Annotated in this window: 110 protein-coding genes, 4 tRNA genes and 2 pseudogenes (2 of these 116 cut by a window edge); 37 read left to right on the top strand and 79 right to left on the bottom strand. The window is 59.6% G+C overall.

Going from position 1 to position 114,263, the window contains the following annotated elements; translation table 11 throughout:
• From C7534_RS05545 to C7534_RS05490, 12 genes are all read right to left on the bottom strand, one after another.
• A protein-coding gene (locus C7534_RS05545) for a PilZ domain-containing protein (protein ID WP_046031690.1) crosses the window boundary here: on the bottom strand, positions 1–212 show its 5' portion. The gene continues 145 nt to the left of window position 1, outside the view; 212 of the gene's 357 nt are visible here — the first part of the coding sequence; it begins with the start codon at positions 210–212; its stop codon lies beyond the left edge, outside the window.
• A 42-nt stretch (positions 213–254) separates the two neighbouring features.
• Positions 255–1,241 carry a DNA polymerase III subunit delta' gene (locus C7534_RS05540; RefSeq protein ID WP_077431531.1) on the bottom strand — a complete coding sequence of 329 codons (987 nt, stop codon included), beginning with the start codon at positions 1,239–1,241 and terminating at the stop codon, positions 255–257.
• Positions 1,234–1,866 (bottom strand): dTMP kinase, encoded by a 633-nt coding sequence (gene tmk / locus C7534_RS05535; protein WP_109785212.1) that lies wholly within the window; start codon positions 1,864–1,866, stop codon positions 1,234–1,236. Before tmk ends, C7534_RS05540 begins: the two co-directional genes overlap by 8 nt.
• Before the next feature lie 19 nt (positions 1,867–1,885).
• Positions 1,886–3,121: an endolytic transglycosylase MltG gene (gene mltG, locus C7534_RS05530; protein ID WP_109785211.1), complete on the bottom strand. Its 1,236-nt coding sequence runs from the start codon at positions 3,119–3,121 to the stop codon at positions 1,886–1,888.
• Between the two features lie 3 nt (positions 3,122–3,124).
• Positions 3,125–3,940, bottom strand: coding sequence for an aminodeoxychorismate lyase (gene pabC, locus C7534_RS05525; RefSeq protein WP_077431527.1), 816 nt, complete (start codon positions 3,938–3,940; stop codon positions 3,125–3,127).
• On the bottom strand, positions 3,940–5,184 hold the full coding sequence (gene fabF, locus C7534_RS05520; RefSeq protein ID WP_046031685.1) for a beta-ketoacyl-ACP synthase II: 1,245 nt from the start codon (positions 5,182–5,184) through the stop codon (positions 3,940–3,942). The genes pabC and fabF overlap by 1 nt, the downstream gene beginning before the upstream one ends.
• A 109-nt stretch (positions 5,185–5,293) precedes the next feature.
• Complete coding sequence (gene acpP / locus C7534_RS05515; RefSeq protein WP_003442511.1) at positions 5,294–5,530, bottom strand: acyl carrier protein; 237 nt, start codon at positions 5,528–5,530, stop codon at positions 5,294–5,296.
• A 191-nt stretch (positions 5,531–5,721) separates the two neighbouring features.
• The gene (fabG, locus tag C7534_RS05510; RefSeq protein WP_109785210.1) at positions 5,722–6,465 is read right to left on the bottom strand and encodes a 3-oxoacyl-ACP reductase FabG; all 744 of its coding nucleotides are present in this window, start codon (positions 6,463–6,465) and stop codon (positions 5,722–5,724) included.
• 16 nt (positions 6,466–6,481) lie between these two features.
• Positions 6,482–7,420: an ACP S-malonyltransferase gene (gene fabD / locus C7534_RS05505; protein WP_077431525.1), complete on the bottom strand. Its 939-nt coding sequence runs from the start codon at positions 7,418–7,420 to the stop codon at positions 6,482–6,484.
• Between the two features lie 126 nt (positions 7,421–7,546).
• Complete coding sequence (gene plsX / locus C7534_RS05500) at positions 7,547–8,557, bottom strand: phosphate acyltransferase PlsX (RefSeq protein WP_077431523.1); 1,011 nt, start codon at positions 8,555–8,557, stop codon at positions 7,547–7,549.
• Positions 8,558–8,560: 3 nt separating this feature from the next.
• Complete coding sequence (rpmF, locus tag C7534_RS05495) at positions 8,561–8,743, bottom strand: 50S ribosomal protein L32 (protein ID WP_003179396.1); 183 nt, start codon at positions 8,741–8,743, stop codon at positions 8,561–8,563.
• A gap of 13 nt (positions 8,744–8,756) precedes the next feature.
• A complete protein-coding gene (locus tag C7534_RS05490) occupies positions 8,757–9,284 on the bottom strand; it encodes a YceD family protein (RefSeq protein WP_004371317.1) in 528 nt (175 codons plus the stop codon).
• 106 nt (positions 9,285–9,390) lie between these two features.
• Here C7534_RS05490 and C7534_RS05485 point away from each other — a divergent pair, with 106 nt between their 5' ends.
• Positions 9,391–9,969 (top strand): Maf family protein, encoded by a 579-nt coding sequence (locus C7534_RS05485; RefSeq protein WP_109785209.1) that lies wholly within the window; start codon positions 9,391–9,393, stop codon positions 9,967–9,969.
• 204 nt (positions 9,970–10,173) lie between these two features.
• On the opposite strand, the gene sppA is transcribed toward C7534_RS05485, so the two are convergent.
• From sppA to rluC, 3 genes are read right to left on the bottom strand one after another with little or no spacing between them, the layout of a single operon-like run.
• Positions 10,174–11,163: a signal peptide peptidase SppA gene (gene sppA, locus C7534_RS05480; RefSeq protein WP_046031680.1), complete on the bottom strand. Its 990-nt coding sequence runs from the start codon at positions 11,161–11,163 to the stop codon at positions 10,174–10,176.
• Positions 11,164–11,187: 24 nt separating this feature from the next.
• Complete coding sequence (locus tag C7534_RS05475) at positions 11,188–11,850, bottom strand: HAD-IA family hydrolase (protein WP_109785208.1); 663 nt, start codon at positions 11,848–11,850, stop codon at positions 11,188–11,190.
• Positions 11,837–12,799: a 23S rRNA pseudouridine(955/2504/2580) synthase RluC gene (gene rluC, locus C7534_RS05470; protein ID WP_046031678.1), complete on the bottom strand. Its 963-nt coding sequence runs from the start codon at positions 12,797–12,799 to the stop codon at positions 11,837–11,839. Before rluC ends, C7534_RS05475 begins: the two co-directional genes overlap by 14 nt.
• A 700-nt stretch (positions 12,800–13,499) precedes the next feature.
• Here rluC and rne point away from each other — a divergent pair.
• On the top strand, positions 13,500–16,718 hold the full coding sequence (rne, locus tag C7534_RS05465) for a ribonuclease E (RefSeq protein WP_109785207.1): 3,219 nt from the start codon (positions 13,500–13,502) through the stop codon (positions 16,716–16,718).
• A gap of 80 nt (positions 16,719–16,798) precedes the next feature.
• Here the strand turns inward: rne and C7534_RS05460 are convergent, their stop codons facing one another.
• The 12 genes from C7534_RS05460 to C7534_RS05405 all read right to left on the bottom strand — a co-directional run bounded on the left by C7534_RS05460 (position 16,799) and on the right by C7534_RS05405 (position 28,266).
• A complete protein-coding gene (locus tag C7534_RS05460; RefSeq protein ID WP_109785206.1) occupies positions 16,799–17,395 on the bottom strand; it encodes a nucleotidyltransferase family protein in 597 nt (198 codons plus the stop codon).
• Positions 17,392–18,375, bottom strand: a complete 984-nt coding sequence (locus C7534_RS05455) for an XdhC family protein (protein WP_109785205.1) — start codon at positions 18,373–18,375, stop codon at positions 17,392–17,394. Before C7534_RS05455 ends, C7534_RS05460 begins: the two co-directional genes overlap by 4 nt.
• A complete protein-coding gene (locus tag C7534_RS05450; RefSeq protein WP_109785204.1) occupies positions 18,375–20,702 on the bottom strand; it encodes a xanthine dehydrogenase family protein molybdopterin-binding subunit in 2,328 nt (775 codons plus the stop codon). Before C7534_RS05450 ends, C7534_RS05455 begins: the two co-directional genes overlap by 1 nt.
• Positions 20,699–21,172: a (2Fe-2S)-binding protein gene (locus C7534_RS05445; protein WP_046031673.1), complete on the bottom strand. Its 474-nt coding sequence runs from the start codon at positions 21,170–21,172 to the stop codon at positions 20,699–20,701. The genes C7534_RS05450 and C7534_RS05445 overlap by 4 nt, the downstream gene beginning before the upstream one ends.
• A gap of 238 nt (positions 21,173–21,410) precedes the next feature.
• Entirely contained in the window at positions 21,411–22,430 is a 1,020-nt protein-coding gene (gene murB, locus C7534_RS05440; protein ID WP_109785203.1) for a UDP-N-acetylmuramate dehydrogenase, read from the bottom strand.
• Positions 22,427–22,891 (bottom strand): low molecular weight protein-tyrosine-phosphatase, encoded by a 465-nt coding sequence (locus C7534_RS05435; RefSeq protein ID WP_046031671.1) that lies wholly within the window; start codon positions 22,889–22,891, stop codon positions 22,427–22,429. The genes murB and C7534_RS05435 overlap by 4 nt, the downstream gene beginning before the upstream one ends.
• Positions 22,891–23,655 (bottom strand): 3-deoxy-manno-octulosonate cytidylyltransferase, encoded by a 765-nt coding sequence (gene kdsB / locus C7534_RS05430; protein ID WP_077431507.1) that lies wholly within the window; start codon positions 23,653–23,655, stop codon positions 22,891–22,893. Before kdsB ends, C7534_RS05435 begins: the two co-directional genes overlap by 1 nt.
• Positions 23,652–23,837, bottom strand: coding sequence for a Trm112 family protein (locus C7534_RS05425; protein ID WP_007945752.1), 186 nt, complete (start codon positions 23,835–23,837; stop codon positions 23,652–23,654). The genes kdsB and C7534_RS05425 overlap by 4 nt, the downstream gene beginning before the upstream one ends.
• A gap of 25 nt (positions 23,838–23,862) precedes the next feature.
• The gene (lpxK, locus tag C7534_RS05420) at positions 23,863–24,873 is read right to left on the bottom strand and encodes a tetraacyldisaccharide 4'-kinase (RefSeq protein ID WP_109785202.1); all 1,011 of its coding nucleotides are present in this window, start codon (positions 24,871–24,873) and stop codon (positions 23,863–23,865) included.
• Positions 24,873–25,301: an ExbD/TolR family protein gene (locus C7534_RS05415; RefSeq protein WP_077431504.1), complete on the bottom strand. Its 429-nt coding sequence runs from the start codon at positions 25,299–25,301 to the stop codon at positions 24,873–24,875. The genes lpxK and C7534_RS05415 overlap by 1 nt, the downstream gene beginning before the upstream one ends.
• The gene (locus tag C7534_RS05410) at positions 25,298–25,933 is read right to left on the bottom strand and encodes a MotA/TolQ/ExbB proton channel family protein (RefSeq protein WP_046031667.1); all 636 of its coding nucleotides are present in this window, start codon (positions 25,931–25,933) and stop codon (positions 25,298–25,300) included. The genes C7534_RS05415 and C7534_RS05410 overlap by 4 nt, the downstream gene beginning before the upstream one ends.
• Before the next feature lie 98 nt (positions 25,934–26,031).
• Positions 26,032–28,266 (bottom strand): DNA internalization-related competence protein ComEC/Rec2, encoded by a 2,235-nt coding sequence (locus C7534_RS05405; RefSeq protein WP_109785201.1) that lies wholly within the window; start codon positions 28,264–28,266, stop codon positions 26,032–26,034.
• Between the two features lie 135 nt (positions 28,267–28,401).
• Here C7534_RS05405 and C7534_RS05400 point away from each other — a divergent pair, with 135 nt between their 5' ends.
• Entirely contained in the window at positions 28,402–28,917 is a 516-nt protein-coding gene (locus C7534_RS05400; RefSeq protein WP_046031666.1) for a DUF2062 domain-containing protein, read from the top strand.
• A 72-nt stretch (positions 28,918–28,989) separates the two neighbouring features.
• Here the strand turns inward: C7534_RS05400 and C7534_RS05395 are convergent, their stop codons facing one another.
• From C7534_RS05395 to C7534_RS05380, 4 genes are all read right to left on the bottom strand, one after another.
• Positions 28,990–29,769, bottom strand: coding sequence for an ABC transporter permease (locus tag C7534_RS05395; protein ID WP_046031665.1), 780 nt, complete (start codon positions 29,767–29,769; stop codon positions 28,990–28,992).
• Positions 29,766–30,698: an ABC transporter ATP-binding protein gene (locus C7534_RS05390; RefSeq protein WP_046031664.1), complete on the bottom strand. Its 933-nt coding sequence runs from the start codon at positions 30,696–30,698 to the stop codon at positions 29,766–29,768. The genes C7534_RS05395 and C7534_RS05390 overlap by 4 nt, the downstream gene beginning before the upstream one ends.
• Positions 30,699–30,829: 131 nt before the next feature.
• Complete coding sequence (locus tag C7534_RS05385) at positions 30,830–31,453, bottom strand: glutathione S-transferase family protein (protein ID WP_109785200.1); 624 nt, start codon at positions 31,451–31,453, stop codon at positions 30,830–30,832.
• A gap of 43 nt (positions 31,454–31,496) precedes the next feature.
• On the bottom strand, positions 31,497–32,156 hold the full coding sequence (locus C7534_RS05380) for a transglutaminase-like domain-containing protein (protein WP_109785199.1): 660 nt from the start codon (positions 32,154–32,156) through the stop codon (positions 31,497–31,499).
• 248 nt (positions 32,157–32,404) lie between these two features.
• Here C7534_RS05380 and C7534_RS05375 point away from each other — a divergent pair, with 248 nt between their 5' ends.
• Positions 32,405–34,852: an acyl-CoA dehydrogenase gene (locus C7534_RS05375; protein ID WP_109785198.1), complete on the top strand. Its 2,448-nt coding sequence runs from the start codon at positions 32,405–32,407 to the stop codon at positions 34,850–34,852.
• Positions 34,853–34,935: 83 nt separating this feature from the next.
• Positions 34,936–35,343, top strand: coding sequence for a PA2817 family protein (locus C7534_RS05370; RefSeq protein WP_046031660.1), 408 nt, complete (start codon positions 34,936–34,938; stop codon positions 35,341–35,343).
• A gap of 57 nt (positions 35,344–35,400) precedes the next feature.
• Here the strand turns inward: C7534_RS05370 and C7534_RS05365 are convergent, their stop codons facing one another.
• Positions 35,401–36,399, bottom strand: a complete 999-nt coding sequence (locus tag C7534_RS05365; protein WP_109785197.1) for a LysR family transcriptional regulator — start codon at positions 36,397–36,399, stop codon at positions 35,401–35,403.
• A 90-nt stretch (positions 36,400–36,489) separates the two neighbouring features.
• On the opposite strand from C7534_RS05365, the gene C7534_RS05360 reads away from it, so the two are divergent.
• The 4 genes from C7534_RS05360 to C7534_RS05345 all read left to right on the top strand — a co-directional run bounded on the left by C7534_RS05360 (position 36,490) and on the right by C7534_RS05345 (position 40,554).
• Positions 36,490–37,116, top strand: coding sequence for a hypothetical protein (locus C7534_RS05360; RefSeq protein WP_109785196.1), 627 nt, complete (start codon positions 36,490–36,492; stop codon positions 37,114–37,116).
• A 92-nt stretch (positions 37,117–37,208) separates the two neighbouring features.
• The gene (locus tag C7534_RS05355; RefSeq protein ID WP_046031657.1) at positions 37,209–37,979 is read left to right on the top strand and encodes a 2OG-Fe(II) oxygenase; all 771 of its coding nucleotides are present in this window, start codon (positions 37,209–37,211) and stop codon (positions 37,977–37,979) included.
• A 1-nt stretch (position 37,980) separates the two neighbouring features.
• Positions 37,981–38,619, top strand: a complete 639-nt coding sequence (locus tag C7534_RS05350; RefSeq protein WP_109785195.1) for a LysE family translocator — start codon at positions 37,981–37,983, stop codon at positions 38,617–38,619.
• Between the two features lie 195 nt (positions 38,620–38,814).
• Entirely contained in the window at positions 38,815–40,554 is a 1,740-nt protein-coding gene (locus C7534_RS05345) for a dipeptidase (RefSeq protein WP_109785194.1), read from the top strand.
• Positions 40,555–40,829: 275 nt separating this feature from the next.
• Here the strand turns inward: C7534_RS05345 and C7534_RS05340 are convergent.
• The 4 genes from C7534_RS05340 to C7534_RS05325 form a co-directional block, all read right to left on the bottom strand.
• Positions 40,830–40,905 (bottom strand) — tRNA-Gly (locus tag C7534_RS05340).
• A 3-nt stretch (positions 40,906–40,908) separates the two neighbouring features.
• A tRNA-Glu gene (locus C7534_RS05335) sits at positions 40,909–40,984 on the bottom strand.
• Between the two features lie 105 nt (positions 40,985–41,089).
• Positions 41,090–41,165: transfer RNA gene (locus C7534_RS05330), tRNA-Gly, on the bottom strand.
• Between the two features lie 2 nt (positions 41,166–41,167).
• Positions 41,168–41,243 (bottom strand) — tRNA-Glu (locus C7534_RS05325).
• 378 nt (positions 41,244–41,621) lie between these two features.
• Between C7534_RS05325 and C7534_RS05320 the strand changes: the two genes are divergently transcribed.
• Entirely contained in the window at positions 41,622–42,392 is a 771-nt protein-coding gene (locus C7534_RS05320) for a hypothetical protein (RefSeq protein WP_109785193.1), read from the top strand.
• A 75-nt stretch (positions 42,393–42,467) separates the two neighbouring features.
• On the opposite strand, the gene C7534_RS33220 is transcribed toward C7534_RS05320, so the two are convergent.
• The 4 genes and pseudogenes from C7534_RS33220 to C7534_RS05305 form a co-directional block, all read right to left on the bottom strand.
• Positions 42,468–43,331: a methyl-accepting chemotaxis protein gene (locus tag C7534_RS33220; RefSeq protein WP_371916732.1), complete on the bottom strand. Its 864-nt coding sequence runs from the start codon at positions 43,329–43,331 to the stop codon at positions 42,468–42,470.
• A pseudogene (locus C7534_RS33215) lies at positions 43,329–43,553 on the bottom strand (HAMP domain-containing protein); the annotation flags it as partial. The gene C7534_RS33220 and the pseudogene C7534_RS33215, both read right to left, overlap by 3 nt.
• Positions 43,554–44,540: 987 nt before the next feature.
• Complete coding sequence (locus C7534_RS05310) at positions 44,541–45,932, bottom strand: aminotransferase-like domain-containing protein (protein WP_109785192.1); 1,392 nt, start codon at positions 45,930–45,932, stop codon at positions 44,541–44,543.
• Between the two features lie 183 nt (positions 45,933–46,115).
• Positions 46,116–46,877 (bottom strand): SDR family oxidoreductase, encoded by a 762-nt coding sequence (locus tag C7534_RS05305; RefSeq protein WP_109785191.1) that lies wholly within the window; start codon positions 46,875–46,877, stop codon positions 46,116–46,118.
• Between the two features lie 236 nt (positions 46,878–47,113).
• Here C7534_RS05305 and C7534_RS05300 point away from each other — a divergent pair, with 236 nt between their 5' ends.
• A complete protein-coding gene (locus tag C7534_RS05300) occupies positions 47,114–48,118 on the top strand; it encodes an NADP-dependent oxidoreductase (protein WP_109785190.1) in 1,005 nt (334 codons plus the stop codon).
• A gap of 132 nt (positions 48,119–48,250) precedes the next feature.
• Here the strand turns inward: C7534_RS05300 and pyrF are convergent, their stop codons facing one another.
• Positions 48,251–48,949 (bottom strand): orotidine-5'-phosphate decarboxylase, encoded by a 699-nt coding sequence (gene pyrF, locus C7534_RS05290; RefSeq protein ID WP_027924005.1) that lies wholly within the window; start codon positions 48,947–48,949, stop codon positions 48,251–48,253.
• Positions 48,950–49,242: 293 nt separating this feature from the next.
• Here pyrF and C7534_RS05285 point away from each other — a divergent pair, with 293 nt between their 5' ends.
• The 3 genes from C7534_RS05285 to xopAW all read left to right on the top strand — a co-directional run bounded on the left by C7534_RS05285 (position 49,243) and on the right by xopAW (position 52,129).
• Entirely contained in the window at positions 49,243–50,001 is a 759-nt protein-coding gene (locus C7534_RS05285) for a response regulator (protein ID WP_046031648.1), read from the top strand.
• The gene (locus C7534_RS05280) at positions 50,001–51,053 is read left to right on the top strand and encodes a sensor histidine kinase (protein WP_109785189.1); all 1,053 of its coding nucleotides are present in this window, start codon (positions 50,001–50,003) and stop codon (positions 51,051–51,053) included. Before C7534_RS05285 ends, C7534_RS05280 begins: the two co-directional genes overlap by 1 nt.
• Positions 51,054–51,274: 221 nt before the next feature.
• Entirely contained in the window at positions 51,275–52,129 is an 855-nt protein-coding gene (gene xopAW / locus C7534_RS05275) for a XopAW family type III secretion system calcium-binding effector (RefSeq protein ID WP_109785188.1), read from the top strand.
• A 60-nt stretch (positions 52,130–52,189) separates the two neighbouring features.
• On the opposite strand, the gene C7534_RS05270 is transcribed toward xopAW, so the two are convergent.
• From C7534_RS05270 to C7534_RS05225, 10 genes are all read right to left on the bottom strand, one after another.
• Positions 52,190–53,245, bottom strand: coding sequence for an AI-2E family transporter (locus C7534_RS05270; protein ID WP_046031645.1), 1,056 nt, complete (start codon positions 53,243–53,245; stop codon positions 52,190–52,192).
• A 69-nt stretch (positions 53,246–53,314) separates the two neighbouring features.
• A complete protein-coding gene (locus tag C7534_RS05265; protein WP_109785269.1) occupies positions 53,315–54,121 on the bottom strand; it encodes a DUF4892 domain-containing protein in 807 nt (268 codons plus the stop codon).
• Between the two features lie 8 nt (positions 54,122–54,129).
• Complete coding sequence (locus tag C7534_RS05260; RefSeq protein ID WP_109785187.1) at positions 54,130–54,789, bottom strand: glutathione S-transferase family protein; 660 nt, start codon at positions 54,787–54,789, stop codon at positions 54,130–54,132.
• A 50-nt stretch (positions 54,790–54,839) separates the two neighbouring features.
• Entirely contained in the window at positions 54,840–55,694 is an 855-nt protein-coding gene (locus C7534_RS05255; protein ID WP_109785186.1) for an alpha/beta hydrolase, read from the bottom strand.
• Positions 55,691–56,497 carry an alpha/beta fold hydrolase gene (locus tag C7534_RS05250; protein ID WP_109785185.1) on the bottom strand — a complete coding sequence of 269 codons (807 nt, stop codon included), beginning with the start codon at positions 56,495–56,497 and terminating at the stop codon, positions 55,691–55,693. The genes C7534_RS05255 and C7534_RS05250 overlap by 4 nt, the downstream gene beginning before the upstream one ends.
• Positions 56,498–56,794: 297 nt before the next feature.
• Entirely contained in the window at positions 56,795–57,238 is a 444-nt protein-coding gene (locus C7534_RS05245) for a hotdog fold thioesterase (RefSeq protein ID WP_109785184.1), read from the bottom strand.
• 32 nt (positions 57,239–57,270) lie between these two features.
• Complete coding sequence (locus C7534_RS05240) at positions 57,271–58,938, bottom strand: AMP-binding protein (RefSeq protein ID WP_109785183.1); 1,668 nt, start codon at positions 58,936–58,938, stop codon at positions 57,271–57,273.
• A gap of 95 nt (positions 58,939–59,033) precedes the next feature.
• Complete coding sequence (gene sixA, locus C7534_RS05235) at positions 59,034–59,486, bottom strand: phosphohistidine phosphatase SixA (RefSeq protein WP_109785182.1); 453 nt, start codon at positions 59,484–59,486, stop codon at positions 59,034–59,036.
• Complete coding sequence (locus C7534_RS05230) at positions 59,483–59,830, bottom strand: DUF4389 domain-containing protein (protein WP_046031636.1); 348 nt, start codon at positions 59,828–59,830, stop codon at positions 59,483–59,485. Before C7534_RS05230 ends, sixA begins: the two co-directional genes overlap by 4 nt.
• A 32-nt stretch (positions 59,831–59,862) precedes the next feature.
• Positions 59,863–60,888: an NAD(P)H-dependent glycerol-3-phosphate dehydrogenase gene (locus tag C7534_RS05225; RefSeq protein WP_046031635.1), complete on the bottom strand. Its 1,026-nt coding sequence runs from the start codon at positions 60,886–60,888 to the stop codon at positions 59,863–59,865.
• A 196-nt stretch (positions 60,889–61,084) separates the two neighbouring features.
• Between C7534_RS05225 and C7534_RS05220 the strand changes: the two genes are divergently transcribed.
• From C7534_RS05220 to C7534_RS05195, 6 genes are all read left to right on the top strand, one after another.
• Complete coding sequence (locus tag C7534_RS05220) at positions 61,085–63,208, top strand: TonB-dependent receptor plug domain-containing protein (protein WP_077431478.1); 2,124 nt, start codon at positions 61,085–61,087, stop codon at positions 63,206–63,208.
• Positions 63,209–64,141, top strand: coding sequence for an ABC transporter substrate-binding protein (locus C7534_RS05215; protein WP_109785181.1), 933 nt, complete (start codon positions 63,209–63,211; stop codon positions 64,139–64,141).
• Positions 64,138–66,039, top strand: a complete 1,902-nt coding sequence (locus tag C7534_RS05210; RefSeq protein ID WP_077431474.1) for an ATP-binding protein — start codon at positions 64,138–64,140, stop codon at positions 66,037–66,039. The genes C7534_RS05215 and C7534_RS05210 overlap by 4 nt, the downstream gene beginning before the upstream one ends.
• 247 nt (positions 66,040–66,286) lie before the next feature.
• Positions 66,287–66,802 (top strand): 3-hydroxyacyl-[acyl-carrier-protein] dehydratase FabA, encoded by a 516-nt coding sequence (gene fabA / locus C7534_RS05205; RefSeq protein ID WP_003227150.1) that lies wholly within the window; start codon positions 66,287–66,289, stop codon positions 66,800–66,802.
• A gap of 11 nt (positions 66,803–66,813) precedes the next feature.
• Entirely contained in the window at positions 66,814–68,034 is a 1,221-nt protein-coding gene (gene fabB, locus C7534_RS05200; protein ID WP_046031631.1) for a beta-ketoacyl-ACP synthase I, read from the top strand.
• A gap of 405 nt (positions 68,035–68,439) precedes the next feature.
• On the top strand, positions 68,440–68,628 hold the full coding sequence (locus tag C7534_RS05195; RefSeq protein ID WP_046031630.1) for a hypothetical protein: 189 nt from the start codon (positions 68,440–68,442) through the stop codon (positions 68,626–68,628).
• A gap of 83 nt (positions 68,629–68,711) precedes the next feature.
• Here the strand turns inward: C7534_RS05195 and C7534_RS05190 are convergent, their stop codons facing one another.
• The 8 genes and pseudogenes from C7534_RS05190 to C7534_RS05155 all read right to left on the bottom strand — a co-directional run bounded on the left by C7534_RS05190 (position 68,712) and on the right by C7534_RS05155 (position 78,294).
• Complete coding sequence (locus tag C7534_RS05190; RefSeq protein ID WP_109785180.1) at positions 68,712–69,254, bottom strand: DUF2058 domain-containing protein; 543 nt, start codon at positions 69,252–69,254, stop codon at positions 68,712–68,714.
• A 28-nt stretch (positions 69,255–69,282) separates the two neighbouring features.
• The gene (mazG, locus tag C7534_RS05185) at positions 69,283–70,116 is read right to left on the bottom strand and encodes a nucleoside triphosphate pyrophosphohydrolase (protein WP_109785179.1); all 834 of its coding nucleotides are present in this window, start codon (positions 70,114–70,116) and stop codon (positions 69,283–69,285) included.
• 114 nt (positions 70,117–70,230) lie between these two features.
• Positions 70,231–72,474 (bottom strand): GTP diphosphokinase, encoded by a 2,244-nt coding sequence (gene relA / locus C7534_RS05180; RefSeq protein ID WP_109785178.1) that lies wholly within the window; start codon positions 72,472–72,474, stop codon positions 70,231–70,233.
• Positions 72,475–72,597: 123 nt separating this feature from the next.
• A complete protein-coding gene (rlmD, locus tag C7534_RS05175; protein ID WP_077431473.1) occupies positions 72,598–73,950 on the bottom strand; it encodes a 23S rRNA (uracil(1939)-C(5))-methyltransferase RlmD in 1,353 nt (450 codons plus the stop codon).
• Positions 73,950–74,852 carry a cysteine synthase CysM gene (gene cysM, locus C7534_RS05170; protein WP_046031625.1) on the bottom strand — a complete coding sequence of 301 codons (903 nt, stop codon included), beginning with the start codon at positions 74,850–74,852 and terminating at the stop codon, positions 73,950–73,952. The genes rlmD and cysM overlap by 1 nt, the downstream gene beginning before the upstream one ends.
• Positions 74,853–74,960: 108 nt before the next feature.
• Positions 74,961–75,971 (bottom strand): annotated as a pseudogene (locus tag C7534_RS05165) (PDDEXK nuclease domain-containing protein).
• 183 nt (positions 75,972–76,154) lie between these two features.
• Positions 76,155–77,579, bottom strand: a complete 1,425-nt coding sequence (locus C7534_RS05160) for a sensor histidine kinase (RefSeq protein WP_046031624.1) — start codon at positions 77,577–77,579, stop codon at positions 76,155–76,157.
• A complete protein-coding gene (locus C7534_RS05155) occupies positions 77,566–78,294 on the bottom strand; it encodes a response regulator transcription factor (RefSeq protein WP_046031623.1) in 729 nt (242 codons plus the stop codon). The genes C7534_RS05160 and C7534_RS05155 overlap by 14 nt, the downstream gene beginning before the upstream one ends.
• A gap of 214 nt (positions 78,295–78,508) precedes the next feature.
• Between C7534_RS05155 and C7534_RS05150 the strand changes: the two genes are divergently transcribed.
• Both C7534_RS05150 and C7534_RS05145 read left to right on the top strand, forming a co-directional pair.
• On the top strand, positions 78,509–81,262 hold the full coding sequence (locus C7534_RS05150) for a response regulator (RefSeq protein WP_109785177.1): 2,754 nt from the start codon (positions 78,509–78,511) through the stop codon (positions 81,260–81,262).
• Positions 81,263–81,466: 204 nt separating this feature from the next.
• Complete coding sequence (locus C7534_RS05145) at positions 81,467–82,456, top strand: 2-hydroxyacid dehydrogenase (RefSeq protein WP_109785176.1); 990 nt, start codon at positions 81,467–81,469, stop codon at positions 82,454–82,456.
• A 5-nt stretch (positions 82,457–82,461) separates the two neighbouring features.
• Here the strand turns inward: C7534_RS05145 and C7534_RS05140 are convergent, their stop codons facing one another.
• On the bottom strand, positions 82,462–82,875 hold the full coding sequence (locus C7534_RS05140; RefSeq protein WP_046031620.1) for a hypothetical protein: 414 nt from the start codon (positions 82,873–82,875) through the stop codon (positions 82,462–82,464).
• 134 nt (positions 82,876–83,009) lie between these two features.
• Here C7534_RS05140 and C7534_RS05135 point away from each other — a divergent pair, with 134 nt between their 5' ends.
• Complete coding sequence (locus C7534_RS05135; RefSeq protein ID WP_046031619.1) at positions 83,010–83,444, top strand: hypothetical protein; 435 nt, start codon at positions 83,010–83,012, stop codon at positions 83,442–83,444.
• A complete protein-coding gene (locus C7534_RS05130) occupies positions 83,444–83,848 on the top strand; it encodes an META domain-containing protein (RefSeq protein ID WP_046031618.1) in 405 nt (134 codons plus the stop codon). Before C7534_RS05135 ends, C7534_RS05130 begins: the two co-directional genes overlap by 1 nt.
• A 229-nt stretch (positions 83,849–84,077) precedes the next feature.
• Here the strand turns inward: C7534_RS05130 and C7534_RS05125 are convergent, their stop codons facing one another.
• Positions 84,078–84,545, bottom strand: coding sequence for a TlpA disulfide reductase family protein (locus C7534_RS05125; RefSeq protein ID WP_077431469.1), 468 nt, complete (start codon positions 84,543–84,545; stop codon positions 84,078–84,080).
• Positions 84,546–84,659: 114 nt separating this feature from the next.
• Between C7534_RS05125 and arsC the strand changes: the two genes are divergently transcribed.
• Genes arsC through C7534_RS05110 form a run of 3 tightly spaced genes read left to right on the top strand, consistent with a single transcriptional unit; the run spans position 84,660 to position 86,033 of the window.
• Positions 84,660–85,013, top strand: coding sequence for an arsenate reductase (glutaredoxin) (gene arsC, locus C7534_RS05120; protein ID WP_046031616.1), 354 nt, complete (start codon positions 84,660–84,662; stop codon positions 85,011–85,013).
• Positions 85,010–85,606, top strand: a complete 597-nt coding sequence (wrbA, locus tag C7534_RS05115; protein WP_046031615.1) for an NAD(P)H:quinone oxidoreductase — start codon at positions 85,010–85,012, stop codon at positions 85,604–85,606. The genes arsC and wrbA overlap by 4 nt, the downstream gene beginning before the upstream one ends.
• A gap of 1 nt (position 85,607) precedes the next feature.
• Entirely contained in the window at positions 85,608–86,033 is a 426-nt protein-coding gene (locus tag C7534_RS05110; RefSeq protein WP_109785175.1) for a DUF2069 domain-containing protein, read from the top strand.
• A 132-nt stretch (positions 86,034–86,165) separates the two neighbouring features.
• On the opposite strand, the gene C7534_RS05105 is transcribed toward C7534_RS05110, so the two are convergent.
• Complete coding sequence (locus C7534_RS05105) at positions 86,166–86,840, bottom strand: DNA-3-methyladenine glycosylase I (protein ID WP_109785174.1); 675 nt, start codon at positions 86,838–86,840, stop codon at positions 86,166–86,168.
• Between the two features lie 67 nt (positions 86,841–86,907).
• On the bottom strand, positions 86,908–87,732 hold the full coding sequence (gene ttcA / locus C7534_RS05100) for a tRNA 2-thiocytidine(32) synthetase TtcA (protein ID WP_109785173.1): 825 nt from the start codon (positions 87,730–87,732) through the stop codon (positions 86,908–86,910).
• A gap of 287 nt (positions 87,733–88,019) precedes the next feature.
• Here ttcA and C7534_RS05095 point away from each other — a divergent pair, with 287 nt between their 5' ends.
• Entirely contained in the window at positions 88,020–88,622 is a 603-nt protein-coding gene (locus C7534_RS05095) for a Yip1 family protein (RefSeq protein ID WP_046031572.1), read from the top strand.
• A gap of 158 nt (positions 88,623–88,780) precedes the next feature.
• A complete protein-coding gene (locus C7534_RS05090) occupies positions 88,781–89,275 on the top strand; it encodes a SprT family zinc-dependent metalloprotease (RefSeq protein WP_046031571.1) in 495 nt (164 codons plus the stop codon).
• A gap of 109 nt (positions 89,276–89,384) precedes the next feature.
• On the opposite strand, the gene C7534_RS05085 is transcribed toward C7534_RS05090, so the two are convergent.
• The 3 genes from C7534_RS05085 to C7534_RS05075 all read right to left on the bottom strand — a co-directional run bounded on the left by C7534_RS05085 (position 89,385) and on the right by C7534_RS05075 (position 92,254).
• Positions 89,385–90,566: a CaiB/BaiF CoA transferase family protein gene (locus C7534_RS05085; protein ID WP_109785172.1), complete on the bottom strand. Its 1,182-nt coding sequence runs from the start codon at positions 90,564–90,566 to the stop codon at positions 89,385–89,387.
• A 144-nt stretch (positions 90,567–90,710) separates the two neighbouring features.
• Positions 90,711–92,045 carry a dicarboxylate/amino acid:cation symporter gene (locus tag C7534_RS05080; RefSeq protein ID WP_109785171.1) on the bottom strand — a complete coding sequence of 445 codons (1,335 nt, stop codon included), beginning with the start codon at positions 92,043–92,045 and terminating at the stop codon, positions 90,711–90,713.
• 11 nt (positions 92,046–92,056) lie between these two features.
• Positions 92,057–92,254 carry a hypothetical protein gene (locus C7534_RS05075; protein ID WP_046031568.1) on the bottom strand — a complete coding sequence of 66 codons (198 nt, stop codon included), beginning with the start codon at positions 92,252–92,254 and terminating at the stop codon, positions 92,057–92,059.
• Between the two features lie 130 nt (positions 92,255–92,384).
• On the opposite strand from C7534_RS05075, the gene C7534_RS05070 reads away from it, so the two are divergent.
• Complete coding sequence (locus tag C7534_RS05070; protein ID WP_109785170.1) at positions 92,385–93,383, top strand: AraC family transcriptional regulator; 999 nt, start codon at positions 92,385–92,387, stop codon at positions 93,381–93,383.
• A 128-nt stretch (positions 93,384–93,511) separates the two neighbouring features.
• On the opposite strand, the gene C7534_RS05065 is transcribed toward C7534_RS05070, so the two are convergent.
• The 4 genes from C7534_RS05065 to C7534_RS05045 form a co-directional block, all read right to left on the bottom strand.
• Complete coding sequence (locus C7534_RS05065) at positions 93,512–93,874, bottom strand: DUF6124 family protein (RefSeq protein WP_109785169.1); 363 nt, start codon at positions 93,872–93,874, stop codon at positions 93,512–93,514.
• A 484-nt stretch (positions 93,875–94,358) separates the two neighbouring features.
• Positions 94,359–95,705, bottom strand: coding sequence for an ATP-binding protein (locus C7534_RS05060; RefSeq protein WP_046031565.1), 1,347 nt, complete (start codon positions 95,703–95,705; stop codon positions 94,359–94,361).
• Positions 95,702–96,379 carry a response regulator transcription factor gene (locus C7534_RS05055; RefSeq protein ID WP_109785168.1) on the bottom strand — a complete coding sequence of 226 codons (678 nt, stop codon included), beginning with the start codon at positions 96,377–96,379 and terminating at the stop codon, positions 95,702–95,704. Before C7534_RS05055 ends, C7534_RS05060 begins: the two co-directional genes overlap by 4 nt.
• 195 nt (positions 96,380–96,574) lie before the next feature.
• Entirely contained in the window at positions 96,575–97,177 is a 603-nt protein-coding gene (locus C7534_RS05045) for a hypothetical protein (RefSeq protein ID WP_109785167.1), read from the bottom strand.
• A gap of 146 nt (positions 97,178–97,323) precedes the next feature.
• Between C7534_RS05045 and C7534_RS05040 the strand changes: the two genes are divergently transcribed.
• Both C7534_RS05040 and C7534_RS05035 read left to right on the top strand, forming a co-directional pair.
• Entirely contained in the window at positions 97,324–98,115 is a 792-nt protein-coding gene (locus C7534_RS05040; RefSeq protein WP_109785166.1) for a dienelactone hydrolase family protein, read from the top strand.
• A gap of 158 nt (positions 98,116–98,273) precedes the next feature.
• Positions 98,274–98,999, top strand: coding sequence for a 4'-phosphopantetheinyl transferase family protein (locus C7534_RS05035; protein ID WP_109785165.1), 726 nt, complete (start codon positions 98,274–98,276; stop codon positions 98,997–98,999).
• Between the two features lie 129 nt (positions 99,000–99,128).
• On the opposite strand, the gene C7534_RS05030 is transcribed toward C7534_RS05035, so the two are convergent.
• On the bottom strand, positions 99,129–100,739 hold the full coding sequence (locus tag C7534_RS05030) for an ATP-binding protein (RefSeq protein WP_046031560.1): 1,611 nt from the start codon (positions 100,737–100,739) through the stop codon (positions 99,129–99,131).
• Positions 100,736–101,458 (bottom strand): response regulator, encoded by a 723-nt coding sequence (locus C7534_RS05025; protein ID WP_046031559.1) that lies wholly within the window; start codon positions 101,456–101,458, stop codon positions 100,736–100,738. Before C7534_RS05025 ends, C7534_RS05030 begins: the two co-directional genes overlap by 4 nt.
• 735 nt (positions 101,459–102,193) lie before the next feature.
• On the opposite strand from C7534_RS05025, the gene C7534_RS05020 reads away from it, so the two are divergent.
• Positions 102,194–105,088 carry a ribonucleoside-diphosphate reductase subunit alpha gene (locus C7534_RS05020; RefSeq protein ID WP_077431460.1) on the top strand — a complete coding sequence of 965 codons (2,895 nt, stop codon included), beginning with the start codon at positions 102,194–102,196 and terminating at the stop codon, positions 105,086–105,088.
• A 288-nt stretch (positions 105,089–105,376) separates the two neighbouring features.
• Here the strand turns inward: C7534_RS05020 and flgE are convergent, their stop codons facing one another.
• The 6 genes from flgE to C7534_RS04990 form a co-directional block, all read right to left on the bottom strand.
• Complete coding sequence (flgE, locus tag C7534_RS05015) at positions 105,377–106,693, bottom strand: flagellar hook protein FlgE (RefSeq protein WP_046031557.1); 1,317 nt, start codon at positions 106,691–106,693, stop codon at positions 105,377–105,379.
• Between the two features lie 31 nt (positions 106,694–106,724).
• Positions 106,725–107,450, bottom strand: coding sequence for a flagellar hook assembly protein FlgD (gene flgD / locus C7534_RS05010; protein ID WP_109785164.1), 726 nt, complete (start codon positions 107,448–107,450; stop codon positions 106,725–106,727).
• Positions 107,451–107,465: 15 nt separating this feature from the next.
• On the bottom strand, positions 107,466–107,909 hold the full coding sequence (flgC, locus tag C7534_RS05005; RefSeq protein WP_046031555.1) for a flagellar basal body rod protein FlgC: 444 nt from the start codon (positions 107,907–107,909) through the stop codon (positions 107,466–107,468).
• A 3-nt stretch (positions 107,910–107,912) separates the two neighbouring features.
• On the bottom strand, positions 107,913–108,320 hold the full coding sequence (flgB, locus tag C7534_RS05000) for a flagellar basal body rod protein FlgB (RefSeq protein WP_046031554.1): 408 nt from the start codon (positions 108,318–108,320) through the stop codon (positions 107,913–107,915).
• Positions 108,321–108,690: 370 nt separating this feature from the next.
• A complete protein-coding gene (cheR, locus tag C7534_RS04995) occupies positions 108,691–109,518 on the bottom strand; it encodes a protein-glutamate O-methyltransferase CheR (RefSeq protein ID WP_010457158.1) in 828 nt (275 codons plus the stop codon).
• Positions 109,519–109,564: 46 nt separating this feature from the next.
• On the bottom strand, positions 109,565–110,497 hold the full coding sequence (locus tag C7534_RS04990; RefSeq protein WP_077431459.1) for a chemotaxis protein CheV: 933 nt from the start codon (positions 110,495–110,497) through the stop codon (positions 109,565–109,567).
• 82 nt (positions 110,498–110,579) lie between these two features.
• Here C7534_RS04990 and flgA point away from each other — a divergent pair, with 82 nt between their 5' ends.
• The 4 genes from flgA to C7534_RS04970 all read left to right on the top strand — a co-directional run bounded on the left by flgA (position 110,580) and on the right by C7534_RS04970 (position 113,190).
• Positions 110,580–111,341, top strand: a complete 762-nt coding sequence (gene flgA, locus C7534_RS04985; RefSeq protein ID WP_109785163.1) for a flagellar basal body P-ring formation chaperone FlgA — start codon at positions 110,580–110,582, stop codon at positions 111,339–111,341.
• A gap of 167 nt (positions 111,342–111,508) precedes the next feature.
• Positions 111,509–111,835 carry a flagellar biosynthesis anti-sigma factor FlgM gene (flgM, locus tag C7534_RS04980; RefSeq protein ID WP_046031551.1) on the top strand — a complete coding sequence of 109 codons (327 nt, stop codon included), beginning with the start codon at positions 111,509–111,511 and terminating at the stop codon, positions 111,833–111,835.
• Positions 111,836–111,883: 48 nt separating this feature from the next.
• Complete coding sequence (locus C7534_RS04975) at positions 111,884–112,351, top strand: flagella synthesis protein FlgN (protein WP_046031550.1); 468 nt, start codon at positions 111,884–111,886, stop codon at positions 112,349–112,351.
• 92 nt (positions 112,352–112,443) lie between these two features.
• Complete coding sequence (locus C7534_RS04970; protein WP_046031549.1) at positions 112,444–113,190, top strand: flagellar brake protein; 747 nt, start codon at positions 112,444–112,446, stop codon at positions 113,188–113,190.
• Positions 113,191–113,254: 64 nt separating this feature from the next.
• On the opposite strand, the gene C7534_RS04965 is transcribed toward C7534_RS04970, so the two are convergent.
• Positions 113,255–114,263: the 3' portion of an MFS transporter gene (locus C7534_RS04965; protein ID WP_109785162.1), read on the bottom strand. It continues 377 nt past the right edge of the window; the window shows 1,009 of its 1,386 coding nt (coding positions 378–1,386); its start codon lies beyond the right edge, outside the window — the gene reads right to left on this strand; its stop codon occupies positions 113,255–113,257.

The raw sequence follows: 114,263 nt of genomic DNA, 5'->3' as shown, positions 1-114,263 counted from the left end.
GTCACTTTGCCAGCGACGGGAATCTTCTCGGCTTCGTCCATCAGGTTCAGCAGCATGAAGACCTCATCGCCCAACCTGTAGCTTTTGTTGGTCGGGATAAACAGGCCACCGTTCTTGATGAATGGCATATAGGCCGCGTAAAGCACCGACTTGTCCTTGATGGTCAGGGACAAAATGCCGTTACGCGGCCCAGGGTTGACGAGTTCATTCATGCTGGCCTCCACTGCTGATGAACAGAGTCTAGGCCCGGACGATCACTTCTGGGTAGGCAGGGATGCCCATTGCACCAGGAGCGCTTCCAGCAACAACACCCGGTTCAGGTTGGCCTTGCTCATCACCTTCTGGCGCTGGGCGAGGATCCAGTCCTGAATACCGAGGACTTTGTCCTGACTGGTTTTCTGCGCCAGGTACTGAACCACCTTGCGCATGTCCGCCAGACCCAGGCCTTCTTCATCCTGGGTTAATTGATAACGCAGAATCAGGCTCGACCAGTCACAAAACCAGTCGAACAACAGCAATAACGGGATCGCATTCCAGCCTTCGGCCAATTGCGTCGGCGACTGTTGCTGCTTAAGCAACTTCTTCACCCCATCGACCACCAGCGCCCGCTGCTCGCGCACGCCTTGCGCTTGCAAGGTAACCGCCGCCAGTGGCGAACCCGCAGCCAGGGTCAGCAGTTCGATACGCTCCTCTTGCGAGCAATCCGGCAAGGCTTGCGCCAGCCAGGTCAAGCTCATCGCTTCGCTCGGCAAGGGGCAGGCTTGCTGCACGCAGCGGCTCTTGATGGTCGGCAGCAGGCGACTGGTCTGGTGACTGACCAACAGCAAAACGGTATCGCCCGACGGCTCTTCAAGGCTTTTGAGCAAGGCGTTGGCGGCGTTGACGTTCATCGACTCGACCGGCTCGATCAACACGACTTTTCGCCCGCCCATCTGCGAGGTCTGCACCACAAAGCTGACCAGTTCGCGCACCTGATCGACCTTGATCGCCTTGTCGGCCTCTTCCGGTTCCAGGATGTAATTGTCGGGATGGCTGCCAGCCTTCAGCAGCAGGCAGGACTTGCATTCGCCGCAAGCGTCCTGCGCGGTGGGCCGCTGACACAGCAGGCTGGCCATCAAGCGTTCGGCCAGCGCGCGCTTGCCGATCCCGGCCGGGCCATGCAGCAGATAGGCGTGAGCGTGTTGCTTACGACCGGCCAACTGCTGCCAGAGACCGTCCTGCCACGGATAGGCCTCAGCCACGGGTCAACTCCAGCAGGCGCGGCAACAAGGCGTCCAGGGACTGTTGAACCTGTGCCAGTGGCTGGGCGGCATCAACCAGGACATACCGCGCAGGATCCGCTTTCGCGCGCTTGAGGAACGCACTGCGCACCGCATCAAAAAAGGTTCGGCCTTCGAGTTCGAATCGATCCAGTCGACCGCGAGCGCTGGCGCGGGCCAGACCGACTTCTACCGGCAAGTCGAAGATCAGCGTCAGGTCCGGGCGCAGATCGCCCTGGACGAACGTTTCCAGGGTTGCGATGCGTTCCATCGACAAACCGCGACCGCCACCTTGGTAGGCGTAGGTTGAATCCGTAAAGCGATCGCATAACACCACCGCACCACGCGCCAGCGCCGGGCGAATCACCTCGGCCAGGTGTTGGGCGCGCGCGGCGAACACCAGCAGCAATTCGGTGTCGGGGTTCATGACTTCATCAACCGGCGCCAGCAGCACTTCGCGAATTCGCTCGGCCAACGGCGTGCCGCCCGGTTCGCGGGTCAGTACCACCTCGATACCGGCAGCGCGAAGACGCTCGGCCAGGTGTTCGCGATTGGTGCTTTTGCCCGCGCCTTCCGGGCCTTCCAGGGTAATAAACAAGCCAGTCACAGGCAGTCCTTAGTCAGAATTATTGCGGGCTTTGCGGCGCGACTGCATCCGGCGCGGGCTCAGGTGCGGGAGCCGGCTCGGATTCAGGTGCAGGCGTCGGTGCAGGTGCAGTTTCTTGCGGTGCTACCGGGGGCATTGCCTCGGGATCGGGATCAGGCGAAGCCGCCGGAATCGGCGCCTCGGTATCCGACGTTTCGGCACTCGTCGCCTCAGGCGCAGGGATCGGCGCCGGGCTGGAGCGGTAATCGGCACGACGCTTGAGCTGGAACTCGCGCACCGCGTTGTTATGGGCGTCCAGGTCATCGGAGAACACATGGCTGCCATCGCCGCGCGCGACGAAGTACAGGCTGTTGCCTGCCACCGGGTTCAACGCGGCATGGATCGCTTCGCGGCCAACCATGGCAATCGGCGTCGGCGGCAACCCGGAGATCACATAAGTGTTGTACGGGGTCGCTTCCCTGAGATGGGCGCGGGTCAATTTGCCGCTGTAGCGATCACCCAGGCCGTAGATCACCGTCGGGTCGGTCTGCAGCAACATGCCGATCGCCATGCGGCGAACGAAAACACCGGCAATCTGCCCGCGCTCCTGCGGCACGCCGGTTTCCTTTTCCACCAGCGAAGCCATGATCAGCGCTTGATAGGGTTCGGTGTATGGCACGTCGGCGGCGCGTTGATCCCACTCTTTGGCAAGAACTTCGTCGAGGCGGTCATAGGCTTTTTTCAGCAGATCGACGTCGGTCATGCCACGCACAAACCGATAGGTATCCGGGAAGAATCGACCTTCCGGGAAAATCCCGCGGTGACCGAGTTTCTCCATCACCTGGGTGTCGCTCAACCCGTCCAGGGTCTGTTCCAGTTTTTCGTCTTTGGCCAGGGCTGCGCGCACCTGACGAAAATTCCAGCCTTCGACCAGGGTCAGGCTGTACTGAACCATTTCCCCACGCTTCCACAGGTCGATCAACCCCTCGACCGTCATGCCCGGCGTCATGCGGTATTCGCCGCTGTGCAATGGCTGTTTGGGGAGATTGAAGCGCCAGTAAACACGCAGCCAGAACGCGTCCTTGATGACGCCGTCGGCTTCGAGTCGATAGAAGGTGCGGGTGGGTGTCGTGCCTTTGGGCACTTCCAGCAATTTTTCCTGGGTGATGTTTAGCGGTTGTTCCAGCGCCGAATGAATTTTCCAGGCAGAAGCGCCCAGACACAGCCCCGCCAGTACCAATCCGGTTTCCAGCAGCAGCAAGAATTTACGTCTCACGTATCAAGCATCCAGTAGCGCGCGGGCAATGGTTTGGAGTTTACGGGTGAGCGGCCCAACCGGCCAGCTCAGCGCAGCATAGGCGCGCACCGGCCAAACGCCATACACGCTGTTGCAGACAAAGACTTCATCGGCCCATTGCAGCTGTTCCAGCGTGATGTCAGTAATTTGTGTAGGAATTCCCGACGACTCGGCTTGAGACAATAATTCCGCACGCATCACGCCAGCCACGCCACAGCGTTTCAAATCGGCCGTGATCAACACGCCATCCCGCACCAGGAACAGATTGCTGAACACTCCTTCAATGACACGCCCGGCCTGATCGAGCATCAAGCCTTCGGCATGTTCGGTGTCTTGCCATTCGGCACGGGCAATCACTTGCTCAAGACGGTTCAGGTGTTTGAGCCCGGCGAGCAGCGGTTGCCTGGACAGTCGTGTGGTGCAGGGGAACAGGCGAACGCCCTGCTCTGCATGAACAGCCGGATAAGCAGCAGGAGGATTGCCTTGCAGAATACGTCGGGCCTGGGCCGAAGGATCGGGGGCGTAACCACGCAGGCTGTCGCCGCGCGTGAGGATGAGCTTGAGCACGCCCTCACCCAATGTGGCGGCGTAGGCCAACAGTTCGTTGCGGATCAGTTCGTGATTGGCGGTGATAGCCAGCCGCGTGCAACCTTGCGCCAAACGCGCCAGATGCCGGTCCAGCAACAGCGGTTGCCCACCATGCACGGCAATGGTCTCAAACAGACCATCGCCGTAAGCCAGGCCGCGATCCTTCAGCGACAGAGCGTCAGCCGGCTGACCGTCGACCCAGCTCTCCATCAGTCAGCGAACCGACGGAACACCAAAGAGCCATTGGTCCCGCCAAACCCGAAGGAGTTCGACAGCACCACATCGATGTCCATGTTGCGCGCAGTGTGCGGCACGAAATCGAGGTCACAGCCTTCGTCCGGCTCATCGAGGTTGATGGTGGGCGGCGCTACCTGGCTGTTGATCGCCAGCACGCTGAAGATCGCTTCGACTGCACCCGCCGCACCCAACAGGTGACCGGTCATGGATTTGGTCGAACTGACTGCCAGCTTGTAGGCGTGATCGCCAAACACCGACTTGATTGCACAGGCTTCAGCCAGGTCACCGGCCGACGTCGAGGTACCGTGGGCATTGATGTACTGAACCTGATCGGCATTGACCTTGGCATCGCGCAGGGCATTGGTGATGCAACGTGCGGCACCCGCACCGTCCGCCGGTGGCGAGGTCATGTGGTAAGCATCGCCACTGGTGCCAAAGCCGATCAACTCGGCATAGATGGTCGCGCCACGCGCCTTGGCGTGTTCCAGCTCTTCGAGCACCAGAGCACCGGCACCGTCGGACAACACGAAGCCATCACGGCCTTTGTCCCAAGGACGGCTGGCACGGGTCGGTTCGTCGTTGCGGGTCGACAGCGCACGGGAGGCACCAAAGCCGCCCATGCCCAAACCGCATGCCGCCATTTCGGCGCCGCCGGCAATCATCACGTCAGCTTCGTCATACATGATGTTGCGAGCAGCCATGCCGATGCAGTGCGTACCGGTGGTACACGCTGTGGCGATGGCGTAGTTAGGCCCCTGTACACCCAGGTGGATGGACAGAAAACCGGAAATCATATTGATGATCGAGCCAGGCACGAAAAACGGAGAAATCCTTCGTGGGCCAGAGTCATGCAGAGTGCGGCTGGTTTCTTCGATGTTGGTCAGACCGCCAATACCCGAACCCATGGCCACGCCGATGCGCTCGCGATTGGCATCGGTGACTTCAAGACCTGCGTTACGCACAGCCTGAAAACCTGCGGCCAGACCGTATTGAATAAACAGGTCGAGCTTGCGAGCTTCCTTGACCGACAGGTATTCCTCGACATTGAAGCCCTTTACCGAGCCGCCAAAACGGGTGGAATAGGCAGAAAGGTCGGTGTGTTCGATCAGACCAATGCCACTGCGGCCAGCCAGAATGCCCTGCCAACTGCTCGGCACATCCGTGCCCAGTGGCGACAACATACCCATACCGGTGACTACGACGCGTCTACGCGACACAGCACTCTCCTTTTTTCAAATGACGACTTTGCATCAGGCCTAAAGAAAAAACCGCACGCCGTGATGGCAGTGCGGTTTTTCCATGACAGCAAGCAACGATTACAAGCTATTAAGCCTGGTGGTTAGTAACGTAATCGATTGCGGCTTGTACAGTAGTGATCTTCTCAGCTTCTTCGTCAGGGATTTCGGTCTCGAATTCCTCTTCCAGAGCCATCACCAGCTCAACGGTGTCAAGGGAGTCGGCACCCAGGTCTTCAACGAAGGAAGCAGTGTTGACCACTTCTTCTTCTTTAACGCCCAGTTGCTCAGCAACGATTTTCTTGACGCGCTCTTCGATGGTGCTCATACCTTGTTTTCACTCCTAATGGACAAATTCAGGCAGCTGGCCAGTGGGTAAGTGTATAGAAAGACTTTTCAGCTTTTCAACTGAAAGCTTCACTCCTCAAACCCGACAGCCCTCTGCCTATAAATAGATTGCAGCTTTATAACGGATTTTAGACAGCTCGTATGACATTTTTTTGAAGCGATCCGTCACATTTAACTCATGTACATCCCGCCGTTCACCGGGATTGTAGCCCCAGTAACGTAAGCCGCACCGTCGGATGCAAGAAAAGCGACCACAGACGCGATCTCTTGTGCTTGCCCCAGACGGCCCAGCGGAATTTGCGTCTGCAAGGCTTCACGCTGTGCCTCGGGCAGTTCGCGGGTCATGTCGGTATCGATGAACCCTGGGGCCACCGAGTTTACCGTAATCGACCGCGAACCGACTTCACGTGCCAGTGCACGACTGAAACCTTCCAGACCGGCCTTGGCGGCTGCGTAGTTTACTTGGCCAGCGTTGCCCATGGCACCCACTACCGAGCCAATACTGATAATTCGTCCCCAACGGGCTTTGGTCATACCGCGCAAAACGCCCTTGGACAGGCGGAACAGACTGTTCAGGTTGGTATCGACGACATCATGCCACTCGTCGTCTTTCATGCGCATCATCAGGTTATCGCGGGTGATACCGGCATTGTTGACCAGGATCGCCGGCGCACCGAACTGTGCCGTGATCGCTGCCAGCACCGCGGCAACGGATTCGTCGCTGGTGACATTGAGTTCCAGACCGGTGCCTTGAACACCGTTTTCCTTCAGGTTGGCGGCAATACGCTCGGCACCCGAGGCAGAGGTCGCAGTGCCGATAACGATGGCACCCTGACGACCCAGTTCCAGGGCGATAGCCTGGCCGATACCGCGGCTCGCACCGGTGACCAGTGCAACTTTACCTTGCAGACTCATGCAAGTTTCTCCTGATTCAGGCCTGCGCTGCACGGGCGGCAGCGAAAGCGTCTGGGGTATTGAGGTTGGATGTCGATACGCCTTCGGCGCAGCGTTTGTTCAGGCCGGCCAGCACTTTGCCAGGTCCGCATTCGACCAGATTGGTCGCGCCCTTGGCTGCCAGCGCCTGGACCGATTCGACCCAGCGTACAGGCTTGTAGAGCTGCTCAAGCAGATCGCGCTTGAGGGTTTCCAGATCGGCCGGCACATCGGCACTGACGTTCTGGACCACAGGAATCTGCGGCACCTGCCAGTCGATCGCGGCGATCGACGCAGCGAAACGCTCGGCGGCCGGGCGCATCAGTTCGCAGTGGGACGGCACACTGACCGGCAACGGCATGGCGCGCTTGGCACCACGAGCCTTGCAGCCTTCAATGGCACGCTCGACCGCGGCCTTGGCGCCGGCAATAACCACTTGGCCCGGGGAGTTGAAATTCACCGCACTGACCACTTCGCCTTGCGCCGCTTCGGCACAGGCTGCCAGCACGTCAGCATCGTCCAGACCGAGGATAGCGGCCATGCCGCCCTGCCCGGCCGGAACGGCTTCTTGCATCAGCTTGCCCCGGGTTTCAACCAGCTTCACCGCGTCGCCCAGACTCAAGCTGCCCGCAGCGACCAGGGCGCTGTATTCGCCCAGGCTGTGACCGGCAACATAAGCTGGACGCGCGCCACCTTCAGCCAGCCACAGACGCCACAAGGCGATCGAGGCGGTCAGAATGGCCGGTTGGGTTTTATCGGTTTGATTGAGTTGCTCTTCCGGCCCTTGCTGGGTCAGCGCCCACAGGTCGTAACCCAGGGCATCGGAAGCTTCTTTGAATGTTTCGAGGACAACCGGATGTTGCGCGCCCAACTCGGCCAGCATGCCGAGGGACTGCGAACCCTGTCCTGGAAAGACGAATGCGAGGGAAGCAGACATGTAACAAGCCCCTAATGATCTTGTCGTCGGAGAATTGACGTCCCGCTATGGGGGACGCAAGAAACTGACAGTTGGATGGCCAAATGAACTGAGCGGTCACATTTAAGCATTGTCCGACGAAAACACCTAAAGCAACAAATCCTCCAGCCGACCGTGAATACGCTCCGGCAGGTTTTCCTGAATCTCGATCAGTGCTCGGGAAATGGCGCTCTGGAACCCCTGAACTCCGGCCGATCCGTGACTTTTCACGACAATTCCTTGCAACCCGAGAAAGCTTGCACCGTTGTGCCGGGCGGGCGCCAGATCGGCTTGCAGGCGCTTCATCAACGGCAGCGCCAGGGCGCCGACCAATTTCGAGGCGAGGTTTTGCCTGAACAGCGCTTCAATGCGCCCGGCAATCATGGTCGCCAGACCTTCGCTGGATTTAAGCAGGATATTGCCGACAAAACCGTCACACACCACCACATCGGCCTCGCCACGGTACAAGCCGTCACCTTCGACAAAACCGATGTAATTGATGCCACGGGCCGCCTGCAACAAAGTGGCGGCCAGCTTGACCTGCTGATTGCCCTTGATGTCTTCGGTGCCGATGTTCAGCAGCGCCACACGCGGCCGGACAATACCGAGCGTTTCGGCCGCCACCGACCCCATGACCGCGAACTGCAGCAAGTGCTCGGCGCTGCAATCGACGTTGGCGCCCAGATCGAGCAACTGGCAATAACCCTTCTGAGTCGGAATCGCCGCCACCATCGCCGGACGATCAATACCCGGCAAGGTTTTGAGCACAAACCGCGACAACGCCATCAGCGCACCGGTATTGCCAGCGCTGACACAGGCCTGAACCTTGCCATCGCGCAATAACTCGAGCGCCACGCGCATCGACGAGTCGGGCTTGCCGCGCAGGGCCTGCGCAGGCTTCTCGTCCATGGTGATGACTTCAGACGCAGGCACAATCGACAGGCGCGAGCGATCCACAGCCGACTGGCCAGAGAGCAATTCTTCAAGAAGAGAGGGTTGACCGACGAGGGTCAGGTGCAGCGAGGGTGTTGCAGACAGGCAAGCAAGGCTGGCCTGAACAATGCTGCGGGGACCGAAGTCCCCGCCCATTGCGTCAATCGCGATGACTTGAGCAGACAAGGATTACTCGTCAGCGCCCTTGTCGATCACTTTACGACCACGGTATACGCCTTCTGGCGATACGTGGTGACGCAGGTGAACTTCACCGGTGGTTTTTTCTACAGACAGGGTGCTAGCCTCGAGAGCGTCGTGCGAACGGCGCATGTCACGGGCAGAGCGGGATTTTTTGTTCTGCTGAACAGCCATAATTGATTAACTCCTAAACGTTTGGGTCACGCTTTAACTGCGCCAATACACTGAACGGGTTGGACCGCGTTACCTCGTCCTCGCTCGGTTCGGGCTCATCGAGACCCGCCGGCTGCTGGCATTCTTCCGGATGATGAGCAGGCACAATGGGCAAGGCGAGCAGAAGCTCCTCCTCGATCAGTGACTGCAGATCCAAAGGATCTTCGCCCAGTTCCAGCACGTCATAACCTTTCGGCAACGACTGGGTATTCGCACCCTCCTTCACCACAGCATAACTGCATTCGCTATGGATCGGCAGGGTGACCAGCTCAAGACAACGCTGGCAAACCATTTTGACTTCGGTGTCGATAAAGCTGTGGATGACCACAGATTTACGTTCATCTCGTTCAAAAACGAATTTAGCCTGCACCGTACCGACAGTATCGGAAAGCGGGTCGCAGAGTCTCTCCAAATCGGCCAGCAGCAGTTCACCTTGAAGGGTGGTGCCACGGTCAGCCAATTTGCGCGGGTCAACGTGAGGTGGAATCGGGTCATTCAACATAGGCGCAGCATTATAGGGATGCCCCCGGCCATGTCAAAGGAAATTCAGCCCTGTCCGTCACTTGCAAGCCTCCGCTAGAATCCGGACCTGACTTTTGGAGTTGCGCATGCTGCCTTTACTACTCGCTTCAAGCTCGGTGTATCGCCGGGAATTACTGGCCCGCCTGCAGCTGCCATTCACCTGCAGCTCGCCGGATATCGACGAAAACCATCGTCCGGGCGAACTCGCCATTGAACTGGTCAAGCGCCTCGCCAAAGAAAAAGCCCAGGCACTGATGCGCAGCCATACCGCTCATCTAATCATCGGCTCCGACCAGGTCGCGGTACTCGGCGAGCGGATTATCGGCAAACCCCACACCTTCGAAAAGGCCCGCGAGCAATTGCTGGCCGCCAGCGGTGCCAGCGTGACCTTCCTGACCGGCCTGGCGCTGCTCAACAGCCAGACAGGCGAATGCCAGGTTGATTGCGTGCCGTTCACCGTGCACATGCGCACGCTGGATCAGGCGCGCATCGAACGCTACCTGCGCGCCGAGCAGCCCTACGACTGCGCTGGCAGCTTCAAGGCAGAAGGCTTGGGGGTGAGTCTGTTTCAAAGCACAGAAGGCCCTGACGCTACCAGCCTGATCGGCCTGCCACTGATCCGCCTGATCGATATGTTGCTGGCCGAAGGCGTGCAAATCCCCTGACCACCACAATCGTGTAGCAGCTGGCGAAGCCTGCGTTCGAGTGCGCAGCGCTCGCCAAACCATATGCCGCGACCTGTCAGGCAAACCGCGAAATCCGGATTTGCGAGCGCTACGCACTCGAACGCAGGCTTCGCCAGCTGCTACAGAGACCGCACAGGTATTAAAAAACCGGCCACCTGGGCCGGTTTTTAATGCCAAAGGAGATCAGCGCATTGATGGACCGTGAAACCCCATCCACATCGCCAATTGCTCCGCAACACTGGCACCGAGCTTTTTCGAGAACCGATCGAACGGCGATTCCTGAACGGTGAAGTCCACCAATTCCTTCTCGCCAATCACGTCACGAGCCACCGAACTGGCATTACCGAGACCATCGATCAGACCGAGCGGCAATGCCTGCTCTCCGTTCCAGACCAACCCGGAGAACAGCTCCGGATGCTCTTTGTCCTTGAGACGATCGCCACGCCCCTTCTTCACGCTGTTGATGAACTGCTGGTGCGTGGTGTCCAGCACACCCTGCCAGAACTGAGTTTCCTCAGGCTTCTGCGGCTGGAACGGATCGAGGAACGACTTGTGCTCACCCGAGGTGTAGGTGCGACGTTCGACACCCAGCTTCTCCATGGTACCGACAAAACCATAGCCGGCCGCCGTCACACCAATGGAACCCACCAGGCTCGCCTTGTCGGCGTAGATCTGATCCGCCGCACTGGCGATGTAGTAAGCACCGGAAGCCCCCAGATCCGAAATCACCGCATACACCTTGGTATCCGGATGCAGGCCACGCAGGCGGACGATTTCGTCATACACATAACCCGACTGCACCGGACTGCCGCCCGGGCTGTTGATGCGCAGCACGATACCTTTGACTTTCTCGTCCTCAAAGGCAGCACGCAGGCTGCCGACGATATTGTCAGCACTGGCCGGCTCCTTGTCGGCGATCATGCCCGTCACATCGATCAATGCCGTGTAGTTGGTGCTGCGGGTCGCACTCTTTTCCATGTCCATCAGCGGCGTAAACAGGATCAGCGCGACAAACAGGTACACGAAGGTCAGCAGCTTGAAGAATATCCCCCAGCGGCGAGACCTGCGTTGTTCCTGCACACCCGCCAGCAGAGTCTTTTCCAGCAGCTTCCAGCTTTTCTCGTCACCGCTCTGCGCACTCGACTTGTCAGGCGCCTTCCATTCGTCGGTCATGACATCTACCCCAGCAAAAACCTGTTAAGCCCGCTGATTCAGCCAGGCATGCAATTCTGAAAAACGATCAATGGCCAGCGCCGGCCCGAACACTTTCAGCGCCTCGATCGATTGCGCGCCATAGCTGACTGCAACCGAATCCATGCCGGCGTTGCGCGCCATCTGCAAGTCGAAGGACGAATCGCCGACCATCAACGCTTGCTCAGGGCGAACCTCGCAGTGGGCGAGAATCTGCTCAAGCATCAGCGGATGAGGCTTGCTCGCGGTTTCGTCGGCGGCACGGGTAATGTCGAAATAGTCCTCCCACCCGTGAGACTTCAGCACCCGATCCAGCCCGCGACGCGCCTTGCCGGTCGCCACAGCCAAATGATACCCCTCGGCACGGAACGCCTCCATCGACTCGACGACCCCCTCGAACAACGGCGAAGGCACCGCCTCCGAAGCGATGTAGTGATCGGCATAGTGCTGACGAAACGCTACCAGTTCGGCGTCGCCAATCTCGGGATACAGGGTGCGAATCGCTTCCGGCAAACCGAGACCGATGATGCCCTTGACGGCAAAGTCGTCACGCAACGGATACCCGGAGCGTTCGGAAGCGACATGCATCGCCTCGACAATCCGACCGATGGAATCAGCCAATGTGCCATCCCAATCGAAGATCAGCAGCTTGTAATCAGAGGGGCGCACTCAATCGCTCCACGGTCTTGGCCCACATTTCATCCACTGGCGCCTGCAACTTCAGCTCGCCACCATCGGGCAGCGGCACGGTCAGCATGTAGGCGTGCAGGAACAGGCGCTTGCCGCCCAAATCACGGATCTCTTTGCTGAAATCGTCATCGCCGTACTTGGTGTCGCCGGCAATGCAATGCCCGGCGTGCAAGGTATGGACGCGGATCTGGTGAGTCCGGCCGGTAATCGGCTTGGCTTCGATCAGGGTGGCAAAGTCGCCGAAGCGGCGCAGGACCTTGAACACGGTCACCGACTCCTTCCCCTCCTCCTCGTCGACCTCGACCATGCGCTCGCCGGAGCGCAGATTGCTCTTGCCCAGCGACGCACGAACCTGCTTGATCGAGGCCGCCCAGTTACCGCGGACCAGCGCCATGTAGCGCTTGTCGACGCCATCGCCGCGCAATGCCGTGTGCAAATGGCGCAGCATGCTGCGCTTCTTGGCGATCATCAGCAGGCCGGAGGTGTCACGGTCGAGACGGTGGACCAGCTCCAGCTCCTTGCAATCGGGACGCAACTGACGAAAGGCTTCGATCACTCCATAAGTCAGGCCGCTGCCGCCATGAACCGCAATGCCGCAAGGCTTGTTGATCACGATCAGCGCCTTGTCTTCGAAGACAATCGAGGCCTCGAGGCGCTGCAGCAGGCCTTGGGCCAGCGGCACCGGCTCGTCGCGCTCAGGCACGCGAACCGGCGGCACGCGCACGATATCGCCCGCCTGCAGCTTGTATTCGGGCTTGATCCGCCCCTTGTTCACACGCACTTCGCCTTTACGCAAAATGCGGTAAATCAAGGTCTTGGGCACGCCTTTGAGCCGAGCGAGAAGGAAGTTGTCAATACGTTGGCCGGCATATTCCGGCGAGACCTCCAGCAGCTGTACCGCTGGGGTCGGAGGGGTTGTAGTCGTCATGGCGCGGATGATAACAATTTTTTATGGAATTGAAGCACTTAATCATTGCTGCTATAGTCGCGAACGCCGCCAAAAGCGGCCTGGACAGCGGACCAACGGTCAAAAACCGGCCCTGACCAACGCAATTCACCAGGACGTGAGGCCGTCCTACGGGGCTTTCGCTACGTAACGGTGGAGTTTGCAGCTGTAACGAGCGCAGGTGACATGAGGCCTGAATCAAGCCGCAAAGCAGAGTTTTCACTCGCCTTGCGAGCCAATATTCACGGCCAGTTCACAAAGTGCAGTCAGCGACGAACGACCCCGAGCGAACGCTTCGGAAACAACGCCTAAATTAGCCATGATGCGTGACCTCCCCCTTCGGAGCTCACGGTAAATGCCAACCCGCTGCGGATTCTGCGCGCGGCAGCACCCGAATTATCAGGGATACGTGTAGGGTGGAGATGCACAACCGCTGGACTGTGTAGCAATAGGCTTTATCAAGACGCTTCATCTCGTCCACAGCCGCTGGTTGATTCCTCCTCCTGACTGAGTGCTTAAGTAGCCACAGCAAGCAGGACGCGTACGTCGCGACACCGACCCAATTGGTCGGGGTTCGCTAGACACTGGAGTGGCCAACCACTCCTGACGCACCTGACACCGACCGTGAGAAGTCGTGTGTGCCGAACGCCGTTTCCGGCAGCCCGGAAACCGACGGTACTACATGAAAAGAATGCTGATTAACGCAACTCAACCCGAAGAGTTGCGTGTTGCACTGGTAGATGGCCAACGCCTCTACGACCTGGACATCGAATCCGGTGCACGCGAGCAGAAGAAGGCCAACATCTATAAAGGCCGGATTACTCGCATCGAACCAAGCCTTGAGGCTGCCTTTGTCGATTTCGGCTCCGAGCGCCACGGCTTCCTGCCCCTCAAAGAAATCTCCCGCGAATACTTCAAGAAAGCCCCCGAAGGCCGCGTCAATATCAAGGACGTCCTGAGCGAAGGCCAGGAAGTCATCGTTCAGGTCGAAAAAGAAGAACGTGGCAACAAGGGCGCCGCCCTGACCACCTTCATCAGCCTGGCCGGTCGTTACCTCGTTCTGATGCCGAACAACCCGCGTGCCGGCGGTATCTCCCGTCGCATTGAAGGTGAAGAGCGCAACGAATTGCGTGAAGCCCTGAACGGCCTGGTTGCCCCGGCCGACATGGGCCTGATCGTTCGCACTGCCGGCCTTGGCCGCAGCAGCGAAGAAATGCAGTGGGACCTCGATTACCTGCTGCAACTCTGGACCGCCATCAAAGAAGCCTCGCTGGATCGCTCCGCGCCGTTCCTGATTTACCAGGAAAGCAACGTGATCATCCGCGCCATCCGCGATTACCTGCGCCAGGATATCGGCGAAGTGCTGATCGACAGCGTTGAAGCCCAGGACGAAGCCCTGACCTTCATCCGCCAGGTGATGCCGCAGTACGCCAGCAAGATCAAGCTGTACGAAGACAGCGTTCCGCTGTTCAACCGTTTCCAGATCGAAAGCCAGATCGAGACCGCTTTCCAGCGCGTCGTTGAACTGCCTTCCGGCGGTTCCATCGTTATCGATCCGACCGAAGCCCTGGTGTCCATCGACATCAACTCGGCGCGCGCCACCAAAGGCAGCGACATCGAAGAAACCGCACTGCAGACCAACCTTGAAGCCGCCGAAGAAATCGCCCGTCAGTTGCGCCTGCGCGACATCGGCGGCCTGATCGTCATCGACTTCATCGACATGACCCCTGCCAAGAACCAGCGCGCCGTGGAAGAGAAAGTCCGCGAATGCCTGGAAGCCGACCGTGCTCGCGTGCAAGTCGGTCGCATCTCGCGCTTCGGCCTGCTGGAAATGTCCCGTCAACGCCTGCGTCCATCGCTGGGCGAAAGCAGCGGCATCGTTTGCCCGCGTTGCAACGGCACCGGCATCATCCGTGACGTTGAATCGCTGTCGCTGGCCATTCTTCGCCTGATCGAAGAAGAAGCCCTGAAAGACCGCACCGCCGAAGTTCGCGCACAAGTGCCGATCCCGGTTGCAGCGTTCCTGCTCAACGAAAAACGCAACTCGATCACCAAGATCGAACTGCGCACCCGTGCCCGCATCGTCATTCTGCCGAACGATCACCTCGAAACGCCGCACTTCGAAGTTCAGCGTCTGCGCGATGACAGCCCGGAAGCCGGCATCAATCAGTCCAGCTACGAAATCGCTGCTGCCGCTGCCGAAGTCGAAGAAGTCCAGCCAGCCGCTGCGACCCGCACCCTGGTTCGCCAGGAAGCGGCAGTCAAGACCGCTCCGGCCCGCGCCAACGCTCCGGTTCCGACCGAAGTCGTTGCCGCTCCAGTAGCCGCACCGGCTGCCGTGCCAGAACCAAGCCTGTTCAAAGGCCTGGTGAAGTCACTGGTCAGCCTGTTCGCGACCAAGGAAGAGCCTGTTGCTCCGGTTGTGGTTGAAAAACCAGCGACCACCGAGCGCCCGGCCCGTAACGAAGAACGTCGCAACGGTCGTCAGCAGAGCCGCAACCGTAATGGTCGCCGCGACGAAGAGCGCAAGCCTCGTGAGGAACGTGCACCGCGTGAAGAACGCGCACCACGTGAGCCACGCGAAGTCCGTGAAGAAACCCCGGCCGTAGCTCGTGAAGAACGTGCTCCACGCGAAGAACGCGCACCACGCGCCCCTCGCGAAGAACGTGCACCGCGCGCTCCACGCGAAGACCGCAAGCCACGTGGCGATCGTGAAGAACGCCCGGTTCGTGAACTGCGCGAGCCTCTGGATGCTGCTCCGGCCGCTGCGGCTACCGCTGAAGAGCGTCCGGCTCGTCAGCCACGTGAAGAACGCGCACCACGCCCACCGCGTGAAGAACGTCAGCCACGTGCAGAACAAGCTGCTGCCGCCGTTGCTGAAGAAGAGCTGACCTCCAACGAAGAGCAACTGCAGGAAGACGGTCAGGAAGGCGCCGAAGGCGATCGTCCACGCCGCCGCTCCCGTGGCCAGCGTCGTCGCAGCAACCGTCGCGAGCGTCAACGCGATGCCAACGGCAACGTGATCGAAGGTTCGGAAGAATCCGAAGGTAACGAAGCGGGCGAAAGCAACGAAGCACCAACCACTGCCGATCTGGCCGCCGGCCTGGCTGTTACCGCAGCCGTTGCCAGCACCGTGATCAGCGCACCGGCTGAAGCACAAGCTCACGAGCAAGCTGAACGCGCCACTGCATCTGTTCAGGAAACGGCTCCGGTTGAAGCGCCAGTGGTTGAAGCAACGACTCCGGTCGAAGCGACTGCCGCTCCGGAAATCGAAGTGGCTCCGGTTCGTGAAGCGTTCGTTCGTGAAGAAGCCCAATCTGTAGTTGAAGCGACTGTCGTCGCCGAGCCAGTGGTTGCTGCCGAGCCTGCTGCCGAAACCGTCACTGAAACCGTGACCGAAGCTGTTCGCGAAGTTCGTGAAGAACAAACCGCGTTCAACTGGGTTGCCGAGCCGGTTGCTGTTGAAGCGCCAGCACCGGTGGCTGAAGCTGAAGTAGCTGAAGTAGCTGAAGCGATGGTTTCCGAGCCCGTAGTCGTGGCTGCCGAACCTGCTCCAGTGGTTGAAGCACCGGCTCCGGTTGTTGCCGAAGTGGCTGAACCTGCTGTTGAAGTGGCCCCAGTCAGCGCCCTGACGCCAAGCGGCCGTGCACCGAACGACCCGCGTGAAGTGCGTCGTCGCAAGCGTGAAGAAGAGCGTCTGCAGAGGGAAGCCGAACTGGCTGCCACTGCTGCTCCGGTTGAAGCGCCTGTCGCTGCAGAGCCAGCGCCGGTTGTTGCTGAAGTGGTCGAAGCGGCACCTGCCGAATCGGTCATCGAGGAAGCACCTCGCTCCGTTCAGGAAGCAGTAGAGCAACACGAACAAGCCCAGGAAAAAGAGCACGAGCCTAAACCACTCGTCTAACATCCTCGGTTATTAAAAAGCCCCGCCTGGTGATCCAGGCGGGGCTTTTTTATGTCTGTTGTCTCGTTCCCACAGGCGATCTATCCCGGCTTGTAGATCAGCGCTTCAGGCACATCCACATCCCACAATACCCCTGGATCATCCACTGCCACTTCGATCACCCTGCCCTGCGCAAACAACGGCTTGGCCCCACGATCTCCCGACAGCGCCATCAACGCCGAGCAAAAGATGCGACCAAATCCCACCGGATGCCCAAACTCACCCTCCAGCACCGGCACGCTGATCGCATCGTCAGTCACGCCCGCCAGCACTGCTTCAATCGTGGACGGCAGGATAAACGGCATATCCCCCAACACCATCAGCCAGCCACTGAACTGCGCACACGCCGCCACGCCGGCTGCGATGCTGTCACCCATGCCCGTCGCTTCGATCAGTACAATCTCGCAGCCATACGCCTGAGCCATGCGAATCACTTGCGGACGATCCGCAGTCGTCACCAACACGCGCTTATCCAGCGAAGCCGGCAGGTTCACCAATACCTGCTCAATCACCGAGCGAACAGCACCGTCGCGCCCCGTGCAATCGGCCAACAACTTGTCCTTCTCAGCCCCCGCCACCTGACGAAAACGACTGCCCTGCCCCGCCGCCAGCACAATCACGCCGATGGGTTCATTCATAAAGCCTCCCGCAACGGCTTTTTCTGCTTCAGTTCAACGCCGTTCTTGATCGCGACAATTTCCGCCATCAATGACAAGGCGATTTCTGCCGGACTGTGGCTGCCAATGTGCAACCCGATCGGCCCGTGCAGGCGCTCGATGGATTGCGCCGACAAGCCCAACTGAGCGAGGTTCTCCCTGCGCTTCAGGCTGTTGACCCGCGAGCCCAGTGCGCCGACATAAAAGGCCTTGGAGTCGAGGGCCGTGAGCAGTGCCATGTCATCCAGACGCGGGTCGTGAGTCAGGGCAACGATGGCCGTGCGCTCGTCGGTCTGGATGTTCAGCACCGCTTCGTCCGGCATGCCCGGTACGAAGCGTCCGTGCTGTTCTTCCCAACCGTAGACGAATTCGGTGCGTGGATCGCAGATCAACACTTCGAAATCCAGCAGCCGCGCCATTTCGGCGACGTAACGGGACAATTGCCCCGCACCGATCAGCAACAGGCGCCAACGCGGGCCATAAATAGCGCGCAGCGTATGGCCATCAAAACTCAGCACATCGGCCTTGTCCGCCGCCTGCAAAGCCACTTCGCCGGTCGCGATGTCCAGCGAACGTGCGACGATTTCATGGGCTTCGCAGCGCGCCAGCAACTCAGCGACCCAGGCCGGGTCGCCGACCCGCTCTTCGGTCAGGCGCAACGTACCGCCGCACGGCAAACCAAACCGCGCGGCCTCCTCGCGAGTGACACCGTAAGTGATCAACTGAACGGGCGGCCCGTCGGCCGGGATACGCCCGTCGTGCAGACGGGCAATCAGATCATCCTCGACACAACCGCCCGACACCGAGCCAATCACCACGCCATCTTCACGCAACGCCAACATGGCACCCGGTGCCCGAGGCGCGGTGCCCCAGGTCTGGACCACGCTGTACAGCACCACTCGCTGACCGGCGCGGCGCCATTCAAGCACGCTGCGCAGGACGTTCAGATCGACGCTATCCATCAGGTGGTAGCCTTCTGCCAACCTTGCAGTTGATAGCGAACCGGCAGGTTGCGGATGCGCTTGCCGGTGGCGGCAAAGATTGCATTGCACAGTGCCGGCGCAATCGGCGGCACACCTGGTTCCCCGACACCGCCCAACGGCACAACCCCTGGCGGCGTGACCAAATGAACGGCAACTTCCTTGGGCGCCAGGGACATGCGCGCCACTTCGTACATGTGGAAGTTGTCCTGCTGGACCTTGCCGTCCTTGAAGCTGATTTCTCCCAGCACCGCGTTGCCCAGGCCCATGACGCAAGCGCCCTCGAACTGCGAGCGGATACGCTCAGGGTTGATTTGCGGCCCGCAATCCACGGCGATGTCGGCCTTGTGCACAATCAGCGTGCCGTCGTCTTTGACTTCGACCTCGATCGCGGCAGCCACATAAGTGACAAAGCTGTAATGCACGGCCAGGCCCAGGCCTCGGCCCTTGGGCATTTCACGGCCCCAACCGGCGGCTTTGGCCGCGGTTTCCAGCACTGTGCGCAGGCGCGCGGTGTCGATTGGATAACGCTCGGGGGATTCGCCGTAGTTCCACCCGTCACTCAACGTTCTTGGATCGATCTGACGGTCAGGGCCGATCAGCTTGATCTGGTACTTGAGCGGATCCTGCCCGGCCTTGTGCGCCAGCTCATCGACAAAACTTTGAATCGCAAAGCCGTGCGGGATATTCGATACCGAGCGATACCAGCCGACGCGGGTATGAACCGTGGCTTCCGGGTTTTCCAGGCGCACGTTGGGAATCGCGTAGGCCATGTTGGTGAACCCCATGCCCAGCTCGAACGCCGCCTCGTGGTTCATGCCTGGTGCAAACAGCGCGGTGATGCTCGGGGCCACGGTGCGGTGCAGCCAGGCGGATGGCAGGCCGTCCTTGTTCAGACTGGCTTTGAGGTACTCGACCGACACAGTGTGGAAATAGGAACAGTGGATGTCGTCTTCACGGGTCCATTGCACCCGCACAGCCTTGCCGGGAAACTCTTTAGCGAGGATGGCGGCTTCAATGATGAAGTCAGGTTTGGATTTGCGACCAAAACCGCCACCCAGCAAGGTCACGTTGAACGTCACGTTATCGAAGGGAATGCCCAGGCGTTCGCCGATCCTGGTGCGGGTCACCTGCGGCGCCTGACTCGGCCCCCAGGCTTGGCAGACACCGTCCTTGAAGCGGGCAATGGCGACCATCGGCTCCATGGGTGCCTGAGCCAGATGCGGCAAGTAGTAAGACGCGTCGAAAGTACTGTCGGCACTGCTCAAAGCCTCTTCGATGTTGCCGGTATTGCGTACCACTTTGCCGGGCTTGAGGGACGCCGCTTCCAGTTCCTTGCGATAGGCAATGGAGTCATAACTGGCGTTCGGACCGTCGTCCCACTCGATCTTCAGCGCATCACGCCCTTTGATCGCGGCCCATGTGTTGCTGGCCACCACGGCCACACCGCCCAAGGGTTGAAACTCGGACGGCAGCGGGCGGCCTTCGATCTGCAGGACTTTGATCACGCCCGGAACTTGCAGCGCGGCGCTGGAATCAACGGATTTGACCTTGCCGCCGTACACCGCCGGACGCGCAATGGTGGCGTAGAGCATGCCGTCAAAATGCACGTCGGCACCGTAAATGGCGCGGCCATTGACGATGTCGGCGCCATCGATGGCCTTGATTCCTTCCTTGCCGATGTAGCGAAACTCTGACGGCTGCTTGAGCCGCAGACTGTCACGGGCCGGCACGGCCAGCGCACCCGCCGCTGCGGCCAGGGCGCCATAGCCCAGCTCACGCCCGGTCGGCTGGTGAATCACTTTATGCAATTGCGCTCGGCACTCGGCGACCGGCACTTTCCACTGCGCGGCAGCGGCTTGTTCCAGCATGGTTCGCGCGGCGGCACCGCAACGGCGCATCGGTTCAAACCAGTGACGCATGCTGCGGGAACCGTCGGTGTCCTGATTGCCGAAACGTACTTCGTCGCCCGGCGCCTGCTGCACCTTCATCATCGACCAGTCGGCGTCGAGTTCATCGGCCACCACCATCGTCAGGCTGGTGCGCACGCCCTGGCCCATTTCCGAACGGTTGCAGACCACCGTCACCATGCCGTCGGCAGCAATGCTGATGTACACCTTCGGATCATCGACCCAACCGTGCGGCATGCCCTCGGCGCCAAACTGCTTCGGCTCCTCGGCCAAAGCGTCTTGCCAACCCCAACTCGCAGCCAGCACCAATGCGCTGGTGGCGCCCACACCCTTGAGAAAACCCCGGCGACTCAAATTACTGAGATTACTCAGGGCAAAATCATTCGGTAACTGGCTCATGCCTTGGCCTCCTTCAAGTGTATGGAAGCCTGACGGATGGCAGTCTTGATGCGGTTGTAAGTGCCGCAGCGGCAAATGTTACCGACCATTGCCTCTTCGATTTGCGCGTCGGTGGGATCGGGATTGGTCTTGAGCAGTGCCGTCGCGGACATGATCTGCCCGCCCTGGCAGAAACCGCACTGGGCCACGGCGGTGTCGAGCCAGGCTTGCTGGACAATCTTGCCTATCGGGTCGTTGTGCAATTCGTCGATGGTCGTGACGTTTTGCCCGAATGCGGAACCGACGGTCGTGATGCAAGCCCGTGCGGGTTGACCGTTGATATGAATCGTACAGGCGCCGCACAGGCCCATGCCGCAGCCGAATTTCGTGCCGGGATGGCCGCCCGCAACATCGCGGATAGCCCAGAGCAACGGCATCTCGTCCGCCACATCCATTTTGTAAGGTTGTCCGTTGAGAATCAGGGTATTCATGGGCACGCCCGCATAGTTCTTGAGGTATGGGGTCGAGCAATCTGCCGTTGGGACTTGGTTCGTAACACGCAGATCGACTCAAGCTGAGGCTCTCTTGTGCGACGGGAACGTCTGCACCGGGCCTTTAGTGGAGCAAGTGCTTGCATCGTTAGGTGGCTAAGTTAACCCAGCATTAACAAAAAAGCCCTGTACGGTTGAAGGCGTTCAGGGCTTTGAGATCAGTCTTGAAAGCGTAGCCTCAGTACTGATTGGGCTCCATTTCCAGGTCGACATGGAAACGTTCCGATATGTCTTTCTGGATACGCTGCGCCAGGCTGAGCAATTGCAGGCCCGTCGCAGTGCCGTAATTGACCAGCACCAACGCTTGCAACTTGTGCACGCCAGCATCGGCATCGCGGAAGCCTTTCCACCCTGCCCGTTCGATCAACCAGCCTGCAGCCAGCTTCATTTGACCGTCCGGTTGTGCATAGGCGACCAGGTCCGGATATTCGCCCTTGAGCTGTGCGACCAGTGCCGCGGGCACCAGCGGGTTTTTGAAGAAACTGCCCGCATTGCCCAGCAAGGCCGGGTCCGGGAGCTTTTCATTGCGGATGCTGCAAATGGCCAGGCTGACATCCGTTGCCGTCGGTTGCTCGATGCCTTGCTCGGTCAGGCGCTGGCGCACTGGGCCGTATTCCAGATGCAGGTGCGCGGCGCGGTCCAGCGCAAAACGCACCCGCAGGATCAACCAACGCCCCGGCTGCTGTTTGAACACGCTGTCGCGATAAGCGAAATTGCATTCTTCGAGAGTGAAATCCCGCAGCTCGCCAGTCTGGCGATCCAGCGCGGTCAGGCCGGAGAACACGTCCTTGATTTCGACCCCGTACGCGCCAATGTTTTGCATCGGCGCCGCACCGACGGTACCGGGAATCAGGCTGAGGTTTTCCAGGCCCGACAACCCTTGCGCCAGCGTGTGCTGCACGAACGGATGCCAAGGCTCGCCGGCCTCGGCTTCGATCACGACTTTGCTGCCGTCATCGCTGAGGATGCGAATCCCGCGCGTGGCCATGCGCAGCACCAGCGACTGGATATCCGCTGTCAGCAGCAAGTTGCTGCCGCCACCGATGACCAGCAGCGGCACATCATGCGCCGCCGCATACGCCAGGGCTTCGCGCACGTCAGCATCGCTGTGGGCTTCGGCAAACAGACGAGCCTGAACGTCGACACCGAAGCTGTTGAACGGTTTGAGCGAAACCTGTGATTGAACCTGCAAACTCATAGCCGTCCCTTCAATTCGATCACCAGCAAATCACTGGCGCGCTCGATCAGGTCCAGCACCTGTTCGAAGCCCTGGTCACCGTCGTAGTACGGGTCCGGGACCTCATCGAGTTCCGACTGGTAGCGACGCAGGAACAAATCCAGCTCGGCTTTGCCCTTGGCCGGTTGCAGCGACTTGAGGTGGCGCAGGTTGCTGTTGTCCATCGCCAGAATCAGGTCGTAAGTGGCGAAATCGGCACGGGTGACTTGCTGGGCGCGCTGGGCGGACAAGTCGTAACCGCGCAACTTGGCCGCGGCCTGGCTGCGTTTGTCCGGCGCCTTGCCGACATGCCAGTCACCGGTGCCGGCGGAGGCGACTTCAATCTGATCGGCCAGCCCCGCTTCGCGCAGTTTGTGCCGCAGCACGCCTTCGGCCGTTGGAGAACGGCAGATGTTGCCCAGGCACACGAACAAAACGCGCATCAGGCCTCCAGCAGGCGACGAACGCGCTCAAGGTCTTCAACGGTGTCGACACCGGTTGGCGGCGCGATCAGCGCGTCGGCGACGTGAATCCGCACGCCGTGCCACAAGGCTCGCAGCTGTTCCAGCGACTCGGTGTTTTCCAGCCAGCACGGGCCCCAGCTGACGAAGTCCTGCAGGAAACCGGCGCGATAGGCATAAATGCCGATGTGGCGACGGTATGGCACGCCTTCCGGCAATTGCTCGCGGCTCTTGGCGAACGCGTCCCGGGCCCACGGCAAGGTCGAGCGACTGAAGGTCAGCGCCAGGCCATTAAGGTCGCTGACGACCTTGACCACATTGGGGTTGAACAGTGTTTCCACGTCTTCGATCGGCTCGGCCAGGGTGGCCATGCGCGCTTCGGTGTGAGCAGCGAGGTTGGCGGCGACCTGATCGATCACGCTCGGCGGGATCAGCGGTTCGTCACCCTGGACGTTGACCACGATGGCGTCGGGCGCCAAGCCGAGTTTTGCTGCGACCTCGGCCAGACGGTCGGTGCCGGAATTGTGGTCTTCGCGGGTCAGCACCACTTCAGCACCGAACCCGTTGCACGCCTCGACAATGCGCGCATCGTCGGTGGCAACCACCACACGCTGTGCGCTGCTTTTGCTGGCCTGTTCCCAGACATGCTGGATCATCGGCTTGCCGGCGATCAGCAGCAGCGGCTTACCCGGCAAGCGGGTGGAGGCAAAACGCGATGGAATGACAACGGTAAAGGCTGTGGTCATTTATCCAGACGCTCGTCGGTGGTCAGGGTGCGCGCTTCAGTTTCGAGCATCACCGGAATGCCGTCGCGAATCGGGTATGCCAGACCGGCGCCCTTGCTGATCAGCTCGGTCTTGTCGGCGCTGAGCTTGAGTGGGCCTTTGCAGACCGGGCAAGCGAGGATATCGAGCAATTTGGTGTCCATGAGCATTCCCTGGATAAAAACGGTTTTAAGGCAAAAGACGATCCGGCAACAGGCGCATCAGCTGCGTATCGAACCAGGCCACGAAGGCCGGCGATGGCACAGCATCGACCGCCAGGTACCACCAATCGGCGGCGGCAAAGGCACGGCACTTCACCGCGTCCTTTTCAGTCATCACCAACGGCAATGACGGTGTGAAATTCAAGGCCTGCACGCTGTACTCGGCGTGGTCGGCAAACGCATGCGGAACTGGCTTGCAGTGTAGCGTTTCGAGGGTTTTGAAGAAACGCTGCGGATTGCCGATCCCGGCCACTGCGTGCACCGCCTGGCCTGCGGGAAAGTGGTCGAGGGGGCGCCGCTCACCGCTTTGCAGATTGATAAAGGCGGTGGGTTGGAGCTGGAAGGCAAAACCGTTGTCGCGATCATCGCTAGCGCCGTTGTACAGCACCGCGTCGACGCTTTGCAGGCGCTCGACCGGTTCACGCAACGGCCCGGCGGGCAGGCAACGCTGATTGCCCAGACCTCGTGCGGCGTCGATCAATACCAGTTCCAGGTCACGGGCCATCCGGTAATGTTGCATGCCGTCATCGGACAGGATCAGGTCCAACGGCTCGCTCGCGAGCAGTGCTTTGATGGCGCTGCTGCGGTCCGGGTCGATCATCAAGGGCACGCCGGTGCGCTGGACGATCAACAGCGGTTCATCGCCCGACACATCGGCGCTTTGATCGGCTTCGACTCGCCAGGGTAGCTGCGGCGGTTTGGCACCGTAACCGCGACTGACCACGCCGACCCGCAAGCCGCTGCGCTGGCAATGCTGGATCATCCACAGAATCAGCGGCGTCTTGCCGGTGCCGCCCACCGTGATATTGCCGACCACAATCAGCGGCACGGGCGGCTGATAGATCTCGCCCTCACCCGCCAGAAACCGCTTGCGCTTGTTCATGACCACCCGCCGGTACAACCACTCCAGTGGCTGCAACAGCTTCAGGGCCGGATGACCTTCGTACCACGCGGCGAGCAAGCGATCAGACATGGCCATCAGGGCGCGGGCGCCGCCTCGACGGTGGTCATGCGCAAGTGACTGAAACCGAGTTTCCCGGCGGCGTCCATGGCGGTGATGACGGATTGATGTTGGGTCTTGCCGTCAGCGCTGATGGACAGCGGCAAATTGGTGTCACCGTTGGATTCTTTTTGCAGCGCTTCCATCAAGGTCACCAGATCACTCTTGGGCAACACATGATTGTTCACCGAGATCACGCCTTCGGCGTTGATGGTGATGTCCAGTTGCTTGACTTGCTGATCTTCGGCCGGCGAGCCGCTGACCGCTTCCGGCAGTTCGACGCGCAACTGGGTTTCTCGGGTAAAGGTGGTGGTCACAACGAAAAACAGTAGCAAGACAAACACCACGTCGATCAGCGACACGAGATTGATGTCCACGTTCTCCCGTTGCTTGCGGCGGAATTTCACGCTTTGCCCTCAGCCAGATCAACGTCACGGTCGCCCTGCACCACTTCAACCAGCTTGATGGCTTCCTGCTCCATCCCCACCACCAGTTCATCGATGCGCCGTTGCAAGAACCGGTGAAAGAATACCGACGGGATGCCGACGATCAGGCCCGAAGCCGTGGTGATCAAGGCTTTGGAAATACCGCCGGCCAGCACTGCGGCGTTGGTGGTCATGCCCGTGCCCATGAACGAGCTGAAGATATCGATCATGCCCAGCACCGTCCCCAGCAATCCGAGCAACGGGGCCATGGCGGCGATGGTGCCCAAGGCATTGATGTAGCGTTCGAGTTCGTGAATGACCCGCGCGGCGGCTTCTTCAATGCACTCTTTCATGATCTCGCGACCATGCTTGGAGTTGGCAAGGCCCGCCGCCAGGATCTCGCCCAACGGTGAGTTGGCGCGCAGTTCCTTGAGTTTTTCTTTATTGAGTTGCTTGTCCTTGATCCACACCCAGACCTGCCCGAGCAGATGCTCCGGGGTCACACGGCTGGCTCGCAGGGTCCAGAGACGCTCGGCGACGATCGCCATGGCCGCGATGGAACTCAGAATGATCGGCAGCATCATCCAACCGCCGGATTTGACCAATTCCCACACAGTGACAGTCCCCTCGAAAAAGTGCGCCACTCTAACATAGGGGCCGAGCGCACCGAAGACCGTGATGTCGCATCCGGTCGGGCTTTAATAACTCTCGGCTATTTGTTGAGCGGTGGCGGATCGCGCCAGAAACGCCGATCCAGACGCATCGTCCACGGCGGTTTGAAACGGCCCAATTGCAGATGAATGGCGCCGTGCTCGGCGCTGTCGTAGATCATCATGCCGAGCTTTTTATAGCGCGCCACCACGGTGGGGTGCGGATGGCCAAAGGAATTGCCTTGCCCACGGGAAATCAGCACGGCCTTGGGTTGCAGCGCGCTCAACAGCGCCATCGACGAGGAACTGCGGCTGCCATGATGAGGTGACTGCAACCAATCGGTGTTTTGTGCGAGAGGACTTTCAAGCAACGCCCGCTCGGCAGCGGTGTCGATATCACCGGTCAGCAACAGTCGCTCGCCGCTGGCTTCTATTTGCAATACGCAGGATTTCTGATTGCGGTCATGGGCTGACGTCCATTGCCACAGTTCGAAGTGCACGCCGTCCCAGGTCCATTGCCGACCACTTTCACAGCCCTCGGCGTGCAGTTCGGCAGGCAGCCCCTCGGGATCGCCACTGAGTACCCGACTGACCGGCAAACCATTGGCCACTGCTCGCGCACCACCAGCGTGATCGGCATCGGCGTGGCTGATCAGCATCAGGTCGAGCCCCTTCACCCCCAGTTTGCGCAACGAAGGCAGGACCACCCGCTCACCGAGGTCGAAATCGCCGAAACGAGGCCCGGTGTCATACAGCAGCGTGTGATAGCGAGTACGCACCAGGATGGCCAATCCTTGGCCGACGTCCAGTTGCCAGACATCGGCCCGGCCTTCAGGCAACAACGGTCGAGGTGGAAACACCAGCATCAACAGCAGCGGCCAGCCCAAAGGGCGTAGCGCAACGCCTCGCGGCATCAAGAGTAGAAAGGCCCCCAATGTGCCGAGCGCCCAACTCCACAGCGGTACCGCCGCCGGTAACCACGCAGGCAGTTGCCCGGCCATTAATGCCAGTGCCCTGAACAGCCAGTCGATCAACCCGCCCGCCAGCCACAGCAACCCTTCGCCCACATAAGGGACGGGTAATAACAATGTGCCGAGCAAGGCTGGTGGCAACACCAGCAGACTGATCCAGGGCACCGCCAGCAAATTGGCCACAGGCCCGCTGATGCTGATCGGCAAGCCCAGCACCAACAACAACGGGCACAAACCGATTGCAATCAGCCACTGGGCCCGAGTCCAGGTTTGCCACCATCGCCAGGGGCCCAACCGCCCGCCAAAGGTGAAGATCAACACCGCCACTGCTGCAAAAGATAGCCAGAAGCCTGGTTGCAGACTGGCCAGCGGATCCACCAGCAAAACGCCATTCAACGCCAGCAACAGCGGCCACCACGCACCGAGGTGACGAAAACGCAGCCGCCACAACAGCACCAGCCCGATCATCACGCACCCGCGTTGCACCGGTACGTCGAAACCGGCCAGTAACCCATAAGCCAGCGCTGCCGAGAACGCCAGCCCGCACGCCCATGGCAGCCAGGGTAAACGCCCTGGCCACAGCCCCAAACGCGCCAACCCTGTGATCAGCAGATAGACCAATCCCGCCAGCAAGCCGATGTGCTGCCCAGAAATCACCAGCAGATGCACGGTGCCGGTGTCTTGCAGCACTTGCCATTCCTCACGGCTCAGCCCGGCGCCATCGCCCAGCACCAGCGCCGTCAACGCCCCGGTTCGGCCCTGGGCATCTACGGCTTGCAAACGCCGACGGATGCCGTCGCGCCAGGCCCATCGGGCTTCGGCGACCAATTCGCCGTCCTTGACCGTGCCGGTCGCACCGATGCGTTGAGCCAGCAGCCAGGCGTCATAATCGAACGCATGCGGATTGAGCAGCCCGGCAGGACGCTTCAATTTGACCGCCAGCCGCCACCGTTCGCCGCTATTGACGGGCGGCCCGCCATACCAGGCCAGACGCAGGTGTCGGGGCAGTTTGGTTCGGCGTGACTGGCTGTCCGTCAGCTCGAAACGCACCACGCCGTCTGCCTGTTGCTGCAGGCCCGTTACCCGCCCTTCGACCCAGCGCGTCTCGCCATCGAGTGTGTGTGGCAACCGATCATCCAGCGCCCACTGCGCGTTCGCGCACGCCCAACTGAAGCCGAACAGGAAAAACGCCAATGGATACGAGCGAAACGGCAACACCATCAAACCGACTAACGGCAGCAACCCCCATAACCCAACCGGCGGTAGTTCCGGCAAAAACCTCAGGGCCAGCAAACCCAACGCCAGCGCTATCATCCCTGTGCGCATACGCTCATCCTTGAGAGTTCCTCCCTAGGCATAGCCGGCTAACCGCACAGGCGCCGTTATTAATTGTCACAAAGTCTGAATGGGCGCTTCGTAGAATCCAGACATACTTGCCGCCTTAACCGACCGAGAAGCCTTATGCCCCGGCGCTTATTCAAACGTTACATGCCAGACCCGACCAGCATCAGGGAACACAAGTCCTTACGCTTTCTCGGCACCTTGCTGCATGACCCCAACCTCTGGCACCTCAACCGCCACTCTGTGGCCCGGGCGATGGCGGTCGGCCTGTTCGCGGCGTTTCTGCCGATCCCGTTTCAAATGCTGCTGGCGGCCGTTCTTTCCATCATGGTGCGGGGCAACATACCGATTGCGGTGAGCCTGGTCTGGCTGACCAACCCGATCACCATGCCAGCGGTGTTTTATTGCACTTACCAGACCGGTGCCTGGCTGCTGGATGTGCCCGCTCGGCAGTTGCCAGATGCATTGACCTGGGAATGGGTCAGCAGCGAACTCTCGACACTGTGGCAACCATTTTTGCTGGGCTCGGTCGTCACCGGACTGGTGCTGGGCGCCCTCGCCTACTGCCTGACCATGCTGTACTGGCGCTGGTGGGTGGCGCGGCAGTGGAAACGGCGCAAGAAAAGCCGGCTGTAGAATGCAAAACGGCCTCCAATGTGGAGGCCGTTTTTTATGCGGTGTCTGGGTAAGCGTCTTGGCGATCCTGAATCAGGTACGCATCCCGCGACCGCTGACCAGCAAACGTGCGCAACCGATGTACAACACGACAGTCGCCACCAGCATGAAGGTGATGGCGATGCTGATCTTGATGTCCGACACACCGAGGATGCCATAACGGAAGGCGTTGACCATGTGCAGCACCGGGTTCGCCAGGGACACGGTCTGCCAGAACGGTGGCAACAGGGAAATCGAGTAGAACACCCCGCCCAGGTAGGTCAGCGGTGTCAGTACGAATGTCGGAATGATCGAGATGTCATCGAAGTTGCGTGCAAACACAGCGTTGATGAAGCCCAGCAGCGAGAAGATCGTCGCCGTCAGCACCACCACCAGAATAGTCACGCCCAGGTGATGCACCTGCAAATGCGTAAAGAACAGCGACAGCAACGTCACGATGATCCCGACCATCAACCCGCGCAGCACGCCGCCCAGTGTGTAGCCGATCAGAATCGTATGCGGTGACACTGGCGACACCATCAATTCCTCGATGGAGCGCTGGAACTTGCTACCAAAGAAACTCGACACCACGTTGCCATAGGAGTTGGTGATCACCGACATCATGATCAGCCCCGGCACGATGTACTCCATGTAGGTGAAGCCGCCCATGTCACCGATCTGGCGACCGATCAGGTTGCCGAAGATCACGAAGTACAAAACCATGGTGATGGCCGGCGGCAGCAATGTCTGCGGCCAGATCCGGGTAAAGCGCCGGACCTCACGGTAAACGATGGTATTGAGGGCAACGAGGTTGGGCTGCAGCTCGGAACTCATACCGCCACCTTCGACAGATTTTTCTCCACCAGGGACACGAACAACTCCTCTAGGCGATTGGTTTTGTTACGCAGGCTCAGCACTTCGATGTTCTGCTGCGCCAACTGGGTAAACAGCGCGGTGATGCCCATGGCCTTGTCGACCTGGACTTCCAGCGTGTGGCCGTCAAGCAGCCGGGTCGGGTAGCCGAGCAACTGCGGCGCACTGTTCAGGGTGTTTTTGATGTCGAGCAGGAACGTCTCCACATGCAGCTGGCTGAGCAACTGTTTCATGCTGGTGTTCTCGACGATGGTGCCGTGGTCGATGATGCCGATGTTGCGGCACAACTGCTCAGCCTCTTCCAGATAGTGCGTGGTGAGGATGATGGTGATGCCTTTCTTGTTCAGCTCGGTGAGAAAGGTCCACATCGAACGACGCAACTCGATGTCCACACCTGCCGTCGGTTCGTCGAGGATAAGCAAACGCGGTTCGTGAACCAGCGCGCGCGCAATCATCAATCGACGTTTCATGCCACCGGACAGCGAGCGTGACGGCGTATCGCGCTTATCCCACAGCCCCAGTTGGGTCAGGTATTGCTCGGCGCGTTCCTTGGCGACTTTCGCCGGAATGCCGTAGTAACCGGCCTGGGTCACCACGATATCGAAGGTCTTTTCGAACTGGTTGAAGTTGAATTCCTGGGGCACCACGCCGATGGAGCGTTTGAGCTGCGCAGGATTCTTGTCCAGGTCGTGGCCGAAGATATTCACCGTTCCGCTGGTCTTGTTCACCAAGGTCGAGAGAATGCCGATGGTCGTGGATTTGCCGGCGCCGTTCGGGCCGAGCAAGGCGAAAAAGTCACCTTCGGCAACGTCCAGATCGATACCACTCAGGGCCTGGAAACCGTTGCCGTAGGTTTTGGTTAGCTGCCGGATGGACAGAGCGGAACTCATATCGGATTACGCACCAAGAAGGAAAAAAGGAATAAAAGACTGCTGGCGGCGACAGGTACAACCGCGGCACATGGGCGCAATGGTGCTTGTCGCCGCCACACAAGTACAGTCAAGTGTGTCGATAGTGAGTATTAAGTCAACGCGGTCATGACTGCTTTTTGATAGGCAGGACGTTGTTTCAACCGGGCATACCAAGCTTCAAGGTGCGGCTGCGACGCGCGCTCGATTGGCATCTCGAACCAGGCATAAATAAAACTGCCGAGGGGGATGTCGCCCATGCCGATCTCATCGCCGGACAGGTAGGATTGGGTCGACAACGCTTGATTGGCCATCGACAGCAACTCGTCGCACTCCTTGATCGCCGCCTTGATGGCCGGCCAGTCCTGCTTGTCGGCCGGCGTGCGCAACACGCCCCAGAATACGGTGCGGAAGGGGCCGGCAAAACTTGAAGTGGTCCAGTCCATCCACTTGTCAGCCGTGGCGCGGGCTTGCAGGTTCGCTGGATACCAAGACGTGCTGTTGGCATGGAGGGCCATCAAGTAACGCACGATGGCGTTGGATTCCCACAACACAAAACCGTCGTCTTCGATCACCGGTACGCGACCATTGGGGTTCATTGCACGGTACTGCGGCGTATCGACCACACCAAAAGCACCGCCCGCATCGATGGCCTCGTAGGCCAGCCCCAGCTCTTCGGCGGCCCACAAAGGCTTTCTGACATTCGACGAGTTTTTCCGACCCCAGATCTTCAGCATGACCGCCTCTTTTTCGATAAGTGGGCAGGCAGCATACGCCGGATCAGGCGCGACTCAAATCGCTCTGCATATCACCCAGCAACGTGGGTAGCTTGTCGCTGAACAGGTGCGGATAGCACTTTTCCAGGTGCTCGAAAAAGAACGTTTCCGGCACATCGGCGAACTGGCCGTGATCAACCAGGTACTCCATCAACTGCGCGCCATCGCGATTGAACGGATGAAAGACGCTGTCGTTGATGCCGTCGAATTCCAGCGGCGCAACATTGAACAGTTCACAGAGTTTTTGATTGAACGCCGGTGTCGCCTTGACCCAGCGGTCGTTCAGATACAACTCCGTGTAGCCATGCATCGCGAACACATCGCTCTTGAGCAATTCGAGCAAGCGTGGCGTCGACAGGTGATTGCGAACGTCAGCCAGACCAATGCGTGCCGGGATCCCGCAATGCCGGGCAGCGCCCGCCAGTAGCGTGGCTTTGGGCACGCAATAGCTTTCCCCCGTTGCCAGCGCATAACTGCCGCACAACGTCTGCGGATCGCGGCTGAACGTGTAGGGGTTGTAGCGCACGGCCTCACGCACGGCGTAATAAAGGTTGATCGCCTGCTCGATCGGATCTCGACGGCTGCCGCGATGTATTTCGGCGAACTCCACCACCGAGGGGTGGTCACTATCGATGAAGCGGCCGGGGCTCAGGTACTCGTGCATGAGAATAATCTCCAGGGGAAGCCTCGAGTCTAGCGACAGCTTCAGCACAGAGATAACGACGTTTCGGCCAAACTTGGGCGCATTGTCGCGTAGGAAACGAACCATTTCCCGAGCGTGTTGCCAACCGAACCTACAAAACTCACCCAAGGTTTCCCACGAATTCAATCACATCGCTCTGACCACCCTGTTTGGCGGATGCCGTCTAAGCTCTGAAGGTTGGTTTTACCCTGGTTCACGGAGGATTAAATATGCTGCTGTTGTGGATACTGGTTCTGGTTGTCGGGATCGCCTGGTTAGCCCATCGTCGCATCGCCCCCCTGCCCGCTCTCTGCATCGTTGCCGTCTATGTGGTGGCCATGGGCGCTTTCAGCCGCGCGCCCGGTTGGCTGCTGCTGTTGCTCTGGGTGTTGATCGCCGCCGTTGCAGCGCCATTGCTGCTGCCCGACCTGCGTCGCAAGTTCTTCAGCGCGCCGCTGTTCAACTGGTTCCAGAAGACCCTGCCGCCGATGTCGCAAACCGAACGCGACGCCATCGATGCCGGCACAGTGTGGTGGGACGGTGAGCTGTTCAGCGGTCGCCCCGACTGGAACAAACTGCTGTCCTATCCCAAAGCCCAACTGAGCGAAGAGGAACAGGCATTCATTGATGGCCCGACCGAAGAACTGTGCGCCATGGTCACCGACTGGCAGATCGGGCAAGACATGGACCTGCCCGCCGAAGCCTGGACGCATATCAAGGACAACGGCTTCTTCGCGCTGATCATTCCCAAGGAATACGGCGGCAAGGGCTTCTCCGCCTATGCCCACTCACAGGTCGCCATGAAACTGGCGACCCGCAGCGGCGACCTTGCGTCCACCGTGATGGTCCCCAATTCCCTCGGCCCCGCCGAGCTACTGCTGCATTACGGCACCGATGAACAGCGCAACCATTACCTGCCTCGCCTGGCCCGTGGTGACGACATTCCCTGCTTCGCATTGACCGGCCCACTGGCCGGCTCCGACGCGGGGGCAATGCCCGACACCGGGGTCATCTGCAAAGGTGAATGGGAAGGCAAGGAAACGCTGGGCCTGCGCCTGAACTGGGAAAAGCGTTACATCACCCTCGGCCCGGTGGCGACCCTGCTCGGCCTCGCCTTCAAGGCTTATGACCCGGACCATTTACTGGGCGACAAGGAAGACCTTGGCATCAGCCTGGCCCTGATTCCGACAGACACCGCCGGTGTTGAAATCGGCCGCCGTCACCTGCCGCTGGGGGCCGCGTTCATGAACGGCCCGAACGCTGGCAAGGACGTGTTCGTGCCGCTCGACTTCCTCATCGGCGGCCAGGACATGCTCGGCAAAGGCTGGATGATGCTGATGAATTGCCTGTCGGTCGGGCGTTCGATTTCATTGCCTGCCGTTGGCACCGGCGCCGCCAAATTCACCAGCCTGGTGACCGGTCAATACGCTCAGGTTCGCGAACAATTCAACGTTCCACTGTCGGCGTTCGAAGGGATTCAGGAAGCCATGGCGCGCATCGGCGGCAACGCCTGGATGATGGACGCGGCGCGCATGCTGACCGCCAACGCGGTGGATCTGGGCGAGAAACCGTCGGTGCTGTCGGCGATTCTCAAGTACCACCTCACCGAACGCGGCCGCGAGTGCATCAGCCATGCGATGGATGTTCACGGCGGCAAAGCCATCATCATGGGGCCGAACAATTACCTCGGTCGCAGCTGGAATGGCGCGCCGATTTTCATCACCGTCGAAGGCGCGAACATTCTCTCGCGCAACCTGATGATCTTCGGCCAGGGGGCGATTCGTTGCCATCCGTTCGTGCTCAAGGAAATGGCCCTCGCCGGTCGTGAGGACAAGGATCAGGCGCTCACCGAGTTCGATGGCCTGCTGCTCAAGCACATCGGTTTTGCCATGAGTAACGCCGCCAGCACACTGGTGCTGAACCTGGGGTTCGGGCATTTCGAACACACGCCGGGCAACAAGCTCAGCCAGGGTTACTTCCGCGCCCTTAATCGTCAGGCTGCGGCGTTTGCCCTGCTGGCGGACCTGAGCATGATGCTGCTGGGCGGCGAACTGAAACGTCGCGAGCGTCTGTCAGCACGACTGGGGGATGTACTCAGCAACTTGTACCTCGCCTCTGCCGCCCTCAAGCGTTACCACGATCTCGACTCACCGGAACACATGGCGCCGTTGTTCACTTGGGCCATGGAAGAAAGCCTGGGTCAGTCGGAGCGTGCGCTGGATGAGCTGCTGACCAATTTCCCGAACAGGGTGTTGGGTTGCCTGATGCGGGTGATCGTGTTTCCGTTCGGCCGTCGACACAAAGGTCCATCGGACAAGCTCGGGGCCGAAGTGGCCGCCGTGATTGGCCGCGCCAAGGGCGACCCGACCCTGGAAGAGTTGCTGGGCGGTTGCTACCGTCCGCAATCGGCCGATGATGCCGTCGGCGCATTGCAACATGCCTGCAATTTGCTCAACGCCGCGCAGCCGCTGCAGAAAAAGCTGCACGTGGCCCTCAAAAGTGGCCAGGTCAAACCGGCCGCCGGGGAACACATCATCGATGCCGCGCTGGAGGCCGGTGTCTTGCAGGCAATGGAAGCGCAGACTCTGCGTATCGCCGAAACGGCCCGACGCAAGGTGATTGATGTCGATGATTTCGACAAAGAGGAGCTGGCACTGGCTCAAGGAAAGGTCCGCTGATCCAGCCGAACATGTCGGTCCATGCAAAAAGGGCGCAGGCGCTTTATACTCCCGCGCCCGTTTTGCTCTTGAGGACTTATCTCGTGTCCAACGTCGTTGCCGATCATCTCGTCTTGCTTGACCACTTGCGCAGCATCCTGGTCGCCGTGGGTGAGGCCGAGCAGGTTCCCGAAGAAAGCCATGCCTTGTTCCTGGAGCGCTTCGACGAGTTGCGTGCGTTGCTGCCGGTCGACCCGATCGAAAGCCAATACCTGGGCCAGGACATTCTCTGCCAGGTCATCACCCGCTACCCGCAAATTGCCCACCTGGTCCCGCGCGACCTGCTGTGGTACTTCGCCGGTGACTGCCTGCATTACATGCCCGATGATGAAATCGATATGTATCAGGCGCTGGAAGAGCGTCGCTTCGAAGCGGAACAAAACGACGAACCGTTCGACTGGAATCAGGAAAAACAGCTGCTGTCGATGTCGAACGAAGACAGCAAGCACTGATCCCGGTCCTGCAATGAAAAAGGCCCGCATGATTAACATGCGGGCCTTTTTTTGCGCTCAGAACAAGCCGTCACTCTCCGGCATTTCATATTCCGATGAGGACCAAACCGGACCATTGGACTTACCGGGCTTGCCCAGCGTCGGCTCCTTCTCCAGACACGTCACCAGGTAATCAATCAGCACCCGTATCTTGGGCGGCAGGTACCGGGTTGGCGAATGCAGCAACCAGGCACCTCCGTGGTAGGACGCCAGAAAGGTCCAGTCCGGCAGCACCTGCACCATCAACCCTTTCTCCAGGGCATGGCGCGCAGTGAAATAGGGCAAGCTGCCAATGCCGATATGCTGCAACACCGCGCCATAACGTACGCCGGTGTGATTGGCGGCATATCGCCCACGCACACCGACGGTCACCGATTTGCTGCCCTTCCTGAATTTCCAGCGCGCATCGCTCGGGGTTTCACCCAGGTAAATGCAACTGTGATTAAGCAAGTCATGGGGGTGAGTCGGCGTACCGTGTTCAGCCAGATACTGCGGTGTCGCGCAGAGCAAATGGTCGATGGTGAGCAACTGCCGACCCACCAGCCCTGCTGGCGGCCGGTCGGTAATGCGAATCGCCAGGTCGACGTTGTCGTCGATCAAATCAACCTGCCGGTCCTCAAGCAATAGCTCCACGTCCACTTTTGGATAACGGCGTAAAAACTCCGGCATATGCGGGTGAATCACGATCCGGCCTACCGCTTTCGGGACGCTGATACGCACCAGCCCTTCGGGTTCGTCAGTGAACTGGCCACTGATTTCCATCACTGACTTGGCCGCGCTGACCATTTCCTGACAACGCTTGAACACCTCTTCGCCACCGTCGCTCAGGCGCAGTTTGCGCGTGGTGCGTTGCAGTAGACGCGTGGCCAGGGCCTTCTCCAGTCGCGAAATACTACGACTCACTGCCGAGGGTGAAGCCCCCAGTTGGCGCGCGGCTTCGGAGAAGCTGCCGGTCTCGACAACCTTGACGAAAATCGCCATTTCACCGAGCAGCGGCAGTGGAAGATTTATGCTCACAGCGCAACAGTCCTTTGATGTTTGAACGGATTATCACGCAATTCCACGCTTCATATAATAAAAAAAGAAACTTTAATCAGGGCATGGAATATGACGCTCCGCCTCTTTTTCCATAGTGATGACCTCAAGGCTAATGTGGAAGTCTTGGAGTGCACGCCCCACGAGAACGAATTTGCCGTGGTGCTGCGCGCCACGCTGTTTCACCCGCAAGGTGGCGGCCAGCCTTTTGATACCGGCTGGATCGGCGATAGTCAGGTACTGCGTGTCGTCCAGGATCCCGACCGGATCATTCATTTCGTCGATCAACCGGTTAAACCCGGCATGACCCAGATTCGTATCGACGAAGAGCGGCGCCAGTTCAATACGCGCATGCATTCCGCCGGGCATTTGATTGGTCATTTCGTCCAGGCCAGAGGCTGGATGCCGACCAAGGCGCATCACTGGCCGGACGAAGGTCGGGTGCAGTTCAAAGCGCTGGAAAGTGCCCAGGAGCTCGATGTCGAATCCGTTCAACTCGGCATCGCACAGTTTATTGGCCAGGATTGGCCGCGCCTGACGTCATTGCGTGAAGGCGCCCGGGAAATCGGTTTCGGTGAACTGCCCGCCTATGGCTGCGGCGGCACCCATGTACGTAGCCTGAAGGAATTAGGCACGGTCACGATCGCTTCCCTTTCATTGAAAAAGGGAACGCTGTCAGTCCACTACTCCGTGGATTGAGCATTTGGGCGATGCCGGCAACGTCATCGCCTGACGCCGGGGGAGCCTGCGCTCGCGGGTTCTGTTGACTATCTGATAGATGGACCTAAGACATGATGCTTGACGTCGAGCGTCTCGATGAGACGTGCATAAAAAAACTGGCCAACGAAGAAGTCCTCGCCATCCGCGTCAAAGGCTTGCTGCCCCAGCCGCTGGCGATTCAGATTGGCGACAAGATCCTCGCCCCGGGCTTCGAAGGCTATATCAATGCGCCAAGTATCGGCCGTATCGGCATGGCGTTTTATGAAGCGGAAAACCAGCCACTGCTGATCGAGGACTACTTCGAACGCGCCACCCGCAATATCGCGGAATTACGTAACCGTTGCGCGCCCTATTCGTCCCCGGTCGACACCCTGCGCTGCATGCTCGACGAATCCTGGCCGGCAGGCGCTCACCTGGAAAACCTCTACGGTCGCAAGATGTATGTCGGGCTGTCACGGGTCGTGAAACCGGGGGTGTGCTTCCTCGCCCACCATGACATTTTCGCCAAGGACGCCCCGGACAGTTACCAGGCCAGAAGCCTGGAAGCGCAGTTCGCCTGCAACGTTTACCTGAACATGCCCACCGAAGGCGGCGCGCTGCAGATGTGGGACGACGACATTTCGCCGGACCAGTTCGACGAAATGCGCGGCGACAGTTACGGCATCGACCCTGCCCTGCTTGGCCCTCCCACGCTTGAGATACGTCCCGAGCCGGGTGATTTCATCATGTTCAATTCGCGCTGCATGCACTCGGTGACACCGGGTGTGGCAGATCCACGATTGAGCCTTTCGTTCTTTGTCGGCTATCGCGGCAATGCTTCACCCCTTACCTTCTGGAGTTGAAATGCTTTCGAGTTACTTGGGCGAGTTTCTGGCGCTGGCAACCATTCACTTTCTGGCCGTGGTCGCACCCGGGCCGGATTTTGCCGTCACGATTCGTCAGAGCGTGCGCTTCGGTCGGCTGGTGGGCATCTGCACGGCGCTGGGCATCGGCGCGGGGATTTCCGTGCACGTGCTTTACACGCTGCTCGGGGTCGGCGCGCTGATGCATACAACGCCTTGGTTGTTGACCGTGGCCAAGGTCGTGGGCGGCGCTTACATTTTGTACCTCGGGGTCAGCCTGTTGCGCAGCAAACCCAAGTCCGCGCTTGAGGGCGACCAGGCCGTGGACGAACCTGTCGTCAAACAAACGCTATTGAAGGCATTCACCACCGGGTTTCTGACCAACGCGACGAACCCCAAGGCGACCCTGTTTTTCCTGGCGATTTTCACCACCATCATCAGTGCCACGACACCGCTAAAGATCCAGGCGCTGTATGGGGTCTGGATGTGTTTTGTGAATGCGTTGTGGTTTGTGATCGTCGCGCTGTTCTTTTCCAGCGCCCGGGTGCGCGTGCTGTTCATGCGCATGGGGCATTGGTTTGAACGGACGATGGGGGTGATTCTGATCCTGTTTGCCGGGCGTCTGATTCTGTCGATGTAAAACCTGCGCCCACGCAAAAGGCCCGCCGAGTCTGACTCGCGGGCCTTTTTCATATCTGCGTCGCTTTTGCGTTTCTGTGCGACAGATCCTGCATCAAGGGCTCTGCATCAAGCCTACCGGGTGTTAGCTTTGAAATGTTTCTGATTAATCGATCAGATATTTCTCACAAACTGCCTGCAAAGGAATGCCCCAGCAATGGACTTTTCACTCAAGCACCTGGCCGCGACCACCCTGATGATCGCCAGCCTTTCTTCGTTCACCCCTTCTGCATTTGCCAACATCACGACGCAACAGAGCGCGGCCATCCTCAAGACGTTCAGTGAATCATCGGTCACCGACTTCAGGGAGTTCCTGGGACGCCTGGCCCAGAGTGACGTCGCCAAATCAGGCGACCTCGGCCCGGCCATCAGCGCCTTTCTCGATAACAAGGCACTTTCTTCTGAACAGCAGAACGAAATCCATCGCCTGCTTGGCCTTTATGCACGATTGAAATACGGCAGCGCGGCCACCGAGACCCTGCGTGAGCTGGTGGCCATCCCGACCTTCCGCGTGGACGGCGTCGCTCAGTACGACAATCCTGAATTCATCAAGATCGCCGACAAGATCAAAGACCTGGCCCAGTCCTTCAACCTGAATTTTCGCAACATCGACAACCGCATCTATGAAATCGCCCTTGAGGGCAGCGGCGATGAAGTGGTGGGCATTCACGCGCATGCCGATGTGGTGCCCGTGACGCCGGAGAACTGGGTACTGAAAGACGGCACCCGACTCGATCCGTTCAAGGTCACCCTGATCGGCGATCGCATGTATGGTCGGGGTACCGAGGACGACAAGAACGGCATCGTGGTGTCGCTCTATGCGATGAAGGTCATCAAGGAAGAGAAGCTGCCGCTGGCGAGGAACTTCAAGCTGCTGGTAGACACCACCGAAGAAACCACCGGCGACGCCATTCCCTACTACTTCGAACACAATCCGACACCCAACTACAACCTGGCGCTGGATGGCGGCTACCCGGTGGTGATTGCCGAGAAAGGCTACGGCACCGTCATGGCCAGCTTTGCCCGACGTGATGGCGAGGGCAAGGGTGCTGAAATCGTCTCAATGACGGGCGGACTGGCCACCAACCAGATTCCGTCGGCATCGGTTGTCACCCTGGTGAGTGACAAGCCTGACGAATTGGCCGCCAGCCTGCACAAAGCGGGTACTGAGTATGCGAAGCGCAATGGCGGTAATTTTGAGGTGACGGCCAAGGTCGTCGGCAAGGACGTGAAACTCACGGTTACCGGCGTTTCCGCCCACTCCTCCGAGCCTGAGTCAGGCGTCAACCCGGTGGCCAGGATGCTGGACTTCATCAACAGCCTCGACGGCAAGGTCGCGCTCAAACATAACCACATCACCGACGCCGCCCGCTACGCCGCCGACAACTGGGGGCTGGACTACCTGGGCGGCAAACTGGGTGTCGGTTTTTCCGATTCATTCATGGGGCCACTCACCGCGTCCCTGACTTTTGTCGGGATGGATGAAAAGGCTTTCAAGCTGGCGGTCAACCTGCGTGTACCGAAGGGCAAGTCCCCGGAAGCGCTGAACAGCGAAATCACCGATAAGCTGGCCACCTGGAGCAAGAAAAGCCACATCGCACCGACCTTCGATATCTCGATCGCCGAGCCGATGTACCGCAACCCTGAGGGTGAATGGGTCAAGGCCTTGCTGGCCGTAGCCAGCGAAAACCTGGGCATGGAGCACAAGTATGGCACCTCTGCCGGCGCCACCTCGGTCCATGAACTGCCCAATGGCGTGCAGTTTGGCCTGGCCCGGCCCGAGGTGAAATACACCGGCCACACCGACAATGAGTTCAAGACGGTCGACCAGTTCCTGCTGGACCTGCAGATCGTGACCGAAATGATGGGGCGCATCGGGCAGCTGCCGAAGCTCTGATCGCCTCTTGGACCCGCCCTGCTGGCGGGTCCAAACCACAAAACCGGAGAACGACACAATCTGTAGCAGCTGGCGAAGCCTGCGTCCGGCTGCGCAGCAGTCGTGAAATCAAATGACGCGGTGTTTCAGAAAGACCGCACACACAGGTTTTACGACTGCTTCGCAGCCGGACGCAGGCTTCGCCAGCTGCTACAAAGTGCGTTGTCGCGTGCTATGCCATAAAAAACGCACAAACAAAAACGCCGCTCATTGCTGAGCGGCGTTTTCGTTAAATATGGAGCGGGAAACGAGACTCGAACTCGCGACCCCGACCTTGGCAAGGTCGTGCTCTACCAACTGAGCTATTCCCGCAAATGGCGTCCCCTAGGGGACTCGAACCCCTGTTACCGCCGTGAAAGGGCGGTGTCCTAGGCCACTAGACGAAGGGGACACGCTAACTGAAACACATGGTGTGTATTTCAGTGCCCAAATCCGCATCCGAAGATGTCGGTTCTGGTTTCACTCAACGCCGCCCGAAAGCAACGCTGCTTAAAAATGGAGCGGGAAACGAGACTCGAACTCGCGACCCCGACCTTGGCAAGGTCGTGCTCTACCAACTGAGCTATTCCCGCATTGGCGTCCCCTAGGGGACTCGAACCCCTGTTACCGCCGTGAAAGGGCGGTGTCCTAGGCCACTAGACGAAGGGGACACACGTACAACATTCACTCCCTACCGCGTTTCGCTGTGTGCTTTACGCTGTAAGTGGCGCGCATTCTATGGATGGATTGAGGGGTCGTCAACCCCCAGATATAAATTTATTTAAATCAATGACTTCGCCCTGCTTTCAGACGCGTTTCGGGCTTTTGCGCAGCCTGGGCTCCGACGCCTATATTCCGGTCTCCTTCAAGACGCTATAGTCCACGCCATCAAGATGATGGCAATCTGAAACATCTTCGCCACCATTTATATAAGCAGAACAACGGCCGATACATTTATGGCCATAGCTGATTCAAGTCGTCGAGTGGCCTATGCGCCCCAATGGCAAGCCACTACACTCGAACGCAAACCCTATAAAGAGGTCTTACCGGTGACACCACTCATGATCACCCTGCTAGTTGTAGCCGGGATCGCACTATTGATCGCCATTGGCTACATGAACCATGTGGTGGAAAACAACAAGCTGGAAAAGGCCCGCACCAAGGTTGAACTCAACGACCGCCTGCGCCGCTGCGGCGAAATCACCGAGACCTTCCCCGGTCAGTTGATGACACCTGCGCTCAAGCTGCTGTTGACCCGCCTGGAGCTCAACGTCTGCCAACGCCTGCTCAACCTGGAAAAAACCAGCGCCAACCTCAGGGCGCGGATTACCGAGCTTGAAGCACTGGCTGGCCAAGGTGAATCGATCCCGATCAACAACCCGCCGTCACCCATCCAGACCGAAGCCAAGGCCAAGGACGTACGTTTCCTGCTCGAAGCCCTGCATGGCCAGATCACCCGCGCAGCACAAGACGGCTTCCTGCCACCCAACGAAGCCAAGCGCTGGATCCGCGAAGTCCGTCATATCCTGGTGCTGCTGCACATCGAGTTCTTCAACAACCTCGGGCAGCATTGCTTGCAACAAAACCAGCCAGGTCAGGCGCGCCTGGCGTTCGAACGCGGCGTGCAATACCTGCGCAAACAGCAGGACCCGCAGGCCTATGCCGAGCAGCTTGAGTACCTGGAGAAACTCCTGGCTCGCGCCAACGCCTTGGTGATGGACAACATCGCAGCCGTTGAGAGCGAGGCAAACCAGCTGAACACCGGCCTCAAACAAGTCGACGCCGATGCCGACTGGAAGAAGAGAGTGATCTACGACTGATCAGCAAAAACACAAAAGCCACCTGAGAAGGTGGCTTTTTTTTGGACTGTGTTTGATGGGTGACCAGGAGAACCTTCAGAGCCGGAAGTGCCCCACCATCCCTTTCAGCTCAAGCCCCAATTGAGCCAGCTCAATACTCGACGCTGCGTTGCCTTGCATCGCCAGCGACGACTGATCTGCGCTGGCACGAATACTCGTGACACTGCGATTGATCTCCTCGGCCACCGAGCTTTGCTCCTCGGCTGCCGCGGCAATCTGCTGGTTCATCTGCTGAATCAACGAGACTGCAGCGGCAATACTTCCCAGTGCACTTTCGGTCTGCAACGCATCACTGACCGCCAACTTCACCAGTTCGCCGCTGTTCTGAATCTGCTGCACCGATGACTGAGCGGCCGAGCGCAGGGCACTGACCAGCCGCTCGATCTCCTCGGTCGATTGCTGGGTACGCTTGGCCAGCGCCCGAACTTCATCGGCCACCACGGCAAAGCCCCTGCCCTGCTCACCCGCCCGTGCGGCCTCGATCGCCGCGTTGAGCGCCAACAGGTTGGTCTGCTCGGCGACACTTTTGATCACGCTGAGCACCGTGCCGATGTTCTGGATCTCTGCGCTCAGGCTTTCGATGCTGGAACTGGCCGAAGTCGCGGAATCCGCCAACTGCTCGATACGCGCCATGCTCTGGCGCACCACATGCTGACCACTTTCAACCTTGCCATCCGCCGTCTGTGCAGCCTGTGCGGCCTCCTCGGCGTTGCGCGCAACGTCGTGCACCGTCGCCGTCATCTGGTTCATCGCGGTGGCGACCTGCTCGGTTTCTTCTTTCTGACTGCTGACTTCCAGGTTGGTCTGTTCGGTCACCGCCGACAGTGAATGCGCTGAACTCGCCAATTGCTCGATACCGGCCTGCAAGCCACTGACAATACGGCTGAGCCCGGCGCCCATCTGCTGCATCGCCTGCATCAACTGGCCGATCTCGTCACGGCGGGTCACTTCAACAGTCGCACTCAAATCACCCGCAGCGATCTGCTGGGCGACACGGATCACACTGCGCAACGGCGCCACGATCAACCGGGTAATCACCCACGCGGCCACCAGGCCAACCAGCAACGCCAGGGCCGAGGAACCGAGGATCAACAACGAGTTCTTTTTCAGTTCGGCCTGCATCGACAGATCTTCGGCAACATAGGCCAGATCGACCCGCTCCACCACTTGCGCGGCGCGCTGATGCAGTTGTTCGTAGACGGTTTTTTCCTGGGCCAACAGGCCGGTGTACTCCGTCAGTTTTTCGCTGAAACTACTAATGTGGCCTGTCACCTCATTAAGGACCGTCTGATAGCCCTCGTCCTTGACCGTGGTTTTCAGCTGCTCGGCCTGGGTCAGCGCTTGATCCGCCTGTTCGATCTTGCCCTGGCCTGCGCTGTCGTCGCCCTTGCGGCTCTGGTCCAGACGCACGCGCGCTTCGTTCATCGCCTGCAACATCAATCGCGAGACCTGGCTGACCTGGCTGGCCTGCTCGATGAACTGCCCACCGTCCTTGCCTTCGGATTGCTTCAAGGTATAGGCGCCGTCATCGGCCAGACCGGATTGCAACACATCAAGGTTATTGGCCACGCTGGACACCGACCAACTGGCCATTTCCAGTGCCAGGTCCTTGGCCTGACTCAGAGAGACGAACTCATCGAACGCCTTTCGATAAGCGCCCAGCGACTGTTCGACGTCATTCATCACCGGTACGTTGGCGGCCGATGCAGACTTGAGCTGGGTCGCCAGAGCAATCAGGCCATCAACGCCCTCGTGCAGGGCATCGGCGGTTTTCGGGTTGCCATGCAAGGCGTACTCCTGCTCAAGCAGTCGCACCTTGAGCAACCCGCTATTGAGCGACGACATCTGCTTGAGTCCGTCGAAGCGATGACTGATGGTTTGCAGGGACCATACACCGATGGCAGCGACCAATGCTGTCAGCAGCAGTACCAGTACAAATCCCACACCCATTTTTTTTGCCATACCGAGGTTGGCAAAACGTCCTTGCACGGCCGAAATCATTGCACTTAGTCCCCTGACATAGTCTGTTGACGCAGATTCGCAACGGGCATACGCCAGCACAAGTCTCTGGCGTCGGAATAATGGCAAAAAGCTACGCCTGCGTCGTTTTCAGAACGCTTGAGGTCGATTCAAAGCAGTGGCCTGAAAGAATGCCCGGGCACGAGGATCACAGGCGTAAGCCACGTTGATGCGTTGCCAGTCCGTGGCCTCACCGTCGGGACTGAATGCTGTGGCAGAAGACAGCAACACACCAAAGCGCCGGGCCTGTGTGCGCACCTGAGCGTAGTTGGACAACCGTGATCGCGCCCAGATGAAAAGCCCTCCCACCGGTTTGCCGAAAACCTCCCAGTCGGCGTCTTCGAGCACTTGCAAGGCGGCCTCTCTGTCGGCGTGCAATCGTTGGCGCTGACGCTGCACCAACTTGCGATAGGCGCCGCTGGCCAACAGGCTAGCCAACACCGCCTCACAGAACATCGAGGCGCCCATGCTGCTGGTCATCTTGACCTGGGCCAGTCGTGACACAACCGCGTCACTGGCCACAATGAAGCCGATGCGCAATGAACTGCTGAGGGTTTTGGAGTAGCTGCCGAGGTAGATCACATTGTCGTCAATCCCCAGTGCCGCGAGGCGCGTGCCTGGGCCGCTGTGCAAATCGGCATGGACGTCATCCTCGATCAGCAACATGCCATGGGCTTTGGTCAGTTGCAGCACCTGCTGTGCCACCAGTGCCGTGAGACTACTGCCCGTCGGGTTGTGGCAGAAACTATGGATAAACAGCGCACGAGGCTTGTGCTTGCGCAATAGCGCTTCAAGCGCCTGCGTGTCAGGCCCGCGCGGGGTACGCGGTACCTCGATCATCGTCACGCCGTTCAGCCTGAGCAGATCGAATAACAACGAATACCCCGGGCTTTCGACCACCACGCAGTCGCCGGCCTTGAGCAACGTGCGCATGATCAGATCGAGCCCATGGGTCGCCCCTGCCGTGGTCATAATCCGTCGATCGTCCACGTTGATGTCGAATAGATGCAGACGCTTGCGGATCTGCTCACGCAAGGCAGGCAACCCCAGGGGGGTGCCGTAGTTGAACAAAGCGGCCATGTCGGTGCGACTCACCTGGCGAATGGCGTAGCTCAAATCGTCGGTTTCACGCCATCTTTCCGGCAGGCAGCCACAGCCCAGCTTGAGTGCGCCCGTGACGTCACCCTGCGTCACGTCCGCCCCTTCGAACCAATGGCCATCCTGTCGCTTCTGCGCGATTGATGCTGGAAGGGCAACAACGAAACCGGTGCCCTGACGCGGCGCCAGCACACCTTGCGCCACCAGACGCTCGCAGGCTTCGACGACGCAGGATTGACTGAGCAGATTGACCCGCGCGATTTGCCGTGCGGACGGCAGACGCGTTCCCGGCAACACATCACCCTGACGCAGCCAATCGGCCAGCGCATCGACGATTTGCTGCACGACCGGCACCAATGCCTGTCGATCGATTCTCAACTCCATGAGCAAGCAAACTCCTGTCTGTTTTGCGGGAAACAGTTAAGCACAGGAGCGTCGATGGGGATGTGCGACAACGCCGCTAAAACCCTCGGTTCTAACCCTTTGAAACACATTGCCCGGCACCATCACGGAACTGTAAAAAAACCCGCATAAATGCGGGTTTTTTCCTACGTGAAGTGCCTGACTTCAGAACGCTGTAACGCCACCATCCACGGCCAGCGAATGGCCGGTGGTGAACGCGGCACCGTCGCTGCACAGATACAACACCGCGCTGGCGATCTCTTCCACCTTGCCGATGCGACCCACCGGGTGCATCGCGTTGGCAAACTCACCCTTCTTCGGGTCCGCCTCATACGCACGACGGAACATGTCGGTGTCGATCACCGCCGGGCATACCGCATTCACGCGAATCTTTTTCTTGGCATATTCGATGGCCGCTGACTTGGTCAGGCCGATCACCGCATGTTTGGACGCCGCGTAAATGCTCATCTTCGGTGCAGCCCCCAGGCCCGCCACCGAAGCGGTGTTGACGATGGCACCGCCGCCCTGGGCCAACAACAACGGCAGTTGATACTTCATGCAGAGCCAGACGCCTTTGACGTTGACGCCCATGATCGCGTCGAACTCATCCAGCGTGCCTTCGGCGAGCTTGCCTTTCTCGATCTCGATGCCGGCGTTGTTGAAGGCATAGTCCAGCCGCCCGTAGGTGTTTACCACTTCGTCCATCAGATGTTTTACATCGCTTTCCAGCGTCACGTTGCAACGCACGAAGGTCGCTTCGCCGCCCGCTGCACGAATCAGCGCCACGGTGCCTTCGCCACCCGCGGTGTCCAGATCGGCGACCACGACCTTCAGCCCTTCGGCGGCGAACGCCTGGGCGGTCGCACGGCCAATACCGGCCGCCGCGCCTGTCACCACTGCCACCTGGCCGGAAAACGTCATGCTCATTGTTATGTCCTCGAAGAGAAGAATGCGGGGGATTGACTGTTTTCAGTCTAGCCACAGAGGGCTGCGCCACGGCAGCACTATCAAGTGGCCGGTTGGGTACCCATGAGTGACAGTGATAGAACGCCGGCCCCGACTATCACTGCACTGGATCCAGGTGCATTCGCCGCATCAGCCAGACTTGCGGCATTGATCATGAAGGGCTATCAACAAGGCTTCATTCATCTTGAGTGCCTGTCATGACTACCCAGACCAATCGCCAGTTCCTGCTCGCCAAACGTCCCGTGGGCGCGGCCACCCGCGAGACTTTTACCTATCAGGAAGTACCGGTCGGCGAGCCGGCGTCGGGGCAGATTCTGGTTAAAAACGAATACCTGTCCCTGGACCCGGCCATGCGTGGCTGGATGAATGAGGGCAAGTCCTACATCCCGCCGGTGGGTTTGGGCGAAGTCATGCGCGCATTGGGTGTAGGCCAAGTCATTGCCTCGAACAATCCGGGGTTCGCGGTCGGGGACTACGTCAACGGTGCCCTCGGCGTGCAGGATTACTTCCTCGGCGAACCACGAGGTTTCTACAAAGTTGATCCGAAACTGGCGCCATTGCCGCGCTATTTGTCCGCCCTTGGCATGACCGGGATGACCGCCTACTTCGCCCTGCTCGATGTCGGCGCGCCGAAGGCCGGTGACACGGTGGTGCTGTCGGGCGCTGCCGGCGCAGTGGGCAGCATTGCCGGACAGATCGCCAAGATCAAAGGCTGCCGCGTGGTCGGGATTGCCGGCGGCGCGGACAAGTGCCAGTTCCTGATCGATGAATTGGGTTTTGATGGCGCCATCGACTACAAGAACGAAGACGTCATCGCCGGTCTTAAACGCGAATGCCCGAAAGGGGTCGACGTGTATTTCGATAACGTCGGCGGCGACATTCTCGATGCGGTGCTGAGCCGACTGAACATGAAAGCCCGCGTAGTGATTTGCGGTGCCATCAGTCAGTACAACAATAAGGAAGCGGTCAAGGGCCCGGCCAACTACCTCTCGCTGCTGGTCAACCGCGCGCGCATGGAAGGTTTTGTGGTGATGGACTACGCCGCCCAGTTCGCCGCCGCCGGGCAGGAAATGGCCGGCTGGATGATCCAGGGGCAACTCAAGAGCAAGGAAGACATTGTCGAAGGACTGGAGACATTCCCGGAAACGCTGATGAAATTGTTCAGCGGCGAGAACTTCGGGAAGTTGGTGTTGAAGGTTTAACCCAAAGCTTTCAGCAACCCCAAAACCAATGTGGGAGCGAGCTTGCTCGCGATTGCGGCGTATCAGACAACGAATATGTCGACTGACAGGCCCTCATCGCGAGCAAGCTCGCTCCCACAGGGGTAGCGGTGGTCAGGCGAGTTCGGCGACTACGGCGGCGAGTGCCTTGGCTGGATCTGCCGCCTGGCTGATCGGACGGCCAATCACCAGATAATCGGAACCGGCGTCCAGTGCCTGGCGCGGGGTCAGGATGCGGCGTTGATCGTCTTGGGCGCTGCCCGCTGGACGAATGCCTGGCGTCACCAGTTGCAACGACGGGTGAGCCGACTTCAAGGCCTGGGCTTCCAGCGCCGAGCACACCAGACCGTCCATCCCGGCTTTTTCCGCCAGGGCGGCCAGGCGCAGCACCTGCTCTTGCGGCTCGATGTCCAGACCAATACCCGCCAGGTCTTCACGCTCCATGCTGGTCAGCACGGTCACGCCGATCAGCAGCGGTTTCGGCCCGGTACGCTGGTCCAGCACTTCACGGCAGGCCGCCATCATGCGCAGGCCACCGGAGCAATGGACGTTGACCATCCACACGCCCATTTCCGCGGCGGCTTTGACGGCCATGGCAGTGGTGTTCGGGATATCGTGGAACTTGAGGTCGAGGAACACTTCGAAGCCCTTGTCACGCAGAGTGCCGACGATTTCCGACGCGCAACTGGTGAACAGTTCCTTGCCGACTTTTACCCGGCACAGTTTCGGGTCCAACTGATCGGCCAGCTTCAGTGCGGCGTCACGGGTGGGGAAATCCAGGGCGACGATGATAGGAGTCTGGCAGACGGACATGTGCGGGCTCTCAGGCAGGACGAAATCGGCGCGCATTGTAGCGGAACCAGCGGCGCTGCGGGACCCGATGATCGGTAATTCGTCATCGCCGCTCAGGCAAGACTAGTCCTTTGGCCAATTGTGTCGAGCCCGATACACTCCCGACACGTCCACAACATCGTTCATCACTACCCTCGGCAGCCGCAACACGTCCTTACAGCACTTCCCGCCTCCGGGCCGGACGCCTATGCTGAAGCCACAACCTCGCAGCCCATCTTTGTGGTTGGCAGCCTCTCTGGCAGATGAACGCACGCATGCACAACTCCCAAGCCCCTTTGAAGGACGATCAAAAAGCGCCCGGCGACGACAAGCGCTGGAGCATTCGCGCCCTGATCGTCGACGATGACGTCCCGATTCGCGAACTGATGATCGACTACCTCGCCCGGTTCAATATCCACGCCAGCGGCGTCACCGACGGCACCGAGATGCGCCTGGCGCTGCAAGCCGAGCATTTCGATGTGGTGGTGCTCGACTTGATGCTGCCCGGTGAAGACGGTTTGTCATTGTGCCGCTGGCTGCGTGCCGAATCGGACATTCCGATCCTGATGCTCACTGCGCGCTGCGAACCGACCGACCGGATCATCGGCCTGGAGCTGGGCGCCGACGATTACATGGCCAAGCCGTTCGAGCCCCGTGAACTGGTGGCCAGGATTCAGACCATTCTGCGTCGAGTGCGCGATGATCGCACCGAACAGCGTGCGAACATTCGCTTCGACAATTGGCGCCTGAACAGCGTGTTGCGACAGTTGATTGCCGACAACGGCCTGGTGGTCCCACTGTCCAACGCCGAGTTCCGCCTGCTCTGGGTGTTCATCGAACGTCCGCGCCGGGTGCTCAGTCGTGAGCAATTGCTGGACGCCGCTCGCGGTCGCTCGATTGAGGCCTTTGATCGCAGCATCGACCTGCTGGTCTCGCGCCTGCGCCAGAAACTCGGTGATGACCCCAAAGCGCCACAACTGATCAAGACCGTTCGCGGCGAGGGCTATCTGTTCGACGCGAGAGACATCGGCTGATGCGTGCGCGCTTCGATACGCTGTTCGGCCGCCTGTTCGGTGTGCTGTTGCTGGCGATCGTCCTCGCGCACTTGCTGGCGTTTGCCTGGTTTCACCACTACGGCCCACCTCCTCCGCCACCGCCGCCGGAGTTTTCCGAAAGCGTTGACGGGAAACGCCCGCCGATGGACCCACGCTTTGAAACCCGGCCGCCTCGGCCGTGGTTCGGCGGACCGTTAGTGCCGCTGACCTTTCAATTGATTTCGCTGATCATTGCGGCCTGGTACGGCGCCAAACTGCTGAGCCGGCCAATCCAGCGCCTGAGCGATGCCGCCGAGCGCTTGAGCGAAAACCTCGACAGCACGCCACTCGATGAATCGGGACCACGGGAAGCGCGGCAAGCGGCCTACACCTTTAACCTGATGCAGAAACGCATTATCGAACAGGTGCAGCAGCGTTCGCGGATGCTGGGCGCGGTGTCCCATGACCTGCGCACCCCACTGTCGCGGCTCAAATTGCGCCTGGAACAGATCGACGACGAAAAACTGCAAGGTCAGATGCGTCAGGATCTGGACGACATGATCAACATGCTCGACGCCACCCTGACTTACTTGCACGAACAGCGCACCAGCGAGGCGTTGCAATGGATGGACGTGCAAGCGTTGGTGGAGTCCCTGTGCGAAAACGCCCAGGACCAGGGCGCCGATGTTCAGGCCAGTGGTCACTGCGCCCCGCTGCACGTACAACCGATGGCCTTGCGTTCTTGCATCAACAACTTGCTGGATAACGCGTTGCGCTATGCCGGGCAGGCATTGATCAAACTCGAAGACAGCCGCGAAACCCTGGTGATCCGAGTGATTGATCACGGTCCGGGCATTGCGGCAGACAAACGTGAAGCCGTGTTCGAGCCATTCTTTCGCCTGGAAGGTTCACGCAACCGCAACTCTGGGGGTGTAGGCCTGGGCATGACCATCGCCCGCGAGGCCGCCGAACGGCTGGGTGGACAATTGAGCCTGGAAGAAACTCAGGGCGGTGGTTTGACCGCAGTCATTGAGTTGCCGAGATCCCTGTAGCAGCTGGCGAAGCCTGCGTCCGGCTGCGCAGCAGTCGTCTACCGAAACACCGCGGTGAATGGTCTGGCGGCTGCTGCGCAGCCGGACGCAGGCTTCGCCAGCTGCTACAAAGGCGATCTGTGTACTGACCGGTACAAACCCCACATACCCACGACACCTTGCCCCTTGAGGCTGCATAAGCCGGTGCACCCACCGGTTTTCCATTCCAGGGAGTGAGCACAATGATTGGTAGCGTCAGCAACTACACCAGCTATACCGGCAGCACCAGCAGCACCACGACCAACAGCGCCCGCAGCCAGCAGTTCCAGAAAGAACTGCTCGCCAAGCTCGACAGCAACAGCGACGGTGCGGTGGATCAGGACGAGCTGAACAGTGCCTTGTCACAAAAAACCGATGACGGTCTGTTGGTCAGCCTGAGCAAAAACTTCGCCGACCTCGACAGCGACAGCAGCGGCAACTTGAGCAGCGAAGAAATGGCCGCGATGGCGCCACCGCCACCTCCGTCGCATGATCAACCTCCGAGCACGGAACTGGCCGATGCGCTGATCAGCGCCCTGGACACCGACGGTGACGGCGCCATCAGCAACGACGAGCTGAGCACCGGCCTGACCAGCGCCGGCAGCAGTGCCGACAGCAAAGAAATTTTTTCGGCCCTGGACAAGAACCAGGACGGCACCGTCAGCAAGGACGAACTCGCCGCCAGCCTGACCCCACCGCCACCGCCGCCACAACAGGTGTCCAGCGAGGAACTGTTCAGCCAACTGGATTCGGACAGCGATGGCAGCGTGACCGCCACCGAATTGAGCAACGCGTTGCAGGCGAGCGACAGCACGTCATCGACCAGCACGGACACCAGCGCCGCGTTGCTCAAGGTTCTGGACAGAGATAGCAGCGGCGGTGTCAGCAGCGATGAGCTGAAAGCAGCCCTGCAAGCCGGCCGAGAACAAAACAGCGACAGCTCCACCGATCAGTTCAATGTCAACGAAGCGTTGAACAAGATGATTGCCAACTTGAGCAAGCAGTACTCGCTCGATAACGTGGCAACGGTGGGCAAGTACCTGAACGTCGCGACCTAAGCAAAAAGCCCACTGACCTTCGCAGGTCCAGTGGGCTTTTTGTCATGGCGCAATCATCACTCAGAGCCGGGGATCTTCCAGCCGCGTCGGTCCCTTGCTCCAATCGGTCAGCAAGCTGTAGGCCACGGCCAACAATGTCGGGCCGATGAACAGACCGATAAAGCCAAACGCAATCAACCCGCCAAACACGCCCAGCAGAACGATCACCAACGGCAAGTTTCCGCCCCGGCTGATCAGGTACGGCTTGAGTACGTTGTCGACGCCGCTGATGATGAACGTGCCCCAAATACCGAGGAATATCGCCATCCCGTACTCACCCTTCCAGGCCAGCCAGGCCGTGGCCGGGATCCACACCAGCGGTGGCCCCATCGGGATCAGGCTCAACAGGAACGTCACAATACCCAGTACCAGAGCCCCGGGCACACCGGCAATCAGGAAGCCGATCAGGGCCAGCACGGCCTGCGCTGCCGCCGTCCCGATCACGCCATTGACGACTCGTTGTACCGTACCGGCCACCAGTTCGATGTAGTACCCGGCACGGTGGCCGATCAACCGCTCCAGCAACCCGTGTACAAATACCGCCAACCGGGGGCCGTCACGGTAGAAAAAGAACACGAAGACAATGCTCAGCGTCAGTTCGAGAATCCCGCCGCCAATCTGCGCACTGCGCGCCAGCAACCAGTTGCCCATCTGCCCGACATAAGGTTTCAGCGACGCCATCATCGCCGCGCCCTGCTGGTCGATACTGTTCCAGATTCCTACCAGCCGTGCGCCAACCAGCGGAATACCGCCCAGCCACGCCGGTGCTTCGGGCAGGCCATCAACCTGTACATCCTTGATGAACACCGTGGCATCTCGCACATGATCTGCCAGGTTGAAACCCAGCCAGACCAGCGGCACCGCCACCAGCAACATCCAGCCGAGGGTCAGCAAAGCGGCCGCCAGGGATTCGCGACCATGGAGCCAACGGGTCAGCAAACGCATCAGCGGCCAACTGGCAAACGCCAGCACTGCGCCCCAGAACATCGCCGACCAGAAAGGCGCCATCACCCAGAAGCTCGCGCCAAACAACACCAGGAGCAGAATCTGCACCACCAGTCGATCGTTATTGATCATCTAAATCTCGAAAAAGTCAGTCCGCAAAAAGAATAGGCGAACGTGCAAGACACGTTCGCCTGATAGAGCTTATCGCAACAGTTCGATGTGCAGGCCAGAGCCTTCGACGTTGCCGGTTTCCAGTCGGGCCGCACGCACGCCCTGCTGGATCAGGGCCTGACGCCAGGCTTCGGCTTTCGCCCCAGAGACACTGACCCGCAACGTGGTGTCCAGGTTCAACCCACGGGAGATCAGACGCAGCCAGGTTTCATCCGGCTCGGCGGTCAGCGTGAGGAAATCCAGCTCACCGGTGTTTTTGAGCTCGCGCAGCAACGTGGCCGACGTCGGCAGCAATTCCCCCAGCGGCGCCGCGGCGTCGAACTGTTCGACGTGCAAATACGCTTTGCGATTGCCGCGAGTGATGCTGTAAAGCGCCACCAACGAATTGTCCCGAGGGGCCGCCAGACGCAACAGCAAGTACGCCTGCTGATCGTCGGCGCCATACAGCTTGGCGTTGCCGAAAACCTCATTGGCCCACAGGCTGCTTTCACCGCAATCGCGAGACTGGCACCAGAACAACAGTTGCGCGCCTTGCTTCTGCAATGCCTCTCGAGCGGCAGTGAAAGCCTCGGTTGAAGAATGTTCCGGTGGTAATTCGTAGGTCACCGAAGTGGCCGTGCCACGAGCGCTGACTTGACCATCGAAACGCAATTGACCGCTGATTTTACGGATCGAACCCAACGGGTAGATCCGCTCCAGCTCGGCCGCCGGGCGAAAGTCGACAATCTGCGCATCTTCCATACGCGGCAGGATCGGCAGGTCCTGACTGCCCGGGACATCGGCGGCAAACGATAAGGGACTGATGCAGCACAGCACCAACAGACTGAGTGAACGCATGGTCAGACTCATCGGATCAGCATGGCCTGGGCACCCTTGATGACACTGGCTTCATCGGAGCGTTGGGGCACTTGCAACCCACGCTGCACCGCCGGACGCGCCTCCATGGTCGCCATCCAGCGTTGCAACGCCGTCAGGCCGTCCACGGAAACACCTGACCACTCATAGCCACGCACCCACGGGAAGGTCGCGATATCGGCAATGCTGTATTCGCCGGCCAGAAACTCTTCGGTTTGCAGGCGCGTATCGAGTACCTCATAGAGGCGCCGGGTTTCATGCTGATAACGATCGATGGCGCCCTGGAGTTTTTCCGGAAAGTAGCGGAAAAACACGTTGGCCTGCCCCTGCATCGGACCGATCCCACCCATCTGGAACATCAGCCACTGCAACACCACCGAGCGCCCTTTCGGGTCGGAAGGCATCAGTTTCCCGGTCATTTCAGCGAGGTAAATCAGGATGGCGCCGGATTCGAACACGGCGAAATCGCCATTGCCGCGGTCGACAATGGCCGGAATCCGGCCATTGGGATTGATCTTGAGGAAGTCTTCGGACTTCTGTTCCTTCTTGTCGAAACTCAGGGTTTGCACCGTGTAGGGCAGGCCGAGTTCCTCGAGCACGATAGAGACCTTGTGGCCATTCGGGGTCGCAGCGGTGTAGAGATCTATCATGGTTGTCTCCCATTTCAACCCGCCCAGCCTCGACAGTTGCCCGGCGCAAGTCAAGGAACGGCGAAGAACCGATTGAAACAGTCTGCGACAAGGTCGGCGCCGGGTTCGTCATTCAGGTGCAAATGATGACCGCCTGGCAGCTGTTCACGGCTAAAGGGTAGACGCTCCAGCAATTCAGGATGTTTGGCGAGCATGCCATCCGCTGCGACCACCAGTTTTGCCGGGCAACTGACCCGCTGGACAAAGGCCATGGCCTGTTCGGTAGTCAGGCGCAACGGTGAAGGCAGCGTCAGCCGGTTATCGGTGCGCCAGGTGTAACCGCCCGGCACCGGCATCAAACCTCGCTGGGCCAGCAGCTCGGCGGCTTCTCGGCTGACGGCCACCAAGCCTTTCATGCGCGCTTCGATGGCACGGTCCTGGGTGGTGTAGACCGGTTTGCGTTTTTCCCGCAGGTCCAGCTGCGCTTGCAGGGCCATGCCCATTCGCTCGGCAGCATTTTCGCCTTTGTCTGTAGGAGGAATGATGCCGTCGATCAAGGCCAGGTGCGTGACACGCTCCGGCATCGATCCGGCAATGATCAAAGAAGCGATTGCCCCCATGGAGTGCCCCATCAGCGCAAAACGCTTGAGGCCCAGCTGTTCGGCGACTTGCAGCACGTCATGGGCGTAGTCCCACATCGCGTAGCCGGCACCGGGCGGGCGATGCCCGGAATGACCGTGACCGGCCATGTCCAGGGCGATGATGCGCAGGCCTTTAAGCTTGGGTGCGAGTCGGGCAAAGCTGTTGGCATTGTCCAGCCAGCCATGCAACGCAATGACCGGCAGGCCGTCTTCATGACCGAACAAATGCGCCGCCAGCTCGATGTGCGGCAGGCTCAGGCGGACTTCTTCGACGGCGTTGCTCATGCGCAATCCTGTTGGCGGCGACCGTCCCAGCGACTGAACAGGGTTTTCAGCAACGTGGCCGTGTCGTGTGGACGTTCAAGCGGAAACATGTGGCCGCCAGGCAGGGTCAGGGATTCACCCTGCGGCATGCGCCCAACGGAGCTGGCGTGATGACGCATCACCACACGGCTCTTGTGCCCGCGCACCACCGCCAGCGGTACTTTCAATTGCCGAGTGCGACCGGGGCTGGTGTGGGGCACGCCACGGTAGATGCTGATTTCCGTGGCAGGATCGAAGCGCAGGCGCAGTTTATCGCCGACCTTGTGCAAACCGTGTTGCAGGTAGGCGTCAAAACATTCCGGATCAAAACTGCGGAACAGGGTTTTACCGGCGAAATAGCGGCGGGCGCTTTCCAGGTCGGCAAACTCTTCCCGACGCCCCAAGGTACGACCGGCCGGGGTCAAGCGGTCGATAAAACCGAATCGCTTGGCGGCGCGGATGACCCATTGATCGGTGCGGGTCAGGACCGGAGAGTCCAGCATCACCACACCGCGGTACAACTCTGGGCAACGCAGTGCCGCGTGCAAGTGCAGCACACCGCCGAAGGAATGGCCGACGCCCCACACCGGTTTTGCTTGTTGCTTGAGGTGATGGATCAGCTCGTCCACCAGGTTGTACCAATTGTCGTCCGCCGGAAAACGCGGGTCATGAGCGTGCTGCTCCAGATGCGTCACCTGGTACTCGGGCGCGAGCGCCGCGAACAACTTGCCGTAGGTCCCTGAAGGAAAGCCATTGGCGTGGGCGAAAAATATCTGTTGCGACATACCGGCAAATCCATGAGCGAGACAAGGCGTTGATTGTCCGTAAGACGACGGCTGACAGCAATGACTGTAAGTGACAGGAAGGATGACAGTCCGGTCAGCGCAATGTCCGAAACGACAATGAATATCTCTGTAGCAGCTGTCGAGCCCCAGCGAGGCGGCGTTCGGCTGCGCAGCAGTCGTCAAACCAGCCAACGCGACATTTCAGGTAAACCGAGGTGGTCGAACTGACGACTGCTGCGCAGCCGAACGCCGCCTCGCCGAGCCTCGACAGCGGCTACGGGCCAGGCCGCAGGCGGATCAACGCGCCGGCGGATTCTCGCCCAGCGGCACAACTGCCATGGTCAGACGCGACACACAACTGGCCTTGCCTTCATCGCTACTCAAACGGATATCCCAAACGTGGGTCGTGCGGCCAATGTGTATCGGCTTGGCCACGGCGGTCACTCGCCCACTGCGCAGGCCGCGCAAATGGTTGGCGTTGATTTCCAGGCCCACGCAGTAAAACTTGCTGGCATCGATGCACAGGTAGCTGGCCATGGAGCCGACGCTTTCGGCCAGCACCACCGAGGCGCCACCGTGCAGCAGGCCGTAAGGCTGGTGAGTGCGGTGGTCAATGACCATGCTCGCGGTCAGGGACTCTTCGTCGAACGCTTCGAAGCGGATATCCAGCACTTCGCCGATGGTGTTTTTCTGGATTGCGTTCAACTGCTCGATGTTGGGAGTGGTACGCCACAGACTCATCGCTGCTTTCCTTTGTAGGTGTTGTTCGTCGCTCAATCCTGCCACAGCACGGTCTCACTGCGCTCGCTCCATTCTTCGAAGCGGGCGCCGTAAGCCGCTTCGATCACGTTACGCTTGATCTTCAGGGTCGGCGTGAGGAAGCCGTTGTCCACGGCCCAGCTGTCCTTGACCACCACCAGACGCCGCAGGCGCTCATGTTTATCGAGCACGCCATTGACCTCGTCCAGCAGTTTTTCCAGGCTTGAGTGCAGCCCTGCCCTCGCCGTTCCACTGGCATCCTGTTGCCCGACTGCCGACAACACACACAGCCCCAGGGGCGCACTCAGACCATCACCGACCACGCACACTTGCTCGATCCGCGAATGCACTGCCAGGCGGTTTTCGATCGGTGCGGGCGCGACGTATTTGCCCTTGCTGGTCTTGAAGATTTCTTTCAGCCGCCCGGTCAGGCGCAGGTTGCCTTCAGCGTCCTGTTCGCCCTTGTCGCCGGTACGCAGGAAGCCATCTTCAGTGATGGTTTCAGCGGTTTTCTGCGGTTCCTTGAAGTAGCCGAGCATGGTCGCACCACTGCGCACCATGACCTCGCCCGAGTCGTCGATTCGTACTTCAACCTCCGGGCAGGGCTTGCCGATCCAGCCGGGCTTATTCTCGCCGGGCCGGCCAATGTGGGAATAACCGCAGCTCTCGGTCATGCCGTAGACCTCAAGCACATCCAGCCCCAGTTTGCGGTACCACAGCAGCAGGGTCTGCGGCACAGGCGCCGCGCCAGACAAGGCGACACGCAACGCATCCAGCCCCAACCCGGCGAGGACTTTGTGCCCGACCCGCTTGCCGATAATGGGCAGGCCCAGCAAAAAATCGAGGCGTTTTGCCGGGATCTTGCTGTACACGCCCATCTGGAACTTGGTCCAGATTCGCGGCACACCAAACAATGCGGTAGGCCGCGCACGTTGCAAATCAGTCAGGAAGGTATCGAGGCTTTCGGCAAAGAACACCGTCTGCCCGGTGTAGATCGATGCCAGCTCGACGAACATCCGTTCGGCCACGTGGCACAGCGGCAAGTAAGACAGCAGTCGGTCCGACTCGTTGAGCCCAAACAGTTGCGTACCCCGCGTGGTGGCAAAGCCCAGATTACCGAAGCTGTGCATCACGCCTTTGGGCAACCCGGTGGTGCCGGAGGTGTAAATGATGGTCGCCAACTGATCGGCGCCGGGCTTGGGGTCATCCTGGATGGGCGAACTGCGCTGCAGGTCGGCCCAACTGAAATCGAAAGTACCGGGCGGGTGCAGCGGCAGACTGATTATCGGCAGGTCAGATTTGACGCCACGGGACATGTTCGGCCAGTCGTCGAGTTTGCCGATAAACGCCAGTGCCGCTTCGGAATGATCGAGCACCTGGGCCACGGATTCGGCAGTCAGGTTGGGGTACAACGGGACTGAGACGTGCCCGGCCATCCAGATCGCCAGGTCGGCGATGATCCAGTGGGCACAGTTTTTCGAGATCAGGGCAATGTGGCTGCCTTGTGGCAGTTCGCGAGCCCTCAGCCAATGCGCGGCGCAGCGAGCCTGGTGGCCGACGTCGGCCCAGGTCAGGGTCTCGACCTGCCCGCCACCCGTGGGCTGGACCAGGAAACGCTGGCGTGGATGGCGGGCCTCACGCTCGTAGAAAACATCCAGCGGCAATCGAAAAGCAGCAGACATGCGACTCGCTCCTGAATTTTTGTTCTGGAGCAAGCGTAGCCAACCAAGCAAGTGCTTGGTTGACTATTTCGTACAAATTTTCCCGTCGGCAAATTTTATGGGTGTTTGATGCCGTTGAGCTTCATCGAACCAATCAGCAGCTCATCGGCGTCGAGTTCGGCCAGCCCGGCGGTGCTGACTTTCTCCGGCGGATGCCCGGCGCCATGTTGCAGGTAGCTCAACAAGTGACCGACCAACGGGTTATGACTGACCAGCAGCACATTGCTCACCGACACGAGTTGCTCGGCCACCTTGTCCGGATCGGTTTCCGGGGTCAGCCACTCGACCGTACGAATCTCCGGCTCGAAACCCAACGCTTCACGCACCACTTGCGCGGTCTGCTGCGCTCGCAGGTAGGGGCTCGCATAGATCGCCGTCAGCGGTTGCCCGATCAGCAGCGCAGCAGTGCGCAACACTTCCTCGCGACCGTGGTCGGTCAGCTCCCGTTCCGAATCAGGACGGGAGCCATATGGTTCAGCTTCACCATGACGCAATACCCAGAGTTTCATAGCTTGGGTTCCTCATCTCTGACCGGATGCGGTGCGGGTGCCACGACGTGCGGCGCTTCACCTTCCGGTGTACGCGGCGCCGGCCAATCGGCAAACGGCCAGGGCTTCTGGTCGCTGTGGAAGGTGCCGAACCGACCGATCTGGGCCAGGAACTGGCTCAGGCTGTCGCCGAAGTTCATCAGGCTGGCGCTCGGGGCGCCATAAAACAAACGATAGATCAGTTGAACCAGCACCACCGCGCCAAGGATGAACTGCGCCACTTGCCAGACCAGCAGGAAGACGATCATCCACAGCACCCGCAGCAGGATGGATTCGTACTTGGACTCGGTTTTCGGATCGTTCATGTCGCTGTCCCCTGCTTTGTTTTAAAGCGTGCTTAGTTGAAACCGCTGGTGGAAATAAAATCGACGTCGGTTTTCGGTTCGCCGCGCATCAACAGCCCTATCACCTGCTCAAGCGTGCGCCCCTCGAACAGAATTGCGTGCAACCCGGCGACCAACGGCATATAGACGCCGACCTCTTGAGCCTTGGCCTTGAGCACTTTGAGCGTGTTCACGCCTTCGGCCACTTCGCCCAGACGCGTGACCGCGTCTTCCAGGCTCAGGCCTTGGCCAAGGGCGAACCCGACCTGGTAGTTACGGCTTTTCGGTGACGAGCAGGTAACGATCAAATCGCCCACGCCGGCAAGACCGAGGAAGGTCATCGGGTTGGCCCCCTGATTCACCGCAAAACGCGTCATTTCCGCCAGCGCCCGGGTGATCAGCATGCTCTTGGTGTTTTCGCCCATGCCCAGCGCCACCGCCATGCCGGCAATGATCGCGTAAACGTTTTTCAGCGCTCCGCCCAACTCGACGCCAAAACGGTCGGCGCTGGCATACACGCGAAACGTCCGGCCATGCAGCGCAGCCTGGACCCGCTGGCACAGTTCTTCGTCTTCGCTGGCGACCACAGTGGCGGTCAATGCGTGTTCAGCGATTTCACGGGCCAGGTTCGGCCCCGACAGCACGCCGATGCGCGCTTGCGGAGCGATTTCCTCAAGGATCTCGCTCATCAGCTTGAACGTGTGGGCTTCGATGCCTTTGGTCAGGCTGACCAGCAACTTGCCACTCAACCGCTCGGCGTGCGGAACCAGGACCGAACGCAGGGCGCTGGAGGGCAGCGCGACGAAACACAGGTCGCAGGCATCCAGCGTGGCTTGCAGGTCAGTCACCGGTTCTACCGCCGGGAGAATCTTGATGCCTTTGAGGTAACGCGGGTTTTCACGATTGACCCGAATGGCCTCGGCCTGTTCGGGGTCACGCATCCACTGCCGGACCTGATGCCCGTTCTCGGCCAATAGATTAGCCACGGCGGTACCAAAACTTCCGCCTCCCAGGACCGCAATTGGGCGCTGTTCAGTCATATGCAATCCGTTAATCCATACCAGTGGCGATGTCGGCATTATACGGAGCGTCCCAGTGGCGGCCAGCCCCTGCGTCAATTACCCACAAATGTAGGAAGAAGGCCGATAAATCCTAGGAAAATGCCGGTATCGCCAATGGAAAAGTAGACAAGCTCGGTTAACATGCGCGCCAACCTATCGCGATCAAGGGTATGACGTGACGTTTGCTTCTCCTTCACCCCGCTCGCCGCTGGTCCTGGCGCTGATTTTCAGCCCGTCCTTGCTGGCCGACGACTTGTTTCTCGACAACGAACCGCTCCCGCAAGTGCTGACGGCCACCCGCCTGAAGCAGTCGCCGGCGGCGGTTCCGGGCAGCATGACGGTGATCGACAGCGAACTGATCAACGACAGCGGCGCGCGCGACATCAGCGAGTTACTTCGGCTAGTGCCCGGCATGATGGTCGGCAACCTCAGCGGCAACCAGGCCGCCGTGAACTACCACGGCACCAACGTCACCGGGGCCCGGCGCATGCAAGTGCTGATCGACGGTCGCTCGGTGTACCGCGCGGGCCTCGCCACGGTGGACTGGAGTGATATCCCGGTCGCCATGGAAGACATCGAGCGCATCGAAGTGTTTCGCGGACCGAACACCGTCAGCTATGGCGCCAATGCGCTGATGGCGGTGGTCAACATCATCACGCGCAACCCGGCCGACAGCCATGGCACGCGAGTGAAAGTGACCCGTGGCCAACGCGGCATCAACGACTATTACGCCAGCCAGGGTACCGGTTGGGACGGTGGCGACCTGCGTCTGTCCCTGTCAGGCCAGCAAGACGACGGTTTCGATTCGGACCGCAACGAGGCCGATTATCGTGACAGCCGTCGCCTGAACCGCTTTAACCTCGCGGTCAGCCAGACGCTCACGCAAAGCCAGAGCATCGACTGGCAATTGAATGCGAAGGAAGGCACCAACCAGCGGCCCTATACCTACCGCCCGGTGTTCCCCGGGATTACTGCCGCCGGGGACAATTCTGACGTCACCGCCAAAGACTACGCCGGCTCCTTGCGCTGGAACCTGGACTTGAATCCCGAGCACAGCCTTTATATCCAGGGTTCGGCCCAGCATTGGGATCGCCAGCAAACCTGGCGCGCCTGTGATGCCGAGGTGTCATTCAGCCCGGAACTGACCCGACTCTGGCAGCTCAATCCAAACTACACCGAACGCCTGGCGCGCAACATGGATCGCTTCACCGGTTCCGGCGCACCTCGCGGCACGCCAGCGGAACAAGCGCTGGCCAATCAGGTGCTGGCGCAATGGAAAAACGGCGCGCGGCAAACACTCTGTGGTGACATCGATCAGAGCGCCCGTGAATCGCGCTACGACCTCGAAGTGCAAGACACCCTCAGCCTGTCCGACAGCCTGCGACTGGTCAGCGGCATGAACTATCGTTATGACCGGGCAGATTCCGAGACCTATTTCAATGGCACGCTCGACGACACGACTTGGCGCACGTTTGGCCAACTCGAATGGCGTGCCACAGAGCATTGGTTGTTGCAGGGCGGGGCGATGTTCGAGGACACGCAGTTGACCGGCAGTTCTCTGACCCCGAGGGTGGCGGTCAATTACCTGATCACTCCGCGTCACGGTTTGCGCGCCGTATACTCTGAAGCGATCCGCTCACCGAACATGTTCGAAAACAACGTCAACTGGAGTTACCAGGTGACCAATCTGCGGCCCACGGCCTACGGTCAGACCAGCGCCCGTTATTTCGTCAAGACCCGAGGTCCGGGTGACCTCGACAAGGAACACATGCGCTCGCGAGAGCTGGGTTACAACGGCTACTTCGCCAAACTGGGGCTGAGCGTCGATGTGAAGCTGTTCTACGACGAAATCAGCGACATGATCAGCGAGCCGCTGCGCAACAACCAGTACATCGCCAGCAACTCGAACAACGCGCGGTTTTCCGGGGCTGAAACGCAACTGGACTGGCGTCTTGATAACGCTGACCGCCTACGCCTGACTTATGCCTATGTCGACGCCGACGCGAGTAACCCGCTGGATGAGCAGCAGACTGCGCGCAACAGTGGTTCCGCCGGTTGGCTGCGCGATTGGGGCTATGGCTGGAACAGCGCGCTCTTCTACTATGGCGACGATGCGCTCAACGGTTACCGCTTCGAGCGCGTCGACACGCGCATCGCCAAACGCATCGGCCTGGGCAAGGCCAACCTGGAACTGGCCGGTGTCCTTCAACAACGTCTGGATAACCAGCCCACCACGTTCATCGACAACAATTACGACGAGCGTCGAGTGCTTTACTTCAGTGCGGAGCTGACGTTTTAAATGCTGCAGCGCTTGGCATGGAAATCGCCGCCACTGGGCCGCCTGCTGGTCGGGTTGTGCCTGGCGGTTGGTTGCCTGTTGGGCGCCGTGCCGGCACAAGCCGCCGACATTCTATTGACCGGTGCCGAAGACAGCCCCGGAGTGCAATCCTTCGTCCATGCGCTGAGTGAAATGCGCCCGGCCGACAGTGTACGTTTCCAGCCACTGGCGAGCCTCCCAATGCCCGGCAAATTACCCGCTGGCACTCGCTTGATTCTGCTCGATCTGCCGAGCCTCGACTGGCGCCAGCAAGAGGCCCAGGGCCCGGCGACGCTGGTGCTGCGTATCAGCCGCCTGCAAGCCCGGCAACGTTTCGAGAATAACGTCCCACCGCACCTCAGCCTGCTCTGGAGCGATCCGCTGCTGGATCGGCAATTGCGCCTGACCCGGCTCATCCTGCCCCAGGCCAGGCGCATCGGTGTGCTGTACGACAGTCACAGCGAATTCCTGCTCAATGAATTAAGGGAGGCCGCCCTTGGGCTGGGCCTGGAAGTGGTCACCGAGCGTTGGGATAACATCAACGACAGCCGTCCTTTGCAGGCCCTGCTGAAAAATTGCGACGTATTACTGGGTCTTGACGATCCCGACCTTTACAACCCGAAAACTGCAAAAAATCTGCTGCTGAGCAGCTATTCCCGGCAATTGGCATTAGTCGGCCCCAACGCCGCGTTCGTCAAGGCGGGCAGCCTGGCCAGCACTTACAGCGATCAGAGCGACTGGCTGCAAGTGCTCGACGAAGTGCTCGACCTGCCACCCCCGAGCTGGCCGCGTGCTCTCTATCCGCAGCACTTCAAAGTGTTAAGCAATCCGCAAGTGGCTCGTTCATTAGGAATTGAACAGGTGAATGAAACATCTGTCGCCACCCAGTTGGCTGAAGGAGAAAGCCGTCCATGACCCTCCGGCGCTCTTGGGACATCAGTACGCGCACCCAGATGATCAGTCTCGGCCCTGCCCTGTTGCTGACGTTGCTGCTGATCAGCTTCTTTACCTTTGTGCGGATCCAGGACTTGCGCCAGGAGCTCAACCACACCGGGCAATTGATCGCCAACCAGCTGGCACCCGCCACCGAGTACGGAGTGATCTCGGGGAACAACGAGGTGCTCGAAAGTTTGCTCAAGGCCACGCTCGCCACGCCGAACGTGCGATTTCTGGAGGTCCAGGACAACGCCAACCGGATATTGGTGTATGTCGAGCAGCCGTCGGAAACCTACAGACGCTCGCAGCAAGTCGAAGTGTTTCAGGCACCGGTGCGGCTACAGCGGATTGCGCTCAACAATGATTTTTTCCAGGGTTCCAAAGCGGCGAGCACAACCCCCTCCGAGGACTACCTGGGCCGGGTGATCGTCGGTTTGTCGAATGACGCCTTCAACCAGCGCCAGCAGGAAATCTTGTTGAAGGCTGCGATCCTCGCGCTGTTCGCCCTGCTGTTTACCTTTCTCGTTGCCCGGCGCCTGGCGGGCAGCCTCTCCCAACCGATCCGCGATATTGGCGACGCGGTGAAAGCGATTCAGGAAGGCGATTACAAAACACCCCTGCCGATTGTCGACGACACCGAGTTGGGCGCGCTGTCGCAACACATCAACAACCTCGCCGCCGGCCTCGAACAAGCCAGCCGCGAACAGCATCAGGCAATGGCACAGTTGATCCAGACGCGTGAGGAAGCGGAAAAGGCCAACAATGCCAAGTCTGACTTCCTGGCAATGATGAGCCATGAACTGCGCACGCCGATGAATGGCGTGCTCGGTATGCTGCAATTGCTGGAAACCACCGACATGACCGAGGAGCAGATCGAATACGCGGCTTTGGCGTCGGAGTCCACCGAACACCTGCTCAAGGTCATCAACGATATTCTCGACTTCTCGCGCATCGAGCGCTCGGAACTGGAACTGGAGCACATCCCGTTCAACCTCGCGGACTTGATCAGCACTTGCGCCCAATCGTTCCAGCACAGCGCGTTGCAGCGCGGCCTCGACCTGCAGTTGCAAATCCCCGAGGACATGCGCGCCCTTCAAGTGCAGGGTGATCCGACGCGGATCCGGCAGATTCTGGTCAATCTGGTCGGTAATGCCTTGAAGTTCACTGAGCACGGCCGCGTGAGCATCGAACCGCAGTGGCAATCGCTGGATCACGAACTGCTGTGGTTCACCTGCACCGTGCGCGACAGTGGCATCGGTATTTCCGCTGAAAGCCTGGAGCTGATGTTCAATGCATTCCAGCAAGCCGACAGCTCTATTTCAAGACGCTATGGTGGTACTGGCCTGGGCTTGCCGATTGCCCGTACTTTGGCTGAACGCATGGGCGGCACCTTGCGGGCTCAGAGCGAAGAAGGCCTGGGCTCGGTGTTTACGCTGGAAATCCCGCTGGCACTGTACAAGCAGCCGCTGCCCGTACTGACACCCCGGGCACAGACCGGCAACGATGATGGCGAAGGGCGCAATGTGCTGCTGGTCGAAGACAACCCGGTCAATCAGACCGTCATCGAAGCAATGTTGCGCAGCCTGGGCTTTACTGTCAGCGTCGCAACCGATGGCGCGCAAGCGGTGCGCAGTGCCGAGAGCCTGGTATTTGAAGCGATTCTGATGGACTGCCGCCTGCCAATCATCGATGGCTACGAAGCAACCCGTCAGATCCGCCAATTGCCCGGCTGCACCGACTTGCCGATCATCGCATTGACGGCCAATGCGTTGCAGGGCGACCGCGAAGCCTGCTTGTCGGCTGGCATGAACGATTATCTGGCCAAGCCCTTCAAACGGACTGATTTGCAGCAAATTCTGCAGCGCTGGGTGCAGTAGTACAGGCCTTTCGACCATCTGCGACTGGCGTGAAAGGCGAAAGTGCGGCAGTCTTAGTCACCCGAACAGGCCCGAAAAGGGGCTTGAATAATAATTTCAGTGCACAAGTGTACATTCATGTCCTTGGTGCTGTGACTTTCACCACAACGCAATAGTCTATGAGTAGGCTGCCGGTTCGAGGCATGAACGCTTCGATCGGCCGGGAAGATTTGCCCCACCTGCCGCATGGGACTATTGAGGAGCTCGCATGACCAAACAAAACGCCTTTACCCGGGAAGACCTGCTGCGCTGCAGTCGCGGTGAGCTGTTCGGCCCAGGTAACGCGCAACTGCCCGCCCCGAACATGCTGATGGTTGATCGCATCACCCTGATCAGCGAAGAAGGTGGCAAGTACGGCAAAGGTGAATTGGTCGCCGAGCTGGATATCAATCCGGACCTGTGGTTCTTCGCCTGCCACTTCGAAGGCGATCCGGTGATGCCGGGCTGCCTGGGCCTCGACGCCATGTGGCAACTGGTCGGCTTCTTCCTTGGCTGGCAAGGTCTGCCGGGCCGTGGCCGTGCGCTGGGTTCGGGCGAAGTGAAATTCTTTGGCCAGGTCCTGCCGACCGCCAAGAAAGTCACCTATAACATTCATATCAAGCGCGTCCTGAAGGGCAAGCTGAACCTGGCCATCGCCGACGGTTCGGTCACTGTCGACGGTCGCGAAATCTATACCGCCGAAGGCCTTCGGGTCGGCGTGTTTACCTCCACTGACAACTTCTAAGGGTTATTCGCATGCGCCGCGTCGTTATCACTGGTCTGGGCATCGTTTCGTGCCTGGGCAATGACAAAGAGACCGTCTCCGCTAACCTGCGTGCAAGCCGCCCTGGCATCCGGTTCAACCCGGAATATGCCGAAATGGGTCTGCGTAGCCAGGTTTCCGGCTCCATTGACCTTCCCCTCGAAGAGCTGATCGATCGCAAGATCTATCGCTTCGTCGGCCACGCGGCGGCTTACGCCTACCTGGCCATGAAAGACGCCATCGCTGACTCCGGTCTGAGCGACGAACAAGTTTCCAACCCGCGTACCGGCCTGATCGCCGGTTCCGGTGGTGCCTCCACGCTGAACCAGATGGAAGCGCTGGACATCCTGCGCGAGAAAGGCGTGAAGCGCGTTGGCCCATACCGCGTAACGCGGACCATGAGCAGCACCGTTTCCGCTTGCCTGGCCACCCCGTTCAAGATCAAGGGCCTGAACTACTCCATCGCTTCTGCCTGCGCCACCAGTGCTCACTGCATCGGTACCGCCATGGAACAGATCCAGATGGGCAAGCAGGACATCGTATTCGCTGGCGGCGGCGAAGAAGAACACTGGAGCCAATCGTTCCTGTTCGACGCCATGGGCGCACTGTCCAGCCAGTACAACGAAACCCCGGAAAAAGCTTCCCGTGCCTACGACGCCAAGCGTGACGGTTTCGTCATTGCTGGCGGTGGCGGCATGGTCGTGGTCGAAGAGCTGGAACACGCTCTGGCGCGCGGCGCGAAGATCTACGCGGAAATCGTTGGCTACGGCGCGACCTCCGACGGCTACGACATGGTCGCCCCAAGCGGCGAAGGCGCCATCCGCTGCATGCAGATGGCCATGTCCACCGTTGACGCACCGATCGACTACCTGAACACCCACGGCACTTCGACTCCGGTCGGCGACGTCATGGAAATGAAAGGTGTGCGCGAACTGTTCGGCGACAAGGCTCCGGCCATCAGCTCCACCAAAAGCCTGTCGGGTCACTCCCTGGGCGCCGCCGGCGTTCACGAAGCGATCTACTGCATGCTGATGATGGAAGGCAACTTCATGGCAGGCTCCGCCAACATCGACGAGCTGGACCCAGAAGTGGCAGACATGCCAATCCTGACCAAGACTCGCGAAAACGCCACCATCGACACCGTGATGAGCAACAGCTTCGGTTTCGGTGGCACCAACGCCACGCTGGTACTCAAGCGCTGGGCTGGTAAGTAATACCCGCCGTTTCGCTGTATTGAAAAACGCCCCGACTGGTTCGGGGCGTTTTTTTTGTGCCTGAAATATCCCCTGTAGCAGCTGGCGAAGCCTGCGTTCGGCTACGCAGCAGTCGTAAACCTGAGCATCCAGTCTTCCTGGCACACCGCATTGCCTGATTCACGACTGCTGCGCAGCCGAACGCAGGCTTCGCCAGCTGCTACAAAGAGCCCGTCGAACATGAAGCTTTTGTCATGAAACCAACGGGCCTGCGACCGAATGTCGCGCACTTAAAGGGCTGCAGGATTTTATTCAAATCTGCAAAAGTCTGTTTCCAGATCCGTCAGTTTACTTAGCAAGCTAACAACTCATATAACAGAGGCCTGCACATGCCTTGGTGCAGGTAATTGAGATTGGAGCTAGCAGATGACTGTAAAAGTAACTGAACGCGACGATTCACATAAATCCCATGAGGGTGTAGCCGCCGGTATCCGCATTTGGGATGTCCACCAACAAGACATGCTGGTGGGGATGTTTCACTCCGAGACTGACGCGCATAACTACAAAGCGGAACTCGAAACACTGGAACAGCAAAGAGCGCTGCTATCCGCCTGACCGCTGCGCCTGAGCAACTACAGCATTGAAAACGACAAACCCCGCCATGAGCGGGGTTTGTCGTTGATGAAGCCCTTAACGGCTTACCACATCAGATCATCCGGGATCTGATAGGCCGCGTACGGATCGTCCTCGGCCGCCACTTCTTCAGTCTTCACGTTCATCTGCACGATACGCTGTGGATCGCGCTCCTGAATCTTCAGTGCCGCTTCACGCGGGATCACTTCGTAACCGCCAGCATGGTGCACGATGGCCAGCGATCCGTTGCTGAGCTTGTTGCGCATCAGCGTATTGACGCAGATGCGCTTGACCTTCTTGTCGTCGACGAAGTTGTAGTAGTCCTCGGTGGTCAGCTTTGGCAGACGCGAGACTTCGATCAATTGCTTGACCTGAGCGGCGCGAGCCTTGGCCTCGACCTTTTCCTGTTGCTGGCGGTTCAGCTCCTGGTCGCGCTTGACCTTCTCGGCCATGGCTTCCTGCGCTGCACGCTGCTGGGAATCATCGAGTTCGATCTGGCCCTTGTGGGCCAGGCGCTGCTGTTTCTGCTTGTCTTTGCTGACCTGCTTGGCCTGCTTCTGGTTGACCAGCCCTGCTTTGAGTAACTGGTCGCGAAGGGAAATGCTCATGGTGCTTGTTTCTCACTTAGGCAACTGCTCAACCGCAGCTGGTCAAATTCTTTTCCTGACGTTTGGCTTCGCCCCACAGGGCGTCCAACTCTTCGAGGGTGCAATCTTCTATGGGACGGTGGGTGTCGCGCAATGCCTGTTCGATAAAACGGAAGCGTCTTTCGAATTTGCCGTTGGCGCCACGCAGTGCGGTTTCCGGATCGACCTTGAGATGACGCGCCAGATTGACCACCGAAAACAACAGGTCACCAACCTCATCGGCAATCGCTGCCGAGTCATTGTCGGCCATCGCTTCGAGCACTTCATCGAGCTCTTCGAGGACCTTGTCCAGCACCGGCAACGCGTCTGGCCAGTCGAAACCGACCTGCCCGGCGCGCTTCTGCAGTTTCGCCGAGCGCGACAATGCCGGCAGCGCGGCCGGTACATCGTCGAGCAACGACAATTGCAACGGTGCCGCTGACTTCTCGGCGCGCTCTTCGGCCTTGATCTCTTCCCAGCGCTGCTTGACCTGCTCTTCACTCAGTCGCGATATGTCCACCGGCGCATACAGATCACCGGTAGGAAACACATGAGGGTGACGACGGATCAGCTTGCGGGTAATGCTGTCGACCACGCCGGCGAATTCAAAGCGCCCTTCTTCGCGCGCCAGTTGGCTGTAATAAACCACCTGGAACAGCAAATCCCCCAGCTCACCCTGCAAGTGATCGAAGTCACCGCGCTCAATGGCGTCAGCGACTTCGTAGGCTTCCTCAAGGGTGTGCGGGACGATCGTTTCGTAGGTCTGCTTGATGTCCCACGGGCAACCGAACTGCGGGTCGCGCAGCCGGTTCATCAAGTGCAGCAAGTCTTCAAGTGAATACATCAATCATTCTCTGCATCTGAATCGCAAAACCCGTAGGAGCCGAGCTTGCTCGCGATAGCGGTACATCAGGTAAATCGCCATCGCGAGCAAGCTCGGCTCCTACAGGGATCGGTTTCACGGCGTCCGGTTACGGCGGGTTTCGATGATGTTCGGCAACTGGGAAATCCGCCCCAGTAACCGCCCCAGCGCATCCAGTCCCGGAATCTCGATGGTCAGGGACATCAACGCGGTGTTGTCCTCTTTGTTCGAGCGGGTGTTGACCGCCAGCACGTTGATCCGCTCGTTGAGCAGCACCTGCGACACGTCACGCAGCAACCCGGAGCGGTCGTAGGCGCGGATGATGATGTCCACCGGGTAAGTGAGCACCGGCACCGGCCCCCAACTGACCTGGATGATCCGCTCTGGCTCGCGCCCGCCCAGTTGCAGCACCGAGGCACAGTCTTGACGGTGAATGCTCACGCCACGACCCTGGGTGATGTAACCGACGATGGCATCGCCCGGCAATGGCTGGCAGCAGCCGGCCATTTGCGTCATCAGGTTGCCGACACCCTGGATCTGGATGTCGCCGCGCTTGCCTGGCTTGTAGCCGGTGGCCTTGCGGGGGATCAGCTCCAACTGCTCGTTGCCGCGTTCCGGCTCGACCAGTTGCTGCGCCAGGTTCACCAGTTGCGCCAGGCGCAAATCACCGGCGCCCAACGCCGCGAACATGTCCTCGGCCGTCTTCATGTTGGCCTTGTCGGCCAGCTTGTCGAAATCTACGGCTGGCAGGCCGAGGCGATTGAGTTCGCGCTCAAGCAGGGTTTTACCGGCCGCAACGTTCTGATCGCGGGCCTGTAATTTGAACCAGTGGACAATCTTCGCCCGTGCCCGCGAGGTGGTGATGTAGCCCAGGTTCGGGTTCAGCCAGTCGCGGCTCGGCGTGCCGTGCTTGCTGGTGATGATCTCGACCTGTTCACCGGTTTGCAGGCTGTAGTTGAGCGGCACGATGCGCCCGTTGATCTTCGCGCCACGGCAGTTGTGGCCGATCTCGGTGTGCACCCGGTACGCGAAGTCCAGCGGTGTCGCGCCTTTGGGCAAGTCGATGGCGTGACCGTCGGGGGTGAAGATGTAGACCCGGTCCGGCTCGATATCGACCCGCAGCTGTTCTGCCAGGCCACCGATATCGCCCAGCTCTTCATGCCACTCGAGGACCTGACGCAGCCAGGAGATTTTCTCTTCGTAGTGGTTCGAACCGGATTTGACGTCGGTGCCCTTGTAGCGCCAGTGCGCGCACACGCCCAGCTCGGCTTCCTCGTGCATGGCGTGGGTGCGGATCTGCACTTCCAGCACCTTGCCCTCAGGCCCGATCACCGCCGTGTGCAGCGAGCGATAGCCGTTCTCTTTCGGGTTGGCGATGTAGTCGTCGAATTCTTTCGGGATGTGCCGCCACAAGGTGTGGACGATGCCGAGCGCGGTGTAGCAATCGCGCATTTCCGGCACCAGCACGCGAACGGCGCGCACGTCGTAGATCTGGCTGAACTCCAGACCCTTGCGCTGCATTTTGCGCCAGATCGAATAGATGTGTTTGGCCCGGCCGCTGATGTCGGCATCGACGCCGGTGGCCTGCAATTCGTTTTTGAGTTGGGTCATCACGTCGCTGATGAAGCGTTCGCGATCCAGACGTCGCTCATGCAACAGCTTGGCGATCTGCTTGTACTGGTCAGGCTCAAGGTAACGGAAGGACAAATCCTCCAGTTCCCACTTGATGTGACCGATACCGAGACGGTGCGCGAGTGGCGCATAGATGTCGAAGACTTCGCGGGCGACGCGATTGCGCTTTTCGTCGTCGGCGGTTTTCACCGCACGAATCGCGCAGGTGCGTTCAGCCAGCTTGATCAGTGCGACGCGTACGTCATCGACCATGGCAACCAGCATTTTGCGCAGGTTTTCGACCTGGCCCTGAGTGCCCAGCACCAGGGATTTGCGTGGGCTCAGGCTGTCGCTGATCGCCGCCATGCGCTGCACGCCATCGATCAGCTTGGCCACCACCGGGCCGAAGCGCTGGCTGATGGCAGGCAACTCGATCTGGCCTTCGCGCACGCCACGGTACAAGATCGCGGCGACCAGTGAATCCTGATCGAGTTTGAGGTCGGCGAGAATCTCGGCGATCTCAAGGCCCGTGCGGAAACTCGAGGTCCCTTCGGACCAGAGATTCTTCGCCGCATTGGCCTGTTGTTCCGACATGCGAGCGAACTCGCACGCCTCCTTCAAGGCTTCGCGATCCAGTGCCGGATCGACACTGACCGCATGATCGAGCCAAGCCTCGAGATTGATACTGCCGTCTGTGTTGATCGGCTGGTGTGCTCTCACCTGTACCATCTTGCTTACCTTCCCTACGACGCAGATTCAATGCGTCAAATCGCTGACCTTCGTTGCCCGATTGCGCTCACGGGGCTCATGCGAGCGCTGCTCGGGCGGGCCAGTCGGACCAGACGAGCCATCCTAGCTCGCTTCAAATAACGCCATGGCCTCGACATGTGCCGTTTGAGGAAACATATCGAGAATCCCGGCACGTTTTAACCGGTAGCCCTGCTTGATCAACTCAACTGTGTCGCGCGCCAGCGTTGCCGGGTTGCACGACACATACACCAATCGCTCGGCGCCCAAGGTCTTGAGCTTGCGCACCACCTCGAAAGCACCGTCACGCGGTGGGTCCAAGAGTACCGCACAAAAGCCTTCGCGGGCCCATTCGGCATCAGCCAAAGGCTGGGATAAATCGGCCTGAAAAAACTTCGCGTTATTCAGATTATTGCTAGCGGCGTTCGCGGCAGCACGCTCGACCATCGTCTGCACACCTTCGACCGCCACCACTTCGCGAACGGCTTTGGCCAGCGGCAATGCAAAATTGCCCAACCCGCAGAACAGGTCGAGAACGCGTTCATCCGGTTGCGGCTTCAGCCATTCCAGCGCCTGGGCGATCATCGCTTCGTTGACGCCGGCGTTGACCTGGATGAAATCTCCCGGCCGGTACGCCAGATCCAGATCCCACGACGCCAGACGATAACCCAGCGACTGATCGGCATCGACCGGTTGCGGCTCGCCGTCACCGTGCAGCCACAACTGCGCTTCGTGGAACGCGCAGAAATCCTTGAGGATCGTCAGGTCAGCGTCAGACAACGGCGCCATGTGCCGCAGCAAGACCGCCAGCGACGAGCCGCTGAACAATTCCACATGCCCCAGCGCCTGAGGCTTGCTCAAGCGACGCAGCATTTCCGGTAAGCGGGTCATGATCGGCTGTAATGGCTGAACCAGCACTGAACATTCGTTAATCGCGACGATGTCCTGACTGCCCGCCGCGCGGAAACCTACCTCGAGCTTTTTCGCCTTCATGTCCCAGCGCACTGCAACCCGGGCGCGACGGCGGTAACCGAATTCCGGGCCACTCAACGGCGCCGCCCATTCTTGCGGTTCGACACCGGCGACCTTCGACAGCTGCTCGGCGAGCATGCGCTGTTTCAGGGCCAATTGTTCGTTGTGTGGCAGATGTTGCACGCTGCAACCGCCGCAACGACCGGCATGCGGGCACGGCGCCGGGCGTCGCAGTTCACTGGCCTGGAACACGCGTTCGGTGCGCGCCTCGACCACTTTGCCGTGGGCACCCAACACCCGCGCCTCGACGTCTTCACCGGCCAATGCGCCGATGACGAACCAGGTGCGACCTTCGAAAAATGCGATACCGCGACCGTCATTGGCCAGGCGCTCGATGGTCAAGCGCTGCTTTTTGCCGGTCGGGATTTGTGGGGCCTTGCTGCCGCCCGTGGGTTGGAAGCGCAGGCCTCTCTCGTGCTTGGCCATCAGTTGGGCGCGTCGAAAATGCCGGTCGACAAGTAACGGTCGCCACGGTCGCAGATGATCGCGACGATCACCGCGTTTTCAACTTCTTTGGACAGTCGCAACATCGCTGCCACTGCACCGCCCGAGGACACGCCACAGAAAATGCCTTCTTCGCGGGCCAGACGACGGGTCACGTCTTCGGCTTCGCTTTGCGCCATGTCGACGATGCGGTCTACGCGATCAGCCTGATAAATCTTCGGCAGGTATTCTTGCGGCCAGCGGCGGATGCCCGGGATCGCCGAGCCTTCCATCGGTTGCAGGCCGATGATTTGCACGCTCTCGCTCTGCTCTTTCAAGTAGCGCGAGACACCCATGATAGTGCCGGTGGTGCCCATCGAACTGACGAAATGGGTAATGGTGCCCTCGGTCTGACGCCAGATTTCCGGGCCGGTGGTGGTGTAGTGCGCTTGCGGATTGTCACCGTTGGCGAACTGGTCCAGCACCTTGCCACGGCCTTCGGCTTCCATCCGCTGAGCGAGATCGCGGGCGCCTTCCATACCTTCTTCCTGGGTGACCAGGATCAGTTCGGCGCCATAAGCCGTCATCGCGGCTTTACGTTCGGCGCTGGAGTTATCCGGCATGATCAGGATCATCTTGTAACCCTTGATCGCGGCGGCCATGGCCAACGCAATCCCGGTGTTACCCGAAGTCGCTTCGATCAACGTATCGCCGGCGTGGATCTGCCCGCGCAACTCGGCGCGGGTGATCATCGACAGCGCCGGACGGTCCTTGACCGAACCCGCCGGGTTATTCCCTTCGAGCTTGAGCAAAAGGGTATTGCTGGTGACGCCGGGCAGGCGCTGCAAACGGACCAGCGGAGTGTTGCCGACGCAATCGGCGATGGTTGGGTACTGCAAGGTCATGGCGTATTCGCAATCCAGACTGCGGGGGCGCCTATCATACCGGCAAACGTTCGCAGGCCATATCACGCAAAGTGCGGTGCTTATGGCTTATGGGAATAAGCGGCTGCCTCAGCATTGCTCTTCATGCGCGACATTCAACGCATAGAACTCATGCAACTTGGCCTGCAACAATTGCTTGTCTGGAAGCTGGACTTGATATTCGGCGATCAATGCTGGTGAGAGGCTGCGGTTCAGGGCGTACTCCACCACTTCGTCATCCTTGCTGGCACACAGCAACACACCAATGGCCGGATTTTCGTGGGGCTTGCGTACATTGCGGTCCAGCGCTTCCAGATAGAAGTCCAGCTTGCCCAGGTACTCCGGCTTAAAACGACCGACCTTCAGCTCAATGGCTACAAGACAATTAAGGCCACGGTGGAAGAACAGCAGATCCAATGCAAAATCACACCCACCCACTTACAGCGGATACTCGGAACCGACAAAGCAGAAGTCGCGACCGAGCTCGCTCAGGAATTCTTTTAGGCGCGCCAGTAACCCTTTTTGCAGATCGGTCTCGGCATGGCCACCGGGCAGGTCGAGAAACTCGAGCATGTAGCCGTCACGGAATATCTCAAGTGCTGCCGGGTGGGTTTGTCTCAGCATCGCTGAGGTTTTTGCTGGTTGGGTCACGCTTCGCTCGAACAGTGCTGCTTTGAACTGACGCTCCAGTTCGCGCTTCGACTATTTTTCTTGAACCGACAGACGGACGTAAAACTCCCGCTCTTCCGAGCGTTTGCTCTGGCCGAAAATGATCAGGTTGTGCGACCAGGACAATTGTCGCACCAGTGGTGCGACTTTCTCCTCCGTACAATAAATCTCATAGAATTGGCGCATGCGGAACAAATTCGACCGGGTAAATCCGCGCAACCCAGGTTGAGTCTGAGCCAGATGTTCCGCCAACTGACCGACCACAGAATCGCCCCATTCGGCTTTTTCGAGCTTGCGACTGATGTAAGCACCGACCTGCCAATACAGTTCGATCAGCTGGGTGTTCACCGCCTGCATCGCCTGCTGTTTGGCACTTTGAATCAGTGCAAGCACTTCATTGAAGCGGTCGTCGGGGACGCTGGATGGATTAATGCCGAACTCCTTGAGGCCGAGAAAAAACGCGAGTCTATTGCGTTAAGTCAGGCAGTAGGTGTCGGCAATACCCTTTAGGAAAGGTCGTACAAAAGAACGGGAACGCTCCGGAAAAACCAGCTTCTTGGTGGCTGGGAGGGCCTCATCGCGAGCAGGCTCACTCCTACATGGGGATCGGGGTGATCACACCCTTTGTGGGCGACACACCTGTACTGTAGGAGCGAGCTTGCTCGCGATGGCGTCATCACTCACACCATCAATTTCAGCCACCAACCGCATATTTAGTCGCAACCCAACCCCGGTGTTTTCGGCCCAAAGCTGCCCGCCCTGACGCTGCACCGCATTCCTGGCAATGCTCAATCCCAAGCCAAACCCGCCATCCCCCGGTCGCGAACCGTCTAGCCGAGTAAACGGCGAAAAGATCCGTTCAAGATCCGCCTCGGCCACCCCACCGCCCTGATCTTCCAGCCACACATGCCAGAAATCGCCATCGCGCTGCCCACCGAGACTTACAACGCCGCCCTCGGACGAATGACGAATAGCATTGCGCAGGATGTTTTCAAGTGCCTGCGCCAGGGTGTTGAGGTTGCCGCGAACCCAGCAGGTCGAGTCCACCGTGCAGCGCAATTGACTGACCGGCCAACCGCTTTCGTAGCAGGCGTTTTCCGTGAGCATTTCCCACAGAGCCTGAATCTGGATCGCCTCATCGGGCAGCGGTGATCGCTCGGTGTCAAGCCAGGCCAGTTGCAACGTGTCTTCCACCAGACGCTGCATGCCATCGACTTCCCGGCCAATGCGCTCACGCAACGCCGTCAGCTCCTGCTCGCTTTCGCTGGCCACCCGCAAGCGGCTCAGCGGCGTGCGCAGTTCGTGGGAAAGGTCGCGCAACAATTGTTGCTGCAGGGCCACCGTGCTTTGCAGGCGCTCGGACATGTGATCGAAGGCCCTGCCCAGCTCACCGAGTTCATCCGAACGATTGGTGGTGCTGCTCGACAAGCGCACATTCAACTGGTCGGCGCGCCAGGCGTTGGCCTGTTCACGCAGACTGTTCAACGGCACCACCAGCAGTCGATACAGGCCGACACACAGCAGCAAGGTAAACAGCCCTGGAATCACCCCGTTGGTAATCACGCGCCAGAAGGTCCTGTAACGCCCGGGCAAGAACCGCTGGGGCAGTTCGATCACCAGATTGCCGACGCTTGGATCACTGGGAAACGGTATGCGCAGCCAAGGTCGGCCTTGCTTGTGAATAGGCCAATCGAGGCCACGCAGAAAGGTCAGACGCTCGATTTCCTTGCCCGTCAGTGGCTGATTGCTCAATGTCTGCAAATCACCGCCAATGACACCAACCCAGCCCTTTTCGCGTTCCTGCATCCCCTGCAGCCAACGATCGACGCCGTCACTTTGTCCCTGGCGCCACGCCTGTTCAGCCTCGACGGCATAGCCCGCCAGGGTGCGTCGGGCCTCATCGGACAGAAACTGGTTGCGCTGCTCCATGTACCGGCCCCACGACCAGCTCAGCCAGATCATCAGCAAACAGAACGCCACCAGCAAACACGCCAGTTTCCAGAACAGTGAGTGCCGCCCCGGCAGGTCAGACCACTTCATCGGCCGCACTCAATACGTAGCCTTTGCCCCACACCGTTCGCACTTCGCGCGCGGTGTAGCCGATACCTTTGAGCTTGCGGCGAATCTGGCTGACGTGCATGTCGAGACTGCGGTCATGGGCCGCGTAGCCGCGTTGCAGTACGTGTTGATAAAGGAAGGCTTTGCTCAGTACTTCATCACCGCTGCGGTTAAGCGTTTCCAGCAATCGATACTCGCTGCGGGTGAGGCCGGCGGCGTGTTTGCCATGAAAAACTTCGCACAGCTCATCGTCAAAACGCAGGCCGCCCGTCTCGCTTTCAACCGCTGACGGCACCGGTGGCGGTCGACGGTCGAGCGCCACCCGGCGCAGGATCGCTTCGATGCGCACACGCAATTCGGCCATGCTGAAGGGTTTCGGCAAGTAATCATCGGCACCCAGGCGAAAACCGCTGATACGATCCTCTTCGGCGCCCAGCGCGGACATCAGCACCACAGGCGTGGAGTGGCTCTGGCGTAACTGCGTCAATACATTGAGCCCGTCGAGGCCCGGCAACAGAATATCCATCAACACCACATCGAAGGCCTGCTGACGCGCGATGGCCAGACCTTCCTGGCCGTTCTGGCACCAGGTCACCTGAAAGCCGCAACGGCCCAAATGCTCATGCACATACGCCCCGAGCACCAGGTCGTCTTCGATGGAAAGGATTCGGGGGTGGCCGATAGAGATGGGAGTCATGAGTATCTGCAAATAATTCTCAGTTGATGATTATTCAAGATTGCCCATCGATGGGCAACCCAAGGTTTGCCTTTGAGGCAAAAGCCGCCCGCCAGCCGACGAATGACGACATCAATTTTACGAAGATTGCCTGCCTGCAAATCGCTACACTGCCCGGGTGGCGCGTACCGGACGTACACGCAGGTCAATCAATCGCTGGATGCAGGAGAGATGCGTGCTCACGAAACTGGGAATTAAAGGCCGCGTGCTGTTGCTGACCCTGTTGCCAACCACTCTGATGGCATTGGTCCTGGGCGGCTATTTCACCTGGATGCAGCAATCCGACCTGCAAACCCAACTGTTGCAGCGCGGCGAAATGATTGCCGAACAACTGGCGCCCCTGGTGGCTCCGGCCATGAGTCACAAGGACAGTGAACTGCTGGAGCGCATTGCCACCCAGGCGCTGGAAACCGCGGACGTGCGCGCAGTGACGTTCCTCGCCCCTGACCGCACGTCGCTCGCCCATGCCGGCCCGACCATGCTCAACAGTGCACCGTTGGGCAACGGTTCGCAGATGCTGCGCCGCAGCGGCAACGATGCCACGCGCTACTTGCTGCCGGTGTTTGGCAAACACCGCAACCTGGCCGGCGACTTGATCCCCGAAGAAGCCAACCGACTGCTGGGCTGGGTCGAAATCGAGTTATCCCACAACGGCATGTTGTTGCGCGGCTACCGCAGCCTGTTCGCCAGCCTGCTGATGATTGCCGCAGGCCTGGCCGGCGCGGCGCTGCTGGCCCTGCGGATGGGCCGGACCATCAACCGGCCGATCAGCCAGATCAAACTGGCGGTGGCGCAACTCAAGGACGGGCATCTGGAAACCCGCCTGCCGCCGCTCGGCAGCCAGGAACTGGATGAACTGGCCTCCGGCATCAACCGCATGGCCGGCACATTGCAAAACGCTCAGGAAGAATTGCAGCACAGCGTCGACCAGGCCACCGAAGACGTGCGCCAGAATCTGGAAACCATCGAGATCCAGAACATCGAGCTGGACCTGGCGCGCAAGGAAGCCCTGGAAGCGAGCCGGATCAAATCCGAGTTCCTGGCCAACATGAGCCATGAAATCCGCACGCCGCTCAACGGCATTCTCGGCTTCACGCACTTGCTGCAAAAAAGCGAACTGACGCCGCGCCAGCTCGACTACCTGGGCACCATCGAAAAATCCGCCGACAGCCTGTTGGGGATCATCAACGAAATCCTCGACTTCTCGAAAATCGAGGCCGGCAAACTGGTGCTCGACAATATTCCGTTCAACCTGCGCGACCTGCTCCAGGACACCCTGACCATTCTCGCCCCGGCGGCCCATGCCAAACAGCTGGAACTGGTGAGCCTGGTGTATCGCGACACGCCGCTGTCGCTGGTCGGCGATCCGCTGCGACTCAAACAGATCCTCACTAACCTGGTGAGCAACGCGATCAAGTTCACCCGCGAAGGCACCATCGTGGCCCGCGCCATGCTTGAAGAAGAGCATGAAGACAGCGTGCAACTGCGCATCAGCATTCAGGACACCGGCATCGGTCTGTCGAACCAGGACGTGCGCGCACTGTTCCAGGCCTTCAGCCAGGCCGATAACTCGTTGTCCCGGCAACCCGGCGGCACGGGCCTGGGGTTGGTAATTTCCAAGCGACTGATCGAACAGATGGGTGGCGAAATTGGCGTCGACAGCACACCGGGTGAAGGTTCGGAATTCTGGATCAGCCTGAGCCTGCCCAAGACTCGCGATGACGCCGAAGATCTGCCTGCCGCGCCCCTGCTCGGGCGTCGGGTGGCAGTGCTGGAAAACCATGAACTGGCCCGGCAGGCATTGCAGCACCAACTGGAAGACTGCGGCCTGAGCGTAACGCCGTTCAATACCCTGGAAAACCTGGCCAATGGCGTGACCGGCGCGCACCAGACCGATCAGGCCATCGACCTGGCGGTACTTGGCATCACCAGCAACGACATGCCACCGGAGCGACTGAACCAGCACATCTGGGACCTCGAACACCTGGGCTGCAAAGTCCTGGTGCTGTGCCCGACCACCGAGCAGACGTTGTTTCATCTCTCGGTCCCCAACCCGCACAGCCAGTTGCAGGCCAAACCGGCCTGCACCCGCAAACTGCGTCGCGCCTTGTCCGATCTGGTCAACCCGCGCCAGCAGCGCAGCGAACCCGGCGAACCGGTGTCGAGTCGTGCGCCGAAGGTGCTGTGCGTCGACGACAACCCGGCCAACCTGCTGTTGGTGCAAACCCTGCTCGAAGACATGGGCGCCAAGGTATTGGCCGTGGACAGCGGTTACGCGGCGGTCAAGTCCGTGCAGACCGAAACCTTCGACCTGGTGTTGATGGACGTGCAAATGCCCGGCATGGACGGACGCCAAAGTACCGAAGCGATTCGTCAGTGGGAAAGTGAACGGCATTGCACACCGCTGCCGATCGTGGCCCTCACCGCTCACGCCATGGCCAATGAAAAACGTGCGCTGCTGCAAAGCGGCATGGACGATTACCTGACCAAGCCCATCAGCGAGCGGCAACTGGCGCAAGTGGTGCTGAAGTGGACAGGCCTGGCATTGCGCAACCACGGGCCGGAACGTTCCAGCGACAGCCACGGCAGCGCGCATGACTTGCAGGTACTCGACCCCGAAGAAGGTTTGCGCCTGGCGGCGGGTAAGGCGGATCTGGCGGCGGACATGCTCGCGATGTTGCTGGCCTCGCTAGAAGCCGACCGCGAGGCCATTCGCATGGCCCGGGACAGCAACGACCAGACTGCTTTGATCGAGCGCGTCCATCGCTTGCACGGGGCCACCCGTTACTGTGGCGTCCCGCAACTGCGCGCCGCCTGCCAGCGCAGTGAAACACTGCTCAAGCAACAGGACCCGAAAGCACCCGGCGCATTGGAGGAGCTCGAACGAGCGATCAATCGTCTCGCCGCTCACGCCCGGATCAATGCCTGACACAGCGCAATGGCGCCGATCACCATCGGCGCTAAGCTGGCCCGTGTAGCAGCTGCCGAAGGCTGCGTCCGGCGGCGCAGCCGTCGTAAAATCAGGCACTGCGCTCTTTCAGGGAAACCGCGTTTGCCGGATTTACGACGGCTGCGCCGCCGGACGCAGGCTTCGCCAGCTGCTACCTACAGCATGAGTTAAATGGAGGATTGCATGCGCACGATACTTTTCAGCAGCCAGACTTACGACCGTGACAGCTTTCTGGGCGCCGACCTGCCCGCCGGAATCGAGCTGCACTTTCAATCAGCGCGGCTGAGCCTGGATACCGTAGCGCTGGCAGACGCGCACGAGGTGGTCTGCGCCTTCATCAATGACGACCTCAGCGCCCCGGTGCTTGAACGTCTTGCCGTGGGCGGTACGCGCCTGATCGCTCTGCGTTCGGCCGGTTTCAACCATGTCGATCTGCCTGTGGCCAAACGCCTGGGCCTTGCGATCGTGCGCGTCCCGGCCTACTCCCCACACGCCGTGGCCGAACACGCAGTGGCGCTGATCCTGGCCCTCAACCGCCGCTTGCACCGAGCCTACAACCGCACCCGCGAAGGCGACTTCAGCCTGCACGGGCTGACCGGCTTCGATCTGGTGGGCAAGACCGTCGGCGTGGTCGGCACCGGGCAGATCGGCGCGACGTTCGCCAAGATCATGAATGGTTTCGGCTGCCAGTTGCTGGCCTATGACCCCTACCCCAACCCGCAAGTCGAAGCCCTGGGCGCGCGTTATCTGAGTTTGCCGCAGCTGCTGGCCGAGTCGCAGATCATCAGCCTGCATTGCCCACTCAACGAGCAGAGCAAACACCTGATCAATCGCGAGTCACTGGCACACATGCAACCCGGCGCGATGCTGATCAACACCGGGCGTGGTGGCCTGGTAGACACGCCGGCGCTGATTGACGCGTTAAAGGACGGCCAATTGGGCTATCTGGGGCTGGATGTGTATGAAGAAGAGGCGCAGCTGTTTTTCGAGGATCGCTCGGACCTCCCGTTGCAGGATGATGTGCTGGCGCGGCTGCTGACCTTTCCGAACGTGATCATCACCGCGCACCAGGCCTTCCTGACCCGTGAAGCCCTGGGCGCGATTGCCGCGACGACCCTGCAGAACATCGCAGCCTGGGCTGCCGGTGCGCCGCAGAATCGGGTCGAGGGCTGACCGGGTCAGGCCTTCGACAACAGGATCATCAACGCCAACCAGCCAAAACCCAGCAGGCGCTGCCCGAGGGAATGCCCGCGGCGCAGCAGGAACCAGACAAAAAACGGCGGCAGAAAGAAAATCATCAGTTTCAGCCACAGCTCTACCGGACGTGTCCCATCGAGTGCCGGTGTCGGTGCGGATGCCGGCGACTGAACGTCGGCTTCGACCGCGGTTTTGCGCTTACGCCCGAACGCGGCCGGGGTCACCCGGGCCACTTTCTCGTCCGTCGGTAAACGCCCGAACGAAAGAGGCGCCTGCACAGGCGTTGCCGTCGAAGTGGCCGCTTGCACCGTTGCCGCGGGTGCACCGCAATGAATGCAAGCAGGCGCCGTGGAGCTGATGCTCTGCTTGCACTCATAACATTCGATTAACGCCATGTCCGTTCCTTAGAGATGCAAAAGCGGCAGTGTGCCATGAGTCGGCAGGTCATTTGAACCTGATCGAAGGTCATCTACCCGCGCCATGCTGCGTGCAGGCCCGTGATAGCATACCGCGCATATTTGGAGGACCCATGGTCGAACACGATTTCCGCTACACCCTGATGAGCCCGCAACACACCCTTACCGAATGCCGCGCCCTGGTGCCGGGGCGTTATCAAGTCACCGGCAACGGCGGCTCGATCCGGATTGGCGATGTGCTGGTAGTCACCCTTAAAGGCAGCAAGGACTTGTCCATGCGCCTGACCGTCGAAACCGTTCGTCACTTGATCAACCCGCCGGGCCAATGGGTCGCGGTGAGCAGTGGTCCGGTGTTCGGCGAGTTGGGGATCCACACGTGGGAAGTCAATTGCGACAGTTGCGCCAAGGCACTGAGCTTCGAGTTCGCGGTCGACGCCAAGCTCGGCAACAAGGCTGAAAAGCCCGCTGCCACCGCGCGGATTGCCGAATTGGGCTGGGCCACCGTTAGCGACAAACACCTGTGCCCGAAATGCCAGGAGCCTGTGTGATGAAACGCCTCGCTCTGACCACTATGGTCGGTGCCAGCCTGCTGGGCTGCGCCGCCGAGCCGGTGCAACTGCAACAAAATCGTAGCTACATTCTGGAATGGATCGGCGATCGTCCGTTGATCGACTACAGCCACCTGACCATTACCCTGGGTGACGACGGTCGGGCCTATGGCAATGGCGGCTGCAACCATTGGTTCGCGCCGTATACCCTGGATGGCGACAATCTGACCTTCGGCAAAATCGGCAGCACCCGCAAACTCTGCGCACCCGCGCTCATGGAGCAGGAAAAGCGCTTCCTGGAGGCGCTGGAAGGTGTGCAACGCTGGGATATTTCACCGATCGACCAGATGCGCTTCTGGCCGGCGGAAGGAAAGCCGCTGCGTTTGTGGCTCGAAGAGGGTTGATCCCCCGCTGATGATCGCTCCCATGCTCTGCGTGGGAACTATCAAGGTGAGGGTTGAGGACGACGCCGCTCCCTGTAGCAGCTGGCGCAGCCTGCGTCCGGCTGCGTCCGGCTGCGAAGCTGCCGTGAAATCAGGCTATGCGGTCATACAGAACGACTGCATTTTCAGGGTTTACGACTGCTGCGCAGCCGGACGCAGGCTGCGCCAGCTGCTACAAATCGCGTTACGGCTAGTTCTTCGCCTGCAACGCCTCAAGCTTGGCCATCACCCCCGCCGCGGTCTGCTCGCCCATCAGTTGTTCACGCACCTTGCCTTTGTTATCGATGATGTACGTCACCGGCAAGGCTTCACTGCGCGGCAATTCAAAAAGATCGGCCGGGTCTGAAGCCAGTACCGTGAACTTGATCCCCAGTTTCTCGCTGGCGCTTTTCAGTTCCTCGCCCTGCACGTTGTCGAAATTGACCCCGAACACGCCGATCTTCTTGTCCTTCAATTGATCGGCCAACGCGTTCAACTGCGGAATCTCGGTGCGGCAAGGGCCACACCATTCAGCCCAGTAATTAAGCACCAGCCATTTGCCATCCAGGCGATTGGCAGCAACCTTGTGACCGTCCTGGTCAATACCATAGTCATTGCCGCAGCCCCCCAGCATCAACGCCCCGAAAATCGCCAATGCCGCTGCCAGTCGCCTTGTCATGTCGTGATCCTTGTTCAAAATTGAATGCGCCTGCGACCCATCGCCTCGCAAGGTTCTGGATTACGCGCTGCCCAGTTAGAATAGCCGCCACCTTACGCAAGAAGCGACCCGCACATGACCGATCTGACGCTTTATCACAACCCGCGCTGCTCGAAATCCCGCGGTGCGCTCGAATTGCTCGAAGCTCGTGGCCTGACGCCGACCGTGGTCCGTTACCTGGAAACCCCGCTGGACGCCGCACAAATCCAGAGTCTGCTGGGCAAGCTGGGCATCAGTGCCCGGCAATTGCTGCGCACGGGCGAAGACGAATACAAGACCCTGAACCTCGCTGACGCCAGCCTGAGCGAAGCACAAGTGATCGCGGCCATCGCGGCTCATCCGAAACTCATGGAGCGACCGATTCTCGAAGTCGGCGACAAAGCCATCATCGGCCGGCCGCCGGAGAACGTGCTGGAGTTGCTACCGTGAGTGCACCGTACATTCTGGTTCTGTATTACAGCCGCAGCGGTTCGACCAATGAAATGGCCCGCCAGATTGCCCGTGGCGTCGAGCAGTCCGGTATGGAAGCGCGCCTGCGCACCGTGCCGGCGATTTCCACTGAATGCGAAGCCGTGTCGCCAGACATCCCGGACGAAGGCGCGCTGTACGCCAGCCTCGACGACCTGAAGAACTGCGCGGGCCTGGCCATGGGCAGCCCGACCCGTTTCGGCAACATGGCGGCACCGCTCAAGTACTTTCTCGACGGCACCAGCAACCTGTGGCTGACCGGTGCGCTGGTGGGTAAACCGGCTGGCGTGTTCACCTCCACAGCCAGCCTGCACGGCGGCCAGGAAACCACTCTGCTGTCGATGATGTTGCCACTGCTGCACCACGGCATGCTGATCACCGGCCTGCCTTACAGCGAGTCGGCCTTGCTGGAAACCCGTGGTGGCGGCACGCCCTACGGCGCCAGCCATCACGCCGGGGCCGATGGCAAAAGCGGTTTGAACGAACACGAAGTCGCGCTGTGCCGGGCCTTGGGCCTGCGCTTGGCGAAGACTGCGCAAAAGCTGGGGAACTGACGTGGCCAAGAAGCCGAAGATTCTGCCCTCCATCGAATGGCTTGAACCGCGGGTTCGGGCAATGCGCGCCGTCAGCTTGCTGTGCTTTTTCGGTCTGGTCGGGCTGTTGTGCGCCTACTATCTGGTGTTTGCCGATCTGCATGGCGCACGGCCGTGGGTGATTCTGCTGATCGAATTGGTGCCGCTGCTGCTGTTGGCACCAGGGATGCTGATCGGTAGCCCGCGCGGGCATTCGTGGATGTGTTTTGTGGTGAACCTGTATTTCATCAAGGGCGCGCTGGCAGCGTATGACCCCAACCGGCAGCTGTTCGGATTACTGGAAATGGGCGCGAGCCTGGCGGTGTTCTGTTCGGCGTTGCTGTATGTGCGGTGGCGGTTTCAGTTGAATCGCAAGTTGGCTGGCGAGGGCGAAATTTCCGCCGCCTGACCGCGCCTAAGTTGATCGTTCCCACGCTCTGCGTGGGAATACCGCCCGGGACGCTCCGCGTCCCTGTGACGCGGAGCGTCACTTGATGCATTCCCACGCGGAGCATGGGAACGATCATGTCGCGATTCGGTTTTAATGATTGACGGTGTAAGCGAGCATCATCGAAATCTGGCTCATCGGCCGCCCGCCACTCTGTTCATGCCACTGGTTGAACACGCCCTGCACTGTCGCCAGGTCGCGCAAACTGGTCGGCACCTTGTCGACGATCTTTTGCGCATTCAATGCTGCGACCACGTCGTAACTCGGCACAAACGTGTCCTTGCCGACCATGCGCAAGAAGCGTGGCGCCGACAGCCCGCCCAATTGATGGCCGCGTTTTTTCAGGGTCGTCCACAACCCGACGATATCGGTCACGGGCCAATCGGCGAGCAACGCGCCGAAGCTGCCGTGTTCGTGCGCCACGTCCAGAATGAACTGCGCATTGCGCGGCACACTCTTGAGCTTGCCCAAATGGCGGATGATCCGCGCGTCCTGCATCAAGCGTTCGAGGTGTTCGGCGCTCATCAGCACGACTTTTTCCGGGTCGAACTTGAAGAACACTTCTTCGAAGGCCGGCCACTTGGCGTCCACCAGACTGTGCTTGAGCCCGGCGCGAAACACACGCAGCGCCATGGTCGAGAGGTAACGGTCGTCGCTGATCTTGCGTAACTGTGCCGGGGTTTTCGGAACGGGCAGATGGGCTTCCAGTTCAGCTGCCGAGCCGAAACGGTTCAGACAGTATTCGTGCAGCCACTTGTAGTCGCGCATGCCCTCTCCTAAAGAATGAAATGAAAACGGCGCCCGCAAGCGCCGTGTGTCAGAGCTATTGCAACTGTCAGAGGTTCACCACATTGACGAAGCGCGAAGCCGCCGTCTCATCGATCTTGAGGCTGGTGAAGTCGAACAGGTTGCGGTCCGCCAGTTGCGACGGGATTACGTTTTGCAGGCTGCGGAAAATGCTTTCGGTGCGGCCCGGGGTCTTGCGCTCCCAGTCTTGCAGCATGTCCTTGACCACTTGACGTTGCAGGTTTTCCTGAGAACCGCAGAGGTTGCACGGGATGATCGGGAATTGCTTGAAGTCCGAATAAGCCTGGATGTCTTTTTCGTTGCAGTAGGCCAGCGGGCGGATCACCACGTTGCGGCCATCGTCGGCGCGCAGTTTGGGCGGCATGGCCTTGAGCGAGCCGTTGAAGAACATGTTCAGGAAAAACGTCTCGACGATGTCGTCACGGTGATGACCGAGGGCCATTTTGGTCGCGCCGATTTCATCGGCAAACGTGTAGAGCGTACCGCGACGCAGGCGCGAGCACAGCGAGCAGGTGGTCTTGCCTTCCGGGATCAACTCCTTGACCACCGAATAGGTGTCCTTCTCGACGATGTGGTACTCGATGCCCAGCTCTTTGAGGTAGGCCGGCAGCACGTGCTCCGGGAAACCTGGCTGCTTCTGGTCCATGTTCACCGCCACGATCTCGAACTTGATCGGCGCGACCTTCTGCAAGTGCATCAGCACATCGAGCATGGTGTAGCTGTCCTTGCCACCAGACAGGCAGACCATGACCTTGTCGCCGTCTTCAATCATGTTGAAATCGGCAACAGCCTCGCCGGCCTGGCGGCGAAGGCGCTTTTGCAGTTTGTTCTGGTTGACCGTAAGAGTGCCCATGACGCGAAATCCGTGAGGTGTGACGAAAGGCCGGCATTTTACGCAAAAACACATCAGGGGCGAAGTGCCCACCGTCTCCTGTAGGGATCTGCGTGCACAGACCCGTCGGCGATTAACAGAGATCTTTACAGCGCGATTTGCTCTAAGCCCCTATCACCTGTGCGGTTAAGTCCTTTCTATACTGCGACATAAGGTCGCACTTAAATCCAGACCTTTACTTACGTGGCCACTTTGGCCGGTAGGCGCTCCACTGGGGGGCGACGGTAAAAACAAGAGGAGTGACTGGCATGATCCATCACGTAGTGGGGCTCTTCACCCACCCCGACCAGGAATGGAAAGAAATCCGTGGCGACCAAGAGGAAAGTATCAGCCACATGTACCTGACCCACACGCTGATTCTGGCGGCGATCCCCGCCGTGTCGGCGTTTATCGGCACCACGCAGGTCGGCTGGGTGATTGGCAGCCGTGCACCGGTGATGTTGACGCAAGAAAGCGCGCTATGGATGACGATCATGTCGTACGTGGCGATGCTCGGTGGTGTTGCAGTGATGGGCGCGTTCATCCACTGGATGGCTCGCACCTATGACGCCAACCCGAGCCTGGCCCGTTGCGTTGCGTTTGCAACCTACACCGCGACCCCGCTGTTCGTTGGCGGTCTGGCGGCGCTGTACCCACACATGTGGTTGGGGATGGTCGTCGGGACGGCTGCCATCTGCTACACGGTGTACCTGTTGTATGTGGGGCTACCCACTTTCATGAACATTCCAACAGACGAGGGCTTTCTTTTTTCAAGTTCGGTGCTTGCGGTAGGCCTGGTGGTGCTCGTAGCCATCATGGCGTTCACAGTCATTGTCTGGGGACTCGGCGTGGGGCCGGTCTATACGAATTAAAAACTCTGCACCCAAAATAACCAGATCTGCCAATACAGGCCGCCGCAAGGCGGCCTTCTAATGTCCAGGGCAGACGGGGTGGCGACCATTCGGCGCCTCGGCGATTCGCAAGCCAACAGGGTTGCGGCATACTCGACGTCTCTGGAGATCCATCAAGCATGCCCGAGCAACTCAATACCCGCGTCGAAGACTGTTACCAACTCGCCGAATCCTTTTTCAAACGAACTTTCAAACGCCCCGTGGTGAGCCTCAAGCTGCGCGGTCAAAAAGCCGGTGTCGCGCATTTGCACGAGAACCTGCTGCGCTTCAACCCGCAACTGTATCGGGAAAACACCGAAGACTTTCTCAAGCAAACCGTGGCCCATGAGGTCGCGCACCTGATCGCTCATCAACTGTTTGGCGACCGCATTGCGCCCCATGGTGAAGAGTGGCAATTGATCATGCGCGGCGTGTACGAACTGCCGCCCAATCGCTGCCACACCTACGATGTCAAACGCCGCAGCGTGACGCGCTACATCTACAAATGCCCGTGCGCGGACAGCGACTTTCCGTTCTCGGCCCAACGCCATGGCCTGGTGCGGCAGGGGCGGCGGTATTTGTGTCGGCGCTGCCGCAGCACCTTGGTGTTCAGTGGGGAGATGCGGGTCGAGTAGTTGGATGATCGTTCCCATGCTCTGCGTGGGAATGCCGCCATGGACGCTCTGCGTCCACTGTGACGCAGAGCGTCACGGGAAGCATTCCCACGCGGAGCATGGGAACGATCTATGCAATGACCTTGGCACGACGCAGATCTTCGATCCGCTGCGCACTGAACCCCAACGCCCCCAACACCTGATCGGTATGCTGCCCCAACATCGCGCCAATGTGCCGAGGCTCTGGCAACCCTTGCGAAAACTTCAACGGGCACGCCATCTGCGCCTGACTCGTCCCATCCCCGCGCGGCACCTCAGTCACCAACGCCCGAGCCTGCAACTGCGGATGCAGAACCGCTTCGCTCATGCTCAACACCGGTTCCACACAGGCATCCACCCCGGCAAACAGCTCGCACAGTTGAGCAAAGTCATGCTTCTCGAATTCAACCTTCAACTCGTTCTTCAACGCCTGTTGCTGCACCGGTTTCGCTGACAACCCCCGCGCCGCCAGTTCCGGCCGCCCCAGCGCCGTACACAGTTGCTGCATAAACACCGGTTCCAGACTGCCCACCGACAACCAGCGCCCGTCCCGCGAACGGTAATAGTCGTAGAAACTGCCGCCATTGAGCACCTGGTCTTCCCTCCCCGGCTCCACGCCGCAGGCCAGATACCCGGCGCCCGCCATCGCGTTCAGGCTGAACGCGCAGTCCGTCATGCTCACATCCAGATGCTGGCCTTGCCCGGTCTGCTGCCGGGCGATGACGGCCGCCAGCAGACCGATCACCCCATGCAACGAACCACCGGCGACATCGGCCACCTGGGCGCCCAACGGCAGCGGCCCACTGTCGGCGCGGCCGGTGTAACTGGCCAGCCCCGCCAGCGCCAGGTAGTTGATGTCGTGGCCGGCGCGGTCCTTGTAGGGGCCGGTCTGGCCATAACCGGTAATCGACACATAAATCAGTTTGGGATTGATCGCCTTCAAGGCCTCATACCCCAACCCCAGGCGCTCCATCACGCCGGGGCGGAACTGCTCCAGCACGATGTCGTGATCGGCCAGCAACTGCTTGATCACCTCCAGCGCCTCGGGCTGCTTGAGGTCCAGCGCCAGGCTGCGCTTGTTGCGATTGAGGTAGGCGTGACTGGCGGAAATACCCTGATCGTGAGGCGGCAGTACCCGCAGCAAATCCAGGCGGGTCGGCGATTCGATGCGCAGCACTTCGGCGCCCATGTCCGCCAGCAACAACGAGGCAAACGGCCCCGGCAACAGTGTCGAGAAATCCAGAACCTTGAGTGATGCCAATGGACCGGGCATGAGTGATCTCCGTGAACGATGCCTCCAGACTAGGCAGCCGATGGCATTGCAGCAATCACCCGAAGTGTCAGCAAAGGTGACCGTTGCGCTCAAATCCCAGGCAAGAAAAAACCCGCCGAAGCGGGTTTTTCAGTGCAACGAGGGTTACTTGACGTTGCTTGGGGTAGGGCCTTCGGCCACGCCCAGGTCATCTTCAGGACGGGTATCAGCGATACCGCGACCGCCAGACGCCAGTTCTGCGTTCATCACGTCGGTGTCCAGTTCTTTAACCCACTTGGCCACGACCAGGGTGGCCACAGCGTTACCCACCAGGTTGGTCAGGGCGCGGGCTTCAGACATGAAGCGGTCGATACCGAGGATCAGCGCCAGGCCGGCAACCGGCAGGTGGCCAACAGCGGACAAAGTCGCCGCCAACACGATGAAGCCACTGCCGGTTACGCCAGCAGCGCCTTTGGAGGACAGCAGCAACACCACCAGCAAGGTGATCTGGTGAGTGATGTCCATGTGGGTGTCGGTCGCTTGAGCGATGAACACGGCCGCCATGGTCAGGTAGATCGCCGTACCGTCGAGGTTGAACGAGTAACCGGTCGGGATCACCAGACCCACTACCGACTTCTTCGCGCCCAGACGTTCCATCTTGATCAGCATGCGCGGCAGTACCGATTCCGACGAGGAAGTACCCAGCACAATCAGCAGTTCTTCACGAATGTAGCGAATCACTTTCAGCACGCTGAAGCCGTGAGCGCGAGCGATACCGCCCAGCACAACCAGGATGAACAGCACGCAAGTGATGTAGAAGCACGCCATCAACTGACCCAGTTGCACCAGCGAACCCACACCGTAGGCACCGATGGTGAACGCCATGGCACCGAAGGCACCGATTGGCGCGAGCTTCATGATCATGTTGATGATGTTGAACATCACGTGGGCGAAGCGATCGATGAAGTCCAGGATCGGCTTGCCGTAGGCACCCAGGCGATGCAGGGCGAAACCAAAGATCACCGAGAACATCAGCACTTGCAGGATATCGCCCGTGGCGAACGCGCCGACGATGGTCGACGGGATCACATTCAACAGGAAGCCGACGACGCTTTGATCCGCACCCGCGGCGACGTATTGAGCGACTTTGGAAGCATCCAGCGTGGCCACGTCGATATGCATGCCGTTGCCCGGCTGGACGATGTTGACCACCAGCAGACCGACCAGCAAAGCGATGGTCGAAACGATTTCGAAGTAGAGCAGCGCGTAACCGCCGGTCTTGCCGACCGACTTCATGTTCTGCATGCCCGCAATACCGCTGACGACGGTGCAGAAGATGATCGGGGCGATGATCATTTTGATCAGTTTGATGAACCCGTCACCCAGTGGTTTAACCGCCACACCAGCTTGTGGGTAGAAGTGACCGAGCGCGATACCGATAACAATTGCAACGATCACCTGGAAATACAGGGATTTGTACAGTGGCTGACGAGTCGTCATTGCAAAGTTCCTCAAGAGTGCCCGGTGACAACATCCATCTGTTGTCCACGACACCTGAATTGCGAACCCTCCTGCTTCTGGAGGGATTTGTTTTCGAGCTGCGCGAAGGCAAGCTTCTGCTCGTTGTATCGCAAGGCCCGTGCCACCTTCACAAAATCACCGGCAAGCCTTTTGACATCAAGGGTTGCAGGTTTGTCGTGGTCATCCATCGGCTCGCACAATGTGGCGGGTTTCCGCCCATCGGCCAAACCTCGTCCTACAATTTGGCGGATATCCGCCTTGTCCGTTGCCAGCCACCACGGCTACCATCCGTCGCTCAATGGACGGACTTGCCTGCTTATGCGCGAACGCACCATCGCCAGTCATTTCGCCCGCGCCGCCCTCGGTGGCGCGCGCCGGCTGGGTGTCGACTGTTCAGACCTGTTACAGCAACTGGGCATCAGCCTCGAGTTGCTGGACGAGCCACGTGCGCGGATTGCGCCTGAACAATTCACCCGATTGATCCAGGGTTTGTGGCAGGCCCTGGACGACGAATACCTGGGATTCGGGCCCGTTCCGAGCAAAACCGGGAGCTTCGCGATGATGTGCCACGCGGTGATCCACTGCCGCAATCTGGAAAAAGCGCTGCATCGCGGCTTATTGTTTTATAGCTTATTCCCCGGCAGTCCGCGTCTGAGCCTGACCCATGAAGGCGACATGATCCGCCTGTGCCTCGATGATTCGAAGCTCCAGGACCCGGACCATTTTCTCACCGAAAGCCAACTGTTGGTCTGGCATCGGCTGGGCAGCTGGATGATCGGCCAACGCATTCGCCTGGAGCAGGCGACCTTCAGTTACCCGAGGCCCGAGCACGGCGCGGAATACGACTTGCTGTTCTCTTGCCCGCTCGAATTTTCTGCGACGCAGAGCAGCCTGCTGTTTCACAGTCGATACCTGAACATGCCGCTGTTGCAAGACGAGCGCACCCTCAAGCACTTCCTCGAACACTCCCCCGCCGACCTGCTCTCGCGCCCGGACGACGGCGACAGCCTGAGCAGCCAGTTGCGCCGCTTGCTCAGCCGCGACAGTGCACGCTGGCCAGACCTCGAAGCCGTGGCCGCGCATATGCACATCAGCCCGCAGACCTTGCGCCGGCACCTGCGCGAGGAAGGCACGAGTTTTCAGGAATTGAAGGACCAGTTGCGTCGGGACATTGCGATTTATCACTTGGGGCGTGCGGATCTGTCGTTGCAGCAGATCGCCGAGCAGTTGGGATTTTCAGAACCTTCGGCGTTTCATCGAGCGTTCAAGAAGTGGACAGGGTTGACGCCTGGCGCCTACCGCGCGCAAGAGCACTGAAGGTGCACTGATCGTTCCCACGCTCCGCGTGGGAATGCAGCCCAGGACGCTCCGCGTCCCTCTCTAACGTTGGAACGCAGAGCGTCCCTTGAGGCATTCCCACGCAGAGCGTGGGAACGATCAGTGCGTTAAGCGTTTTGCGGATCGACGTTATCCAGCATCCGGTTCACCGCCAGTTCACCCAACATGACCGAGTGTTGAATGCCCAGCAGGGTATGGCGCTGCGAACCGTCCTGTTGCCCGGCGAAATCACTCAACATCACACTCGCTGATGCCAACGTCTCACAGGCGTTGACCAGCAGGGTTTCGTCATCGGTGTCGGGGCCGACGAAATAGATAGTGCTGGGTTTGCGTGGGGTGTCTTTGGGAATGACCGGTTTGAGGTAGTAATCGAGGGCGCGGTCGGCGGCGGTGTTGAGCTTTTTGGAATCGGCGGTTTCGTAGGGGGAAACGTCGTCGGTTTCTGGCGGGTTGGGCGTGATTTTGAACATGTGAAGCTCCGTGGTTGGTTGAGCCGCCACGACCTATCGCTAAACAAGTAAAGGTGGCGGCTGTACGCAGGTTAGCGATCCGGGACACAGAAACCCCGGGTAGACCTCGAAGGTCTCCCACGCACAGCCGCCATTACGCGAACTGCAGCTTTGCGTCTGTGTAGGGGATCGGATCGCTAAACCCGATCGCTGATTCGTCAGCGACCCGCAAACGATAGAACCCACGCCCTAGACGCACAAGCCGGCGGATTCTGGCGTAGTCGTAGGCAGCGGCGCAAGGATGTGTAGCCTGAGAGAGTGTCTGTAGATTTCTTTTAAACAGCACTGTTTATTACAGAGCATCTTGATCGTTCCCACGCTCTGCGTGGGAACGCAGCCCGGGACGCTCTGCGTCCCTTTCGAGAGCAGGAACGCGGAGCGTCCCTTGAGGCATTCCCACGCAGAGCGTGGGAACGATCGGTGAAGGGGCCAGCAGGGCCACCCACTAAACCACCGGAAAATGAATCCGGAACGCCGCCCCGCCCATCGGCGAATCCCCCAGCGTCAGCTTGGCGCTGTAGCTCTCGATAATGTCCTTGACCACCGCCAGCCCGATCCCCTGCCCCGGGTGCTGACGATCCAGCCGCTCGCCGCGTTCGAGAATCCGTGCACGCTGATCCATCGGCACACCGGGGCCGTCGTCCTCGACGCACAACTCAACGCCGCTCAGGGTTTCACGCACGCTGATGCGCACTTCACCCAGGCACAGCCGATACGCGTTTTCCAACAGGTTGCCCATCATTTCCAGCAAGGCGCCTTGCTCGATCGGCACATCACATGGGTCCGGCAGATCGAAAGCGACCCGCACGCGCTTGTCGCGATAGACCTTGTCCAGTGTGTCGCACAGGCTTTTGAGCACCGGTTGCAGACGCACCTGGTGACGCACCAGACCACTTTTGCGCAGGCTGGCGCGTTGCAGTTGATAGCTGATTTGTTGGCTCATGCGTTCGATCTGGGTTTGCAGCACCCTGGCCTGTTCGCGGTTTTCCGGGCGCTGGGCCATGTCTTCGCTGACGCCTTGCAGCACGGTCAACGGAGTTTTCAGGCTGTGGGCCAGGTCGTCGAGGGAGTCGCGGTAGCGGCTGCGCTGTTCGCGCTCGCTGTGCAGCAAACGGTTGAGGGAGCCGGTCAGGCGCAACAGTTCACGCGGGTGCTGTTCGCTGAGGCTTTCACGGGCGCCGCTTTCGATTTCGTCGAGTTCCTGACTGAGCCGGCGCAACGCCTGCAAGCCCCAGGTCAGGCCGATCCACAGCAACGCGAGCAGCACCAACAACGCCGCGCCGAAACCGAGGTAAAGGTTTTCGCGCAGACCTTCGACGGTGGTTTCGTATTCGCTCACCGGTTGCAGAGCGACGATGCTGAACGCGGCGCTTTTGCCGCTGAGCAGTTTGACTTCGACGTCATAGACGAAGAACTCTTGGCCACTGGCCTCGCGAATACGCGCGAACTCATTACCACGTCCGTCGTAACGCGGTTTGTAGTTGATCATCTCCTGCCCGGTGCCCTTCGAACGCCAGACCAGGTGAGCATCGCGGTCAAAGATGTAGCCGAGCAAACGGCTGTCCGTCAGGTTGAAGCGCTCATCCGGCAATTGCTCCGGCATTTGCAGGGTGTTGTTTTCCACCCGTGCGGCGGAAATCAGCGTGTTGACGTCCGACGCCAGACGTTGCTCGATGGAATCTTGCAACGCCAGACTGAACGCGCCCTGCATCGCCGGCAACAATGCCAGCATGAACAACACCGCCAACAGGGTGGCGGCGAGCATCAACCGGACGCGAAGGGAACGGATCAAGTGCAGCGCTCATTGAAGAGGTAGCCGAGGCCACGCACGGTGTCGATCGGTTTGAAGCCGGCCGGGCCTTCGAGTTTGCGGCGCAGACGGCCGACCAACACTTCGATCACGTTCGGATCGCGCTCGTCGTCGTCCGGGTAGAGCTGTTCCATCAAGCGGTCCTTGGCCACCACTTGTTGGTGATGACGCATAAGGTATTCGAGGATCCGGTACTCATACGCGGTCAGCGCCAGCGGCTGATCATCAAGAGAGGCTTGTTTGCGATTGAGGTCCAGCAGCAGTGGCCCGGCAACGATGGTCGACTGGGTGAAACCGCTGGAACGGCGCAGCAAGGCATTCAACCGGGCGTCGAGTTCTTCGAACTGGAACGGCTTGACCACATAATCATCGGCCCCGGCGGCGAGGCCTTCGACCTTGTCCTGCCAGTTGCCGCGCGCGGTCAGGATCAGGATCGGAAAGGTCTTGCCCCGTGCGCGCAGTTGGCGGATCAAATCGAGCCCGCTCATGCCTGGCAGGCCGAGGTCAATCACCGCCAGGTCATGGTTGAACTGCTCGGTCTGGTACAGCGCCTCTTCGCCATTGGCCACGGACTCGACCACATGGCCACTTTCCGTCAGGCGGGTTTGCAGGTGATGGCGCAACAGCGCTTCATCTTCGACGACCAACAGTTTCATAACGCTCTCCCAGGCAAATCGTTATCTCCAACAGCACAGTTTTCAGTCAGGCCGCAGAACCTGTGGGAGCGGGCTTGCCCGCGATAGCGATCTGGCTGACACATCAATAGTGAATGTGCCGCCGCTATCGCGGGCAAGCCCGCTCCCACAGGGGGTTCGCTTATCTGAAGGCATTGGCACATGCCCACAACCTGTTCAGAAAGCGTAGTTTGCCGACAGGTAAGTCTGGGCGCTGCTGGTCAGGTCCAGCGAACCCTGTTTGCTGCCGCCGCGCTCGCTCATCTCGGTGCTGGCGTTGCTGCGCAGGTAACGGTAACCCAGTTCAACCGAGGTGTTTTGCGAAACCTGTTGCAACACACCGACCTGGCCGCCAATCGCATAACCGATGTCACTGTCACGGCTATAGCCTGAGGAATCCTGAGTCATCTTGGTCAAACCGGCCGTAGCCCCGCCAAACAATTTGGTGCTGCCGCCCACCGGGTAGAACAGATCGTAGCTGCCCAGCAGGTTTTCCTGGCGCAGTTTAATGCCATTGTGCGAGCCCGACACGTTGTCGTAAGTGGCGTAGTAGCGGCCCTCGCTGTTTTGCTTGCCCAGGCGCACACCATAAGTGGTGTCCTTGCCGATCATGCCGTCGGCGTTCGGATGGTTGAGGTTGTCGTTCAGGGCGTGGGATTTTTTGACTTTGTCGCTGGTCTGTCCAAGAGTAAGGCTGGCGAAATTATCGTCGGTCGCCAAAGCCGCGGTACTGGCGCCCATCACGGCGAAGGCCAGAAGCAGTTTTTTGAAAGTAGTCATTGGGGAGTTTCCTCATGCGCTATTTGCTTTTTGGGTATGGGGCAAGGTTACTCACCCCGCCCTGAACTCCCCCTGAACGCACACTGAACCTGAGCTGAATCAAATCCACCCAGCTGTTTTGCTGACTTTTTGCAGGAGATTCGACCATGCGCGTTTTCCTTGCCCTTGTATTACTGGCCTTGAGCGGACTCAGCCAAGCCGCCATCAAGACTCAAGAGATTCCCTACCAAAGTGCCGACGGTACAAAACTGATTGGCTACTACGCCTACGACGACGCCATCAAAGGCCAACGTCCAGGCGTGGTGGTGGTGCACGAATGGTGGGGGCTCAACGACTACACCAAGCGCCGCGCCCGTGATCTGGCCGGTCTGGGTTACAGCGCTCTGGCCATCGACATGTATGGCGATGGCAAGAACACCGAACATCCAAAGGACGCCATGGCCTTCATGCAAGCAGCGTTGAAAGACAGTGCCGCGTCCAGCGCGCGCTTCCAGGCCGGGCTCGATTTGCTGAAGAAACAGCCACAGACCAATCCGGATAAAATCGCCGCCATCGGTTACTGCTTCGGAGGCGGCGTGGTGCTCAATGCAGCTCGTCAGGGCGTGCCACTGGCAGGCGTGGTGAGTTTCCACGGTGCGCTGGCCACCCAGTCACCGGCGACGCCGGGCAATGTGAAGGCAAAAATCCTGGTCGAGCATGGGGCGATGGACAGCATGGTCACGCCGGATAACGTGGCCGCGTTCAAGGCTGAAATGGACAAGGCCGGCGCCGACTACACGTTCGTCAGCCTTGAGGGCGCCAAGCATGGGTTCAGTAATCCTGATGCGGATCGTCTGAGCCACGGCGATCATGGCGGGCCGGACATCGGCTACAGCAAGGCGGCGGATGAACAGTCCTGGGCGGATATGCAGGCGTTTTTCAAAAAGATATTTGGTTAGCGCAGCGATCGTTCCCACGGTCCCCGTGGGAATGCAGCCCGGGATGCTGCGCGTCCCTCGCGAATGTGACGCAGAGCGTCACTGGATGCATTCCCACGCAGAGCGTAGGAACGATCTTGCTACTACCCAGCCAGAAGGCAACCCGGCAAAATGCCGACATGAATTCCGTCCCCGCCCTCCCCGTTTGCTGCACCCCGCTCGACGCCCGTTGGCCGCTGCCGTTTGTGCTGCCCGATACGGTGCTGCTGAGCACCCGCTTTGATAGTTCGCAACTGGCCAGCGATGATTTCCAGCGCAGCGCCATTGAGCCGCCAGCGAGCATTCAGCGTTCGGTCGCCAAGCGTCAGGCGGAATTTCTGGCTGGGCGAGTCTGCGCCCGGGCCGCGTTGCAACAATTGGAAGGCCTGAGTGTCAGCCCGGCCATCGGCGAAGACCGGGCGCCGGCTTGGCCGGTGCACATCGCCGGCTCGATCACCCACAGCACTGGCCGGGCGGCCGCCATCGTCGCGAAAAAAACTGATTGGCGCGGCTTGGGGATGGACCTGGAAAACCTGCTCAACCCAGACCGGGCCGAACGTCTGGCAGGGGAAATTCTCACGCCGCCGGAGTTGCAGCGCATGGCAGCCGGTTGTCGCGATGACCTCGCACTGCTGGTGACGCTGACGTTTTCGGTAAAAGAAAGTCTGTTCAAGGCGCTGTACCCGATTGTCCAGCAGCGCTTTTATTTTGAACATGCCGAGGTGCTGGAGTGGACCGAGGCCGGTGAGGTGCGGTTGCGGTTGCTGACGGACCTGTCCGCCGAGTGGCGCAATGGCACGGAGCTTGAGGCGCAGTTCGGGGTGATGGATGGGCAGTTGTTGAGCCTGGTCAGTATCAAGGCCTGAAGAATTGCAGGGTTTGTACTGGCCTCATCGCGAGCAAGCTCGGCTCCCACATTGGATCTCTGACACACCGAAGATCACCTGTAGGAGCCGAGCTTGCTCGCGATGGCGGCCTGACTATCACCACAACTCTCAGCGCTTCTCCTGATTGCGCGGCCAACTCAGGCTGAAACACGCCCCACCCAGGCTTTTACTCTGGCTGATCAACGCCCGCCCGTCATGCCAATGGATAATCCGCCGCACGATCGACAACCCCAATCCATGCCCGCCCGAGGCGCGGGTACGGCTGTCATCAAGGCGCAGGAACGGTGTGAAAATTCGCTCCCAGGCCAACTCCGGCACCCCCGGCCCGTCATCCTCGACGTCCACCCGACAACGCTGCTGCCCCACCTGATAACTGACGGTCACCCGTGAGTGGGCGTGACGCATGGCGTTGCTGACCAGGTTCTGAATGGCCCGATGCAAGTAACGCGGTTCGGCCTCGACCCAGGCGTCGTCGCAATCGGCGGCCGACAAACACAAGCCGCGCTGCACCGTGACCTCGGCGCGTAACGGCGCCAGTTCTTCGATCACTTGATTGACCAACGCATCCAGATCAATCCGCTGGAAATTCAGCGCCGGCGAGCCCTGCTCCAGCCGCGCGTAGGTCAGCATCTCGTCGACCAGTTTGTCGAGATCCTCGATGTCGTGATCCATGCCCTCGCAGTATTTTTCCAGCTGCTGTGGCGTGGTGGCCGAACCGATCATCTCCAGGCCGAAACGCAGGCGCGCCACCGGTGTGCGCAACTCGTGGGACACGGCGCGCACCAGTTCACGCTGGATCGCCAGCAATTGCTGCAAGTGCTCGGCCATGCCGTTGAAGGCGGCGGCCAGTCGCCCCACCGAGTCGGCACCGCGCGCCGGTACGCGGGTTTCCAGGCTACCCTTGGCGATGCGCGTGGCGGCCGCTTCCAGCCCGCGCAACCGGCGCTCCAGTTGCCGCACCAACAAGTAAACGATCAGGCCAATCAGGCTCAAACCGAGGGCCGCGATCAACACCAGCCATTCGGGCGGATAAGGATTCATCTGGTACAGCGGGCCGATCTCCAGTACCCACGGCGTACCGACCATGCCGGCAAACACGCGGATCGAGTCGCCGCCCTTGCCCAGCGCCATCACGGTGTCACCCTCGGACACACGACGGCTCTGGTCCTCGTCCATGTCCGCCTGCTCGACCTTGACCAGGCGCAGGTCAAACCCAAACCCTTTGTCTTCTTTCAACAGCGCCAGCCGTTCGGGCTGTTCAGCCACCGGGTAGCGCACCAGTTCATCGACCAGCAAATAAATAGTGGCCCGGGCCAGTTGCTCGCTGATCTGCTGAACCTCGCCGGTGAGCACCAACTGTTCCTTGTCGTTGACCAGTCGGTAGACCTTCGCCGCATGCGGGCCGGTCTGTTCCACCAGCGCCTGACCGCGCAGCACGCGGGTGCGCTGGGTGAGGTCGAGGTCGGTCTGGGCAAATGTGGTTAGCGCCAACGGAATGCCGAGCAAGCGTTCCCACACCAGCAAGGCGCGGTGGCGCTCGGTTTCGTTCATCGGCTTGAGGTTGTCGGCCATCAGCGAAAACGTGCCGTGGGCCAGGCGCTCGCGGTATTGCTCGCTGCGCACTTCGTTGAGCAAGTGCAACGCCAGCACGCCCAGCACGGCGACCAGGACCAGCGCCGCACACATGCCGCCATAAATGCGCAGAAAGATCGAATTCACAGCGACGGATCTACACAGGCTTCAGGCACAAACAGATAGCCCTTGCTGCGGATGGTTTTGATCAGCCGCGGGTGTTCCGGGTCATCGCCGATTTTCGGGCGGATGCGCGAGATCCGCACATCGATGGAACGGTCCTGGCCGTCATAGCCGATACCGCGCAGCGCGGTGAAAATCTCTTCGCGAGACAGGATCCGCCCGGCGTTGGCCACCAACAACCAGAGCAGGTCGAACTCGGCGCTGGTCAGTTCGATGCCGTTGTCATGCAACCAGGCTTCACGCAACGCGTTGTCCACCACCAGCGGGCCGAACTGCAGGCGCCGTTGTTTTTCCGGGGAGGCTTCGGGGCCTTCACTGCGGCGCAACAGCGCCTGGATGCGCGCCAGCAACAGGCGCGGACGAACCGGCTTGCACACGTAGTCGTCGGCACCGAGGTCCAGACCGAGGATCTGATCGGTGTCGTCGGTGCGGGCGGTGAGCATCAGGATCGGCCCGTCATACTTGTCGCGGACCTTGCGGCAGATGCTCAGGCCGTCTTCGCCAGGCAGCATCAGGTCGAGAATCACCAGGTCCGGTTTCTCCTTGATGATACGTGCCGCCGCCAGCGCACCATTGCCCTCGATCGAGACGCGCAGGCCATTGGCTTCCAGGTAGTCGCGGGTCAGTTCGGCCAGACGCCGGTCGTCCTCCACAATCAATACCTGCCAGGCTTCTTGCTCCACGGTGACCTCTGCTTGCCAACAACACTAATAAGGAAGGATCCGCCCGTCTTTTTGTAATGATTGGGGAGGATAAGAATGCTTATACACTGGCCGATTGTATAAACGCCGCCCGCCGAGAACACAAGCCGGCAAATGCGTTCGGACAACCCGGTTTTTTGTGATAGGGTTCGCGCCCTTAAAAATCCAAACGGCTGTTTTCGATCGTTGAAAAGCGATGAAAAACGGCTCGATCCAGCTAGGTCGCGGCCTACACGCTCGTTCCACCTTTCACGCACAATTTACACACAGGTTTATCCACAGGCAGTACGTTGCAACACCTCCAAAAACGCACTATCTTGTACCCCGGCGCCAAAAAACCCCTACATGTAGGGTTTTAGCTTAAAAGCCCAACCACATTTCAGACCAGAAACTCAAGCGCTTTATTGCCTGTTTATGGTTGAACCAAGCACGATTTTACAAGACCAAACCGCACGTGCGGATGGCACCGTTTTTTCAGGCCAGAACAGCCGAAACGGTACGGGTGTTGCAGTCATAACTGGCACCCTTGAAAGGAATCCGGCTTCGAGCCCAGGCTCGCGGCCAAAGACTTCGGCAAGGAAGCGGCATCATTAGCCTTTTTCCTACTGTCCCGAAGTTGTTATGCCCGACACCACGTCGGTTGTAGTGCTTCAGGACAGAACGGTGGGCGCCGTAATGGTGCCCAAACAAACATAGAGAATGTGGAGACAACCCCCCATGCAAACCGACACAACTCGCGAGAACCCGCAGGGTACCTTGCCGCAGGCCGCTGATTCGACTTCGGATCTGTCCGCCACCGCGCCGGGTCAATTGCGTGTGATCAAGCGTAACGGCACTGTCGTTCCTTACACCGATGACAAGATCACCGTCGCCATCACCAAAGCGTTTCTCGCAGTTGAAGGCGGCACCGCTGCCGCCTCGTCGCGAATCCATGACACCGTGGCCCGCCTGACCGAACAAGTCACCGCGACCTTCAAGCGTCGCATGCCATCGGGCGGCACCATCCACATCGAAGAAATCCAGGACCAGGTTGAACTGGCCCTGATGCGTGCCGGCGAGCAGAAAGTAGCCCGCGACTACGTGATCTACCGCGACGGTCGCTCGAAACAACGCGCCGCCCACGCCCCGGCCGAAGAAGCCGTCAACGCTCACCCGTCGATCCGCATCACCCGCGCCGATGGCAGCCTGGCCCCTCTGGACATGGGTCGCCTGAACACCATCGTCACCGAAGCGTGCGAAGGCCTGGAAGAAGTCGACGGCGACCTGATCCAGCGCGAAACCCTGAAAAACCTGTACGACGGCGTGGCCCTGACCGACGTCAACACCGCCCTGGTGATGACCGCCCGTACCCTGGTCGAGCGTGAGCCGAACTACTCGTTCGTAACCGCCCGCCTGCTGATGGACACCCTGCGTGCCGAAGGCCTGAGCTTCCTCAACGTTGCCGAAAGCGCGACCCACCACGAGATGGTCGACCTGTACGCCAAGGCCCTGCCTGCCTACATCGCCAAGGGTATCGAATACGAATTGCTGAACCCGGTCCTGGCGTCCTTCGACCTGGAAAAACTCGGCAAGGCCATCAACCACGAGCGCGATCAGCAGTTCACGTACCTGGGCCTGCAAACCCTGTACGACCGTTACTTCATCCACAAGGACGGTATCCGCTTCGAACTGCCGCAGATCTTCTTCATGCGCGTGGCCATGGGCCTGGCGATCGAAGAGAAGCACAAAGAAGACCGTGCGATCGAGTTCTACAACCTGCTGTCGTCCTTCGACTACATGTCGTCGACCCCGACCCTGTTCAACGCCGGTACCCTGCGTCCACAGCTGTCCAGCTGCTACCTGACCACCGTGCCGGATGACCTGTCGGGCATTTACCACGCGATCCACGACAACGCCATGTTGTCGAAATTCGCCGGCGGCCTGGGCAACGACTGGACTCCGGTTCGTGCACTGGGTTCGTACATCAAGGGCACCAACGGCAAGTCCCAGGGCGTTGTTCCGTTCCTGAAAGTCGTGAACGACACCGCCGTCGCCGTTAACCAGGGTGGCAAGCGCAAAGGCGCTGTCTGTGCCTACCTGGAAACCTGGCACATGGACATCGAAGAGTTCATCGAGCTGCGCAAGAACACCGGTGATGACCGTCGTCGTACCCACGACATGAACACCGCCAACTGGATCCCTGACCTGTTCATGAAGCGTGTCTTCGATGACGGCAAGTGGACCCTGTTCTCGCCATCCGAAGTACCGGACCTGCACGACCTGACCGGTAAAGCCTTCGAAGAGCGTTACGAGTACTACGAAGCCCTGACCGAATACCCAGGCAAGGTCAAACTGTTCAAGACCATCCAGGCCAAAGACCTGTGGCGCAAAATGCTGTCCATGCTGTTTGAAACCGGCCACCCATGGTTGACCTTCAAAGACCCGTGCAACCTGCGTAGCCCGCAGCAGCACGTGGGCGTGGTTCACAGCTCGAACCTGTGCACCGAAATCACCTTGAACACCAACAAGGACGAAATCGCCGTTTGCAACCTGGGCTCGATCAACCTGCCGAACCACATCGTCAACGGCAAGCTGGACACCGCCAAGCTGGAACGCACCGTGAACACCGCCGTTCGCATGCTCGATAACGTCATCGACATCAACTACTACTCGGTGCCACAAGCGAAGAACTCCAACTTCAAGCACCGTCCGGTCGGCCTGGGCATCATGGGCTTCCAGGATGCGCTGTACCTGCAGCACATTCCTTACGGTTCCGACGCTGCCGTCGAGTTCGCCGACAAGTCGATGGAAGCGGTCAGCTACTACGCGATCCAGGCTTCCTGCGACCTGGCTGACGAGCGCGGCGCCTACGAGACATTCCAGGGTTCGCTGTGGTCCAAAGGCATCCTGCCGCTGGATTCGCAACAGATCCTGATCGAACAGCGTGGCCAGAAGTACATCGACGTTGACCTGAACGAATCCCTGGACTGGGCACCGGTTCGCGCCCGTGTACAGAAAGGCATTCGTAACTCCAACATCATGGCCATCGCACCGACCGCGACCATCGCCAACATCACTGGCGTATCGCAGTCGATCGAACCGACCTACCAGAACCTCTACGTGAAATCGAACCTGTCGGGCGAATTCACCGTGATCAACCCGTACCTGGTTCGCGACCTGAAGGCTCGCGGTCTGTGGGACTCGGTCATGATCAACGACCTGAAGTACTACGACGGTTCGGTGCAGCAAATCGAGCGCATCCCGCAAGAACTCAAAGAGCTCTACGCGACTGCATTCGAAGTGGACACCAAGTGGATCGTTGACGCGGCAAGCCGTCGTCAGAAGTGGATCGACCAGGCTCAATCGCTGAACCTGTACATCGCTGGCGCTTCGGGCAAGAAGCTGGACGTGACCTACCGCATGGCCTGGTACCGTGGTCTGAAAACCACTTACTACCTCCGTGCCCTGGCTGCGACCAGCACCGAGAAGTCGACCATCAACACCGGCAAGCTGAACGCTGTTTCCAGCGGCGGCAACCACGGTGAAGATTCGGTCCTGGCAGCACCTGCCGGCCCTGCTCCAGTGCCAAAGGCTTGCGCCATCGACGAGCCGGATTGCGAAGCTTGCCAATAAGCTGAGCCGGTAGGCGTCGCAAGACGCTACTCGAAAACCCCCGATCACTCCTCTGGATTGATCGGGGGTTTTCTTTTGGCTCAAGTAAAGCGTCGACTGTGCCACCCAATCGCGGGCAAGCCCGCTCCCACAGTTGATCGCATTCCTCCGGGCCAACTCGGTCCCCTGTGGGAGCGAGCTTGCTCGCGATGAGGCCAATACAGACAACCAAAATGTCAGCACCTGAGACAAATCCCGTCCATAAAAAACCCCTCTTTCGAGGGGTTTTTTATGCAGCGCTATCAGGCATCAAGTCATCTGAATGATGGTCTGCATGATGGTGCTCTGGGTGGAGATGGTCTTGGCGTTCGCCTGGTAGTTGCTCTGCGCCTTGATCAAATCAACCAGCTCGTTGGTCAGGTTGACGTTGGACTCTTCCAGCGAGTTGGACACCACCGAACCCAGCGTACCGGTTTTCGGTGCATCGATGCCAGGCACGCCTGAAGCGAAGGTTTCTTTCCAGGCAGTACCACCGATTGGCTGCAGGCCTTGTTCGTTGGCGAAACTGGCAATGGCTACCTGGCCGATGGCCTTGGTTTGCTGGTTGGTGAAGTTGGCGGTCATGACACCGCTTTCGTCGATGGTCAGGCTGGAAATCTGGCCGGTCGCGTAACCGTCCTGATACTGCGCAGTACGTGCGGTTGGCGAAGCGTAAGAAGTGGTTTTGGTCATGTCGAACGCGATACCGGCCGCGGCCGCGTCCGAACCGTTCAGGGCCCAGGTCGGCGGGTTGGTGTTGGCGTTAACCATCACGCCCGGCTTCCAGCCTGTCATGGTCAGGGTGGTACCGGTTTGCGTCCAGCCAGCACCGCCCGTCAGCGTCTTGATGGTGCCATCTGGATTGAAGGTGATATCAGCCTGGATCGGCACCGGTGGCTCAGTCAGCGGGTTGGTTGGGCTACGGCCGTCCATGTAGGTGTAAACAGTCCAGGAGTTGGACGCCGCATTTTTAACGTAAAACTGATCCATCGTGTGCTGGTTACCCTGCGTGTCGTACACAGGGGTGGAAATGGTCTTGTTGTAGCTGTTGGTGTCTTTGACGTTGAACGGGGTCACTGTTGGCAGTGGGTCCGAGGAGTTCAGGTTCATCGTCTGGTCGACACGAGTGGTCGCGTGCGGCGCCAGGCTCGAGGTGTCGATTTTCAGGTCGGTCAGCACGCCGTTGATGATCTTGCCGTTGGCGTCTACGCCAAAACCCTGCAAGCGGCGGCCGTTGTTGTCGACCACGTAGTTCTGGGCGTCAGTCTTGAACGCACCGGCACGGGTGTAACTCAGCGAGCCGTTGTCGCTCATGACGAAGAAACCGTTGCCCTGGATACCCATGTCCAACACGTTGCCGGTGTTGTTCACGTCGCCCTGGCCGAACTGCTGGGAAACGTTGGCCAGACGCACGCCGTTGCCGACGGTCTTGCTGCCGGTACCCAGGCGCGTGGCCGAGTACACGTCTTCGAATTCTGCACGGGACGATTTGAAACCGGTGGTCGCGACGTTGGCGATGTTGTTGCCGGTTACGTCCAGTTGTTTGTTGGCTGCATAGAGACCGCTAAGGCCGATATTGAAAGACATATTCCACTCCTTTGTGCCGTGTTAGTCGGCTCTATATACCAATGGTCTGTACTTTGGACAGGGCAACACTGCCCAGGCCTGCCAGGTTCAGCATCAACTCACCGCCGGTCTGGCTGATGGTCACGCTGTTGACGGTTGCCGGCAGGTAAGTCACCAGCGAGGTCGCCTTGCTGTCGTAAGTCGCGGTAGCTGCAAACTTGTAAGTGCCAGCCTTGGCCACTTCGCCCGCATCGTTCTTGCCGTCCCAGATGAAACCGGCGTTGCCGGCCTGCTGGCTGCCAAGATCGATGGTGCGAACGACTTTGCCATCGGTATCCGTGATCTTGATCGTCACCGGATTCGTCGAAGCCGGTACGACCGCCGTACCGTTGAAACTCTTGGAGGTATCGACCACTGCGGTATCGGTCTGGGCAACCACCGAACGCCCCACCAGCGAAGACGCTTGCAGCGCTTGCGAGGAGTTGTAGTTGCCGGCAATGCCGCTGACGGTATCGTTCAGCGTGGTGATGCCTTCCAGGCTGCTGAACTGCGCCAACTGCGCGACGAACGCGCCGTTGTCCTGCGGCTCCAACGGGTTCTGGTTTTTCAGCTGGGTCACCAGCAACTGCAGGAACGCGTCTTTGCCCAACGCTTTCTTGCCCGTGGCGCTGCCGGTTGCGGCAGCCAGGCCATCGGTGCTGGATTTATTGGCCTTGACCGAAGAGTTGGCCAGGACATCCTTGAGGCTCACGCCACTGGTGGTATCGATAACACTCATCTGAGTCGCCCCTTATCACTGACCGAGAGTCAGGACCTTCTGCATCATGGTTTTGGCGGTGTTCATCATTTCAGCGTTGGTCTGGAACGAACGACTCGCGGAAATCATGTCGGCCATTTCTTCGACGACGTTGACGTTCGGGTAGTAGACGTAGCCCTTGGCATCGGCAGCCGGATGGTTCGGCTCGTAGCGCGCTTCAAGGTTGCTCTGGTCTTCGACCACGCCCAGCACTTGCACGCCTTGACCCGCAGCGTCCTGGCTCTGGAACAGCGAGTTGCTGCCGCCGCTCTGGCCGCCCTGGAACATGGTGGCGAATACCGGGTGACGGGCGCGATAGGTCTGGTCGATGCTCGACGAGACGGTTTCGGCGTTGGCGATGTTCGAGGCAACGGTGTTCAAGCGAGTGGTTTGAGCACTCATGCCGCTACCGGCAATGTTGAAAACACTGGATAGAGACATGACTTACTCTCCGCGCAGGGCTGACACCAGCCCTTTGAATTTGCTGTTGAGCAGGGTGAAGCTGGCCTGGAAGCCGACCGCGTTTTCCGCGTAGTTCGACTGTTCCAGTTGGGCGTCCACGGTGTTCTGGTCGATCGATGGCTGCATCGGCGTGCGATACATCAGCGACTCGTCGCCATTGCCCAGGCCTTCAGCTTCGATATGACGGCTGTTGGTCATGTTCAAGGCAAAGGTGCCGTTCTTGGTTTTCTCGTTCTGTGCAGCGAGCACTTTGGAGAATTCCAGATCCCGAGCCTTGTAGTTCGGGGTGTCGGCGTTGGCGATGTTGTTGGCCAGGACTTCGGCACGCTGAGCGCGGAAGCCCAGGGCTTGTTCGTGGATACCGAGCGCTTTATCGAAGCTGATGCTCATGTCGGGAAACCTTCGGGTGACCTGATTTTTCGTAACCAGAGACATAGCAAGCGGCGTGCCAATTCGAAAAAGCCCGAAAACAGGGGCTTTGCGGGCGGTGGCAAAGCGGCAATGCCAGAAAAGCGGCAACCGGTTTCCGCTGGCTGCCGCTTTTCTGCCGCTTATCACCGGTTTTCAGAACACCGAAATACACTGTGGGAGCCGGGCTTGCCCGCGATGGCGGTATATCTGACAAAGTTAATTTGACTGACATACCGCCATCGCGGGCAAGCCCGGCTCCTACAGGGGTTAGCGGTGTTGGTGGGAAATCATCAGGCAAAAAAAAACGGGAGCCCCTGAGGACTCCCGTTTTTGTATTGCCGGTGAACAATCACTTCGCCTGGTAAATGATCCCCGGGCTGCACTGGACCATCTGGTAATGATCCGGCAAACCGTTCAGCGCTTCGGACGCGCCGAGGAACAAATAGCCGCCCGGTTTGAGCGTGCTGTGAATGCGCAACAGGATGTCTTTCTTCACCTCTGCGGAGAAGTAGATCAGCACGTTGCGGCAGAACACGATGTCGAATTTGCCAAGGGCCGCGTAGCTGTCCAGCAGGTTGAACGAGCGAAACTCCACCCGGCTCTTGATCGGCGCCTTGATCGCCCAGCGTCCCGGCCCTTTTGGGTCGAAGTAACGCTGAAGACGCTCGGGCGACAGGCCTCGGCCGATGGCCAGGCTGTCGTACTCGCCGGTCTTGCAGTTGGTCAGCATGGTGCCGGACAAGTCGGTGGCTACAATCTGCGCACCCATCTTCAACTGACCCATGTTGACGCGCTCGAACTCATCGATGGACATCGACAGCGAGTACGGTTCCTGACCCGACGAGCACGCCGCCGACCAGATCCGCAGACGCTGACCGGGAGCGGCCTTGATCGCTTCAGGCAATACCTTGTTCTTCAAGACTTCAAACGGATAGGTGTCACGAAACCACAGGGTTTCGTTGGTGGTCATGGCATCCACCACCATTTCGCGCAAACCGCTGCGCGGCTGGGTCTGGATGCGCTGGACCAGCTCACCCAGGGATTTGATGCCTTGCTGTTCCATCAGTTTGTTGAGACGGCTCGAGACCAGGTACTGCTTGTTTTCACCGAGCAAAATGCCACAGGCTTTTTCCAGGAACACCCGGAACTGTTCGAAATCCAAATTACCCGTAGACAATGATGCCGCCTCTTAAATCGTGTTAACCACCAGGGGCAGAAGGCCCCTAGCTGATATCTGCTGCTTTGATCCGGTCGACTACCCGGGATGCCAGGTCATCAGGACGGAATTTGGCAAGGAAGTCATCGGCACCGACTTTCTTGACCATCGCCTGATTGAATACACCCGACAACGAAGTATGCAGGATGATATGAAGCTTTTGCATGCGCGGGTCGTTGCGGATCTCGGCCGTCAGGGTGTACCCGTCCATTTCCGGCATCTCGATGTCGGAAATCATCATCAGGAACTCTTCCTCCGGCTTTTTCCCTTCGTCGACCAGCTTTTTCAGATAGTCCAGCGCTTGCTTGCCGTCGTTCAACGCGACCACTTCGACACCGACGGTTTGCAGGCAACGGGTCACCTGCTTGCGTGCCACCGACGAGTCATCGACCGTCAGGACCTTCAAGGACAAGGCCTTGTGCTGGGTTTCGACATCCACCACGCCGACCGAAATCACTTCCGGTGTCGGGGCCACTTCCGCGAGGATTTTCTCGACGTCGATGATTTCGACTAACTGATTGTCGACCCGAGTCACAGCCGTCAGGTAATGATCGCGCCCCGTGCCCTTGGGCGGCGGGTGAATCTCTTCCCAGTTCATGTTGACGATGCGTTCCACCGAGCGCACCAGGAAACCCTGGGTCTTGGTGTTGTACTCCGTGATGATCACGAACGGATTGCTTTGATCTTTCAGCGCGCCGGAACCGGTCGCCATCGCCAGATCAAGAATCGGAATGGTCGCCCCCCGGATGTTTGCCACACCGCACACGACAGGACTGGATTTTGGCATCAGCGTGAGTTTGGGGCATTGCAGCACCTCCCGAACCTTGAACACGTTGATCCCGTAAAGCTGCTGGCCGTCGAGACGGAACAACAACAGCTCCAGGCGATTCTGCCCTACCAGTTGCGTGCGCTGGTTTACCGCATCCATTACACCAGCCATGCACAGACTCCTACACCAACGCTTAAGTGTGTTGCGACGCACGTTAATTGCTAAACGGCACGGCGCTTGCTTTTTAACTCTTATGAACACAGAACCGACATTTTTCCGACGCCTGACATCACACGCTCGCCAAGTGCTTTGCGCGGTGTCTGCCGTCTGCCTGTTCAACGCTGGCAGCCCTGCCCTTGCTGACGCAGTTACCTTGCCTGACATGCTTATCGGCGTCACTCAGGGCTTTCTTGAGTTCACCGTAGAAGACTATTTGGCGACCAGTCAAACCGAAGGTCGTTATGAGATTGAGGTCAAGCAGCTCGATCCACGCCTGCGCATGCCCATGTGCGACAAGGAATTGACAGCCACCCTGGAGAGCCCGGCGATCCCGATTGGTCGCGTCACGGTCAAGGTTCGTTGTGACAGCACTTCCCCCTGGACGGTCTTCGTGCCCGCTCAAGTCCGCCTGTTTCGAGACGTCGTCACCACCACTCGGCCACTCAAGCGAGCCGGCTTTATCGAGCCGGGCGACGTCATGCTGCGCGAACGAGACATCAGCCTGATCGGCCAGGGCTACTTCACCTCTACGGATCAAACGATCGGACAGAAACTTACCCGACCAACGGTCGCTGGTCAGGTCCTGACGCTGGTCCACCTCGAACAGGCCGAAGTCATCACCAAGGGCGACCAGGTGGTGATTACCGCTCGCAGCGGTACGCTCAGTGTGCGCATGCCGGGCGAAGCGCTGTCGAACGGCGGCTTGCGTGAACAGATCCGGGTGAAAAACCTTAACTCCCAACGGGTTATCAAGGCGCAGGTGATCGCGCCGGGCCAGGTGGAGGTCTCCATGTAAGGCGCTCTGCTTGGTAAAGCTATGGCGCGCTGCCTGGCTGTTCCCTAAACTGTGCCGCACGCAGAAAATGCGCTGGCGCATGCAAGCTCATTGATAAATGGGTCTAAAGTTTTTGCAGGGAGAGCCGAAAACATGGCAAGCGTCCAAATACCCAGAGGTTTTTTATCATGGTCATCGATTTCAGCCGTTTGAACAGTTCCTCGCCACTGCCCGGCAGTACGCGTACCAGCGCCAACAAGGAAGCTGCCGAAGCCGGCAAATCCGCGCCGCTGAATACGGCGGCTCAACAGGCCAGTACCGCCAATATCGGGGAATCGGTACACCTCAGCGATGAGGCTCAACAGTTGCAGAAGGTCACTGACAAGCTGCGCGATCAACCTGCCGTCGACAACGCCCGCGTGGCCGAGTTGAAAGCAGCGATTGCCGATGGCAGCTATAAAGTCGACAGCAACCGTGTAGCCAGCAAACTGCTCAACTTCGAAGCCCAGCGCTAGGCCACGGCCTGCGCCAGGCTTTTGGACGCTTAAACCCCAAGGCCAGTCATGCACGACACTAATTTACTGCAACTGATCATCGACGACTTTGCTCCAGCGCAACACTTGCTGGAGTTATTGCAAACCGAGGCCCTCGCCTTGCATGGTCGCGACATGCCGCTGCTCGAAGACATTCTGGCGCGCAAACAGGCAATGATCATTCTGCTCGAACAGCATGGCCGCAAGCGCAGCGAAATCCTCGCCAGCCTCAACCTGCCCACCAATCGCCAAGGCCTGGAGCAACTCGCCAGCCAGTCGAGCGTGGGTGAGCAATTGCTGGCGCAGAGCGATGCCCTGACAGACCTTTTGGCTCAGTGCCAGGCGATCAATGTCAATAATGGTCAGTCGATCCTGATACAACAGGCCGCCACGGCCAATCAGCTGAAGATCCTCACCGGCGGCGAACCACCTGCGCTTTACGATGCCCGCGGATCAACCTCCAAATTAGCGAAGCCGCGCCCGCTCAGTCAGGCTTGATTCTGTTGAATAGCTCGCTCTATCAAGACGCGTCACATGCTGGCAATATGCTGGCTATTCGCAGTCATATTTTGTCCGGAGAATGATGAACCGTGTCCAATGCCTTAACCGCGGAAGATGCTCCGCAGCCACCGAAGGTACTCTCCACACCCATGGAGATCGCGGGTAACCTGCGGCAACTGCAAGAAAGCCATGATCCGCTGATCATCACGTTCCACGAGCGTAACCAGCGCTTCCAGAGCTATCTGGTGGACGTTGACCGTGACAACAACATGATTGCCCTGGACGAGATGGTGCCCCGCGATGGCGAACGCTATCTGCTGGCGGGCGAGTCGTTTCGGATCGAAGGCTTCCATGAGGGCGTGCGCATCGCCTGGGAAAGCAACGGTCTGCTGAACATCGACGAATCCGGCAACACACGCTGCTATCGCGGCAAACTCCCCGACCAAGTGGTCTACCACCAGCGCCGCAATGCCTTCCGGGCTGCGTTGAAGCTGGCGCAACTGGTCAATGTCGAACTGAGCGGTGAAAAGCTCAAATCGCCGGTCAGTGGCAAGTTGCTGGATATTTCCGCCACCGGTTGCAAATTGCGTTTTGAGGGCGACATCACCAGCCGCCTGCAATTGGGCCAGGTCTACGAGCGCTTCGTTGCCGCCCTGCCCTTCGGCAGCATGACCACACCGGTGGAATTGCGTTACCTGCACTTCGAAGAAAAGATCTCCACCACCTTCGCCGGACTCCGCTTTCACAATATGAGCGGGCTGGAGCAGCGCCAGGTCGAGCGCTTCGTGTACCAGCTTCAGCGTGAAGCCCGACGCTTCGACAAAGACGATATCTGATCCAGCGCTTCAACAAAAAACGGGCAGTCCCTTGCGGAACTGCCCGTTTTTTTATGCCTCAAGGTTAGGGCCTGGCCTCAGTAAAACTTTGCTCGCGACCTGAGTCCGGGTCTTCCGGTGGCGTCGATTCGGGCTCAGGAGTCGGATCCGGCTCCGGCTCCGGCTCCGGCTCCGCTTCAGGATGAACCGGGCTGTGCATCTGCTCCTGCACCACCTGCTCATCGACACGCGGGTCAAGGCACGCCACCAGCGGCGAGCTCGACATGCTGTCCGGCATCGCCACGTGATGCAGCGGCGCATCGTCGACCTGATGCAGGTTGGTGACCGCTTTCGGGCGGATCCGCCACACCAGCACCAACGCGAAGAAACTGAAAAACGCATAAAGACTCTGGCTGCCGAACAGCTTCATCAGCACCCCGGCGACCAACGGCCCGATACTGGCGCCGACACCGTAGGTCACCAGCAACATCGCCGTCAGCGAAACCCGACGATCACCTTCAACGTGGTCATTGGAGAACGCCACGGCCAACGGATACAGGCAGAACTGCACCAGCGAGCAAAGGAAGCCGGAGATGAACAACACCTCCAACGGCACTTTCTGCAGGATCGCCAGCGGTAGCGCGGCCAGTGCCAGGCTGAAGGCAAAACAACGGATCAACAGCGCCCGGTCATAACGGTCAGACAGCCAACCCAGCGGCCACTGCACCAGCAGGCCGGCAAAAATGCAGCTACCCATGAAAAGACCGACCTGCTCGGTGGACAGTCCCTGCTGGGAGGCATACAGCGGCGCCAGACCGTAGAACGAGCCGACGATCAACCCCGCGCCCAATACCGTGCTCAGCGACTGCGGCACGCGTTTGATGAAGAAACGCGGCTCCATCGGGGCCGGGTGCAACGGCGCCGGGTGAATCCTTCGAGTGAGGGCCACCGGCACCAGGCACAAGGCGAAGCACAAGGCGACCAGCATCAGCAGTTCCAGGCCCAGGCCGGGGTGCATGACCAGTATCAGTTGACCCAGCACCAAGCCCAGGTACGAGGCGATCATATAGCCGCTAAACACCATGCCGCGCTGC

It is taken from the genome of Pseudomonas sp. OV226 (genome assembly GCF_003148705.1).
GTDB lineage: Bacteria > Pseudomonadota > Gammaproteobacteria > Pseudomonadales > Pseudomonadaceae > Aquipseudomonas.
This window is presented reverse-complemented; position numbering and strand designations above follow the sequence as displayed.

Bases quoted from the DNA above. Each gene is read 5' to 3' on its own strand.
- C7534_RS05155 (WP_046031623.1), bottom strand. From the start codon at position 78,294: ATGACTCCCATCTCTATCGGCCACCCCCGAATCCTTTCCATCGAAGAC.
- C7534_RS05055 (WP_109785168.1), bottom strand. From the start codon at position 96,379: ATGAAACTGTTGGTCGTCGAAGATGAAGCGCTGTTGCGCCATCACCTG.
- C7534_RS05105 (WP_109785174.1), bottom strand. From the start codon at position 86,840: ATGCGCGACTACAAGTGGCTGCACGAATACTGTCTGAACCGTTTCGGC.
- rluC (WP_046031678.1), bottom strand. From the start codon at position 12,799: ATGACGACTACAACCCCTCCGACCCCAGCGGTACAGCTGCTGGAGGTC.
- kdsB (WP_077431507.1), bottom strand. From the start codon at position 23,655: ATGACCACAGCCTTTACCGTTGTCATTCCATCGCGTTTTGCCTCCACC.
- C7534_RS05270 (WP_046031645.1), bottom strand. From the start codon at position 53,245: ATGATCAATAACGATCGACTGGTGGTGCAGATTCTGCTCCTGGTGTTG.
- C7534_RS05045 (WP_109785167.1), bottom strand. From the start codon at position 97,177: ATGACTACTTTCAAAAAACTGCTTCTGGCCTTCGCCGTGATGGGCGCC.
- cysM (WP_046031625.1), bottom strand. From the start codon at position 74,852: ATGACCTTGCAGTACCCAACCATCGCCGATTGCGTCGGCAACACTCCG.
- C7534_RS05355 (WP_046031657.1), top strand. From the start codon at position 37,209: ATGATGCTTGACGTCGAGCGTCTCGATGAGACGTGCATAAAAAAACTG.
- C7534_RS05425 (WP_007945752.1), bottom strand. From the start codon at position 23,837: ATGGACACCAAATTGCTCGATATCCTCGCTTGCCCGGTCTGCAAAGGC.
- fabG (WP_109785210.1), bottom strand. From the start codon at position 6,465: ATGAGTCTGCAAGGTAAAGTTGCACTGGTCACCGGTGCGAGCCGCGGT.
- C7534_RS05310 (WP_109785192.1), bottom strand. From the start codon at position 45,932: ATGGAGTTGAGAATCGATCGACAGGCATTGGTGCCGGTCGTGCAGCAA.
- murB (WP_109785203.1), bottom strand. From the start codon at position 22,430: ATGAGTTTGCAGGTTCAATCACAGGTTTCGCTCAAACCGTTCAACAGC.
- C7534_RS05265 (WP_109785269.1), bottom strand. From the start codon at position 54,121: ATGCGTTCACTCAGTCTGTTGGTGCTGTGCTGCATCAGTCCCTTATCG.
- C7534_RS05085 (WP_109785172.1), bottom strand. From the start codon at position 90,566: ATGCCCGGTCCATTGGCATCACTCAAGGTTCTGGATTTCTCGACACTG.
- C7534_RS05145 (WP_109785176.1), top strand. From the start codon at position 81,467: ATGCGCACGATACTTTTCAGCAGCCAGACTTACGACCGTGACAGCTTT.
- fabB (WP_046031631.1), top strand. From the start codon at position 66,814: ATGCGCCGCGTCGTTATCACTGGTCTGGGCATCGTTTCGTGCCTGGGC.
- C7534_RS05345 (WP_109785194.1), top strand. From the start codon at position 38,815: ATGGACTTTTCACTCAAGCACCTGGCCGCGACCACCCTGATGATCGCC.
- C7534_RS05225 (WP_046031635.1), bottom strand. From the start codon at position 60,888: ATGACTGAACAGCGCCCAATTGCGGTCCTGGGAGGCGGAAGTTTTGGT.
- flgB (WP_046031554.1), bottom strand. From the start codon at position 108,320: ATGAGCATCAGCTTCGATAAAGCGCTCGGTATCCACGAACAAGCCCTG.
- C7534_RS05075 (WP_046031568.1), bottom strand. From the start codon at position 92,254: ATGGATGACCACGACAAACCTGCAACCCTTGATGTCAAAAGGCTTGCC.
- rlmD (WP_077431473.1), bottom strand. From the start codon at position 73,950: ATGGCCAAGCACGAGAGAGGCCTGCGCTTCCAACCCACGGGCGGCAGC.
- C7534_RS05460 (WP_109785206.1), bottom strand. From the start codon at position 17,395: ATGAATGAACCCATCGGCGTGATTGTGCTGGCGGCGGGGCAGGGCAGT.
- rpmF (WP_003179396.1), bottom strand. From the start codon at position 8,743: ATGGCTGTTCAGCAGAACAAAAAATCCCGCTCTGCCCGTGACATGCGC.
- C7534_RS05255 (WP_109785186.1), bottom strand. From the start codon at position 55,694: ATGAGCAACGCCGTCGAAGAAGTCCGCCTGAGCCTGCCGCACATCGAG.
- C7534_RS05445 (WP_046031673.1), bottom strand. From the start codon at position 21,172: ATGAATACCCTGATTCTCAACGGACAACCTTACAAAATGGATGTGGCG.
- C7534_RS05210 (WP_077431474.1), top strand. From the start codon at position 64,138: ATGACCCTCCGGCGCTCTTGGGACATCAGTACGCGCACCCAGATGATC.
- C7534_RS05380 (WP_109785199.1), bottom strand. From the start codon at position 32,156: ATGCACGAGTACCTGAGCCCCGGCCGCTTCATCGATAGTGACCACCCC.
- C7534_RS05305 (WP_109785191.1), bottom strand. From the start codon at position 46,877: ATGAGCATGACGTTTTCCGGCCAGGTGGCAGTGGTGACAGGCGCGGCG.
- C7534_RS05245 (WP_109785184.1), bottom strand. From the start codon at position 57,238: ATGAGTCTGTGGCGTACCACTCCCAACATCGAGCAGTTGAACGCAATC.
- pyrF (WP_027924005.1), bottom strand. From the start codon at position 48,949: ATGTCCGTCTGCCAGACTCCTATCATCGTCGCCCTGGATTTCCCCACC.
- C7534_RS05215 (WP_109785181.1), top strand. From the start codon at position 63,209: ATGCTGCAGCGCTTGGCATGGAAATCGCCGCCACTGGGCCGCCTGCTG.
- C7534_RS05240 (WP_109785183.1), bottom strand. From the start codon at position 58,938: ATGTCTGCTGCTTTTCGATTGCCGCTGGATGTTTTCTACGAGCGTGAG.
- C7534_RS04975 (WP_046031550.1), top strand. From the start codon at position 111,884: ATGCACGACACTAATTTACTGCAACTGATCATCGACGACTTTGCTCCA.
- pabC (WP_077431527.1), bottom strand. From the start codon at position 3,940: ATGGAGAGCTGGGTCGACGGTCAGCCGGCTGACGCTCTGTCGCTGAAG.
- acpP (WP_003442511.1), bottom strand. From the start codon at position 5,530: ATGAGCACCATCGAAGAGCGCGTCAAGAAAATCGTTGCTGAGCAACTG.
- C7534_RS05350 (WP_109785195.1), top strand. From the start codon at position 37,981: ATGCTTTCGAGTTACTTGGGCGAGTTTCTGGCGCTGGCAACCATTCAC.
- relA (WP_109785178.1), bottom strand. From the start codon at position 72,474: ATGGTACAGGTGAGAGCACACCAGCCGATCAACACAGACGGCAGTATC.
- C7534_RS05130 (WP_046031618.1), top strand. From the start codon at position 83,444: ATGAAACGCCTCGCTCTGACCACTATGGTCGGTGCCAGCCTGCTGGGC.
- C7534_RS05455 (WP_109785205.1), bottom strand. From the start codon at position 18,375: ATGGATAGCGTCGATCTGAACGTCCTGCGCAGCGTGCTTGAATGGCGC.
- C7534_RS33220 (WP_371916732.1), bottom strand. From the start codon at position 43,331: ATGGGCGCCGGGCTCAGCCGTATTGTCAGTGGCTTGCAGGCCGGTATC.
- flgM (WP_046031551.1), top strand. From the start codon at position 111,509: ATGGTCATCGATTTCAGCCGTTTGAACAGTTCCTCGCCACTGCCCGGC.
- C7534_RS05065 (WP_109785169.1), bottom strand. From the start codon at position 93,874: ATGTTCAAAATCACGCCCAACCCGCCAGAAACCGACGACGTTTCCCCC.
- C7534_RS05080 (WP_109785171.1), bottom strand. From the start codon at position 92,045: ATGACGACTCGTCAGCCACTGTACAAATCCCTGTATTTCCAGGTGATC.
- C7534_RS05020 (WP_077431460.1), top strand. From the start codon at position 102,194: ATGCAAACCGACACAACTCGCGAGAACCCGCAGGGTACCTTGCCGCAG.
- C7534_RS05160 (WP_046031624.1), bottom strand. From the start codon at position 77,579: ATGAAGTGGTCTGACCTGCCGGGGCGGCACTCACTGTTCTGGAAACTG.
- C7534_RS05435 (WP_046031671.1), bottom strand. From the start codon at position 22,891: ATGCGCGTTTTGTTCGTGTGCCTGGGCAACATCTGCCGTTCTCCAACG.
- C7534_RS05405 (WP_109785201.1), bottom strand. From the start codon at position 28,266: ATGCGCACAGGGATGATAGCGCTGGCGTTGGGTTTGCTGGCCCTGAGG.
- rne (WP_109785207.1), top strand. From the start codon at position 13,500: ATGAAAAGAATGCTGATTAACGCAACTCAACCCGAAGAGTTGCGTGTT.
- C7534_RS05190 (WP_109785180.1), bottom strand. From the start codon at position 69,254: ATGAGCATTTCCCTTCGCGACCAGTTACTCAAAGCAGGGCTGGTCAAC.
- C7534_RS05395 (WP_046031665.1), bottom strand. From the start codon at position 29,769: ATGAGTTCCGAGCTGCAGCCCAACCTCGTTGCCCTCAATACCATCGTT.
- C7534_RS05230 (WP_046031636.1), bottom strand. From the start codon at position 59,830: ATGAACGATCCGAAAACCGAGTCCAAGTACGAATCCATCCTGCTGCGG.
- C7534_RS05360 (WP_109785196.1), top strand. From the start codon at position 36,490: ATGACGCTCCGCCTCTTTTTCCATAGTGATGACCTCAAGGCTAATGTG.
- arsC (WP_046031616.1), top strand. From the start codon at position 84,660: ATGACCGATCTGACGCTTTATCACAACCCGCGCTGCTCGAAATCCCGC.
- flgC (WP_046031555.1), bottom strand. From the start codon at position 107,909: ATGTCTCTATCCAGTGTTTTCAACATTGCCGGTAGCGGCATGAGTGCT.
- C7534_RS05035 (WP_109785165.1), top strand. From the start codon at position 98,274: ATGAATTCCGTCCCCGCCCTCCCCGTTTGCTGCACCCCGCTCGACGCC.
- C7534_RS05400 (WP_046031666.1), top strand. From the start codon at position 28,402: ATGCCCCGGCGCTTATTCAAACGTTACATGCCAGACCCGACCAGCATC.
- C7534_RS05375 (WP_109785198.1), top strand. From the start codon at position 32,405: ATGCTGCTGTTGTGGATACTGGTTCTGGTTGTCGGGATCGCCTGGTTA.
- mazG (WP_109785179.1), bottom strand. From the start codon at position 70,116: ATGTATTCACTTGAAGACTTGCTGCACTTGATGAACCGGCTGCGCGAC.
- C7534_RS05090 (WP_046031571.1), top strand. From the start codon at position 88,781: ATGCCCGAGCAACTCAATACCCGCGTCGAAGACTGTTACCAACTCGCC.
- C7534_RS05450 (WP_109785204.1), bottom strand. From the start codon at position 20,702: ATGAGCCAGTTACCGAATGATTTTGCCCTGAGTAATCTCAGTAATTTG.
- C7534_RS05490 (WP_004371317.1), bottom strand. From the start codon at position 9,284: ATGTTGAATGACCCGATTCCACCTCACGTTGACCCGCGCAAATTGGCT.
- C7534_RS05135 (WP_046031619.1), top strand. From the start codon at position 83,010: ATGGTCGAACACGATTTCCGCTACACCCTGATGAGCCCGCAACACACC.
- fabD (WP_077431525.1), bottom strand. From the start codon at position 7,420: ATGTCTGCTTCCCTCGCATTCGTCTTTCCAGGACAGGGTTCGCAGTCC.
- C7534_RS05485 (WP_109785209.1), top strand. From the start codon at position 9,391: ATGCTGCCTTTACTACTCGCTTCAAGCTCGGTGTATCGCCGGGAATTA.
- C7534_RS05280 (WP_109785189.1), top strand. From the start codon at position 50,001: ATGCGTGCGCGCTTCGATACGCTGTTCGGCCGCCTGTTCGGTGTGCTG.
- C7534_RS05385 (WP_109785200.1), bottom strand. From the start codon at position 31,453: ATGCTGAAGATCTGGGGTCGGAAAAACTCGTCGAATGTCAGAAAGCCT.
- sppA (WP_046031680.1), bottom strand. From the start codon at position 11,163: ATGACCGACGAATGGAAGGCGCCTGACAAGTCGAGTGCGCAGAGCGGT.
- C7534_RS05195 (WP_046031630.1), top strand. From the start codon at position 68,440: ATGACTGTAAAAGTAACTGAACGCGACGATTCACATAAATCCCATGAG.
- flgA (WP_109785163.1), top strand. From the start codon at position 110,580: ATGAACACAGAACCGACATTTTTCCGACGCCTGACATCACACGCTCGC.
- ttcA (WP_109785173.1), bottom strand. From the start codon at position 87,732: ATGGGCACTCTTACGGTCAACCAGAACAAACTGCAAAAGCGCCTTCGC.
- fabA (WP_003227150.1), top strand. From the start codon at position 66,287: ATGACCAAACAAAACGCCTTTACCCGGGAAGACCTGCTGCGCTGCAGT.
- C7534_RS05140 (WP_046031620.1), bottom strand. From the start codon at position 82,875: ATGGCGTTAATCGAATGTTATGAGTGCAAGCAGAGCATCAGCTCCACG.
- xopAW (WP_109785188.1), top strand. From the start codon at position 51,275: ATGATTGGTAGCGTCAGCAACTACACCAGCTATACCGGCAGCACCAGC.
- sixA (WP_109785182.1), bottom strand. From the start codon at position 59,486: ATGAAACTCTGGGTATTGCGTCATGGTGAAGCTGAACCATATGGCTCC.
- C7534_RS05040 (WP_109785166.1), top strand. From the start codon at position 97,324: ATGCGCGTTTTCCTTGCCCTTGTATTACTGGCCTTGAGCGGACTCAGC.
- C7534_RS04990 (WP_077431459.1), bottom strand. From the start codon at position 110,497: ATGGCTGGTGTAATGGATGCGGTAAACCAGCGCACGCAACTGGTAGGG.
- C7534_RS05070 (WP_109785170.1), top strand. From the start codon at position 92,385: ATGCGCGAACGCACCATCGCCAGTCATTTCGCCCGCGCCGCCCTCGGT.
- C7534_RS05095 (WP_046031572.1), top strand. From the start codon at position 88,020: ATGATCCATCACGTAGTGGGGCTCTTCACCCACCCCGACCAGGAATGG.
- C7534_RS05260 (WP_109785187.1), bottom strand. From the start codon at position 54,789: ATGATAGATCTCTACACCGCTGCGACCCCGAATGGCCACAAGGTCTCT.
- C7534_RS05285 (WP_046031648.1), top strand. From the start codon at position 49,243: ATGCACAACTCCCAAGCCCCTTTGAAGGACGATCAAAAAGCGCCCGGC.
- flgD (WP_109785164.1), bottom strand. From the start codon at position 107,450: ATGAGTGTTATCGATACCACCAGTGGCGTGAGCCTCAAGGATGTCCTG.
- C7534_RS05300 (WP_109785190.1), top strand. From the start codon at position 47,114: ATGACTACCCAGACCAATCGCCAGTTCCTGCTCGCCAAACGTCCCGTG.
- C7534_RS05125 (WP_077431469.1), bottom strand. From the start codon at position 84,545: ATGACAAGGCGACTGGCAGCGGCATTGGCGATTTTCGGGGCGTTGATG.
- C7534_RS05390 (WP_046031664.1), bottom strand. From the start codon at position 30,698: ATGAGTTCCGCTCTGTCCATCCGGCAGCTAACCAAAACCTACGGCAAC.
- C7534_RS05250 (WP_109785185.1), bottom strand. From the start codon at position 56,497: ATGTCGCAACAGATATTTTTCGCCCACGCCAATGGCTTTCCTTCAGGG.
- flgE (WP_046031557.1), bottom strand. From the start codon at position 106,693: ATGTCTTTCAATATCGGCCTTAGCGGTCTCTATGCAGCCAACAAACAA.
- lpxK (WP_109785202.1), bottom strand. From the start codon at position 24,873: ATGGCCATGTCTGATCGCTTGCTCGCCGCGTGGTACGAAGGTCATCCG.